Source organism: Bacillus sp. FSL R5-0560 (genome assembly GCF_037966305.1).
GTDB classification, from domain to species: Bacteria; Bacillota; Bacilli; order Bacillales; family Bacillaceae; genus Bacillus; species Bacillus mojavensis.
In genome coordinates this window covers 3,245,343-3,360,685 of the sequence record NZ_CP150195.1, presented here as the reverse complement: position 1 = coordinate 3,360,685, position 115,343 = coordinate 3,245,343, and the positions used below count along the sequence as shown (strand labels likewise).

Here is a 115,343-nt window from a genome sequence, read left to right as displayed (position 1 = left end):
CATTCAAAAAGCAAATGCTGTGCTGCAGTCGTCCGCCCAAATTGTCCGGCTTGGAGCTGTGACACTATGCGGCGCTCTCCTTACGTTTATCAGTCCTTCTTATACAATGCTTATGTCTCTCGTACTTTATCTTATTTCTGGTTTTCTTGTTCTCTTTATTAAATACACTGCTGTTGAAACAAAATCGGAATCAGCGGCCGTTGCACAGAGAGGTACATATTTTGGCAGACTGAAACGCGGTTTTGTCCTAGTCAGAAAACACCAAATCTTATATCCGCTCGCTATCTATTGTATCTTTATGAATTTCGCGGCAGCCCCTTGGGAAGCGCTCTCCGCTGTATATGTTGCGGAGGATTTAAACGGACAGCCGATTGTGTATTCGCTATTAAAAGCCACCACCGCAATAGGCGCGTTTTTATTGGGGTTTGTACTGACAAAAGTAAAAGTAAACAAGTACGGACTGCTTTTCGTAACCGCCGGCATCATTGAAGGATTCGCTTTCTTTATTACCGGAATGAATACCTTTTTGCCGCTCGTCTTTTTCGCCGCTTTTACATTTGGCGCTGCAGTCAGTGCAATCAATGTTCCCGAGTATACAATTATACAGACATCTGTCGATAGTGAGGACCAGCCGCAAGTTTATGCTGTCATACATATGATCTCAAATATTTCAATTCCGGCCGGCGCTGTCATTTGCGGATATGCCGCAACCGCTTTTGGTTCAGGAAATGTGATCGCTGCCGGGGGAGTTGTGGAAATTATCGCGGGGATCGGAATTCTTCTGTTTACAAAGCTGGCCAAAGCAGAACAATCCGATTTGGTAAAAGAAAGGGAAGCAAGTGTTCATATGTAAAGGTTTTTGAAGACGCCATGCCTCGTGCATGGCTTTTTTTATGCCGCTGGGTCCGGTGCTGTCTACGACTCTGGTCTTATCCAAAAATCAATCTCTGATTCGTTTTGCTCATCTTTTGTTTTGTATAAGATGAAGACAAGGAAAACGAAAGGAGGATCTGCATGAAGATCAACAAGAAAACGATAGGCGGATTCTTATTAATTGTATTTGGAATCTCCGTCTTTTTTGGGGGCGGCAGCTTCGGCTTTATCATTCCGCTTGCGATCGGAGGATTGCTGACATACGCGGGAATCAAAAGATTCGCAGCAGGCAAAACCATCACAGGTATCATCTTGGGCGGATTCGGGGCGATGATGCTCATTTGCTCACTTCCGTTTCTCGTCGGCATTGCACTCGCGGCTGCTATGGTGTATTACGGCTGGAAACTGATGAAAAACGGATCCGCGGAAAGCGATATGTCAAGCTTTGACCCTGAACCAGCTTCTGCCGGCTACCAGTCTCATTTTGATGACGAATGGGAAAATTTCTTAAAGAAAAAATAACACATGATATGAGGAGGAATAACGGTATGGTATTAAAAAGAATGAGAGATATGTTTGTTGCGTCAGTTCATGAAGGATTGGATAAACTGGAGAACCCTAAGGTGATGCTGAATCAGTACGTTCGTGATATGGAAAGCGATATTGCAAAAGCAAAACAAACGATCGTCAAACAGCATACGATCGCCTATCAATTTAAGAAAAAATATGAAGAAGCAAATGAAGTGGCTGGAAAGCGTAAGAATCAAGCTCAGCTCGCTTTTGATGCCGGTGAAGAAGAGCTTGCGAAAAAAGCGCTGACAGAAATGAAGTATTTAGAGGGAAAGGCAGCAGAGCACAAAGCTTCCTATGAACAGGCAAGCAGCCAGCTGGCTGAGCTGAAAGAACAGCTTGCCACACTTGAAACAAGGCTACAGGACGTAAAGGATAAAAAACAGGCGCTGATTGCCCGGGCAAACGCTGCAAAAGCAAAAGAGCATATGAACGCGACATTCGACAAAATTGACAGTGAAAGCGCGTATCGGGAATTTCTCCGGATAGAAAACCGAATTGAGGAATTGGAAATCCGTGCCGATTATTCGAAGTCAGCGGAAGCCGGTACAGAAACGAGCCAAAGTGAATTTGCAGACGAAGTAGAAGCTGAAATCGAAAAGATGCGGGAACTCTCTTTGAAAAAATCAGATCAAACCTCACATGCAGCAAATGAATAAACAGGACAGGGAAGGGTTTTCGTCAAGTCCTTCCCTTCCGCACGTATTCATTCACAGGCTTTTCCTTTATAATAGAATAAATGAGAAGGATGAAAACAAATGAAAAAAATGCTGGGCAAACTGCTGATCATTGCCGGTATTCTTATTTTTTCTGCGGTTGTTATCAAAGACGTGTTTGCTGAAGGTCTTTCATTCATAAACGGAACTGAAGCTGATTCAGCCAGTGCTTCACCGCATGAGATCGAAAGCGTAATCATTGAATCGGATAACAAGAATGTGAAGATCATAGCGGAAGAGCGTAATGACATATCAGCAACCATCTCAGGTGACTCGGGGAAATTGTTTGTGGCTGAAAAGAGAAGAAAGCTGGAGCTGACGGCAAAGGAAAAAGAATTTCAATTTTTGAATGGATTTCATCGATCTGCCCTTGTCGTCCGCATTCCATACACGTACAAAGGCGGTTTGGCTGTGAGAACCTCAAGCGGCGACGTGTCTGTAGACGGTAATAAACATCTCACGCTTTCTAAGCTGAACGCAGCATCTGCAAGCGGGAATATGACCTTAACGGGTATCCGCCTTCAGGAGCTGGAGGTGAAGGGCTCTTCCGGAGATGTGTCGATATCAAATACAGACGCTAAAACGGCCGGCATCCGCTTAACTTCAGGCGACGCAAATTTGGATGGTGTTTCAGGCTCACTTGATGTACGGATGACATCAGGAAACGTTGACGCGGATTTAAAAAAGGCAGCGGGCTCTTCAGCTGTCACATTGACGAGCGGTGATGTGAATCTGGAGCTTCCCGAAAACGGCAGTTTCAAAGTCAATGCTGCTTCAGAGAGCGGAAGCGTCAGTTCGGCGTACCCATTTGCTGATACAACACATAAAGATCATCATCAAATCACAGGCTTACAAGGAAGCGGACAGCATCTAGTCGATATTAAAACAGGCAGCGGGGATGTAGCGATACGGTAGCATCTGGCAGAAGAAAGGAGGCGGAACAACCAGAATGACAAAAAAACAGCTTCTTGGACTTATCATTGCTTTATTTGGCATCAGCATGTTTTTGCAAATTATCGGAGTAGGCGATCTGCTGTTTTGGCCGCTCTTTTTTCTGATTGCCGGTTATTTTTTGAAAAAATACTCTCGTGACTGGCTTGGGTCCGTCATGTACATCTTTGCCGCTTTCTTATTTTTGAAAAATCTGTTCAGCATCACCTTTAACTTATTTGGCTACGCTTTTGCCGCATTTTTAATTTACGCCGGCTACCGGCTTGTGAAAGGAAAGCCTATTTTTGAACCGAATGAGAAACCTACCGATTTAACGGAAAAAGAAAAACAGTCCGAGCCCCCAAAAGATGTGAAGCATCCTGACATGCGAAGCTTTTTTATCGGCGAACTTCTGATGATGAAGCAGCCGTTTGATCTGAATGATTTAACTGTATCGGGTTTTATCGGCGATGTGAAAATCGACTTGTCAAAAGCGATGATTCCGGAGGGAGAGAGCACGATTGTCATCAGCGGAGTGATCGGAAACGTTGATATTTATGTTCCATCAGATCTTGAAGTGGCTGTCAGCTCGTCCGTTTTTATCGGCGACATTAATCTGATCGGTTCGAAGAAAAGCGGATTAAGCACAAAGGTATACGCCGCGTCTTCTGATTTCAGCGAGTCCAAACGCCGGGTGAAAGTATCCGTCTCCCTATTTATCGGTGATGTGGATGTGAAATACGTATGAGAAAAAAACTGCTTGCCAGTCTCCAATGGCGTGCCATTCGCATGACAACGGGAATCAGTCTGCTTCTATTTGTCTGCTTGATTTCTTTTATGATGGTTTACTATCGGCTCGATCCATTTGTGTTGCTGTCGTCAAGCTGGTTCGGGATTCCGTTTATCCTGATTTTGGTGCTGATCAGCCTTACGATCGGTTTTGCGTCAGGGTACATGTACGGCAACCGGCTGAAAACAAGGGTCGATACATTAATTGAATCGATTTTAACATTTGAAAATGGCAACTTCGCTTATCGTATACCGCCGCTCGGTGACGATGAAATCGGGCTTGCAGCCGATCAGCTGAATGAAATGGCGAAGCGGGTTGAACTTCAAGTAGCTTCCCTGCAAAAGCTTTCAAATGAACGGGCTGAATGGCAGGTGCAAATGAAAAAATCAGTCATCACAGAAGAACGCCAGCGATTGGCCAGAGATCTGCACGATGCTGTCAGCCAGCAGCTCTTTGCGATATCGATGATGACCTCCGCTGTATTAGAACACGTAAAAGATACGGATGATAAAACGGTGAAACGGATCAAGATGGTAGAGCATATGGCGGGAGAAGCCCAAAATGAAATGAGGGCGCTGCTGCTCCATTTAAGACCTGTGACGCTCGAAGGGAAGGGGCTGAAGGAGGGGCTTACGGAGCTTTTGGACGAGTTTCGGAAAAAACAGCCGCTTGATATCGAATGGGACATACAGGATACGCCGATTTCTAAAGGCGTAGAGGATCATTTATTCAGGATCGTACAGGAGGCTCTCTCCAATGTATTCAGGCACTCAAAAGCCTCAAAAGTATCCGTGATTCTCGGCGCAAAAAACAATCAGCTGCGGCTGAAGGTCATTGATAACGGAAAAGGATTCAAGATGGAGCAGGTAAAAGCGTCATCCTACGGCTTGAATTCGATGAAAGAACGTGCAAGCGAAATCGGCGGAGTCGCCGAGGTGATTTCGGTTGAAGGAAAAGGCACACAAATTGAAGTAAAGGTCCCGATTTTCCCGGAAGAAAAAGGAGAGAACGAACGTGATTCGAGTATTGTTGATTGATGATCATGAAATGGTCAGAATGGGGCTCGCCGCTTTTTTGGAGGCGCAGCCCGATATAGATGTCATCGGCGAAGCGTCTGATGGCAGCGAGGGTGTACAGCTTGCTGTTGAATTACAGCCTGATGTGATCTTAATGGATCTTGTCATGGAAGGCATGGACGGCATTGAAGCGACAAAGCAAATTTGCCAGAAGCTTTCCGATCCGAAAATTATTGTGCTCACAAGCTTCATTGATGATGATAAAGTGTATCCGGTTATTGAAGCGGGAGCGCTCAGCTACTTACTAAAAACATCAAAAGCGGCCGAAATCGCTGATGCGATCCGTGCCGCAAGCAAGGGAGAGCCAAAGCTAGAATCAAAAGTGGCGGGGAAAGTATTATCCCGGCTGCGCCACTCAGGTGAAAACGCGCTCCCGCATGAATCCCTCACGAAACGGGAGCTTGAGATTCTCTGTCTGATTGCAGAAGGAAAAACAAATAAAGAGATAGGTGAGGAGCTGTTTATCACGATCAAAACAGTCAAAACCCACATCACCAATATTTTATCAAAGCTGGATGTCAGCGACCGGACGCAGGCAGCTGTGTACGCACACCGCAATCACCTCGTGAAATAGGCGTCGGTTATTTAGACGCGCCCTTCGTTCCGAAGTCTCTGACGACCACATTGACATGATATTTTATTTCCGCATTGCTGAAATGATCATCCCATTTTTTTGAAATCTTCTTCCATTTCTGAGGATAATGGATTCTGACTTCGTTACCCAGTCCGGTCACGTCTGTTTTGATCTCTTTCTGCAGCGTGCCCTTAATAAATGCTGTTACTGTTTCTTCTAATCGTTTTTCGACTGTTTTTTCAATATCTTTGATATATGAATCCTTAAACGAATCTTCATTAGGATTCCAATCCTCGGATAAACGCCCTTCAATATTACGTGTGACGGTGAATATAAACTTTCCGTCCTTGTAGGCTGTCTTGATCTTTCGATTGCTGGAATACACTTCATAAGAAAAAAGGTAGCCATTACGTTTCAAATCAATGACGCCGCCTTTGACCGCGCCGGTAAATAAGTTAATATTTTGGACTTCACCCGGTGTTAAATTTCTGCTCCATAACTTATCTTTTATGATAGCAGCTCCGTTGATTGCGAGTTTGCCGTTTTCCTCACCGACATGGGGAATGAGGAACGAATCGTCAGAGGTCAAGTGTTCTGAAATCTCCCCCAATGTAACAGGCTCCATCATTCTGATGGTTACCTTTCCATTCTCTGTCAGATTATAAATCACATTGGATGCGGGCTCGCCTTCATCATTCATCTTAAATATGTCCTTCGTGCGGCCGTCGGTGACAAACACATATGAACTCCGCCTTGTCCCGTTGTCTCTGACAAATTGATTAATGATCGAGTCCATTCGAAAATCTTCAAGCACGCCCTTGGAAAATAAAATGAGACGTAAATGCTGGGAAAACGTAGGATTGTGCTTTAATGCCGATGTTCTCATCATTTGATGGACTGTTTCACCCTTTGTGACAGCAATCTGTGTCGGATCAGATGAAGAGCCTTCCTTTGAACTGATTTTTTTCGGCACAAGAATTTGCTGTGTCAGTTGTAAATTATGATCATCCGGCTTGTCTAAGCCTACTCCGATCACCAGGCTTAATTCTTCGATATTCTTACTGTCCCAGCAGCCGGACAGTAAGAGGGCGCATATGAAAATACTTAAAATCCGGATTTTCATTTTGCTGTAATCCTCCTTTTGACAGCTACGATGAAAAAGAGAATGAAGGGAAGTAAAAACAGGCAGACGAAAATGTATCCGAGATAATCGCTATACATCATGACCTGATTAGAGTCATCCGGCCATAGAGAAAAGTAATAGACAGCCGCGCCAATGAGAACCATGCTTTTTTTAGTCGATAATCCAAACGTCTTCTTCAGCCCGTTAGCGGCAAAATACCCGTAAACGACAAACGTTGTGAAAAACTGAATAATCCAGACGACCAGTAAAAACGATTCAAACCGTTCAATGAATATGCCTTTAAGCTCAAAGGATTGAAAGAGAGAAATGGTCGGCCAGATCAGCGATTTCACCTCAGGAGCTGTCAAAGCTCCGACAACGATGATATACGTCAGGATATATAAACTAATCGGAATTATAAAGCCAATAGCCGCGTATCTGAATGTGTATTTCTTTTTCTTCATATGTTCAGGAAGAAACAGCATCACTTCCATTCCTAAAAAAGAGATGGAAACGACAGTTAGGGAGTTCGCAATGGGCCCCAAGCCCTCACCTAAAACAGGGCGCAAATTATTGATGTCAAAAATTTTAAAACTGATCCCAAACACGATCAGCAATATAATAATCGTAATCGTTAAATAAAAGGGAAACAGCCGCGAAACATCACTTAGCCCCCCAACAATTAAATAGATGCCGCAGCAGATAAACGTTAAAATAATGATTTGAATCGGCGTTTTTTCCAGAAGGAAAAACTTCACCATTTCAGCCATCGCCCTGGTTTCAAAACTGGCCACTCCGATAAAATAGCAGGAGATCAATAGCCCCATGATGCTGCCAATCCATTTCCCAAGGCCTTCCCGCAAATACTCAAACAGTGAGGGATATTGATGTTTTTTCTGAATGAGCGTGTTTAAATAAATGAAAAAAATGAAAATGACACCTTCTAATATCAACACGATCCAGCCGTCGGGAGTATTACCCTTAGTGGTCAGCGCTCGGGGCAATGTTAAAAGACCGGCACCGAGCATTGTATTTGCAACAACAGAAATACCTTGAAAGGTATTAAGTTTGAGTGGAGTCTGTTTTTGGCTCATTTGGATTATTCGCCTCTTTTGGTTTGTTTTTAATTGGGAGACGGATAATGGAATCCTCTGTATTTTTCAGGCTGAAAAATCCATTTGGCGAAAAATACGGAGACCCAAAGCTTGTTTGTCTCGTTAGGTGCGTATAAATGACCAGCATAAATAAAATAATCCCGTACAGCCCGAGTATTGCGGCGGAAAACATTGAAATAAAACGCAGCACCCGGAAAGACAGCCCCATTCCGTATTGGGGAACGGTAAAGGATGCAAGGGCAATGACACTGACGACAATGACCATAATCGAACTGACGAGATTCGCTTCTACCGCCGCTTGTCCGATGACTACGCCCCCAACGAGGCCGATCGTCTGGCCAAGCGGGTTGGGGAGACGCAGCCCGGCTTCTCTGAGCAGCTCGATCGTCACTTCCATCAGCAAGGCTTCAAATATCGGAGGAAACGGCACGTTTTCCCTGTTTGCCGAAATCGTGACGGCGAGCGCGGTCGGCAGCAGCCCTTGATGAAATGACACGAGCGCGATATAAATCGATGACAAAAACAAGGTGATGAATATAGAAGCAAAACGCAGCGACCGGATGAGGGATGCCGAGATCCAGCGTTCGTAGTAATCATCCGGAGATTGCATCAGTACACCGAGAGAAACCGGCACCAAAAGCACAAATGGGGAACTGTCCACCAAAATCGCAACCCGGCCGTTGAACAGGGCGGACGAAACTTTATCGGGCCTTTCCGTATTTTGAATTTGCGGAAATGGCGAGTATTTATTATCTTCAATAAGTTCTTCAAGCGTTCCGCTGTCCTGGATATCCTCCAGTTTGATATTGTTAAGCCGCGCTTTTACCTCTTTCACAACGGACTTTTTTGCTTTGCCTTCAATGTACATCATCGCCGCCGGCTTCAGCTTGTTTTCGCCGATCATGATTTTTTTGGTAATGAGTTTCGGATGAGAGGTTCTTTGTCTGATTAGCGCAAGATTTGTATCGATGTCCTCCACAAACGCAACCTTTGGTCCGCGAACCACTTTTTCAGTTGTCGGCTCTGTCAGGCTTCTTGTTTGTTTCTTTTCTGTGGACAGAATATAGGCTTTGTTGAGGCCATTAACAAACACCGCGCAATTGCCGCTGAGAATTTCCTTAACCGTTTTTTCGGCCGTTTCTACCGGCCTTGCGTCAATTTGGTCGAGACGATTTTTGACCTGGTCAAGCGTCAGCGTCTCCTCATCCTTCATTAAGGTTTTAATCGATTCTAAAACCTTCTGCTGGTCATTCAATTCACTAAAGTAGAGAAAGTAAAAAACAAGTCCGTTTGCCAGCATTTTTTTGTTTTTCACCAGATCATCGTTTTCTTTTAATTTTGGAAGCACCAATGCCAAATTATCGTGTATATATTCCTTAAACTCTGTTTGTTCCAACGAGGTCACCTCTTGTCCAAAACCTTAGTAGAGGTTATCTTTTCCTGTTAAAAAAATGATATACTGTGTTACAGTATTTTATGGCAGAAGTTTTTTTATGAAAGCGGAGGATATGAAGTGGCACAGGTAAGACTTGCAGGAAAACAAGAAGAAATAGAACAGCTCATTAAATCATTTGAAAAGCATTACGATGTCTCTTATACATCAAGGGAGTACGGACGAACGAATCCGAAGTACAAATATTCAAAGGATTCCCGCGTATATCTTGAATTAAAATTAAAATCTGCCAAGATCGAAAAATAAAAAGGATTTTTAATGTCACTGGCGAATTATGATCTATTGAAGCAACCGTTATGGAGGGATACATAAATGGAATACAGAATTGAACGAGACACCATGGGAGAAGTAAAAGTTCCTGCTGATAAATTTTGGGGCGCCCAAACACAGCGAAGCAAGGAGAACTTCAAGATTGGTTCTGAAAAAATGCCGATGCGTGTTGTGAAGGCGTTTGCAATATTGAAACGCAGCACGGCGATCGCTAATAAACGCTTAGGCAACCTAGATGCGGAAAAAGCGGAAGCCATTGCAGCAGTTTGTGATGATGTGCTCAAAGGCAAATATGATGATAACTTCCCGCTTGTTGTATGGCAGACCGGAAGCGGAACTCAAAGCAACATGAACATGAACGAAGTGGTGGCCAATCGCGCGACCGCGTTATTAAAAGAAAAGAACTCTGATCAAACAATTCATCCAAATGATGACGTTAACCGCAGCCAAAGCTCAAACGATACGTTTCCGACAGCGATGCACGTTGCTGCCGTTTTATCTGTCTATGAACAGCTTGTGCCTGCGCTTGATCAGCTTCGCAATACGTTAGACGAAAAAGCGAAAGCATACAATGATATTGTAAAAATCGGACGTACGCATCTTCAGGATGCCACACCTCTGACGCTTGGACAGGAAATCAGCGGATGGGTGCACATGCTCGATCGCTCGAAGGAAATGATTTTAGAAGCGACAGACAAAATGCGTGCGCTTGCAATCGGAGGTACAGCTGTCGGAACAGGAATCAATGCTCACCCGGAATTTGGAGAGCTTGTTTCAGAGGAGATCACGAAACTGACAGGTCAAACGTTTAACAGCTCGTCGAATAAATTCCACGCGCTGACAAGCCATGACGAAATCACATATGCACACGGCGCCTTAAAAGCTCTTGCCGCTGATTTAATGAAAATCGCAAATGATGTCAGATGGCTTGCGAGCGGACCTCGCTGCGGCATCGGGGAGATTGTCATTCCTGAAAATGAGCCTGGCAGCTCAATTATGCCTGGAAAAGTGAACCCGACACAAAGTGAAGCACTGACGATGATCGCAGCGCAAATTATGGGGAACGATGCGACAATCGGCTTTGCCGCAAGTCAGGGGAACTTTGAACTAAACGTATTTAAGCCTGTGATCATTTACAACTTCCTGCAATCCGTGCAGCTGCTGAGTGACGGAATGAACTCCTTCCATGATAAGTGTGCTGTCGGTATCGAGCCAAATAAAGAAACGATTCAGGAAAACTTGTCGAATTCCTTAATGCTGGTTACGGCGCTGAATCCGCATATCGGATATGAAAACGCCGCAAAAATTGCCAAGCTTGCCCATAAAGAGGGATTGACGCTGAAAGAAGCGGCTTTGAAGCTTGAATTGCTGACAGAAGAACAATTTAACGAAATGGTGAAACCGGAAGATATGGTAAAACCAAAGGCGTAATAGAGAAAAAACGGCTGCTTGTGAAGCAGCCGTTCTTCTAAATATATTGATGTTTCAAGAGAAATGTAAGCTGCTCGGCATCTTCTGCGAGAGCTTCCGACTCCATCAGGTTATGGATCATTCCTTTTATGATCACCAGCTTCGGTGTTTTTTTCTTCATTTCTGCTTCAAGTATGTCCAAGCTCTCCGATAATTCAAGGGAGGCGTTTGTGTTCAAGCTTTTTATTTTCTCACGAAGGCTTTTCACAATCGATTCAGTCAGCGGGTCAGGCCGTCCGTGAGACAGGGGCCCGAATAAAGAGCTTGCTTCTTCTAATGTGATGAAAGGCTCATCGTTTCGTTCCGACATGCCTTTAACCATATCATCAATGCGGTTAATAACGATATCTGCTAATTGATCCGGCTTCACAGTATACCCGAGCAAAATCATGCATTCCAGGTAAATCTGGCTGATTCCTTCTATTAGAAAACAAAGCTCCGCTGTATAAGGTTCAGCTTTTTCTCCGTATATGTTTAACAGACTGTCAATATGAAATTGAAGGGAAGTCTGGCGGATTTTTTTTGCGCATTGCTCTACTTCATCCGTGTAAGGCAGAGAACCTTCCTTCATTTGCATTGTAATAAAGTCTTTGTGTTCAAGGATGTTTTCATAGAACACGGTAAGCTGCTTGCGGTAAGCTGTTCTGGGGCTGTCGCCTTTCGTTTTAATATTTAAAATACGGGTAAATGTTTTATCATAATAGAAATTCAGCATAGATAAAAGCAGCGCTTCTTTAGAAGGAAAATAAATATAAAAAGCACCTTTTGAAATCTTGCATGCTTTGGCAATTTCTTGAACTGATGTTGCGTTATATCCTTTTTGGGCAAACAGTTTAATGGCTGTTTCAATAATCAGCTTCTCTTTTTCCTTCAAATGGTTCCACCCTTTCGGAGCTTGAGGCCTACATAGGATATGACCATATAGTCATACCGTACGTTTTAAATTTAACCTTATTGTAACTTGTTTTTTTATCATGTATTATTTATATTATAGATTGAGATGACCGAACGGTCAAAGCTCAAGCGAAAGGGTGAATCTGAAATGAGAGAATTGGACGAAATGATCAGCCGCTTGCGAAACAGAGGAATTAAAGTGGAGAAAGTCAAATATCCGAAGCAGACGTTGTCAGAGAAAAAATGGGTTCATCAATGCAAACAGCCGCTCAAAACAAATTACAGAGATTTTAACGGCTATTCTTTCACATAAAAAATAGACTGCAAAAATATCTACAGTCTATTTTGGCACTGCTATGCGGTATGTTACACCCGTTTTGTCATTTTCAATTGAGATAGACGCCTTATGAAGAGTTAAAATACGTTTTACGATGCTGAGACCAATGCCGAATTCGCCTTTCTTCCCTTTATTAAAAGGCTCATAGAGGCTGGAAAGCATCTCATCTTCAATATGCGGTCCGTCATTTTTAATGGTGATAAAGATATTCTGATCATCCTGTTTCATGATGATTTCAATCTTTGTTGCGGCGTAACGGATTTGATTTTCCAGTATGTTCTCCAGAAGCTTGTTCCATTGCTCGGGATCACCCGGCATAAGAATGTCTTCATCTATATCAATTCCCCAAGATAATTCTTTTCGCGCCCATTTCAGTCTTTCAATGACTTCTTCTGTCACTTCCATAATACTGAATGTTTCATGTTGTACTTTTTGCTTAGATAAATAATCGAGCTTTGTTAAATATAATAAATCTTTTATTTTTTTCTCCAGCTTAAGGGCTTCGCCTTCAATGACATCTACTGTATTTTCAAGATCTCCTTTAGGAAAAATCCCATCTTTAATGGACTGGGTGTATCCCCTGATCACCATAACCGGCGTTTTTAAATCGTGTGAAATATTTTGTAAAAGGGTTCTTTCTGTTTCATCCTTTTGCACAAGCTTTTGGCGCATCTCTTCGATGGTATGCCCCAATTTGCCGATTTCATCTTTCCGATCCACTATGACAGGATCATCCCAATCCTGTTCTGAAATCCGTTTGACGTGCTTTTCAAACGAAACGAGAGGCCTTGATAAATATTTTGCAAGCCAAATCGCCGGAATCCAGCTCAATAAAATGACAACCGCTATAATAAACAGCAGCTGTTTGAACAGAGTGAAGGCCAGATCGTCCCGATAAGAATCAAGTGCATAGGACAGCATCATGGCGGATTGCCCGTTTACGGAAAGTCCCTTCTTAATGACAAAAAACACTTTTTCGCCATTAATTTCAGCGCTGTATCGTTTCTTTTTGGCTTCCTGTTTATCAGCCAGCTGGTATACCTTATGGATAAAATCAGACGACAGGATTCGTAAATCCTTGTCAGAAGAAGCCGCTTCATTTTCGGGCAGAAGCACGTGCTGAACAGAGCGCACGGTCGTCGGCGCCGTGGCTTCCTCGCTGTAATAGCGCCTTTCGATTGAACCAGGCAGGCGGTACTCGGTCAGAACATGCTGTTCATTTTCAATGGTGGTGTACGTTTCATTGGTGAAAAAATCACGCAGCGTGTTTGAAAATAAAACAAGCAATAAAATCGATATGGCTAACAGGATGCCGGAGATGACAACCCATATTTGAAACGAGAGAGGCTTGTTTTTCATGATGTCATCATCCTGTAGCCAAACCCGTAAATGGTCTCCACTTTGAGTTCAGGCATCTTTTTACGCAGCCTCCGGACAAGATCGTCAACAACGCGGTCAGTTCCAAAGTAATCATGTCCCCATACCTTGACGAGAATATCCTCACGGGAATATGGATGTCCTTTATGATGGATAAATAAGAGGAGGAGATCAAATTCCTTCGACGTTAAATTAATCAAATTGCCGTTTTCATCATAAACCTCTCGGGCGTCTTCTGCGACCCGATAGGAGGAGACGACAGTTTCGTTCTTTTGTGCGGACGGCGCTTCCTTATAGACAAGCTGCAACAGCTTTTGCACACGTATAATCAGTTCCCGCGGGAGAAATGGTTTTGAAATATAGTCATTGCTTCCAAGCTCTAACCCAAGCACTCTGTCAATATCGGCGTCTCGTGCGGAAATAAAAATGACCGGCACGTCAGGGTCCTTCTCTTTAATTTCTTTTATTAATGTATAGCCGTCAGTATCCGGCAGCATGATATCGAGAATCCAGAGGTGGGGAGACGGCGTCATTTTTTTTCTGGCGTCTTCGCCTTTCGTAAAAGATGTAATGTTCCAGCCCTCATTCTCTAAATACTTCGTCAGCAATTCATTCAGATTATCCTCATCTTCAACTAGATAAATGGTATATGACAAGGCCCTTCACATCCTTTCAACGTCATTATAAACTAGTTTTAACATACGGCAGGCAATTTTCATAATTTCACATATTCTTTTCATTTTTATCCCACAATGTTTGTTTATGATGTGTATAAGGGAAGAAAGGAAAAAAAGAGCGGGGAAGATGCAGGATGATCAAACATATTTTATTTTGGTGCTTTGCTTTTCTCCTCATTATTGGGACAATTGAACTTGTACATGCGATGAATATGTAACGATAAACGAAAAACCGAATAAGGAGTGTATGCATATGGATTACCGACGTGATGACCAAAACGGGGAACAACAAACGGAACCTTCACATACAGAAAACATGAATACAGATAACCGGAAGCTGATTGAGCATCCTGAACAAAAATTGCTTGATCAGCCTCATTCTTATGAAGCGGGACGAAAAGAAACAGCTTCCGCTTTGGAAATGGAAAAGAAAGAAACAGCTGTAAAAAAAGAGAAGAAGCGGAGAGCGGCATGGCTGAGCCCGATTTTAGGCGGGATCATCGGCGGCGGACTGATGCTCGGCATCGCGCCTTATTTGCCGTCTGACCATAATCAGACGACCGAAACGGCTTCCGCAAATAAACAGGTGCAATCCGACAATTTTACAACGACACCTGTGACAAACGCGACCAACGTGGCTGATATGGTAGAGGACTTAGAGCCGACGATTGTCGGAATCTCAAATATCCAAACCTCTCATAATAACACATTCGGCACAGAAGGCAGCTCCGGTTCAGAAAGTGAAAGCGGAACAGGGTCAGGGGTTATTTTCAAAAAAGACAATAACAAAGCATATATCATTACAAACAACCACGTAGTGGAAGGAGCGAATAAGCTGACTGTTACCCTGTACAATGGTAAAACGGAGACAGCAAAGCTTGTGGGAAGCGATGCAATTACCGATTTGGCTGTTTTGGAAATCAACAGCAAGAACGTCAAAAAAGTGGCGAGCTTCGGTGATTCTTCGCAGCTGCGCACAGGTGAAAAAGTCATCGCCATCGGTAATCCGCTCGGCCAGCAGTTCTCTGGAACAGTGACACAAGGGATCATTAGCGGACTTAACCGGACGATTGATGTCGATACGACTCAAGGTACCGTTGAAATGAATGTGCTGCAAACAGACGCCGCAATCAATCCGGGAAACAGCGGCGGCCCGTTAATCAATTCAAACGGCCAAGTGATCGGTATCAACAGTCTGAAAGTGAGTGAAAGCGGGGTTGAGTCACTCGGTTTTGCGATTCCAAGCAACGATGTAGAGCCAATTGTTGACCAGCTTCTTGAAAACGGAAAAGTGGACCGTCCATTCTTAGGCGTGCAGATGATTGATATGTCACAAGTTCCTGAAACGTACCAGGAAAATACACTCGGCCTGTTTGGGGATCAATTGAGCAAAGGTGTCTACGTCAAAGAAGTTCAATCAAATTCACCGGCGGCTAAAGCAGGGATGAAACCTGAGGATGTGATTGTCAAATTAAACGGCAAAGATATCCAAAGCAGTGCGGATATCCGTCAAATTCTTTATAAAGATTTAAAAGTCGGAGATAAAACAACAATTCAAGTGATACGCAACGGAAAAACGAAAAACCTGAATGTGACATTGACCAAGAAGACAGAGAGCCTCAGCAGCTAACTGGCAAAAAAGCTGAACCCGAAGAGGGTTCAGCTTTTTTTTAGCCTAAATAAGAGGAAAGCATCCACACTTGTTTTTCGACTTCTTCTATAAGTCCGACAAACAAGTCTGCTGTCGCATTGTCTTGATTTTCTTCCGCAAGGCCGATGACGAATTTAGACTCGCTGCTGATTTGTTTATAGTCGTTCACCAAAGCTTGGACCATTTCTGAAGCTGACGTTTCGTTTCCGCCGTCTGTGATGGATGCTTGCTCAGTGTATTCTTTCAAAGTGGCAACAGGCTGTCCTCCGATAGCCAGCAGGCGCTCAGCAATCGTATCTACAGTTTCCGCCGCGTGGTCATACAGTTCTTCAAATTTTTCATGCAATGTAAAGAAGTGAGGCCCTTTTACATACCAATGAAAACGGTGCAGCTTGGAGTATAGAAGAAACCAGTTTGATAATTGGGTGTTCATTGAATTCTCAACTAATGTCAGGTTTGTTTTTGCGTTTTCGGTTTTCATAATATTACGTCCTCCTTGTGATCTGTTAATTTAATTATATCACATATTAATTAAAAATCAATACTAAATTATAATAATTATAATTTAGGTCGGGTGAATAGTTTTTTCTTCAAGATAGATTCCCAAGCGGACCAAGGAAAAAGTGCACGGAATAGCAGGGTGAGCTTGACGCCTTTTCCGATCGGATAACGCAATTTCTTTACGCGCTGTTTCATCGCTAATTGATAAATGAGGTCGGCAACCTCTTGGGGGTCTCCGCTTTCAGCGGCATTTTTTTCAACATAAGAAAGGATCTTTTTATAGTATTGATGATAGGCTGAATCGTCAGCCGGCACAGTCATGTGATTCGATAAAGATGTTGTCCAGATCGATGTCTTGTATGAGCCTGGCTCGATCAGAGCGGTTTCAATGCCGAAAGGAAGCAGCTCCAAGCGCAGACTTTCAGAAAATCCTTCTAATGCATACTTGGAAGCGGCGTAAGGCGACAGTGCCGGAAATCCGGTCAAACCGCTGATACTGCTTACGTTTATAATCTTTGCCCCGCTATGCTTTCTTATGTAAGGCAGGACAGTTTTTGTGACATTGATCAATCCGAAAACATTCGTTTCAAATTGTTTTCTGAAATGCTCCATCGGCACATCCTCGATAAATCCCCCGTAAGCTGTACCCGCGTTATTAACGAGTACATCAATTGGGGCATACGCACTTATGGTTTTTCCAAACGCTTCGATCGAGTGTTCATCAGTGACATCGAGAGCGGTGATGTGAATGGAGTCAGCTACATGATGTTTTGCTGCTAAACCGCGCAGCTGTTCCGCTTTCTCGGGCTGCCTTGCTGTGGCAATGACGAAAAATGACTGAGCCAGTTTGACTGCCGCCAACAGACCAAAACCGCTTGACGCTCCTGTTACGATAGCTATTTTTTTATTCATTTTCCATATCCTCCTGTTTGGCGCTACAGCTATTGTACAATGATGCACAGAGAATGACGCCTATAAAAGATTTTTTATACAATAATTCAGAATTGTTCTATAATAAAATCAAATGAGGAAAGGGGTTTTGAGTCATGGGATTGCAAGGGGTAGACAAAACATGGGATCTGGATTCGTTTTTTAAAGGCGGGAGCCAGTCCGAAGAATTCAAGGGTTATATTGAAAAGCTGTCACAAAGCCTGCGTGCATTTCAAGACATGACGGATGCATTTGAGGCGCCAGAAACGCCGGCTGATGCTGGAAGGCTGACCGCATTGCTCGATGCATTTGAACAAAATTCGGTCAAGCTGCAGCAGGCCGGTGCTTTTGTCTCGTGTCTTCAGGCACAGAACATTAGCGATCAGAAGGCGAATGAACATAAATCATTCATGCATCAGCTAGTCGCAGATTTTCAGTCCTCCCTTGTCACATTGGATCATAAACTTGTGGAGATTGATCAAGGCGTGTGGGAAGAATTGCTCAAAACACCCGGGCTGCGAGAGGTATCATACATATTAAATGAAAGAAGAGAACGGGTTGCCGAAAAGCTCAGCCCAGACAAAGAAAAACTGATTGGAAGCCTTGCGGTTGACGGCTATCATGCCTGGGATGATTTATATCATATCGTTGTCGGAAAAATGACCATTCCGTTTGAGGAAAAACAATTATCTGTCGGACAGGCGGAAAACATGATGTCTCATCAGGACCGTACTGTCAGGAAAACCGTTTTTGAACGCATCAATCATGCATGGGAGCGGGAACAGGATATTTTTAGCAGCACGCTGAATCATTTGGCTGGATTCCGGCTGGAAACCTACAAAGCGCGGGGATGGCAGGATGTTCTGAAGGAGCCGCTGCAAATCAACCGGATGAAAAAAGAAACGCTGGATACGATGTGGCAGGTCATTATTGAAAATAAGCAGCCGTTCGTTCAGTTTCTCAACCGGAAAGCATCCATGCTTGGTCTCGAAAAGCTCAATTGGTACGACGTTGAGGCACCGATTGGGTCTGCCGGTAAGGAATACTCATACGATGAAGCCGCAAACTTAATCATCAGCCAATTTTCCACGTTTGGACGAAAGTTGTCCGCCTTTACAGAAAAGGCGTTCCGTGACCGCTGGATTGAAGCCGAGGACAGAAGCGGGAAAAGAGTCGGCGGCTTTTGCACGAGCTTTCCTGACAGCGGGGAATCCCGTATCTTCATGACGTTTTCCGGCAGCGCCTCGAACGTCTCAACGCTTGCCCATGAACTCGGGCATGCCTTTCATCAGGAAGCGATGCTCAATGTAAGGCCGTTAAATCGATCCTATGCTATGAATGTAGCGGAAACTGCGTCAACTTTTGCGGAAATGATTGTGGCAGACGCGACTGTCAATCAGGCGGAAACAAAGGAAGAAAAGCTTGTGCTTTTGGAGGATAAAGTGCAAAGAAGCGTTGCTTTTTTTATGAATATCCACGCGAGATTTTTATTTGAAACGAGGTTTTACGAAGAACGAAAACGGGGAATTGTGCCGGCGGACCGTTTAAATGAGCTGATGGAAGAGGCGCAAAAAGAAGCGTTCTGCGGCGCTTTAGACGAGTATCATCCGCTATTCTGGGCGTCAAAGCTCCACTTTCATATTACGAGAGTGCCGTTTTACAATTACCCTTATACGTTCGGCTATCTGTTTTCTCTCGGCATTTACGCTCTGGCGCTTGAAGAAAAAAACACGTTTGAAGAGAAATATATAGCACTATTGCGTGATACGGCATCCATGACCGTAGAAGATTTAGCGATGAAGCATTTAGGCGCAGACATCACGAAGAGAGACTTTTGGGAAAATGCCATCAAGTTGGCCGTGCAGGACGCCGAAGCCTTTTTGCAAATGACTGAATCATAAAAGGAAAGCCGGGCGCTGAAGCCCGGCTTTTTCTGTTCTCTTCTCTGAATGAGGATTCCATTCCTTGGACATACCTAAAAGAAATGGAATTCTACAGGGGGGAAGCATTATGCATTTGATCAGAGCGGCCGGGGCCGTTTGTCTCGCAGTTGTTCTGATTGCGGGCTGCCGTCTCAATGAAGAACAGCAGCTAGCAGAAGGAGAAAATACGGCAGTTACTCATATGAAATCCGTTCCTTACAGCAATTTTTCGCTTCGCGTCAGCTACGGTGACGGTGAGCATAACCGCTATGAAGGGATATACGCAAAAAACGGAACTCATGAAACGGCAGAAATACAAGATAAGCTCTCTGGCATCAATCAAGAGGGAGAAGAAGCGCTGGATGAGATGAAAATGATTCTAAGCGAGCTGTCCGTGACAGATCAAATGGCTGAGAAAGAAGTGATTCACAGTGTGCTGGCGGCTTTTAACCTTGACAGCCACTATGATCATTTCGACTTAAAAGTGAAGCTTAAGAACGGCACTGTCAGAGAAATTAAAAAATAATATGTACTGAAAAACCCATAACCGCCATTTTTGACCAGAAAACTAATTGAAAATGATTTTCAAAGTCACTGTTTTCTGCTACAATGATGGATATATGACCATATCAGAGACTGAATATTGTATCACTTGCATTGATGACAATTTACTTACATGCATGTCTATATAAAACGTGCAATACATAGTGCTGCTAAAAAGCCAGCAAAAAGGAGCGGTTATGGGTATGAGTGCAATTTCTACAGAAACGCTGAGCTTAGGGTACGGGGATGCCGTTATTATTGATGAACTGAATTTAACGATTCCAAAAGGTGAAATTACCGTATTTATCGGCAGCAATGGCTGCGGAAAATCGACACTTTTACGTTCGTTGGCGCGGCTGATGAAGCCGAGAGGCGGTTCAGTGCTATTGGAAGGAAGAGTGATCGCCAAGCTTCCGACAAAGGAAGTCGCAAAGGAGCTTGCCATCCTGCCGCAGGGGCCTTCTGCTCCGGAGGGACTGACGGTGCATCAGCTTGTAAAGCAGGGAAGGTATCCTTATCAAAACTGGCTGAAACAGTGGTCAAAAGAGGATGAGGCAGCTGTAGAGAGAGCGCTAAAAGCCACAAAGCTGGAGGATATGGCTGACCGCGCCGTCGATTCCTTATCAGGCGGGCAGCGCCAGCGGGCTTGGATAGCGATGACGCTTGCCCAGGAAACGGATATTATCCTTCTGGATGAACCGACAACGTATTTGGATATGACGCATCAAATTGAAATTCTTGATTTGCTGTTTGAGCTGAATGAGAAGGAACAGCGGACGATCGTCATGGTGCTCCATGATCTGAATTTAGCGTGCCGCTACGCACATCACCTTGTGGCTATTAAAGATAAGCAGATTTACGCTGAAGGCCGTCCAGAAGAGGTCATTACTTGTGATCTTGTGCAAAATGTGTTTTCTATGAACTGTCAGGTCACACAGGACCCGCTGTTCGGAACGCCTCTTTGCATTCCTCATGGCCGGGGCAGATGCATTGTCCGGGAAGCGGCTTTCACATCACATGGATAAATAACACGTGTAAAGGAGCTTTCATCAATGAGAAAGCTCCTTGCTGTTTTCTCGAAAGGAAGATGTATGAATGGAACAAAAACTGCAAGAACAGCTGGATGGATTGCTTGAAAAATATACCGAGCTTCTCCTTGGGGAGTCAAATCGTGAATTAAAAGAAGAAGTGAAGCAGTGGATTGTGTACACGCATATCGCCAAAAGCATGCCTCCGCTCGCCAAGCATTGGAATACGACATATCCTGACGCAAAGCAGGGCATTAAAGACATCATACAGCATATCAAACAGTTAAATGAAGAGCACCGAAACAAAGAATAGGCTAAAAAAGCAGTCTGCCGCTCATAATCGGCAGACTGCTTTTTGTTATGTTGCGTTTTCATTTGGTGCGAAGGAAGCCATAAAGGTGCGCAGCGCGCTGCTGATAAACGAATCCTTACGGAGAATAAACTCCGTTTTCATCTGTCTGAGAGGTTCAGGGAGCGTGTACAATCGGATCGAACCTTCAGACTCGTGTTTTTGTACAACAGTCCGCGGGAGCAAGGAGATGCCAAGGCCCGCTGTCACCCCGCCTATAATCGCTTCAAGTGTGCCGAACTCCATAATAACCGGCTGTGTGACGCCGGCAGAGTGCAGCCATTTTTCAAGGGTATCTCGGTACGAACAGCCTGTGCTGTAAACGAGAATCGGCTTTGTGATCGCTTCTTCTGCACAGGACACAGATGCAGCGGACACGACTACGGGCTCCTCCTCAAATGCTGGAAAGGACTGGAGCTCAGGATGATTGCATTCACAGCCGATAAACGCGCCATCGAGTTCATACCGAAGAACTTTATCAATTAAAAATTGTGTATGCCCTGTTATTAAAGACAACTGTACGTTTGGATACTCTTCATAATACGAAGCAAGCAGTTTGGGAAGCCTGACGGCGGCGGCTGTCTGAGTGGAACCGATCATCAGCTGTCCGCTAGGCTCAGTTGAGGAAGAGAGCGCTTTGGACGCCTCATCCAGCAGCCCGATAATTTTATTCGTATAATCCAACAGAAGCTTTCCGCTGGAAGAGAGTGTCATGCCTCGATTATGGCGCAAAAAAAGGGTGGTGCCGAGCTCAGCTTCCAATTGCTGAATTCTGGCCGTCACATTTGATTGCACGTAGCCAAGCTGCAGTGCGGCTTTCGTAATTGAGCCTTCACGAGCTACCATTTGAAACACACGTAGATCTCCGCTTTCCATGTTGAATCCCCCGCTCTTTTGCTATCAACCTAAATGATAGCAAGTATCTTTAACAATCATTATACGGAACACCAAACCTGCATTACAATAGGATCAGCAGTTTAGATTTCAAAATATATACAAACAACAAGGAGTGGCGGCAATGGATCTTAAGAACAAAATAGCTCTCGTCACTGGGGGCGGCACGGGAATAGGAAGAGCAGCATGCATTGAATTAGCGAAACGGGGAGCGATTGTTGCGGTGAATTATTCACGCTCGCGTGCTGAGGCTGAGGAAACAGCAGACATCATCAAAAGAGAGGGCGGGCAGGCCGTTGCTATCCAAGCCGATGTGTCCAAAAACAGTGACGTGCAGGACATGGTTCAATCAATAGGAAAGCAATACGGCACGATTGACGTTTTAATCAACAATGCTAGCATTACACAGCATATTCCAATGGATGATCTTGATGCCGCGACAGAGGACGTATGGGACAAGTTATATGCGGTCAATGTCAAAGGAATGTTTTTTTGCGCGAGAGCAGCGGCTCCTTTCATGAAAAAAAGCAAGGCTGGGGCAATCGTTAATATTGGCAGTATCGCGGGGGCAACCGGGGCGGGCTCTTCTATGCCATACGCTGTGTCAAAAGCAGCGGTGCACGGCCTGACAAAATCATTGGCACACGCTTTGGCGCCAGAAATCAGAGTGTGCGGTGTCGCACCCGGAGCTGTCGCGACAAGATGGTGGGCAGGGCGTGAAGAAAAAATGAAAAACATGAGCGGCACTCTGCTGTTGCAGCGAATTGCTGAAGCGGGTGATGTGGCACAGCTGATTTGTTCCGTGCTTGAACAGGAATCCCTGACAGGACAAATCATCACGATTGACAGCGGCCAGACGATGTAAAGAAAGGAGCGGCTTGAGAGATGCCATTTGTACAGATTCATTTACGAGCGGGGAGAAGCAAAGAATGGCTTCAAACACTAAGCAGAGCCATTCACCAGTCTATGATCGAGGAAATCAATGTGCCGGCTGATGATTACTTTCAAGTGATCCGGCAATACCAAAAAAGCGAATTTTTTTATGATCCGTGTTATTTACAGGTAGAGCGCACAGATGAACTGATTTACATCCATTTTACATTGAAAGATTCAAGAACAACAGAGCAGAAGAAATCGTTTTACCATTCAGTGGCAAGCCGGATTCATTCGGAGCTCGGTGTAAGAAAAAAAGATGTGTTTATCATACTGGCTGGAAATCAGGATGAAGATTGGTCCTTTGGGGATGGAAGGGCTCAGATGATCGAATAAAAAAGCCCCGCGGTTATGTCCGCGGGTTGCTCTATTAATGAGAAGGGGATTCAACGGCTTGAGCCGCTTTTTCCTTTTGTTCATCCGTGTTCTTATTCGAAAGCTTAATAGGTCTTAAGAATAAGGTAAATACAGCTCCGACTGCGATAAAGATGAGGCCTGCATAAAAAACACTGTGGAGTGAATCCATTAATGATGTTTTTAAAATCGGCACGACATGGGATGAGAAAGCCGCAGGAATTTGTTTGATTGCGTCCGGGCTGAACAGTGATTGCAGCAGCCCTTGCGGATTTGTGTCAATCATGCCCTTTAATTGAGAAGCAAAGGCGTTTGCCTGTGCCGGAAGCGAGTCTAAATATGGAACCAGTTTATCAGTCAGCAAGCTTCCGGATCGGGCGTTCATTATAGCGCCCAGCATGGTAATACCGAATGTGCCCCCGATAGAACGGAAGAATTGGCTGGAAGAGGTGACGACCCCAAGCTCCTCTTTCGAAAAGCTTTCCTGTAAAGCCAGCGTCAGAATCGGCATAACAAGACCCATTCCAAGACCAATAATGGCCATATAGGATGTTGCGATAAGTTTGCTCGTATCTAGGTCCAAGGTGGTTAACAGAAGGAATCCGCCAGCCATAATCAGCATGCCTGTTATGATTTGCGGTTTAATTCCTATTTTGTAAACAAGCTGGCCGCCGATAATGCTTGTGATAATCATTGAGATCATCATTGGTGTCATAATCGTCCCTGATTCAGACGCGCTTACACCGACAATTCCCTGCATAAAGAAAGGAACAAACGTAATTGCGCCAAACATTCCGATACTCATAAAAAAGCCGATCAGGTTCAAAAACGTAAATGTTCTATTTTTAAATAGATACATAGGAAGGATCGGTTCTTTCGCTTTCGACTCAACAATAATAAAACTCACAATACCAATCAATGCGAGAGCGAACAAGCCGAGAATCTGCCATGAACCCCAAGCGTAATCTTTTCCGCCGAAGCTTAGGGCAAGAAGAAGGCTGACAACCCCGACAATCATTGTAAAAATACCGGCGATATCAAAGTTGATCGGACCAGTCTGCTTACGGCCCTGCAATCCTCTGGCGATAAAAATAACGGCAATAATTCCAACAGGAAGGTTAATATAGAAAACCCATTTCCAGTTTAATGAATCAACGATCCAGCCGCCGATTTGCGGACCGATAACAGAAGCAAGCCCGTAAATGGCACCAAAGACCCCTTGGAATTTGGCACGCTGTTTTCCTGTAAATAAGTCACCAATGACAATCATGGCCATTGGCATCATAATACCTCCGCCAATTCCCTGCAAACCGCGGAAAATAATTAATTCTGTCATATTGTTGGCCATTCCGCACAGAGCTGAAGCAGCCATAAAAATAAGCAAACCTGATACATAGACGATCCGGCGCCCCAATAAGTCGGCTAATTTACCGGCGATCGGCACGACCGTTGTTGATGTTAACAAATACGCTGTAGTCAGCCAGGTCATCATGCTTAGACCGCCAAGATCTCCGACGATTTTCGGCATGGCAGTTCCGACAATGGTGCCGTCAAGGGCTGAGAAAAACATGGCAATGATTAAGCCGGTTATTAATAAAGTCCGTTTTGATTGTTTTCCTTCATTACTCATTTCATCCATTTCCTCTTTTCCTAATTTACTTTTCATTGGTTTCGGCAGCAGCTTGTGCCAGCTTTTTCGTAATATGTGCTGCCTGCATCATTTCTTCATCTGTCAGGTAGGAAAGGTATCGTGCCATTATGGCTTTTCTGCCCGCCAAAACGTCCTCGAACTTTCTGTCTCCTTCATCGGTAAGGCTGATATTAATGACTCGCCTGTCTTGTGTATTGTGTTTTCTGACGATCAGATTTTTTTGTTCAAGGCGGTCTGCCATTAACGTAACCGCGCTAGGCTTGACCTCCATCCGTTCGGCAATTTCAGAAATTTTAAGGTTGCCATTCTTTTTTAAGCTCGCGAGCACAAACAGCTGCGCGGGGGTAACCCCTTGTTTCTCCATGCTATCCAGCATTTCAGGCTGTATCTTTTGAAAGAGCGTCTGAAGCGATAATTGAATATCAGACATTAACTGATCCGCACTCTTCATCTTCATTTCTCCTCTTTAATATAACTATTGTTTATATTTAATGCATTAAAATAGTTAATGCTTATTAAATATAAATAAGTGTTAATAAAAAGTCAACTGATTTTACACACAAAAAAAGGATAGATGCCAGTAAAGCACATCGTACCCTTTTGCTGATCTGATTGATAAACTTTATTGCTGATAAGGAGACTGCTGCTGAATGGTCTGCTGGAACTTTTGATAGGATTGCTGCAGCTTTTGGGCGTCCTCTGCTTCAACAGCATACCACCCATATTGGAACATGAGATCATACAGTTTTCTTTGCGCTTTTTGTGACTCATCAAAAATGGTTTGAATATCCTGATAGAGAGATTCATGGCTGAACTCGTGCAGAGCAGTGCAATACGCAGTGGTCATGTATTTTTCTGTTGTCAAAAGCTCATTGACGAAATCTCGGTCATTCATTTCTGATGTAGTCGGCACTGGTGTTTGCGGGTTGCTGATTTTCTGATTTTGCTGATTCATTTTGGCGCCTCCTTATTGGATGTAGCCGGACTGCTGCTGGCCTGGCTGCAGGTGCTTTAATATTCTTTGATAGTGATCGTGATGCATATGTCCGACGCGGTCTAGTTCTTGTTTTAATGTTTGATCCTGGCACTGCTGCGCCATAAAATGCGCTTTTTTCATCGCGAGCAGATTCCAGTTCAGCATGTCATTCAGATACAAATGATCCTTTGTTGAAATGACAGAGGGCGGCATTTGAGATTGCTGCTGATTGTTCATTGTAATCCTCCTTTGCGTTCTATTCGTTTTATGTTTCCTTCAGTATGGGAGTTATATACAGGTGTTTTGAAGAAGGCTGTATCGTCAGGAGGAATTGGATGTTGAGACATATGTTTTTATTCTTATCACAAAATAAAACGCTCACCAAACTTGCCAAAGCATACGGATCACGGCTGGGGGCGCGGAGATTTGTCGCGGGGGACACGATTGAATCGGCTGTTCGGACCATTAAAAAGCTGAATCAATCCGGTTTGTGCACAACCATTGATTATTTAGGCGAGTATGCGGCTACACATAAAGAAGCAAGTCGAGTCGCGGCAGAATGCAAGAAGGCCATTCAAGCGATTGCCGAACACCGGTTAGATTCCGAGCTTTCCCTTAAGCTGACGTCATTAGGGCTCGATATTTCAGAAGAGCTGGCGGTTTCACATTTGCGTGACATTTTATCTGCTGCGAAGGAAAATGGCGTGGCTGTGACGATCGATATGGAGGACTACTCACATTATGAACAGACACTTGCCATCTACAGGCAGTGCAAGCAGGAATTTGACATGCTGGGTACGGTGATACAGGCGTATCTTTACCGGGCGGCAGAAGATATCCGTAAGCTGCATGATCTGAAGCCGAATCTCAGACTCGTCAAAGGCGCTTACAAGGAATCTGTGGCTGTTGCGTTCCCTGATAAAAAAGGAACAGATCTTCACTTCCAGAGCTTGATTAAACTGCATCTGCTGAGCGGGAACTATACTGCCGTCGCTACACACGATGATGACATCATTGCGTTTACGAAGAAACTCGTTGCCGATCATGATATCCCGTTGTCCCAATTTGAGTTTCAAATGCTTTATGGCATCAGGCCGGAGCGGCAGAAGGAACTCGTGAAGGAAGGGTACAAGATGCGTGTGTATGTCCCGTATGGAACCGATTGGTTTAGTTACTTTATGAGAAGAATCGCCGAAAGACCCGCTAATGCGGCTTTTGTGTTAAAAGGGATTTTCAAAAAGTGAAAGCAGCCGCGGGACGCGGGCTGCATTGTTATTGTTCCATGTTATGTTTCTTATACTGCTGATTTTGGCTTGTTCGTTTTCCGCCGCCGTAATGCTGTGTCGGACCGGCATCTCCTTTTACGCTCGCCGCGCTTACTGCTGCTGAAGACGGGTTCTTTTTTTCTCTCACCATTCCCTTCACCTCCGGGTTTAAGTTTCCCGTCTTCTATCTGCTTCATACAAAAAAATAACAAATTAGCTATTGAAGTCGAAACAAAAATCTTTTATGATGAAAGAAGAAACGGGTTTCCATTTTTTTTGACCAAAAAATGAATGATTATTCATTCAACGCTCAAGGGGGATGTCTCATGCACAAACACATTCAAAAAGCAGCCGTTTTAGGATCGGGGGTTATGGGTTCCGGTATTGCTGCGCATTTGGCTAACATCGGAATTCCGGTCCTGCTGCTTGATATTGTGCCGAACGATTTAACGAAGGAAGAGGAGAAAAAGGGGCTGACCAAGGAAAGTCCGGAGGTGCGCAGCAGGCTGAGCAGATCTGCGGTGAAAAAGCTGCTGAAACAAAAACCCGCCCCTCTTACGTCAGCACAAAACACCGCTTATATTACTCCCGGCAATCTAGAAGATGATGTCGAGAAGCTGAAGGAAGCTGATTGGATTATTGAGGTCGTTGTCGAAAATCTTGAGGTCAAAAAGAAGATTTTCTCTCTCGTGGATGAGCATCGGAAACCGGGCAGCATCGTCTCGAGCAACACGTCCGGCATCTCAGTGCAGGCGATGGCTGAAGGCAGGTCTGAAGATTTTAAAGCTCATTTTCTCGGAACGCATTTTTTTAACCCGGCGCGATATTTAAAGCTGCTGGAGATCATTCCGATTAAGGAGACTGATCCTGACATCCTGGCGTTTATGACATCCTTCGGTGAAAATGTCCTCGGCAAAGGTGTGGTCACAGCTAAGGACACACCAAATTTTATCGCAAACCGAATCGGGACGTACGGACTTCTCATTACGGTTCAAGAAATGCTGAAAGGCGGCTATCAGGTCGGAGAAGTCGATTCCATCACAGGCCCGCTGATCGGAAGACCGAAAAGCGCAACCTTCAGAACGCTGGATGTTGTCGGCCTCGATACTTTTGCCCACGTCGCCCGAAACGTGTATGACAAAGCAGAGGGAGACGAAAAAGAAGTATTTCGCCTGCCTGACTTCATGAATGACATGCTGCAAAAAGGCTGGATCGGAAGCAAATCCGGTCAAGGCTTTTATAAAAAAGAAGGAAAAACGATTTATGAGCTTGACCCGATGACGCTTACTTACGGAGAACGGACAAAGATGAAAACGCCGGCTCTTGAAGCGGCAAAACAGGCTAGAGGGACAAAAGCCAAAATGAAAGCGCTTATTTATTCGGAAGACAGGGCTGGCCGGCTGCTGTGGAATATTACGTCGCAAACGCTGCTTTACTCAGCCCAGCTGCTCGGAGAAATCGCAGACGATATTCATGCAATTGACCAAGCTATGAAATGGGGATTCGGCTGGGAACTGGGACCATTCGAAATCTGGGACGCAATCGGTCTCAGACAGTCGGCGGAAAAGCTTGAACAGCTTGGAGCGGAGATTCCTGGCTGGATAAAAGATATGCTGGACAAAGGGAATGAAACCTTTTACATCAGAGAAAACGGAACAGTGCTTTATTACGAAAGCGGCGAATACAGAGCCGTAAAAGAAAACAAGAAACGCATCCATTTACAGTCAGTTAAAGAAACAAACGGCGTCATTGCGAAAAACAGCGGTGCGAGCTTGATCGATCTTGGTGACGATGTAGCGCTTCTGGAATTTCACTCGAAAAGCAATGCCATCGGGCTCGACATCATTCAAATGATCAACAAAGCATTGGAAGAAACAGAGCGGAATTACAAAGGGCTTGTCATCGGCAATCAAGGGAAAAATTTCTGCGTGGGCGCCAATCTTGCCATGATCTTAATGGAAGTGCAGGATGACAACTTTATGGAAGTTGATTTGGTGATACGGCGTTTTCAAGAGACAATGATGAACATCAAATACAGCACGAAACCTGTTGTTGCCGCTCCATTTGGCATGACGCTCGGCGGAGGGACGGAAGTGTGTCTCCCTGCTGCACGGATACAAGCGGCAAGCGAAGCCTATATGGGACTTGTGGAATCAGGAGTCGGCCTTATCCCTGGAGGAGGGGGCAATAAAGAACTGTACATCAATCAACTTCGCCGCGGTCTTGATCCGATGAATGCGGCCATAAAAACTTTTGAAACGATCGCAATGGCTAAGGTGTCAACTTCCGCCCAAGAGGCACGGGAACTGAATATTTTAAAAGAGGCTGACCGTATCAGCACTAACCAGGATCACCTCCTGTACGATGCAAAGCAGCTAGCCGCCTCTTTATACGATACCGGCTGGCGGCCGCCTGTAAAAGAAAAGGTCAAGGTGGCGGGGGAAACAGGCTATGCCGCGCTTCTGCTCGGTGCAGAGCAAATGAGGCTGTCCGGCTACCTATCTGAGCATGATATGAAAATTGCAAAAAAACTCGCTTTTGTGATTGCCGGCGGAAAAGTGCCGTTCGGTACAGAGGTGGATGAAGAGTATTTATTAGAAATTGAGAGAGAAGCGTTTTTAAGTCTGGCAGGCGAGGCGAAATCTCAGGCGAGAATGCAGCATATGCTGGTGAAAGGCAAACCTTTACGGAACTAGGAGGGAGTTTATGAAAGAGGCAGTCATTGTGGCAGGAGCAAGAACACCGGTTGGGAAAGCGAAAAAAGGATCATTGGCCACCGTTCGCCCGGATGATTTGGGAGCCATTTGCGTGAAAGAAACGCTGAAACGAGCAGGCGGTTACGAGGGCAATATTGACGATTTAATTATAGGCTGTGCGACACCTGAAGCGGAACAGGGGCTCAATATGGCGAGAAATATCGGCGCGCTTGCGGGTCTGCCATATACGGTGCCGGCGATTACAGTCAACCGCTACTGTTCCTCAGGTCTTCAGTCCATCGCATATGCGGCAGAAAAAATTATGCTTGGCGCTTATGATACAGCCATTGCAGGCGGAGCAGAATCCATGTCACAGGTTCCGATGATGGGGCATGTGACCCGTCCGAACCTCACATTGGCCGAAAAAGCGCCGGAGTATTACATGAGCATGGGACACACAGCAGAACAGGTTGCGAAAAAATACGGCGTTTCCCGTGAAGATCAGGATGCTTTTGCAGTGCGCAGTCACCAGAAAGCTGCCAAAGCTCTTGCAGAGGGAAAATTTAAAGATGAAATTGTCCCAGTCGAAGTCAGAGTGACAGAAATCGGCGAAAACCATAAGCCTCAGGAAAAACATACTGTTTTTTCTCAGGATGAAGGTGTACGTCCGCAAACGACCGCAGATATTTTAGCCACATTGCGCCCGGCCTTTTCCGTTGACGGAACAGTCACTGCCGGAAATTCCTCGCAAACTAGTGACGGGGCGGCGGCTGTCATGCTGATGGATCGCGAAAAAGCGGATGCGCTTGGTTTGGCGCCGCTTGTCAAATTCCGTTCCTTTGCCGTTGGCGGGGTGCCGCCGGAAGTCATGGGCATCGGACCCGTCGAAGCCATTCCGCGTGCACTGAAGCTTGCCGGGCTTCAACTGCAGGACATTGGGCTGTTTGAATTGAACGAAGCGTTTGCATCACAAGCCATCCAAGTCATCAGGGAGCTGGGGATTGATGAGGAGAAAGTGAATGTCAATGGAGGCGCTATCGCACTCGGGCACCCGCTTGGATGTACGGGCACAAAGCTTACACTCTCACTGATTCACGAAATGAAACGGAGAAACGAGCAATTTGGAGTCGTCACAATGTGTATCGGCGGCGGGATGGGAGCAGCCGGCGTATTTGAACTATGCTAAAGGGGGAAAAACAAATGACGAGAAAAACGGCTGAAGTACAAAAAGGCGGCGGCTTCTTAATAGAGGAAGTCACATATGATCAGATGTATACACCGGAGGATTTCACCGACGAGCATAAAATGATTGCGAAAACAACGGAGGATTACATTGAACAAGACGTTCTGCCGCATATAGATGAAATTGAGAACCATCAATTTGAACATTCCGTCCGGCTTTTGAAGAAAGCGGGAGAACTCGGCCTTCTCGGTGCCGATGTTCCCGAGGAATACGGCGGGCTGGGCCTTGATAAAATCAGCTCGGCGCTGATCACTGAAAAATTTTCGCGGGCGGGAAGCTTTTCACTTTCTTACGGTGCGCATGTCGGTATCGGTTCTTTGCCGATCGTCTTCTTTGGAACGGAAGAACAAAAGAAAAAATATCTCCCTGATTTGGCTTCAGGGGAAAAAATCGCTGCGTACGCACTGACTGAGCCAGGTTCCGGATCTGATGCGTTAGGCGCAAAAACGACCGCGGTGCTGAATGAAGCAGGAACACATTACGTATTAACCGGGGAAAAACAGTGGATTACCAACTCAGCCTTTGCCGATGTCTTTGTCGTTTACGCAAAAGTGGATGGCGAAAAGTTCTCTGCTTTTATTGTAGAAAAAGATTTTCCTGGCGTATCAACCGGACCTGAAGAAAAGAAAATGGGAATTAAAGGTTCATCGACGAGAACCCTCATTTTAGATCAGGCTGAGGTGCCGAAGGAAAACCTTCTTGGAGAAATCGGCAAAGGGCATGTTATCGCCTTTAATATTTTAAATATCGGCCGCTACAAGCTGGCAGTAGGAACGATCGGCGCGTCAAAACGGGTGATCGAGCTGTCCGCCGCTTACGCAAATCAGCGCCGCCAATTTAAAACGCCGATCGCAGGCTTTTCGCTGACACAGGAAAAAATCGCGACGATGGCCTCAAGGCTGTACGCAATGGAAAGCTCCGTGTACAGAACCGTCGGGCTGTTTGAAGACAATATGAGTCAGTTCACAGCTGAAGACCAAAAGGATGGAAGGCAAATAGCAAAGTCCATTGCCGAATACGCCATTGAATGCTCTCTCAACAAAGTGTTTGGCTCTGAAACGCTTGATTATATTGTTGATGAAGGTGTGCAAATTCACGGCGGCTACGGATTTATGCAGGAGTATGAAGTGGAAAGAGCCTATCGGGATTCCAGGATCAACCGGATTTTCGAAGGAACCAATGAAATTAACCGGTTAATCGTGCCAAGCACCTTCCTGAAGAAAGCAATGAAAGGCGAGCTGCCTCTTTTTGAAAAAGCACAGGCGCTTCAAGAAGAACTCATGATGCTCATGCCTGAGGAGCCCGGCACTGGCGTATTAGAGCAAGAGAAATATATCGTCAAGCAAGCCAAAAAAATCGCCCTGTTCGCCGCGGGTCTAGCTGCGCAAAAATACGGAAAAGCGATCGATCGGGAACAAGAAATCCTCGTAAACGTTGCTGATATTGTCAGTAATGTATATGCAATGGAATCAGCGGTGCTCAGAACGGAAAAGGCGATTGCCGCGCAAGGAAGCGATAAAGCAGCGCAAAAGCTGCTGTACACAGAAATTTTCGTTCAAGAAGCCTTCAATGAAATTGAAGCCCATGCGAGAGAATCTTTACTTGCAATGGAAGAAGGAGATTCTCTCCGTATGATGCTCTCGGCCCTCCGCAAGCTGACACGCGTGACGCCTAAAAATGTCATTCGGAAAAAACGTGAAGCGGCAGCGGGTGTGTTCGAGGCTGAAAAATATATTGTCTGAGTCCCAAGGAGCTCCGTACATCCGGAGCTCTTTTTTTATGAAGCACTGTTTTAGGTTTTTAAAACAAACTGTGTTAAAATAACCTCGATTATTTTATTGAGGGGGGAAGAAGATGTCGTTAACTTTTTACTGGTACCCTAAATGCGGAACGTGCCGCAAAGCGAAAAAATGGCTTGAAGAGCATGGAAAAGAAATCAACGAAATACATATTGCAGAGCAGCCTCCAAGCAAAGAGGAGCTAAAATCGCTTTATGAAAAAAGCGGGCTGGATGTAAAGAAATTTTTCAACACAAGCGGCATGAAATACCGTGAACTGAATCTGAAGGAAAAGCTGTATCACATGTCAGAGGACGAACAGCTTGAACTGCTGGCTTCAGACGGAATGCTGATTAAGCGTCCACTCACAACAGACGGCGAAAAAGTGACAGTCGGCTTTAAAGAAGATCAATTTGAAGAAAACTGGTCATAATGTAAATTTTTTTTGAAAAGTGTGGTATCTTCTTATTATAGTGCTGTAAAAAATGGAGGGATTCAATTGAGCATACCTAAAGATTTGCGTTACTCAGAAGAACACGAGTGGGTAAAAGTTGAAGGAGAAAAAGCCAAAATCGGCATTACCCATTTTGCCCAGTCCGAGCTCGGTGACATCGTGTTTGTTGAGCTTCCTGAAGTCGGCGCTGAAATCAAAGCGGACGAGCCTTTCGGAAGTGTTGAATCCGTAAAAACGGTATCTGAGCTTTACGCACCGATTAACGGAACTGTAGTGGAAGTAAACGAGGATCTTGATGACAGCCCGGAATTCGTCAACGAATCTCCGTATGAAAAAGCATGGATGATTGTCGTTGAACCGTCTGACGCGTCTGAAATTGAAAAACTAATGACAGCAGAGCAATACGAAGAGATGACACAACAAGACTAAAACTGGATAGCTGAGCAGGCAATTGGATACGCTAACGCTATGGGAGGTGTCCAATATGGCTTTCAGCAAACAAAAGCTCGATGTCACCAATGATGTGACAGGCCGCTTTCAAAATGGCCGGCTCTCGTTATATCATGAAGATGAGATGATCGGCCAAATGACAGGCATGAATGAATATGAGCTAAAGTCCGGCTTTACCTATGAAAATGAAAAATTTTATAAGACAGCCGACGTGGTTTCAGGAGACGATCAGAAATATGTTGATTGTGACTACGAAAGCGGCTGGTGTTGATGTTGGCGGTGAATTTCACTGCCTTCTTTTACAATCTGAACGTTTCAAATTCGACGCGGCAGGTGAAGCAGATGAACAAGGACGAACTGGAAAAAGTCATGATTGTTGAAGGGAAATCAGATAAAGAAAAGATCGAAAGCGTCCTGAATGAGCCAGTGCGCATTATCTGCACAAACGGAACAATCAGCCAGCTGAAGCTGGAGGAATTGGCAGACGAGCTTTACGAGAAGGACGTCTATATTTTGGTTGATGCCGATGAATCAGGCGAGAAATTGAGAAAACAGCTGAAAAGGGAATTTAATAAAGCCTACCATTTATATATCGACAGAGCCTATAAGGAAGTGGAGGCGGCGCCCAGACACCATATAGCATCTGTATTACTGAGCGCGAATCTGAATGTCCATACGAATTTTCTTGAAAGAAAGACCTGAGGTGTTATAGCGTGAAAGAACTCCAAGAACAAGAGCTTGAACACATTACTGATGATGTGTATCTCCTATATTTATATACTCCGTTTTGCGGTACCTGCCAGCTGGCAAGCAAAATGCTGACGGTCGTCGAAGACATGCTCCCGTCTGTCGCCTTCTATAAAAATAATCTCAACTATTCTCCGGTGTTTGCTAAAGCATATCAAATTGAAAGCGTCCCTTGTTTTCTGCTGTTTAAGGACGGAAAAGTAATTGAAAGAGGGTATGCGTTTCATTCCGTTTCTTATTTATATGAGCTGATCAAACAAAAATCATCTTCTGCATCTCATTTATGACATTTTTCTCGGCGCATTCCAATGAATTTGTCGTTCGTTTTATAAAGGGGTTCTTGCGCTGAAGAGAGAAATGTGTATGTATGACCAACAAACTAGGAGGTTGTACAAATGGAGAAAGCGGAAGTTTTAGAAGATGATTTACAGCATCTGTTTTTAAAACCCCTTTTGAACGCTTCGACATTGCTCATTACCTTCCAAGGAGAAACAGAAGCCTTAACCGTCTCAATAAACGAACAGGGAGAAATGACAAAAATTTCTCCGCCCCAAACGTCCAACCTGACCTTTTATGGAAACCAAACAGAAATCATTCATCTTTTGCATGGAGACATTTCCCTTCAGCACCTGATCCAGAGCGGAAGCCTAAAGGTAAAGGGTTCATTCAGAGCGCTGTTAAAGCTGGAAGCCATTCTTTGGCTGACAAACGGTTTTTTTCAGAGGATTTTAAAGAATTAAAAAATAGCAAATTATTATAATAGTAAAAGTTTACATCATTTATTTTATTGACATTTTATGATTCGCCATGCTATTCTACATTAAGAATTTCCGGACGAAAAAGACTATATATTTCTCTTATCAAGAGAGGTGGAGGGAAGTGCCCTATGAAGCCCGGCAACCATCAACATTGTTGAAATGGTGCCAATTCACACGAAGCGTTAAGCTTTGAAAGATGAGAGAAAGGCGTTTTATATAAGCCTTTCTGCTCAAGTGTGCAGAAAGGCTTTTCTTTTGCAGAAAAAACCGGAAGATTTCTTAGAATAGTGTTAAGGCAGGTGATCGCTTTGATCAATCTTCAGGATGTTTCAAAAGTGTATAAGTCGAAACATGGAGATGTCAATGCTGTCCAAAATGTCTCGCTTTCCATTAAAAAAGGTGAGATTTTTGGAATTATAGGATATAGCGGAGCTGGTAAAAGTTCCTTAATCCGTCTGCTGAACGGACTTGAGAAACCAAGCTCAGGAATCGTGGAAGTGGCGGGAACGAAGATTAATGAAGTAAACGGACGCAATTTAAGAAAAGCGCGCCATGACATCAGTATGATTTTCCAGCACTTCAATTTGCTCTGGTCGCGAACTGTCAGAGATAACATCATGTTTCCTTTAGAAATTGCCGGGGTGAAAAAAAGCGAGCGGATTAAGCGTGCCAATGAACTGATTAAACTGGTAGGTTTAGAAGGAAAAGAGAAATCTTACCCGTCTCAGCTGAGCGGCGGACAAAAGCAGAGGGTCGGAATCGCCAGAGCGCTCGCAAACAATCCGAAGGTTCTCCTTTGTGATGAAGCGACATCAGCTTTAGATCCGCAAACAACCGATTCAATCTTGGATCTTTTGTCCGATATTAATGAAAGACTCGGTTTGACGATTGTGCTGATCACACACGAAATGCACGTCATCCGCAAAATCTGCAACAGAGTCGCTGTTATGGAAAACGGAAAGGTTGTTGAAGAAGGAGAAGTTCTCGATGTCTTCAAGAATCCAAAGGAAGACATGACAAAACGGTTTGTTCAGCAGGTGACTGAGCCTGAAGAAACAAAAGAAACGCTTCAGCATCTTCTTGACGAAAAAGCGTCAGGAACAACGGTTCAGCTCACATTTGTCGGTGATTCAGCTGAACAGCCTCTGATTACAGAGATGATCAGAAACTTCAATGTCAGCGTCAATATTCTGCAGGGGAAAATCTCGCAGACGAAGGACGGGGCATACGGTTCATTGTTTATCCATATTGACGGTGACGAGGAAGAAGTGCAAAACGTGATCCGGTTTATTAATGACAAACAGGTGAAAGCAGAGGTGATCACGAATGTTTGAAAAATACTTCCCGAACGTTGATGTAACTGAATTATGGAACGCGACATACGAAACGCTTTATATGACGCTGATCTCCTTGGTTTTTGCCTTTGTCATCGGGGTGATCCTCGGCCTGCTGCTCTTTCTTACAAGCAAAGGGAGCCTCTGGCAGAACAAAGCAGTCAACACTGTAATTGCGGCTATTGTCAATGTATTCAGGTCTATTCCGTTCCTCATTTTAATTATTTTATTACTAGGTTTTACGAAGTTTTTAGTCGGCACCATCTTAGGGCCGAACGCGGCACTGCCGGCGTTAGTCATCGGCTCAGCCCCGTTTTACGCGCGGCTCGCTGAAATTGCGCTGCGTGAGGTAGATAAGGGTGTCATCGAAGCTGCGAAATCAATGGGAGCCAAAACATCAACCATTATTTTCAAAGTGCTGCTCCCGGAATCCATGCCGGCCCTTATTTCTGGGATCACGGTTACGGCCATTGCTTTGATCGGCTCAACAGCCATTGCGGGCGCCATCGGTTCAGGAGGACTTGGAAACCTTGCATATGTAGAAGGATATCAGTCTAATAATACTGATGTTACCTTCGTTGCTACTGTATTTATTTTAATCATCGTTTTCATTATTCAAATGATCGGTGATGTCATAACAAATATAATAGACAAACGATAAGGGAGGATTTACATTGAAAAAGCTATTTTTGGGTGCATTACTACTTGTATTTGCAGGAGTTATGGCTGCCTGCGGTTCTAATAACGCTGAATCCGGCAAGAAAGAAATTGTTGTTGCAGCTACAAAAACACCGCATGCAGAAATTTTAAAAGAAGCTGAACCATTGTTAAAAGAAAAAGGCTACACACTGAAAGTGAAAGTGCTTAGTGATTACAAAATGTACAACAAAGCCTTAGCTGATAAAGAAGTGGATGCAAACTTCTTCCAGCACATTCCTTACCTTGAGCAAGAAATGAAAGAAAACAAAGATTATAAACTTGTGAATGCCGGTGCGATTCACTTAGAGCCATTCGGTATTTATTCTAAAAAATATAAATCATTAAAAGAGCTTCCCGACGGTGCGACAATTATCCTGACAAATAACGTTGCTGAACAAGGCCGTATGCTTGCAATGCTTGAGAATGCAGGATTAATTACACTTGACTCCAAAGTGGAGACAGTCGATGCAACACTGAAAGACATTAAGAAAAACCCGAAACACCTTCAGTTCAAAAAAGTAGCGCCTGAATTAACGGCAAAAGCATATGAAAACAAAGAAGGAGACGCGGCCTTCATCAATGTGAACTACGCGATCCAAAATAAATTAAATCCTAAAAAAGACGCGATTGAAGTGGAATCAACAAAAGATAACCCTTACGCCAATATCATTGCAGTGAGAGATGGCGAAGAGGATTCTGCAAAAATCAAAGCGCTGATGGAAGTTCTTCACTCTAAAAAGATTAAAGACTTCATCGAGAAGAAATATGACGGAGCTGTTCTCCCAGTCTCTGAATAAGAATGAAACCCCGGATGAGAAATCCGGGGTTTTTTTCGGGTATTTTCCTAAAAGCTGTTCATAATAAAAAGGAATGTTAAACAGATGGAGGGATTTTCTTTGAATCAAGACAGAGGAAGCATGCAGGACGCGCTAAAACAGTATAAATTAGGTTTAGGCACATTTGAACAAAAGATGCCGCTAATGGGAAGAAAGTTTAACGAGTTTACTGAACAATGCTTTGCCGGCAATTCTCTGACTGAAAGAGAAAAACAGCTGATCGCCCTCGGAATCGCCATCAATGCTCAGGATGAATATTGCATGATCTATCACACAAAAGGCTGTCTTGATGAGGGAGCGACAGAAGAAAACATTCTCGAAGCAGTCAGTGTGGCAGCGGCGTTCGGAGGCGGAGCTGCTCTAAGCCAAGGTGTGACAGTTGTCCAGCAGTGCATAGAGGAATTTGGAAACACTACGCATTAGAAGAAGGAATATTCCGAAAAACGATTCTCATTTTAACTCAAAGGGTCCTTTCGTCTCATCCGATGTTATATCAAGCCATATCCATTTTGCAGCATCGGTCTTGGAGCTGATACAATAGCAGTAAATAAATGAAGGGATTGATTCATTATTTGCAGCAGCCAGGACAGACTGGACCTCGATTATACGTCAGAAATGGAAAAAGCGATGCAGCTGTCTCATGGAATCGGATACGAGGAATACGGACGCCGGCTGGATACAAGAATGGAAGTTGAGCGGCAGAGAGAGCTTGAATATAAAAAATGCAAGCGGTATTCTGCAGAGCTTAATGAGAAAATCGGTCTTTAAAAAAAGGGTGGGAATCCACTCTTTTTCTTTTTCAATTGCTTTAATAAAGTGCTGAACTTTGTTAAACTTGAGAAATGTGCAAGGCACGATAAAAAGTTGTATTTACTTTTCATTTGTTATAAAATTAGAATGAGAATAAAATGAGAATAATGATTATATATTTTTGGAGGTATAGATATGGCTGCTTCAACATTAACGATCAAAGATCTTCACGTTGAAATCGAAGGGAAAGAGATCTTAAAAGGTGTAAACCTTGAAATAAAAGGCGGAGAGTTCCACGCGGTAATGGGACCGAACGGTACTGGTAAATCAACTCTGTCAGCTGCCATTATGGGGCATCCTAAATATGAAGTAACAAAAGGCAGCATCACGCTTGACGGCAAAGATGTACTGGAGATGGAAGTGGACGAGCGTGCGCAGGCAGGTTTGTTCCTTGCAATGCAGTACCCAAGTGAAATCAGCGGTGTGACAAATGCCGACTTCCTTCGTTCTGCGATCAACGCGCGCAGAGAAGAAGGCGATGAAATTTCTCTTATGAAATTCATCCGCAAAATGGACGAAAACATGGAATTCTTAGAAATGGACCCTGAAATGGCTCAGCGCTACCTCAACGAAGGCTTCTCAGGCGGGGAGAAAAAACGCAACGAAATTCTTCAATTAATGATGATTGAACCGAAAATCGCCATCCTTGATGAAATCGACTCAGGTCTTGATATTGACGCTCTGAAAGTTGTATCAAAAGGAATCAACAAAATGCGAAGCGAAAGCTTCGGCTGCCTGATGATCACTCACTATCAGCGCCTGTTAAACTACATCACTCCTGATGTTGTTCACGTTATGATGCAAGGCCGCGTTGTAAAATCCGGCGGTGCAGAGCTTGCACAGCGTCTTGAAGCAGAAGGTTATGACTGGATCAAAAAAGAACTTGGCATTGAAGACGAAACTGTAGGCCAAGAAGCGTAAGCGTTAGGGGGATTAATATGACACTAGATACAAAACTATCCGTAGATCAGGAGTATCTCAAAAGCTTTTCCGAAAAGCATCAAGAACCTGCCTGGCTGAAAAACCTGCGCTTACAGGCTCTTGAACAAGCTGAGGATCTGCCGATGCCGAAGCCTGACAAAACAAAAATTACAAACTGGAACTTCACGAACTTCGCGAAGCATACAGTTGATAATGAGCCGCTTTCTTCATTAGAGGATTTGACTGATGAAGCAAAAGCGCTGATCGATGTTGAAAACGAAGATAAAACGTTATATGTTCAGCGTGATCAGACGCCTGCATTCATTTCTCTTTCTCAGGAATTGAAAGACAAAGGCGTCATCTTTACTGATATTTTGACTGCTGCACGCGAGCACAGCGACTTAGTGGAGAAATACTTTATGAAAGACGGCGTGAAGGTTGATGAGCATAAATTAACCGCACTTCACGCAGCTCTTGTGAACGGAGGGGCATTCCTATATGTTCCGAAAAATGTTCAGGTGGAGACGCCGGTTCAGGCTGTTTATGTCCACGAGAGCAACGATACAGCTCTATTCAACCACGTATTGATTGTGGCGGAAGACCATAGCTCAGTAACGTATGTAGAAAACTACATCAGCACGGTTAACCCGAAAGATGCTGTATTCAATATTATCAGTGAGGTTATCACAGGTGATAATGCCAGTGTGACATACGGTGCGGTGGATACTCTGTCTTCTGGCGTGACAACTTATGTCAACCGCCGCGGTGCTGCGCGCGGACGCGACAGCAAAATCGAGTGGGCACTCGGCCTCATGAACGATGGCGACACCATTTCCGAAAACACAACAAACCTTTACGGTGACGGCACTTACGGCGACACGAAAACGGTTGTTGTCGGAAGAGGAGAGCAAACAGAAAACTTTACGACACAAATCATCCATTTCGGTAAAGCTTCTGAAGGATATATCTTGAAGCACGGTGTGATGAAGGATTCCGCTTCTTCTATCTTTAACGGAATCGGCAAAATCGAACATGGCGCTTCTAAAGCGAATGCGGAACAGGAATCCCGTGTGCTGATGCTCAGCGAAAAAGCGCGCGGAGACGCAAACCCTATTCTTTTAATTGACGAAGACGATGTAACGGCAGGACATGCGGCATCTGTCGGCCGTGTGGACCCTATTCAGCTTTACTACCTGATGAGCCGCGGTATTTCGAAAGAAGAAGCAGAACGCTTAGTCATCTACGGATTCCTTGCGCCGGTAGTTAACGAACTTCCGATTGAAGGCGTTAAGAAACAATTGGTTTCTGTTATCGAAAGGAAAGTGAAGTAATGAATATCACAGATATTCGTGAACAGTTCCCGATCCTTCATCAGCAAGTGAACGGACATGATCTCGTTTATCTCGACAGCGCGGCGACTTCCCAGAAGCCGCGTGCTGTCATTGAAACACTGGATAAGTATTATAACCAATACAATTCCAATGTTCACCGGGGCGTCCATACGCTTGGAACCAGAGCGACAGACGGTTATGAAGGAGCGCGTGAAAAAGTCCGCAAGTTTATTAACGCGAAGTCAATGGCTGAGATTATTTTCACAAAAGGCACGACCACATCACTGAACATGGTGGCGATAAGCTATGCACGCGCCAACCTCAAACCGGGTGATGAAGTGGTCATCACCTATATGGAGCATCATGCGAATATCATTCCGTGGCAGCAGGCTGTCAAAGCGACTGGCGCTACATTAAAATATATTCCGCTGCAGGAAGACGGCACGATTTCATTAGATGATGTCAGAGCAACGGTCACAAGCAATACAAAGATTGTTGCGGTATCTCATGTGTCTAACGTTCTCGGCACGGTCAACCCGATAAAAGAAATGGCGAAAATCGCTCATGACAATGGGGCAGTCATTGTGGTGGACGGTGCACAAAGTGCGCCTCACATGAAAATTGACGTGCAGGATCTCGATTGCGACTTCTTTGCACTTTCTTCCCACAAAATGTGCGGCCCTACCGGAGTAGGTGTGCTGTACGGAAAGAGAGCCCTGCTGGAAAACATGGAGCCTGCCGAATTCGGCGGTGAAATGATCGACTTTGTCGGGCTTTATGAATCAACTTGGAAAGAGCTTCCGTGGAAATTCGAAGCGGGTACTCCGATTATTGCTGGAGCAATCGGTCTTGGTGCCGCCATTGATTTTCTTGAAGAAATCGGCCTTGATGAGATTTCCCGCCACGAGCACAAGCTTGCAGCTTATGCGCTTGAACGCTTCCGTCAGCTTGACGGCGTGACGGTTTACGGACCGGAAGAGCGTGCCGGGCTGATCACATTTAATCTTGATGACGTTCATCCGCACGATGTGGCAACCGTACTTGATGCGGAAGGGATCGCTGTCAGAGCCGGTCACCATTGCGCCCAGCCGCTGATGAAATGGCTGGATGTAACTGCTACTGCGAGAGCAAGCTTTTATCTGTATAATACAGAGGAAGAGATTGATAAGCTTGTGGAAGCTCTTCAAAAGACAAAGGAGTATTTTACAAATGTCTTTTAATGCAAACTTAGATACATTGTACAGACAAGTGATTATGGATCATTACAAAAACCCGCGCAACAAAGGGGTTTTGAATGACAGCATCGTCGTGGATATGAACAATCCGACATGCGGCGACCGTATCAGACTGACAATGAAGCTTGACGGAGACATCGTGGAAGATGCGAAATTTGAAGGGGAAGGCTGTTCCATTTCAATGGCATCCGCTTCGATGATGACTCAGGCGATTAAAGGGAAAGATATTGAAACAGCCCTTTCCATGTCTAAGATTTTCTCAGATATGATGCAAGGGAAAGAATACGATGATTCTATAGATTTGGGTGATATTGAAGCCCTTCAAGGCGTTTCAAAATTCCCGGCCCGTATTAAATGTGCAACCCTGTCATGGAAGGCACTTGAAAAAGGAGTCGCTAAAGAAGAGGGCGGCAATTAAAAGGATTGGAGTGAAAATGGATGGCTAAAAAAATGCCTGATATTGGTGAATACAAATATGGTTTTCACGACAAGGACGTTTCCATTTTCCGTTCAGAGCGCGGATTGACAAAAGAAATCGTAGAAGAAATTTCTCGCATGAAAGAAGAGCCTCAATGGATGCTTGATTTCCGCTTGAAATCACTTGAACATTTCTACAACATGCCAATGCCACAATGGGGCGGAGATCTAAACTCACTGAACTTTGACGAAATTACGTACTACGTAAAACCGTCTGAGCGTTCAGAGCGTTCTTGGGATGAAGTTCCTGAAGAAATTAAGCAAACATTCGACAAGCTCGGGATTCCTGAAGCTGAACAAAAATACCTTGCGGGTGTTTCTGCTCAGTACGAATCTGAGGTTGTATACCACAACATGAAGGAAGATCTTGAAGCGCAAGGCATCGTCTTTAAAGACACAGACAGCGCGCTGAAAGAAAATGAAGACATTTTCCGAGAGCACTGGGCAAAAGTGATTCCGCCGACTGATAACAAGTTTGCGGCGCTGAACTCAGCTGTTTGGTCCGGCGGATCTTTCATCTACGTGCCAAAAGGCGTAAAGGTTGAAACACCGCTTCAAGCTTACTTCCGTATCAACTCTGAAAACATGGGTCAGTTCGAACGTACGCTGATCATCGTTGACGAAGAAGCAAGCGTGCATTACGTTGAGGGATGTACTGCGCCTGTTTACACAACAAACTCACTTCACAGTGCGGTTGTTGAGATTATCGTGAAAAAAGGCGGCTACTGCCGTTATACAACGATCCAAAACTGGGCGAACAACGTTTACAACCTAGTAACGAAGCGTACAGTATGTGAAGAAAACGCCACGATGGAATGGATCGACGGCAACATCGGTTCTAAACTGACAATGAAATATCCTGCTTGTATCCTAAAAGGCGAAGGCGCGCGCGGTATGACGCTTTCTATCGCTCTTGCAGGTAAAGGCCAGCATCAGGATGCGGGTGCGAAAATGATTCACCTTGCACCAAACACATCATCCACAATCGTATCAAAATCGATTTCAAAACAAGGCGGAAAAGTAACGTACCGCGGAATCGTCCACTTCGGACGCAAAGCGGAAGGCGCCCGTTCCAACATCGAGTGCGATACGCTCATTATGGATAACAAATCTACTTCAGACACAATTCCTTACAATGAAATCTTAAATGATAACATTTCATTAGAGCACGAAGCGAAAGTGTCTAAAGTATCTGAAGAGCAGCTCTTCTACTTGATGAGCCGCGGTATTTCCGAAGAAGAAGCGACTGAAATGATCGTAATGGGCTTCATTGAGCCATTCACAAAAGAGCTTCCAATGGAATACGCAGTTGAAATGAACCGTTTGATTAAGTTCGAAATGGAAGGTTCAATCGGTTAATATCGAGAAAACCTTTATATATTGCGGGTTTGAGGGATTTTATATCGTGCCAACTTGGTGGCGTGCCAAATTCGTGCCAAGTTGACCTTATCTTTTAGTGTAGGAGGCGAACTTTTGAAGTTCGTCTTCTTCTATTTTTTCTGTGATATCTAGATAAGTGTCCGCTGTTGTTTTGATGGTTTTATGCTCTAAGCGATGTGATTTTTAAAATTGCTTCAAGCTGAACAAAGTTTCATTCCTTTACATTTGCTTTTTTATCCTCAAGCCGATCTTTCACAACTTCATCAAAAAGCATATTGCGATCATTTATTGTTTGTCCATAATATTTTCTTTCTTCAACTTTTGCTGCTTCTATTGCTGCTTCCTTTTTTGTAAGGCTTACTAATTTTCCATCCTTGTGTATCCCTGCCTGCCATTTTCCACTGGCTAACTTTCTGGAGTTTGCCATGACGCCTTTTCCCCTTTCAATCCTTTAAAGCAATTTCGATAAGGCCCCTAATTTTGATTTTTCTTCTGTTGTCAGAAGCCTGTCCTTAAAAAATAGTGAATTATTAGAATCTAATAAATGATCAAGTTTCAATCGTTCGTCTCTAACTCGTAGCATAACCGTTGTTCAAACTTTTCAGGAAATTTCTGTATATGCTCAATAATATCTTCTGTTTTTTCACCGTTATATTTAAATTCATATATCCTGCTGCTTTCATCAAACCCTCTTATGGAACTTCTAAGCTTTTTTAATACTTCAATTGATGGTTAATCACGTTTTCCACCTTTTTATTAACACAAAACAGTCTAGGATATGATGTTAAACGACCTTATTATTCATTTTTATCCATATAATGGTGAAATCCAAAAAATACGGCTTGTTTTAGGTGAACAAAGCTACATCAATCATCAATAATTCAGTTTTAACAATCAGCACACCTGTCATGAGGAGACAGTCGTACTGCTGACGAAAATATGATAGTTGAACCCTTGGAATCGCTTATGGTGTGATTTCAAGGGTTTTGTTTGTTTTGTGGGATTTGAGATTAATCATGAGTAATTTGGTTTTAGCGGTTTGATGTCGTTTGTGGAAACAAAAATAACGTTGAATAGGGGATACATTTTTGCAATGATGGTTTAACAAGTTGGTGCGGAAGAGTGAAGAAACAAGGATTTAAAATAGTTTCAGCAGGCATTTCTGAAAGCGACAATGAAATATATAAATATTTCATATTATCGTTGACTAAGCAAACTCGATATGTTTTAATATGTAATATATAAATATTTCAAAAAATAATTTCTGTAATTAGGGGCGATTTATTTGGAGAAAAGAAAATTAAATGAATTCGTAACATTCGTTCCTGGTATTAATCCAACAAGAGCACAAAAGCAGTTTGAAACTCGAAAAATAAATTATTATGACCAAGCGTCTTTTGAAGCGGATTATAATCGTGAGGACGTAGCTGTTGAAGAAAAGGCAAAACCTTTATTTCAAAGTAACCTATCGTTAAATGAAGGTGATGTTGTTATCAGTAACTCATTGCAGCTAGCAACAATTGTCGGTGAAAATAATGTTAGTAAAGTGTTGTCCCTCAACTTTACAAAAATAGAGTTTAATAGCGAACAACTTGATAAGAGATATTTTCTTTACTTGTTTAATGCTCACAAAGATGTGAAGCGACAAAAAGAAAGGGAGTTACAGGGGAGTGGTCCTGTTCTAAGAATTCCGCTCCGTGCTCTTGGGGAAATTATCGTTCCAGTTGTTCCGATCGAGGAACAGAAGAAAATAGGCACTATATACGTAGAAACAATAAAGCTACAAAATAAGTTAAGCCAATATGCAGACTTGATTGGGCAGTTTACGAGCTCGGTAATAGAAGAAACATTAAAGGGGGAATCATAAAATGAAAAGTCAATCGGAATTAGCATTTGAAAATGAAGTCATCGATTATTTGACCAAAATCGGTGGAGTAAAACAATGGGAATACAAAAAAGACATCAAAACAACCGAACAGCTTTGGGATAACTTTAAAATGATCCTAGAACAAAACAATAGTGCTCGATTAGATGAACCTTTGTCTGTCACTGAATTTAATCAAGTGAAGAAAATCATCACGAGTATTGAATCACCTTATCAGGCTGGGCAATTTTTGTATGGTGTGAACGGTGTTTCTGAAATTGAAGTTGACCTTGACAATGGTAAGCATGTATTTTTGACCGTATTCGATCAAGCTCAAGTGGGTGGGGGGAATACTGTTTATCAAGTGGTGAATCAAATCAGACGGCCAAAAGTAGTTGACGGTAAGCCGAATCGCAGGTTTGATGTGACGTTGCTTATTAATGGTTTGCCGATTATTCAAATCGAATTAAAGAAAGCACTTCATAGCGCTACAGAATCTTTAAATCAGATGGAACAGTATATTGCTGAAAAACAATTAAGCGGTATCTTTTCTACTTTGCAGATTTTAATCGCGATGACACCCTTTGATATTCGTTATATGGCAAATACCCCACTCGAAAACTTTAACCGAGCTTTTGCTTTCAACTGGCAAAACGAAGATGATGCTCGCCCTATTCGATCATGGAAGGCGTTTGCGGATAAAGTGTTGTCCATTCCAATGGCTCATGATTTGGCAACACGCTACATGGTACTAGATGGTACAAAAAACAAAGAAAGTATCAAAGTCATGCGTCCTTATCAAGTCTATGCCACAAAGCGTGTACTTGATAAAGTTAGAAAGTTTGACTTTAGATATGATGATGGTAAATTAGGATATATTTGGCATACGACGGGCTCAGGTAAAACAATCACAAGTTTTAAGACAGCGTGGCTTGCAAGCCGTTTATCTAATGTAGATAAAGTGATCTTCTTGGTTGACCGGATCGCGCTTACCAACCAAACAGCTGATGCTTATAAAGCTTATGATCCTGTTGCTGGTTTTGAAGGAAAAACTGGTGTGGTGGGTGACACAGCCAATATCTCAGACCTTCATCGCAAACTAACGAAGAAAAGCGATAAGAACATCATTGTGACAAGTATCCAAAAAATGTCGCGTTATGTAGCGCGGGACAGCTTCAAGCCACTGAATGAAAATATTCTTTTTATCGTGGATGAAGCCCACCGATCAACTGGTAATGGTACCGAAAATGAAGGGATGCTTGAAACGATTCGAAAAGCAATTCCTAATTCTGCTTGGATTGGTTATACTGGTACACCAAAATTCCCCGAAACACGAGAAATCTTTGGTGAACTATTACATGCATATACCATTAAAGAAGCTATTGCGGATAAAAATGTATTAGGGTTTAACGTTGAATTTAAGGAAACGATCGAGGCTCCCGAAGATCCTACCGAAGAGGATATTGATGATAATATTCGTGGTAGTGTTTACGACTATAGTCCAGAACATGTGAAGTTAGTAGTGAAAGACATCTTTGATAATTGGAAGAAACGTTCAAATGATCGTAAGTATAATGCCTTGTTTACAGTCCACGTTGGTGGTAATAAAGCAAGTACACCAAGAGCGATGGAATATTTTGATAAGTTTGCTGAAGAAAATGCGAATCGTCCAGCAGATCAACGGTTAAAAATTGCAGTAAGTTTCTCAGCAGACACATCCAATAGTATTCATCAGCTGAAAACGAACGAAAACTTGCACAGAGCCATCAAAACCTATAACGCAATGTTTGGCACAGCTTTTGATATGACTACAGTTAAAGCCTACACAGAAGACTTAGCACGACGTTTGAACAAGACAGCTGATGATGGCAACTATTTAGATTTGGTCATTGTTGTGGATCAACTTTTGACTGGTTTTGATGCGCCTGAGATGAATACGCTCTATATTGATCGAACACTTAAAGGTGGGAACTTGATTCAGGCATACTCACGTACAAATCGAATACATAACGTTGTCGATAAACCTTGGGGAAATGTAGTGAACTATCGTTGGCCGGAGCAAAACGAGTATGAAATGAATAAGGCTTTTGCTATCTATTCAAATCGTGCATCTGCCGACGAACAGCTTTCACTTGAAGAATTGAAGAAAGGAAACGAAGAGTCTGGTATCACTTCTAAACCATTTAGTAAGGTCCAAGCTGAGATGCAAGAAGTCATCAAGAAGCTTTCCACGCTCACAGACGATTTTGTACAATTACCACCAAGTGAAAAAGCACAGGATGAAGTTTTTGAGAATCTGAAAGAGTATAATCGCTTATTGAGTCAGTTGAAACAATATACTGAAGACGATGATAAAAATCCTATTTCTGCCTATGATAATCCTGAAGAGTTCTATAAACGTCTAGGTATTACTGAAGAGCAGGAAGTTATTTTAACAACTGTAATCGCAGGTGAGTTGAAAGAACGACGTGCAAAGCGAGAAGACATTGATATTTCTCAAGTCAATCTTTCGATGGTTCATATTCACGATGTGACCATCAACTATGATTATTTGATTGATTTGATCGCCCGGATGGCTGACGAAATTCACGCAAACGAAATGTCGAAAGCGGAAAGTACACGTGATGAAATCCAAGTTGAAATCGCCAAGTCTGACAATGAAAAAGAAAAAACTAAGATGAGTAATTTTGTATCTAAGATTTTCTCGAAAGAGTTTGAATTTGATCATTATCCAGCACCTCGAAGTGTTGAAAAAATGAACCAAGCTATGGATAAAGCACAAAAGGATACGAATATCCAACTTGTAACGAACTTCATCCGTACTTGGGGACTTGATAACAGTACAAAACCTAAGGAACTTGAAAACTTGATTAAGAAACATCGATTAGGTCAAGAGGATATGGATAAACAAGGGGAGTTAACCGCGATAATAAATGATGCAAGAGCTGATTATAAAGAAATTGCAACTGAAAAGATTGCAGAATTAACTTGGGTACGATATCGCATTGAATTCCGTAAAGCATTTTACGAAATGGCCGACGAAATTAAGAAGGGTGAATAACCACTATATAAAATTATACAAACTAAAGAAGGAGAACAGAAATGAATTTATACACAGAACGTCATGGTTTAAGAAGACCCATTGCACGCACGAGTAAAATTTCAAAAGAAGTTTATACTTTGCTATTAAGTATATGTCAAAAATATTATAAGAATCTAACACATATTTACCAAATTCAAAAGCACTGTTCTATTGTGGATCAGTACTATATTGAATTTGACAGTAGTCAATTTGAAAATAGAATGGCAATAAAAATTCCTAATATTCTTAGAGATTATTATGGTCATATAGCGGCTCCACAACATAATGACGATTATGACCAATATTCATTAATCGACCTTATAGAATATGTTGCTAAAAATATAAAGGATATTTCAGAAGGATGGAATAATGATCATTACAAAAATTATTGGTATATTCGTTGTTTAGATACAACAAAAGTATTTGCTGATTATCGAAATGAAATAAACGAAATATTTCAAGAGTCTGGATTGTTGTTTACATTAACCAGCGGAAAACTTATTGAGCGTATAGTAGAAAACACCCCGCTTTCACCTGAAATTGAGTCACAGGTACAGCAAATTGCTGAATATGGGACAAGAGAATTGATGAAAGATGCAATTGCATTATACAAAACACCAAATCCAGAGGCTCGCCAAGATTCGGTGGAGAAAATATGGGATGCCTTTGAACGTCTGAAAACATATAATACCAATCTTGACAAGCGCAGCTCTGCAAACAAAGTGGTAAATGATATGAGCAATGGGCAGTCAGAATTTAGTGCTATTTTTGATGCTGAATTTAGGGCACTAACAGACATTGGTAATAGTTTTAGAATCCGTCATCATGAGACAAATAAAATTGATATTATAGATAATCGTCACTATGATTACTTCTTTAACCGTTGCTTGTCGTTAATTGCTTTAGCGATTCAGTATTTAAAATAAAAGGAGATTAGAAATGAGTGATAAAATAACAAATTCACCCCAAATCAGATTTGCAGGATTTACGGATGCTTGGGAACAATGTAAGTTAGGGGATTATATTATCCCTTATAATAAGGTAACGACTCAGAATAATCAGTATCCGGTTTTTACTTCTTCAAGAAAGGGGCTATTTTTCCAAAAGGACTACTACGATAATAATCAAATTGCCTCAGAGGATAATACTGGATATAACATTGTTCCTAGGGGTTATTTCACTTATCGCCATATGTCTGACGATTTAGTGTTTAAATTCAATATTAATCATTTGGCAGAAAACGGGATTGTTAGTACCCTTTATCCCGTTTTCACTACTACGGAAAGTCTAGATTCAAGATATCTTCAATATCAGTTAAACGAGGGTGAAGAATTTAAACGTTTTGCGATTCTTCAGAAACAAGGTGGATCACGAACGTATATGTATCTAAGTAAGTTGGAAAATATGACGTTAACTATGCCAAAACTTGATGAACAAATCAAAATCGGTAACTTTTTCAAACAACTAGATGACACTATCACCCTTCATCAGCGTACGTTGGAACTGCTGAAGGATACGAAAAAGAGTCTACTTCAAAAAATGTTTCCGAAAGATGGAGCCAATGTTCCTGAAATTCGCTTTGCAGGATTTACTGATCCTTGGGAACGGTGTGAGTTGGGGGAGATAACCTTAAAAATTGGAAGTGGAAAAACCCCAAAAGGTGGAAAATCTTCATACGTATTAGAAGGTATTCCGCTACTTAGATCCCAAAATGTCTACGATGATTTAATTGACTTAAATGATGTGGCATATATTACTCCTCAGACCGACGAAGAAATGAAAAATAGTCGAGTGGTTAAGAATGATGTACTGCTTAATATTACAGGCGCTTCGATTGGTAGAAGTGCAGTCTACCGCGATTCTAGCCCTGCAAATGTTAATCAGCACGTTTGTATCATTAGACCTGTAGAAGGTTATAGTTCAGATTTTATTCAATTAAATTTGACATCTCCTAATGGCCAACAACAGATTGATAATAATCAAGCAGGTAGTGGCCGTGAAGGATTAAACTTCCAACAAATTAGGAAGATGAGCTTTACATTTCCATCTATTGAAGAACAAGACCAAATCAGTGCAGTGTTCAAAAAACTCGATTACCTTATCACCCTTCATCAGCGTGAGTTAAATTCGCTTAAAAATTTGAAGAAATCACTACTTCAACAAATGTTTATATAAGAAAAGGAGATTACACAAATGAGTAATGCAGCAGATATTACATCAAAGCTATGGGGAATGGCTAACAAACTGCGTGGGACAATGGATGCAAGTGAGTACAAGAATTATATTTTGCCATTTATGTTCTATCGCTACTTATCAGAAAATCAAGATGAATACTTGAAAGTTAATGATTTGGAAGAGTTCTACGAAGTGACTGATGATACTGAAAAAGAAGATTATCTTGAGGAAATTAGTAAAGGCATCGGATATGCTATTGACCCAGCCTACACTTGGGACAAAATCGTATCAAAAATCGAAAATCACAAAATCAAAGCTAGTGACTTCCAAGATATGTTTGACTCATTCAATACAAATGCCAAACGTAATGCTGTCGCAGAAGCGGACTTTGCTAACGTATTTTCAGATGTTAACCTTGGGGACACACGTCTTGGTTCAAGTACAAACGAACGTGCAAAGGCTTTGAATGATATTGTGTTGATGATTAACGAGTTCACTTTCAAAGACGATTCAGGGCACGACATTTTAGGTGACGTTTATGAATATTTGATTGGGCAATTTGCTGCCAATGCTGGTAAAAAAGGCGGGGAATTTTATACACCTCATGAAGTTAGTCAAATCCTAGCAAAGATTGTGACGAATGATGCAGATGGATCTGACGGTCAATTCCGTGTTTATGACCCTACAATGGGATCAGGTTCACTTCTTCTAACAGTCCAAAAAGAATTGCCAAATGGTGATGAAGAAGGAAGCGTTGAGTTTTACGGCCAAGAGTTAAATATGACGACTTATAATTTAGCTCGCATGAACTTGATGATGCATGGGGTTAACTATCGCAATATGGAGTTGAAACGAGCAGACACACTTGATGCTGACTGGCCATTTGCTGAAAAAGATGGCACACAAATTCCTTTGAAGTTCGACGCCGTCGTATCAAATCCCCCATACTCTCATAAATGGGATACAAAAGATGTTGATCGAGAAAAAGATACACGTTTCAAGGGTTATGGTGTAGCACCTGCATCTAAGGCAGATTATGCTTTTGTACTGCATGGACTTTATCATTTAGATAAAACTGGAACAATGGCTATCGTATTGCCGCATGGGGTACTCTTCCGAGGTGCTTCTGAAGGTAAAATCCGCAAAAATATCATAGATAATAATCTATTAGATACTGTTATTGGATTGCCAGCTAACTTGTTTTATGGCACAAGCATCCCAACCTGTGTCTTGGTATTCAAAGGTCGTGAAGCTCGAAAGAGTAAAGATATTTTGTTTATCGATGCTTCAAATGAGTTTGTAAAAGGAAAGAACCAAAACAAACTCTCTCCTGAAAACATCGACAAAATTATTGAAACATACAGTAACCGAAAAGACGTTGAAAAATATGCTCATGTGGCATCTTTGAATGAAATCAAAGAAAATGATTACAATTTAAACATTCCACGTTATGTCGACACGTTTGAAGAAGAAGAAGTAATTCCACTTTCACAAGTGGCTCAAGAGTTGGCAGAAGTTAAAGCGGAAATTGCGAGTTCATATGATAATTTGTTTGGGCTATTGAATGAGCTGGAAGGGACAACAGATGAAGCCAAAGAAGAACTGAGTAAATTTATCAGTCTCTTAGGTAAATAATATTGTTAGAAAAGAGCTAAGGAGGATTTAAACCTTGACTCTTTTCACAAACACTTGGGAACAGCGTAAGTTGGGGGACTTAGCTGATATTGTATGCGGCTTCACACATGCCAAATTCGTGCCAATTTGATATTATAATCCATTTTAAACCATTTGGAAGAAATAGCTATATATCAAAGGTTTAAGCGGTTTTGGTGTAAATCAGTCCTTCCCATTTCGAGCAAATTTATATTAAGTTCGAAATGGAAGGTTCAATCGGTTAATTTTTATGCAAAAGGACGTGACTGCTTTTCAGTCGCGTCCTTTTTGTATGCAGAAGAAAACCCGCAGGTTGAAGGACCCGCGGTTTCTACTCTTCATGCTGCTGATTGATGACTTGCTTTACAGATGCGCCGTTGTGATATCCATTGTTCATCTCTCGTAATTGATTATAAGCCGTGTCAAATTCCTCTTTTGACATCTGCTTAGCGGCTAATGCAGAGCACAAAATGGCAAAGGCGATCGGCATTGTATCAATGTGAATGTCGATATGGACCTCTGAGTTGCCGCTGTTTTTGATCACGGATTCAGTAGCAGGCATCTCTTGAGTATGTCTGTTGATAGGAATAATATTGTCGTTCATTACTCTTCCCCGTCTTGTGACTGCGCCTGTGCCTGGTCCTGATCAGTATTCACGTTGACCACAACATTTGAATTGCCGCTGTTTTGGACTTTTGCAACTGCTGTATTGCGGTCTGTGTTTTCTTCATTTTCATGACGATTTTCGCTCATGGTATCATCCTTTCTCTATTGATAGTGATAGGATATTCGATAGGAGAGTGAAGAGATTGGACGAACTTCGCGGTTTTTCCACATTGGGGCTAAAGGTCGAAGGAAAGCACTCTATTTGGTAAAATGAATAGATATTATAAAAGAAAAGGTGTTTGCATATGAAGTCTTACATCATCGTCGGCGCAGGCATACTAGGTGCATCGACGGCTTATCATCTCGCAAAAGCAGGAGCCCGGGTTACGGTGATTGACCGGAATGAGCCGGGACAAGCGACGGACGCGGCGGCAGGGATCGTCTGCCCTTGGCTTTCGCAGCGCCGCAATCAGGATTGGTATCAGCTCGCTAAGGGCGGAGCGCGATACTATAATGATTTAATCAATCAACTGGAAGAGGACGGTGAAACAGACACCGGATACAAGCGTGTCGGCGCGATCAGCATACACACTGATGCGGAGAAACTCGATAAGATGGAGGAGCGGGCGTATAAGAGGCGCGAGCATGCGCCGGAGATCGGTGACATCACCCGTTTGTCCGCGAGTGAAACGAAAAAGCTGTTTCCCATTTTAGCTGATGGCTATGAATCGGTTCATATCAGCGGTGCCGCCCGTGTGAACGGGAGGGCGCTTTGCCAGTCGCTTTTGAATGCTGCAGAGAAACATGGTGCGGTCATTGAAAAAGGAAATGCGTCCTTGTGTTTTGAAAGCGGAAGAGTCACCGGTGTCCAAACAGACAAACAGCAGTTTGAGGCTGATAGTGTGATCGTGACTGGAGGGGCATGGGCCAATGAGTTGATGAAGCCTCTGGGCATTCATTTTCAAGTATCCTTTCAGAAGGCGCAAATTATGCATTTTGAAATTCCTGGTGCAGATACTGGATCATGGCCGGTGGTGATGCCGCCGAATGACCAGTATATTTTGTCCTTTGATGACGGCAGAATTGTAGCAGGCGCCACCCATGAAAATGAGGCCGATCTTAAAGACCTGCGTGTGACAGCAGGGGGACAGCATGAAGTCTTGAGCAAAGCACTTGCCGCAGCCCCTGGGCTTGCTGACAGCACAGTCATTGAAACAAGAGTGGGATTCAGACCGTTTACACCGGGGTTTCTGCCAGTGGTGGGTGCCGTGCCGAATGTTCAAGGACTTTACGCCGCTAACGGTTTAGGCGCATCTGGGTTAACGATGGGACCGTTTCTCGGTTCAGAGCTCGCAAAGCTCGTTCTCGGAAAGCAGACAGAAATAGACCTTAGCCCTTATGATCTTGCCTGTGCGCTTGCATAATAATGAAAGGCATGACAAACAAATATAGTAAAGCTGTTCTAGCTTTTCTTTCCTGTCTGTGTTAGCATTTATCTTTAATGAAAAAGAGGACGTGAACTGATTTTGATAAAAATTGATATACCCGCACCGAATGTCACCATCACTGAACGACAGCAGTCAGCTAATGATAACGAGCCGAAAATAAAGGCGATTTACGGATTCATCGACTTTCACCAGATACCAAGGGATAAAGGCGGCATCTTCATGTTTTATAACATTCATGACGAACTGCTATTTGTCGGTAAAGCCAGAAAGTTAAGACAGAGAATTAAGAAACATTTTGAAGACACTGTCTCACCGATTAAAAATCACAGGGACGAAGTTTATAAAATTGAAGTATGTGTAGTTGAAGATCCAATGGAAAGAGAAATTTACGAAACCTATATCATCAATACACAGCACTCGAAGTATAATATAGACAAGGTATTTTTTAAATAAGAAGTCAGTCTGCGGATTGAACAGCGAGGCCAGAGCTTATATTAAGTTCTGGCTTTTCATTTGGGCATTTTTCCGCGGATAGATATTTGTCTATTATTCGAGTAAATTAATGAGAAATTTCAGAAAATAATATTGACATTCCTATCTCTGGACTTTAATATAACAATATATAATGTTATATAACGTTATATAATAAAAACGAGGAGTGAAGGATTTGAGTCAGGTCACAGCAAAAGTTAATCGTGAGGTTCTAGCTTTCTTGCAGGATTTGAAAGGAAAAACCATCGACCATGTATTCTTTGTCGCATGCGGAGGGTCTTCGGCCATTATGTATCCGAGTAAATATGTGTTTGACAGGGAGTCAAAATCAATCAGCTCTGACCTTTACAGCTCTAATGAATTTATTCAGCGAAACCCTGTGCAGCTTGGTGAAAAGTCTCTTGTCATTTTGTGCTCGCACTCGGGAAATACCCCGGAAACGGTAAAAGCCGCTGCATTTGCGAGAAGCAAAGGCGCGCTAACGATTGCAATGACGTATAAGCCGGAGTCTCCTTTAGCACAGGAAGCGCAATATGTCGCCCAGTATGACTGGGGTGATGAGGCGCAGGCGATCAATACGAACTATGGTGTTCTATATCAAATCGTTTTCGGCGCTTTGCAGGTATTAGAAAACAATACGACATTTGAACAAGCAATTGAAGGTTTAGATCAATTGCAGGCTGTGTATGATGAAGCCCTTAAGCAGGAAGCTGACAACGCACAGCAATTTGCAAAAATACATGAAAAAGAAAGCATCATTTATACAATGGCAAGCGGTGCAAACTACGGTGTCGCTTACTCCTACAGCATCTGCATTCTCATGGAAATGCAATGGATTCATTCCCACGCCATTCATGCCGGAGAATATTTTCACGGACCGTTTGAAATTATTGATGAATCCGTGCCGTTTATCATCCTGCTCGGTTTAGATGAAACAAGGCCTCTTGAAGAGCGGGCGCTTACCTTCTCGAAAAAATATGGCAAAAAGCTGACTGTGCTCGATGCCGCATCTTACGACTTCACTGCAATTGACGATTCAGTAAAAGGCTATCTTGCTCCGCTCGTTCTTAACCGTGTGCTGAGAAGCTATGCGGATGCTTTGGCAGAAGCGAGAAATCATCCTTTATCTCATAGAAGATACATGTGGAAAGTTGAGTATTGATCTGAAAAAGAGGAACCATTATGCATTAGACTATAATGTTATATAACATTATAGTCTAATGTCCAGAGGAGGCCAACCCTTTGAAGAAAATGTTTTTATTTTTGATCATTGCAGCTGTCAGTATGCTCACCATTGCGGGCTGTTCGAGCCAGGGCAGTTCAGCCGATGGAAAGGTGACATTGAAATTTTTCCACAGATGGCCGAAGGAGCCGGAAAAAAGGTATTTTGAAGAGGTTGTAAAGGAATTTGAAAAAGAGCATCCGGATATCGACATTCAAACTGAAGCGGTTTTGAATGACTCCTATAAAGATAAAATTAAAGTTATGCTGGGAACCAGCAGCCCTCCTGATATTTACTTCTCATGGAGTGACGAGTTTGCTTTTAAATTTATCAGAGGAAAGAAAGCACTTGATCTCTCGTCCTACTACAAAGATGATACAGATTGGTCATCACAGCTCGTTCAATCGCAAGTTACACCATTTACGTATGAAAACAAACAATATGGCGTGCCGTGGCAAATGGACGCTAAATCATTTTTCTATAATAAAGACATATTTAAAAAGCTCAATCTAGAGCCCCCGGCGACTTGGGATGAACTCATCGATGTCTCGAAGAAGCTGAAAGAAAATGGCTATACACCGATCAGTTTCGGAACAAAAGCGACTTGGACAATCTCACATTATATCGGAACGCTGAATCAGCGGATGGTCGATGAAAAAACAAGAGAAAAGGACTATAACGCCAAAATGGGTGAATTTACCGATGAAGGCTATGTGAAAGCACTTGAAAAGCTGCAGGAACTGATGCCTTACTTCAATAAACATGTAAACTCCGTCGACCATGAATATGTGAGACAGCAATTTAAGAGCGGAAAGTCGGCGATGATATATGCGGAAACTGCTGAAATCAAACTGGTTGAGCCAGTGAATCTAGGGATGTTCTCATTCCCTGAAATCAGCGGGCAAAAAGGATCTTCAGAAGCGTTAACGGGGGCGCCTGAAGGATTTATGATTTCCTCGAAAACAAAACATCCAAAGGAAGCAGTGGAATTTTTGCAATTTCTGACGTCGAAAAAAATGGGTGAAAAGCTCGTCAAAGACGTCGGCAAATACAGTGCGGTGCAAGGGACGGCAACCGAAGAAAATTCTACAGCCATACAGCGTGAAGCCGTTCAGCATATCGTAGATGCCAAATCAATGGTTCCGTGGTTCGACATGGATGTTGATGTTGAAATCGCAGATGTGTACTTAACAAGCGTCCAGCAAATGCTTGGGGGCGACATGACGCCGAAGCAGGTCATGAAAGCCGTCCAAAAAGCAGCCAAGCAAGTGCGGGCATCAGCTGAATAAATCAAAGAAAAGGTGAAGCGACGCACCTTTTCTTTTTATAAAGGAGATGAGTTATCCTTGGTCAATCAAAATAGAATAATCCCCTATTTGTTTTTGCTGCCGGCTCTTGTTTTTTTACTTTTCGTTTATATCCCGATTTTTGAGAATGTCTTTCTCAGTCTGTTTCAATGGAGCTCTTTTTCTCCGGAAAAAACGTTTATCGGATTGAAGAACTATGTTGAATTATTTCGTGATCCTGTCTTTTATCAAGCCCTCACGAATAACGTGCTCTACGCAGTGATCTCAATTGTATGCCAGGTGTTTGGCGGTTTAATTTTGGCGGCGGTGCTTGAGGATAAGCTGGTCAGAAAATGGTCGCCTTTTTTTCGTACCGTTTTCTTTTTGCCGGTTGTCATCTCGATGACGGTTATCGCGCTTTTGTTTGATTTTATTTACAACCCTGAGACGGGGCTTTTGAATCAGCTGCTTCAGGCGGTTGGTCTTGATCAGCTGACGAGGGCATGGCTCGGGGATGACAGCACGGCTATGCTTTCTGTCATTTTTGTATCTCAGTGGCAGTCTGTGGGTTATATCGCAATGCTGTACATTGTGTCGATTCAAAAAATACCGGATGAACTGTATGAAGCGGCGCGTCTTGACGGCGCGGGAAAAATTCAGCAGTTTTTTCACATTACCATTCCCCAGACGAAAGAGATGTCTTTTGTTGCGGTGGTCATGACGCTGACCGGCGCCTTTACGGTATTTAATGAACCGTACATTTTGACAGGCGGCGGACCGGGAAACGCTTCTGAGGTATTAAGCACGTTCTTATATAAAAGCGCCTTTACAAAGGATATGATGGGCTATGCTTCAGCGATTGCCACTGTTGTGTTAATCATTACGCTTGCTTTGTCGCTCATGCAAATGAAGTTCTTTAAAACCGGAAAGGAGGACTAACAGATGCTGCCTCAAAAGAAGACAGATTCATTCAGATTAGAGCCTGTGCCTGACCGGCACATCAAGGTGAAGAGAAAGCCGAGGCGAAAATGGTATATCGGAGAAACGTCTGTGTGGGTTTTTCTGTTTCTCTATCTTATCGCGATTGCTTATCCACTTTTATGGATGGTCATGAGCGCCTTTAAAAGCTCGGATGATATTTTTGAGAACAGCTGGTCGCTGCCGTCTTCGTGGCATCCGGAGAATTTTGTGTCCGCCTGGAATCAGGGAATTTCTTCTTATTTTATGAACAGTGTGATCGTGACGGCGCTGACATGTGTAATCACTGTCTTTATCAGCGCATGGGGAGCGTACGGGCTTTCGAGGTTCGAGTTTAAAGGAAAAGGGTTCTTTTTGGTGCTTTGTCTTGGCGGTTTGATGCTGACACCTCAGGTCAGTCTTGTGCCGCTTTATTCCATTATTCAGTCGCTGGGGCTTTACAATACGTATTGGGCTTTGATATTGCCTTATGCGGCTTATCGGATTCCGTTTACCATCATTTTGATCCGCTCTTATTTTCTTTCTATTTCTAAAGAATTGGAAGAGGCGGCTTATTTAGATGGGTGTACGAGTTTTGGGGTATTTTTCAGAATTTTCTTACCAATGAGTGTGCCTATTTTAGTGACGTCGGGCATTTTGACGGCTTACCATACGTGGAATGAGTTTATGTTTGCGATTATTTTCATAGATGACGAGAATTTGCGGACCATTCCGGCGGGGCTGATGCAGTTCCGAGATGCACTGCAGACGGATTGGGGCGTCTTGCTGGCGGGATTAACGATTTCTGCTGCGCCGATTATTATTCTATTTTTATTTATGCAGAAATATTTTGTCCGCGGGATTGCAAGCGGAAGCGTAAAAGGATAAAGGAGGAAGCACAATGAAATTAATTGCTGTTGGAGACAATGTTGTAGACTACTATCAGGATCAAGAAACATTCTACCCGGGAGGTAACGCTTTAAATGTCGCAGTGCTTGCAAAACGGCTTGGACATGAGGCTTCTTATATCGGAATCGTCGGCAATGACGAAGCCGCGGCTCATCTGCTGAATGTGCTGAAATTGGAGAAGGTTAACGCGGATTTTATTCGCCAGGCGCATGGGGAAAACGGAATGGCAATCGTTACCCTTGATGAACAGGGGGACCGGATCTTTGTCCGATCGAATAAGGGGGGTATCCAGTCGCGTCTCCGTCTTGTGTTTCAGGAAAAGGACTTATCTTTTATCAGCGGGCATGATCTGCTGCATACCAGTGTGTACAGCAGGCTTGAGAACGATTTGCCGCAGCTGTGCGGTCTGATTCCGGTCTCTTTTGATTTTTCCACAAATCGAGAGGATGAGTATTTGAAAAAGGTCTGTCCTTATGTGACGTACGCGTTCTTTTCAGGAAGCGATCTGAGTGAGACGGAGTGCGGCCAGCTTGCCGAAAAGGCACATGAGTACGGAGCAAAAATCGTATGTATGACCCGCGGCGGGCAAGGGGCGATCCTGTCTGCGGGAGACCGAATCTATCATCAGCCGATTGTGGAAGCTGATATAATTGATACACTCGGAGCGGGAGATTCATTTATCGCGGGATTTTTGACTGCCTTCTGTGAGAAGCAGGATATGGCGGACGCTTTGCGCCAAGGAGCAGAAACAGCTGCGAAAACATGCGGAGTGTACGGGGCATTCGGCTACGGCTATCCCTACCGCCTGGAGGAAGGGGGAAGCAGTGAAAAAACGAGAATACTATAAGCAGTGTCTCGTTTTTTATGCCTGTTACGTGTAGGGGCTGTTGATTGTAAATGTGACACGGTTTGTGTGCATTAAAAACAGTGAGCAGTAGATCGGCTGATCGTTTGAGGTAAATGCGGTTTTATCGATTTCAAACAGTGCATCTCCAATATCGCAATCCAAGTATTTGCTTTCCTCCTGCTGGGCATATACAACGTTTAATAGTTTCGTATTGTGAGTGGGAACGACTTGGTATTGCTGCTTCAAAATATCATGCATAGATACACCGTCCGCAATAAACGTATTGATGGCAGGAAACAGCTCCAGCGGATAATGCGTGATTTCAAAGGTGAGCGGCTGATCATCATTATATAAAATCCGTTTTAATTCAACGACAGGGCTCTCGGTTTTAATTTGAAGCTTTTCGGCAATCGGTTTCGATGCTGGAATGATTTCATGGGACAGAACCTGGTGCTTCGGCTTTTTTCCGGTTGATTCCATAAATTCCGAGTAGCCGTTTACTGCAATCAGCTCTCTCTTCAATTTAGGGCTTTTAACGAACGTTCCTTTTCCCTGCTGCCTGATCAGATAGCCTTCTTCGACCAGATCGAGAATGGCTTTTCTGACGGTAATGCGGCTGACATTATACTTGCTGCAAAGCTCGTTTTCTGTGGGCAGCTTGGCAGCCGGGGAATACAAGCCCTTTTTAATGTCATCTGTTATGATTTGTTTTAGCTGAATGTATAAAGGTGTTGAACTTCCGTTGTTTAACAAGGGGTAGCCTCCTTTTAAGCTATTATTTATATTATAATGTATTATGACGTTATAATACAAATTTGCGTTTTTTATTTTAGAAATATAGCAAATATGGGAATTGATTACTCTAAAAATAACAGAAAGACCGAGTTGTTTCCAGTGACGAAATAACGGAGAAAAAAGACAGGGGGGTTTTCTGATGGCTTCATTAACATTTGAACATGTCAAAAAATCATATCATTCACAATTAACGGTGAAGGACTTTGATTTAGATGTAAAAGATAAAGAGCTTTTGGTGCTGGTGGGGCCGTCAGGCTGCGGCAAATCGACAACCCTGCGGATGGTGGCTGGGCTGGAAAGCATTTCTGAAGGAAGCCTCTTTATCGATGGGGAACGGGTCAATGACCTTCCGCCGAAGGAGCGTGATATCGCGATGGTGTTCCAAAACTACGCGCTGTATCCGCATATGACAGTTTTCGATAACATGGCGTTTGGATTAAAGCTCAGAAGAATGCCAAAACAAGAAATTGCCGAGCGGGTGCATGCAGCTGCAAACATTTTGGCGATTGAGCATTTGCTGAAGAGAAAACCGAAGGCACTTTCCGGCGGCCAGCGGCAAAGGGTGGCTCTCGGCAGGTCTATCGTGCGGGAACCGAAAGTCTTTTTAATGGACGAGCCGCTTTCTAATCTGGATGCGAAGCTGAGAGTGACGATGCGGACAGAAATCAGCAAGCTTCACCAGCGGCTAGAAGCAACCATTATCTATGTCACCCATGATCAGACTGAAGCGATGACGATGGGTGATCGGATTGTCGTCATGAATGAAGGTGAAATTCAGCAAGTGGCCAAGCCTCATGATATCTATCATTATCCGGCAAACCTGTTTGTGGCCGGGTTTATTGGCTCTCCCGGAATGAACTTTTTCAAAGGCATGATTGAAGAGCAGCATGGCGAGCTGTTTTTCACAAACTCTTCGATCCGGCTTCATATACCTGAAGAAAAGGCAAAACGGCTGAAGGAAAAAGGCTATGCCGGACAACCGATGACACTCGGTGTACGGCCGGAGCACATCGCACAAATGACTGGATATGATCAGCTGTTTGATTCCGTGTTGAAAGCGACAGTGGAAGTGAATGAAAATTTGGGATCTGAGCTGATTGTGCATGTCAGCGCTGGGAACGAGCGGCTTACGGTAAGGCTGGACGGCAGCAATCGAATCGCCGCGGGCGATTCGATTCAGCTGGCGGTGAAAATGGATCACGCCGTCTTTTTCGATGCTGAAACGGAACAGGCTGTGTATTAGAAAAGGTGCTCCCTTCGGGGAGCACCTTTTTCTTACGGCCAAATGTCGTCTGCCCATTCAGGGTGATCGATAAATGGATTTCGGTTGTGCTGATATTTTTCATAAATGATTTCATTTCTTTTTCTTTCGCGGGCATCAACAGGGTCCTGCCTATTCCATTCAAGCAAGGCGGATTGTTTTCCGTGATAAGGAGCAGAGCCGTTTCCTGTTTTATCATTGAGCTCAAGGTCAGGGTAGCCGTCATCTCCTTCATAACGGACAGCCATGTAAAACAGCATGCGGGCGACATCGCCTTTCACATCATCGCGGGGCTCCCATGAATCTCCATCATAATAATTTCCGGGTGCTTTCGCATATTCAGTGCCGCCGTTGTCAAAATCCATATTTCCTCTGGCGCTGTTGACTTGAACATCAGCCGGGCGCAAATGGTGAATGTCGGTGCCAGGCCCCATGCTTGTACCAAAATCGCCATGGGATTTCGCCCAGACATGCTCCCGGTTCCAGTCCCCGACATTGCCGCCGTTTAGGTTTTTCGAACGCGATTCATTCGTATAGAGCAGGATGACGTTATTCGGATTTGCCGGATCTGCATCCGTTTCTTTCAGCGCGTTCCATACCTCGCTGTAAGACAGCATCGTATGTCCGCTGATGATGCGGTGCAGCGCGCTTTTTAACGCCTCTCCGCTTTTTCCTTCAGCACCTTCATAATAGGTGTCTGTGTCGGTGTATGGTGCAACGGGAGAGACCAATGAGAGAATGCCTCCGGAGGCTGCGGGAGAAATAGCTGCACGGTCATTCAGGTTCAATCCGGTTTGCGCGCTTGCTGAAGCAGAGGGCGCAAACCATCCGGAAATCAGTAATACACAGACGAGCGGCAGAAACCTTGCTTTTGTTGTCATCACTTGCCCTCCTTTAGATCAGATCATGTCTATTATCTAAAATTGAATGAAAGGTTAGAAGTGTCATTTTGTATATTTTTCATTAAAATTGTAAATTAGTACCTTTGGAGGAGGCGGAACTCTATTGTTTCAGGATCTTTAGTCTGCGTTTTTCCTTGATTGAGTGCTGCTTCATTCGCTTGTAAAAACGCTGAGGTCTGCACATTGCTTGCTTCACTGAAATATTTTCTTCCCGTGAATCTCGCTAGTTCATCCCCTTTTTTTCCTCTTGCTGTTTTTTTAATTCATTGCTGCTTATTGACTCTCTTCCTTACTGGCTGCTTTTTCTAAAATGGAATGGCAGACTGGTTATTATGACTAAAAAACAAACATTTTTTTGGTTTATGTGCTGATGAACTAATGTCTTCCTCCCTCTATAATGAAGTCACCATAACGGCCAGAGGAGGAAGCACATGGAAAAGCAGAGGCTTTCAGTAAAAAGCGGCATTGCTGATTACATTGATTGGCTTGCCCAATTCGGCGTGTCTGCTGATGGCGGGGTAACGAGACTTTTGTACACCAAAGAGTGGATGGACGCGCAGCTCGCCGTGAAAGCGGAGATGTCGGCATTTGGGCTTGACGCCAGGTTTGACGATGTCGGCAATGTCTTTGGAAGGCTTCAGGGCACCCAGTCTCCGGATGATGTGATTTTAGCCGGCTCACATATCGATACTGTGATCAATGGGGGAAAGTATGACGGCTCATATGGCGTGCTTGCGGCAATGCTTGCTTTAAAGCAGCTCAAAGAAACATACGGAGCGCCGAAAAAAACGCTTGAGGCTGTGTCTTTATGTGAGGAAGAGGGCAGCCGTTTTCCGATGACATACTGGGGATCAGGGAATATGATGGGTGCTTTGTCATTGAAGCATGCGGAAGTACCGAGGGACGGATCAGGTGTTTCATTACAAGAGGCGATGCATAACAACGGTTTTGGCAGAGGCGTGTATCCGTCAGCGCACAGGACAGATATCAACGCTTTTATAGAAATTCACATTGAACAAGGACAGACGCTTGAAATGTCAGGACGAGATCTCGGTGTGGTGACAAGTATAGTCGGGCAGAGAAGATATTTGATTACGCTTGAGGGAGAATGCAACCACGCAGGGACCACCTCCATGAAATGGCGCAAGGACCCGCTCGCAGCCAGCACCCGAATGATTCATGAACTGCTGCTTCGTGCTGAAGAACAGCCGGATGAGCTTCGCCTGACATGCGGAAAAATGACGGTGGAGCCTAATATGGCTAATGTCATACCTGGACGGGTGCAGTTTTCAATCGATATTCGACATCAGCATCAGCGTGTGCTGGAGCATTTTCATGAAGAAATGACAGCTGTTATCAACGGTATTTGTGACGAAAAAGGGATTCACGCCATGATTGATGAATATATGCGAATAGAGCCTGTGCCGATGGACGAAACGCTTTCTGCCAAGGCTCTTGAGACAGCGGCAGAAAACGGTATCAGCTGTGAAGAAATGGTGAGCGGGGCAGGGCATGATGCGCAAATGATCGGAAGGAGCTGTCCTGCTTGTATGCTGTTTGTGCCGAGCAGAGGCGGCATCAGCCATTCCCCGGAGGAATTTACTTCTGCACGTCAGCTTGAGATCGGCGTCCGCACATTGACTCATTTATTATATAAACTGGCTTACTGATGAAGGAGGAATGGCTGTGTCAGGCAGAAAAGAATTATGTACACCGTTAAGAACGATTATGACACCGGGGCCTGTAGAGGTCGATCCGCGTGTATTAAGAGTGATGAGCACGCCGGTTGTCGGCCAATTTGACCCGGCGTTTACCGATATCATGAATGAAACGATGGAAATGCTCCGAGAATTGTTTCAAACGAAAAACCGCTGGGCGTATCCGATTGATGGCACATCACGGGCGGGAATCGAAGCGGTGTTAGCGAGTGTCATTGAACCGGGAGATGACGTGCTAATTCCGATATACGGCCGCTTCGGCTTTTTGCTGACTGAAATCGCTGAGCGGTACGGGGCGAATGTACATACGATTGAGTGTGAGTGGGGAACGGTTTTTGACCCTGACGAAATTATACGGGAAATGAAAAAGGTGAAGCCGAAAATTGTGGCGATGGTGCACGGGGAAACATCAACTGGCCGAATCCATCCGCTGAAAGCGATTGGAGAAGCGTGCCGTGCTCGGGATGTACTGTTTATTGTCGATGCGGTAGCGACAATTGGGGGCTGCGAGGTGAAAGTGGATGAATGGAACATTGACGCAGCTATCGGCGGTACGCAAAAGTGTTTGTCTGTTCCGTCTGGCATGGCACCGATTACATATAATGAACGTGTGGCAGATATCATTGCGGCGCGCAAAAAGGTGGAACGCGGAATTGCGACCCAGGCAGACAAGGCGAAGCTTTCCGGAAATCGCCCGATCACAAGCAATTATTTTGATTTGAGCCAGCTCGAGGATTATTGGAGCGAACGGCGGCTCAATCATCATACAGAAGCGACAACGATGCTTTATGCCTTGCGTGAGGGCGTAAGACTGGTGCTTGATGAAGGCCTTAAAGCACGTTTCGAGCGGCATCAGCACCATGAGGCCGCGTTAATAGCCGGGATTAAGGCGATGGGGCTGAAGCTGTTTGGGGATGAGAGCTGCAAAATGCCTGTTGTCACCTGTGTGCAAATCCCGGACGGCGTAGATGGAGAGTCAGTCCGCCATATGCTTTTGGCACAGTTCGGAATCGAAATCGCCAGCTCATTCGGCCCTTTAGCCGGGAAGATTTGGAGAATTGGTACGATGGGCTACAGCTGCAGACGGGAAAACGTACTGTTTGTGCTTGCCGGATTAGAAGCTGTGCTTCTCAGACACGGCGCTGTGATTGAAGCGGGAAAAGCACTTCAGGCCGCGCTTGATGTATATGAAGATGCTAAAAGCCAGACGGCGATTTAAAGAAAAAGCGTGCGGAATTCCGCACGCTTTTTTTTCGCTCTTTCTCCAATCTGATTTTCTCTGTTTGACTCTTTTTACAAATCCGTTTTCTCTGTGTTGCATTTTCTTACGGGGCATGAGTCATTTTATCTTTTTTCATCTATTCTTTATACACGGCCCTATTAAATGACGTTTTATTTCTTACGGCATTTTTTGAGAGGAGGATGCGGCATTGGAGTATTTTCACATGATTTTAGATGCGCTTCTGGAAGATCAGGATGAGGCTGTGCTGGCGACCATTGTTCAAGTTGAAGGCTCCGCATATCGAAAAGCGGGCGCCACCATGCTCTTTAAGAAAAATGGAGAAAGAATTGGCTTGCTCAGCGGCGGGTGTCTGGAAGAGGATTTATCCCAAAGAATCGGTGAGCTCGGCGATCAGCTGCCTACAGCGCTTATATCCTATGACATGCGGGCTGAAGACGATCTTTCATGGGGCATGGGAGTCGGCTGCAATGGCGTTATTCATATCTATGCGGAACGAATCTCTCAGGAAAAAAAGCGGCACTATGAAAGAGTAAGAGACTGCCTTTATGCAGGAAAAGCCGTAACAGCTGTTACACAGATTGAATCCTCACAGTCAGGGCGTTATCTGTTTTTGTCAGAGACCGGGCATTTTGGGCACTGGCCGGATGCGCCGCTTCAAGACATTCAACGCACTGCTTCAACGTTTCATTTGCCGCATTTTGATCGATCATCAAACATTTTTATTCAGCGTATTGAGCCGAAGCTGCGTCTCATTCTGTTTGGGGCGGGCCCAGATATGATACCGCTCGCCAATTTGGCGGCTGAGACCGGATTTTCTGTCATTGTGACAGATTGGCGGCCTGCGTATTGCACAGCCTCTCATTTTCCAAAAGCAGATCAGCTGATTACTGAATTTCCGGAGCAGATGCTGAGTGAATTTGAATTTTCGCCTCAGGATTTCGCTGTTGTGGCGACTCACCATTTTCAGCACGATCAAGTCATCGTTGAATCCTTATTATCTCGAGACCTTCATTATATCGGGCTTCTAGGCTCTGAAAACCGCACGAAACGGCTGCTGAATGGAAAACAGCCACCCGCTCATTTTTACAGCCCGGTCGGGTTGAAAATCAGCGCGGAAGGCCCAGAGGAAATTGCCGTCAGCATCATTGCGGAAATCCTTCAAACACGAAAACGGCAGGCGGTTATATGAGCATTATCGGTGTATTTTTGGCGGCCGGAAAAAGCGAGAGAATGGGCACAAACAAGCTGGCATTGCCGCTAAAAGGAGAAACGATCGGATCGGCTTCATTAAAAGCAGCTCTATTATCCCGTCTTGACCATGTGCTGATTGTCGAGAGAACAGAACATGCTTCTTCACTTGAGTGGATCGGGGAGCAATATTATTCACCGCCTTTTCTGGATCGCTGGAGCCTGCATGTCTGTAAAGAAGCGGAAAAGGGCCAAGGGCATTCTGTCAGCAGCGGGGTGAGAAAAGCGGAAAGCATGGGGGCAGACGGAGTCGTCATTTTGTTGGGTGACCAGCCGCAGCTTTCCGTCGACCATGTAAATGCGCTGATATCAAGGGCTCACGAATTGTTTGCCGTGTCAGCGTCTTTGCGTACGCTCAGTCCACCTATTTATTTCTCATCCGCCTGTTTTCCATATGTAAAGGAGTTAAAGGGAGATGAGGGTGCCCGCAGGCTGCTCAAAAACGGACAGCTTGGCATTGGAACGGTAGTGGTAGTGAAAGATTGCGAGGAACTGGAAGATATTGATACACCGGAGGAATATGACACTGTTAGGAGGCGAATTCATGAACGGACAAGTGACACAAGCGCGGATGAACATTCAATTATGGAGGCCGGCAGCGCTTGATGAGGCATTTTCTCTATTGGAGCAGTTTGCGCCAAATGTGTGTGCAGCATCGGGCAGCACGCTGCTCCAGCTCCAATGGGACAAAGGAATTCTTCCAAAAACGCATCTCATCAGTCTTGAAGCCATCGAAGAAATGAAAGGCATTACCGCTGATGACACCCACGTGTCGATCGGGGCGCTCACCACGCTGAATGAATGCAGAAAAAACAGCCTCATCAAGCAGGAGCTGGCTTGCTTATGTGAAGCAGTTTCTGCTGTTGCAGCGCCGGGGATCCGAAGCCGGGCCACAATTGGCGGTAACATAGCGAGTAAAATAGGGGATTTGATTCCGCTCCTGCTTGTGCTTGATGCGGAGCTCATCGTTTATCAGAAGGAGCTTGTCAGGCTGCCGCTTGCTGAATGGATCTCCAGTGAAGCGTATCCACATGGAATCGTGACCCGTGTGATCATCCCGCGTCCAGAGGGAGATCGTGTGTTTTTCCGCAAGCTGGGAAGGAGGCAGGCATTTACCGGAGCGGTTGCTGTGACGGCAGGACGTTTACTGAAAGACGGTGACATTCGCCTCGCAGCGGGCCATGCCGATATCAGGCCGAAAAGATTAATAGAGAGCGAAGGGAAATGGATGGAGCCTGAATGGGAGGCACACGAACTGTACGAAACACTTATCAAGGAGCTGCCGTTTTCAGCCGATGCTTTCGTGTCAGCGGCATACAGAAAAAAGGCGGCTGCCAACGTCATCATGTCCGAGCTTTTGATTGAGGGAGGGGGATAAATGGGCATAGGCAAACCGTCAAGAATAAGGCCGGATGGAAGGGGAAAGGTCACGGGTGAATTGAAGTATATGACTGATCTCACCTTTCCGGGGATGCTGTATGGCAAAATCCTGAGAAGCGCTTATCCTCATGCGGAAATCGTGTCGATTTGCACAAAAAAGGCTGAAGAAATGGAAGGTGTGCGAGCGGTCGTCACCCATAAGGACGTTCCAGGTTTAAACCGTTTTGGGATCGTCATTCCTGACCAGCCGGTTCTATGCGAGGATAGAGTACGTTATGTCGGAGATGCAGTGGCGGCCGTCGCAGCAAAAACGGAAGACATTGCTGAAGCCGCGCTGGAGCTGATTCACGTGGTGTACAGGAAGCTGATGGTCATTGATTCTCCGGAAAAAGCGCTCGAACCAGATGCGCATATGCTGCACCCGGACGGGAACATCCTTCATCGCGCGTTTTTCTCGCACGGCGATGTGGAAGCGGGGTTCCAATCGTGTCACACGATTCTTGAAGAAACCTACGAACTGCCGCGGCAGATGCATACGTATATGGAAACGGAGGGGGGCGTAGCTGTTCCGGAACGTGACGGGGGTTTTACAATGTACGCTGGCACTCAGCACGGCTACAAGGACCGTTTTCAGCTTGCCCGCATTTTTGGTATTCCTGAAGAGAAGATTCGGGTTGTGTCGAGTCCGATGGGCGGCTCATTTGGCGGAAAGGATGAGCTGAATATTCAGCCGTATGCCGCGCTTTTGGCCCGTAAAAGCGGATACCCGGTCAAAATTCATCAGACGAGGCAGGAATCTGTACGCTCAGGAATCAAACGCCACCCGATGAAAATCACGATCAAAACAGGGGCTGATCAAACAGGAAAGCTTCTGGCTCATGATGTGAAAATCATTGCCGATACAGGCGCTTACGCCACGCTGGGACCGGCAGTCCTGGACTTTTCTGCTGAGCATGCCGCGGGTCCGTACCGCATCCCTAATATCCGCACTGAAGGGATCTCTGTGTTTACGAACAATGGGGTGGCGGGAGAATTCCGAGGCTTTGGCGGCAATCAAATCACATTTGCGCTTGAAACCCATCTTGATCGCCTCAGCAGCATGCTTGGCATCGACCCGCTGGAGCTGCGAAGAAAAAATATCAGAAAACCGCATGACCCGGGGCCGCTTGAGCATCGGATTGCGCCCACTGATGGAGCGGCGCAGGTATTGAACGTCATTTCTGCATCTCCTATTCTCAAAAGAAAACATCAGACGTCTCGTTATAAACGAAGGGGTGTTGGAGCTGCGATCACCATGCATGGCGGCGGGCTTGGCTATGGCCGGATGGATGCCGCAGGAGGGCGTCTTTCCCTTTCAAGTGGCGGCAAAATCACGGCTTCATTTGGATTTGAAGAGTGCGGCCAGGGCATACTCGCCGCGATTGAACATTTTGTCACCGAAGAGCTGGGCTGCGCGGCTGAGGATATTTCCATTATCATCGGAGATACCGCAAAAGTGCCAAAGTCAGGCTCCTCCACAGCATCACGCGGCACGAGCATGGTGTGGCACGCGATCCAGCGTTTGAAGAAACCGTTTCTAGCTCAGCTGAAAAAACGGGCCGCAGAATGGAGCGGTTGTTCAGCGGAAAACCTTACGCTCGGCTCCGCGGGCTTACGTGATCTATACACAAAGGAACTTGTGGTGACGTATAGAGAGCTGGCTGAAAAAGGCCCTTTGATGGAGGAAACAGCATTCGATTTTCCGACAACGCCTGATCCTGTGGTCGGCGGCCATTTTCTCTACTCATTTGGAGCGGCTGCTGTGGAGGTGGAGGTTGATCTATTAACAGGCGATGTCAGAGTGATAGATTGTGAGCACGCCATTGCGGCAGGTCCGGTTGTCAGTCCGCAGGGTTATTTGGGACAAATCGAAGGCGGCGCTGCTATGGCGCTCGGCTATACGCTGATGGAGGAAGCAAAAATGACGGACGGCCGTTACGTAGCGGAGAATTTGGATCAGTATGTCATTCCGGGAATCAAAGATGTTCCGGCAATGAAACTGACCGCGATAGAAGAGCTGATGGATGGTGACCCATATGGCCCGCGCGGTGTCGGAGAAATAGGGACGATCGCCATCACCCCGGCGATTGTAAAGGCCGTACATGATGCAGTCGGGTGCTGGGTGAACAAGCTGCCGATTTCGCGTGAAGAGCTGCTTGATGCGATAGACAGAAAGGGGATAAAACAATGGACGTAAAAGAAGCAGGATCTTTCTCTGAAAGAAGGCAGCGGTTCCGAATGACTGTGAATGAATAGCCCAAGAGGTTGATGCGGTTCCTACAGCTCGCTTGAGTGACCTTCTGCGGACGGAATTCAATCTGACCGGAACAAAGATTTCCTGCGGAATCGGCCGTTGCGGAGCATGTTCTGTCCTGCTAGACGGCACGCTCGCCAATGCGTGTATGACCATGGCCTATCAAGCGGCCAGCCATTCGATCACAACCATTGAGGGACTTCAAAAAGAAGAACTGGATATCTGCCAAACCGCTTTCCTGGAGGAAGGAGGCTTCCAATGCGGATATTGCACACCCGGGATGACCATTGCACTTAAAGCTCTGTTTCAGGAAACCCCGCAACCTACTGACGAAGATATCGAAGAAGGGCTGGCGGGCAATTTGTGCCGGTGTACCGGTTATGGAGGGATTATGCGGTCGGCTTGCAGGATTAGAAAAGAGTTGAGCTGCGGGAAAAGGGAGTCATTGGACTTTTCCCGCAGCTACAGCAAAGCACCGGATATAATGAGCTGAAAGCTAAGCATAGAACGAATACTGCTATCTATATGGAGCTTGGCATAATATCGGATCAATTTTATATGTTAAAGAAGCATGCTATCAATGCCATTGCAACAGTCCTTGGAATAATCTAAGGGCTGTTTTTTCCTGAGACGTCAAAGATCTACAAAGTGAGTGAGCCTTAGCTCGGATAATAGCCAAGGTTTTTTACACTGTTGTACTTAATTGTTGCGCGTTAAAATTGCAATGAATTAAAAGGGGGATGGAATAATGAATCTAATTAAAAATGGATTCAGAGGGGTTTAATCATGAATACGAATGATAAGAAGAAAGAAGTTCAACAAAAGTATAGATGAAGAAATTAAAAAGAAGACAAAAATGATTTTAAAGAAGCAGTTGTTGTCGTAACAATAATTGTAGTGTTTATCTTTTTGACCTATACGCTTCAAGGATTTTAACAAAATGTTCCCTTTTCCCCTTGTCTTTTACCTAGTTGTGTTTAAAACTACAAATAGATAATATTACCAATTAAGGAAAGAGGGAGAGATGATGAATAACTTCAATTGGTGGAAAATACTTTTACTAGCCTTTCTTTGTTCCTTGATTTTTTCTGTCGTCTTTGTCACTGTTCAACGGATTGACTTAATACTCAATCCACCGGAAGTACCTGTTAAATCGATTGAAAAAATCAAATGATTCTTTTTGGGGAACAGCCGCGTTGTGGGAAAACATCACGCTCTCATCTCATATTGTAATGGAGGACAGAGAGTATGGTAATAGAAAATAGAGACATAAGTTCCCTTTCTATGATGAAAAAGAAAATCTCCTTCTCCTGCATAGTGCCGAGTTGTCAGAGAACATCAGTCAATCAAAAGAGAAATACAGGAAGATCATTCAATCAGGTATCGCCCAGTGAGGCAAGGATTTTCAAAGTGGCCATATTTAGGTGAATACTGTATAAGATTTAAAAAAGCTCATAGAGCTTCAGAAAGATGAGGATTTGTAGCAAGTATTATATTTCCCTGCTCAAAACCTTGTCGCTATAGCAAAACAAACGCCATAAAGGTTTCTTATGGCGTCTGACGGATATGGGGTAAGGTGAGTTCTTAATAGCCACCGAAGAAAGAAGTACCAACGATGATTAATAGGATGAATAGCACCACGATCAAAGGGAATGACCTCATAACTTCACCTCCCTTAAAAGAGGATAGTACATGATATGCTGATGGAGATAACTTGATAGTGACGCTAGTTTAGTAAATTTTAAATGATTTTTTAGTCTAAGTAGAAATAGAGAACGAAAAATTAATAACAAACTGAGGTCCGGGGCGGCTGAGATGTAATGCCAAGACCACGGGATCCACGCAGAGACGAAGCTTTTCGTTTGTGGGAAGAGAGCGGCGGAAGCAAGAAGTTAAAGACAATAGAGAAGGTCTTTTATTTATGCAGTGATCCAGTAAGCCCCTAAACATATGCGGAGCCCGCCTCACCAGCGGGCTTCCTCCTTCTTAACTCCCTCTATACACCTGATAACCAAACGGCGACAGCAAAAGGGGGATATGATAATCAGCTTCCGGATCAGAAAGATGGAAACGAACTGTTACAATCGTTAGAAACGGCTCAGCCGTGTTTGCTTTCTTTTCCGCAAAGTATTCCCCTGCATGGAACTCCATTACATACTCCCCCGACTTCAGCTCTTCTCCCGAAAGGAGCGGAGCATCGACTCGGCCGTCTTTATTCGTAAAAGCCCCTTTGATAAGAATAAGACTTTTGTCTTCGTACAGCCGCTTCAATTCGATTTTTACGTTTGCCGCGGGTTTGCCGCAGGTTAAATCCAAGATATGTGTTGTCAGCCTCCCCATCAGGCATTCAGGCTCCCTAATGCTTCCTCAGCATTCCGTTTTACTTTCTCGGCGTCTTCTCTCGTCACGGTGAAACGCTGGAAACCGAATGGCGGGCGCGGTTCTGTGTAGACTTTTCCTTTTGTGCCCGGAATCTCTTCGACGACTGTATCCCATGTGTGATTTTGAGATTGGAAGCTGACATTCGTGAGCTGAGGGAACCTCATTAATATTCGGCATCCGATATGATAGATTAAGTTTTGAATGGAAGGAGTTTCGAGTTCGTGAAATACAGTGCTCGCTAAGTCACGGATTTGTTCAGCCGCCACGTAACGGGCGGGATCGGCGGCGTATGCATCTTCCGCATGTTCATAACGCCAGCTGATGTTTAAATAGACAAAGAGCGGACGATTGCCATCTTCAGGAAGAGTCGTATATTCGTCTCTGATAAAGCCGACGAAGGAGTTTCCGCTCACTTTGACAAGCTGGAGATCCGTGATTTCGCTGTATTGCTCCTTCATCGTTATCGTATCCCCAGTTCGTTCTGCTTTGAGCACCGACCGGGCGCGTTCATTGCGCGATCTTCTGAAGACAAGCTGGCTTATACCGAGCTCTTCATCCTCGTATGCAGGCATCGCTTCAAACGGAATGTCTTCACCTGTCAGAGTGATCGTATCCATATGAGAATAGGTGTCTAAAAATCTGTGAGCCACATAATGCAAGAAGCCCTCGGTGGTTGTTCCCTCATAGGAAGCGAGGTGGCGCTGAATAAAGTTTTTCATCGAATCCGTAGCCACGATAAGCGTATTATCTCCGTCTGTAAATGACGGCAAAAAGGCATCTCCGCCAATTTCGCATGTCACATCAATGCCAACAACTGTATTGGTTCTCCCTGTAAAAGAAGACTCAGGGATTTTCTTTATGCCTGTGAGCGGTTTTAAAAACGTTCGGTATGCAAACACATTTCCTTTGCCGTAAGACATGGTTCTTTTCATTTGAATCTCTCCTTTTTCTGTTATGATGTCCTCTAAACGAAAGCGGGCGATGCGGTATATTTCCTCAAGAGCCTGCTGAAATTCTGTTTCCGGTTTGTTCTTCAGCCTTGTCAGCAGAGCTTCGCGGATCTCCTGTTTTGTTTTTTCCTTTACCGCTAAAATAAAAGGAAAACCGAAGTTTTGAGAGTAGTCTTCATTTCGTTTGAGAAACTCCTCGTATTCCTGCTGTTCAAGCTTACTGAGCCCTGCGTTTTGCTGCTCTTTTACTGAGGAAGCGCTCATTGTTTTCTTGGTGCCGAGACGAGGGTGTTTGCAGATGAGCTCTAGCTGTGTCTTGCGGTCGGCAGCTTTTACAAAGCGGGACATTTTTTGATGCAAATCAGAAAGAGAGGAGAAGGGGCGCAGTGCCGCGGCTTCCTCCGCAATCCAAGCAGAGTGCTCAAAAATAGATCCGAGTGTGTCAGTCAGTGTTTGTCTATCCATTTGATTCAGGTCGTCAATTGTGAACATGAGCCATCTCCCCTTTACGTATTGATTTCCGCGCCATGGGGCTGTTTGCATTGAAAAAAAGTGTTCAATGCAATCGCGGTTAAGCTGCCAATGACAATGCCGCTTCCGGTCAACACGGAAGCTGCTCCCGGGAGAGAGGAAAACAAGGCGGGCACCGTCGTGGCGCCAAGCCCTAAGCTGACAGAAGAAGCAATGATCAGCAGATTGCCCTGTGATTCAAAATCGACGCCAGAAAGCATTTTAATACCGTAAGAAATGACCATGCCAAACATAACGATCATCGCGCCGCCGAGAACTGCATTCGGGATCACGGTCGTCAATGCCGCGGCTTTTGGCATCAGCCCGATTGCCATCAGCATAAATCCAGTGATGGCAATGACATGGATGCTTTTGATTTTTGAAAGCTGAACGATGCCGACGTTTTGCGAGAAAGCCGTATACGGAAACGCGTTAAACAAGCCGCCCAGCACAATTGCAAGCCCTTCCGCACGGTAGCCTTTCTCAAGATCTTTCTCTGTTAGTTTCCGGTTTGTCATATCGGAAAGAGCAAAGTAAACACCCGTTGATTCAACAAGGCTGACAATAGCAACCAATAGCATGGTGAGAATGGCAGGCAGCTCAAAGGTTGGCGTGCCGAAATAAAATATAGAAGGAACATGAACCCAGGACGCCTCCGCGACCTCAGAAAAATCGACTCTTCCCATAAGGAAAGCGGCTGCCGTTCCAGCTGCGAGGCCGAGTAAAATTGCAATGGAGCGGATGAACCCTTTAAAGAAATAAAACAGCACTAAAATAAAGGCTGTAACGGCAAAGCCAAGCAGCACGTTGCCTAGTGAGCCGAAGTCTTTGCTGCCTTCACCGCCGGCCAGGTTATTCATCGCCGTCGGAATCAGGCTGATGCCGATAATCATAACGACTGAGCCGGTTACGACCGGCGGGAAAAAACGGACAAGCTTTCCAAAGAAGCCCGCGGCTAAAACGACAATCAGCCCGGCTGCGATAATCGCACCGTAAATCGCTGAAACACCGTATATGCTGCCAATGGAAATCATCGGGCCGACTGCAGTAAACGTACAGCCGAGGACAACGGGAAGGCCGATGCCGAAATAGCGGTTTCTCCAGAGCTGTAAAAGAGTGGCCGCCCCGCACATAAACAAATCAATGGCAATTAAATATGTCAGCTGGCCCGCATTCAGCCCGATCGCAGCTCCGACGATCAGAGGGACGAGAATGGCTCCCGCATACATCGCCAGCATATGCTGAAGCCCAAGCATCAAAAGCTGAAAGGAATTTTGCTGTTCCTTCATCTCTATTTACACCTCTTTTTCTAAAACAAGTTTGTTTTCTAATACGGGCAGTTCTTCCTTCTGAACGATTTTTTCCTGTTTGGCGCGCAAACTGAAGAATAGGTTTAAAAAGATTGCAGTCAGGCTTCCTGTGATCATGCCGTCACTGACCAGAATGCGGATCGGAGCGGGAAACTCTGTGAAAATCACCGGTACTGTGCTGGCGCCGATACCGAGTGCGATTGAGCAGGCGATGGTCAGCAGATGATATTGGTTTTTCAGATCCACTGTACTGAGCATTTTTACTCCGGAGGCGATAACCATGCCGAACATGACAACAGTCGCGCCGCCGAGTACAGCCGCGGGAACGGAGGAAGCAAGAGCGGCAAACTTAGGAATCAGACCAAGGAATAGAAGGATACAGCCCGCGGTGACGACGACATTTCTCGTTTTCACCTTTGTCAGCTGCAATAATCCGGCGTTTTGTGCAAATGTATTATAGGGAAAGGCGTTGAACAGCCCGCCTATCATAATGGCGATTCCCTCTGCCCGGTAGCCTTTGACCAGGTCTTTTTCAGTTAGAGGCCGGCCGCATATCTTTCCGATGGCGTAAAAAACGCCGGTTGATTCAACAATAATGACAATTCCGACGATCAGCATCGTGATGATTGGACCGATTTCAAAAGATGGAGCGCCGAAGTAAAACGGCTTCGGGATTTGGAAGAATGGGGCTTCAGATACAGATGAAAAGCTGACCTTGCCCATGACGGCAGCCGCCGCAGTGCCCGCAGCAATCCCGATCAGAACGGAAAGCGTTCGGGCAAACCCTTTGAGAAAGCGGTTGAGGACTAAGATCAGGATAAGGACGCCGACAGAAAGAAGAAGGTTTTCGAGCGAACCGTATTCGGGATTGGCGCTGCCGTTTACTTTTTCTCCACCAGCCATATTTTTCACACCTGTCGGAACAAGAGAAAGACCAATCAAGGTCACAACAGTTCCTGTTACGACAGGAGGGAATAACACGGTCAGCTTGCCGAAGAAACGGGCACACAAGAAGATCAAGACACCGGTTGCAATGATTGAACCGTAAATCGCTGAAATGCCGTAATTTGCACCAATTGCAATCATCGGGGTGACGGCCACAAACGAGCTGCCGAGCATGACGGGAAGGCCGATGCCGATGTAAGCTCCTCGCCAGGTCTGCAAAAGCGTTGCGGCTCCGCATGTTAACAGGTCAATCGCCAATAGGTAGGACAGCTGTTCCGACGTTACATTCAGCGCTCTGCCGACAAGCAGAGGCACCAAAATTGCACCTGCGTACATGGCCAGCACATGCTGCAGGCCAAGAGTGAACACCGCAAACGGTTTTTGTTTCACTATAGCTCCTCCTTTTACATGTGAACTTTAGTAACATGATAGCGTGCCGTTTGCCAGATGTCATTGGGTACAGTAGCTGAAAAATAGGAGCGTTATTGCTGAAAGTAACGAAAAGCCATTTCTTTTGTAAGATAATGTGACAAATGCTAGCTGATCAGCCGCTGCATCCGCAAGGCAAGCCGCAACCGCATGGTCGTTTCGGGATCTTTTAAGCTTTTGCCCAGTAATTCTTCACATTTTTCGAGGCGGTAGATGACCGTATTGCGATGCACGTACAAGCGTTTTGCCGTCTCGGAAATCTGGCAGTGTGTCTCTAGATAGACAGACAGTGTGTGAAGCAGGCTTTGATCCTCCTGCTGCTTTTCAGCCAGGCTTTGAAGAGTGGAATTGTAAAATTTCTTCAAATCCTCAACCGGGAGCAGGCGGAGAAGCTCAGGTACATCTTTCGCGTGGTACACTTGGATAAACTCCGTGCTTCTTGATAAATGTCCTGATTGGAGAGCGTCAGACGCTTCTGTGAAAGCGTCCGGAACATCGATCAGCTTTTGGCAAATGTTGCTGATGCCAAAGGACAATGTCCGTTTAAATTGGTTTTTAACCTGTGCCTGAAACTGTTCTAAAAAGCTGATCACCGAAGCGTGCATTTCACTCCAGCTGTCTGTCGCCTCGATCAGCAGAATGCCGACATTTCCTTTAATAAAGAGGTGAGGCGGGAATGGGAAGGCAGACAATTCGCCTTCGAGAAATTCAAAGACACTGTCAGAGGCCAGCTGATTTTCAGTAAAGCTGATCGATCTGTCATTCCGGTCGAGCTTTCCGGCGATGCACATATATTTTTGATCCCAGCTGAGCTTAAATTCTTTTGCCCGGTTTTTGATTTCGTCGTCCGAAGAGAACGACCGCTCGATAAAATTACTGAAAAATTCATTCCGCGCCCGCCGGCTGTATTGCTTCAGCGCGTTTTCCTTCAGCAGCTCAAAGGAAATCACGTTCGCAGCCTGTTCAATGGTGAGAATCAATCCTTTATCAGCGGCTTGGATCATTTCCGGTATCAGCAGGTAGCCGCAGCTTTTTTCGTGATTATAGATAGGAAGGACAGAATATGTTTTCTGATTCGAGATCGAAGAGAAACAAGTGAAAAACGGTCCGGACACGGTGTGCAGCGTGCTTTTGAGCTTTTCGGTTTCAACTGAAATCTGATGAGAGGCAGAAAGCATTTTGGCATGCTGGTCAAGGAGCAGCACGGGAAGATGAAGGAGGTCTGATACCTTTTTGAGCAGAGATTGCAGCCCCTTGCCGCTCATAATGTGGTTTGTGAACTTTTTATGTGCGTAAATGGCTTGCTGAAGCTCGTTTGAACGCATGTCAAGAATATGGCTCAGCGTGGCATTGACAATGTCTCCGAGGCGTATATGCTCAGGGAGCTCGATAATCGGAAATGCGTGTGAATCGGCCAGGTCGATGATCTCTTTCGGGATATCCTCCAGGTAGCGTTTTGTTTTAATGCCGAGACCGGCACAGCCGCGTTTTGCCATTTGCCGAATCAGCTCTGATAACTGGTGAGGATTGTCCTTCAGGTGATATGCGGTGGTGACGAGCAGCTCGTCTTTATGCAAAAAATCCGCGATATCAGGAGCATCCATCATGTTGACATGCTGAACCTCTCTTTCTCCCCCCGCTTTTCCCGCAATTAAAACTGCATTTTCGTAAGCCGGTATTTTCATCACATCAAAAATATTCATAGCTCATTCTCCTTTTCTTGCAAAAAATAATCATTGGTTAAGATGAATAAATTTCATTATTAATTCTAGCTGTTTTGCTGATGTAATACGATCATAGTAACAGTAAAATGTTGAAAATAGACTGAATGTGTTACATAAACTGACATAAAAATTCATCATCATACAGGGGAGGGATCAGTATGGCTTACGATTTGGTGATAAAAGGAGCGAAGGCAGTCACGCCGGACGGTGTTAAAGAAGCTGATATTGCAATGAAAAACGGGATCATTGCCAAGATCGGTTCTGCAATTGAAGCAGAGGGAGCACCGGTTGTGGAGGCTGGCGGTCAATATGTTTTTCCGGGTGCGGTCGATTGTCATGTTCATTTCAACGAACCCGGCAGAGAGGATTGGGAAGGGTTTGAAACGGGCTCACGGATGATGGCTGCAGGCGGCTGCACCACTTATTTTGATATGCCGCTGAACTGCATTCCATCCACGGTGACGGCTGAAAACCTTCTCGCAAAAGCTGAAATCGGCAGGCGAAAATCGGCGGTGGATTTTGCGTTATGGGGCGGCCTTGTGCCGGGTCATATTGATGACATACATCCGATGGCTGAAGCGGGTGCGATAGGATTTAAAGCATTTTTATCAAAATCAGGCACAGAGGAGTTTCGCTCTGTTGATGAACGCACCTTGCTCAAAGGCATGAAAGAAATTGCGGCCGCCGGAAAAATCCTTGCTCTTCACGCAGAAAGTGATGCGGTCACAAGCTTTTTGCAGATGGAATGGGCGAATAAAGGGAAAGTGAATGCAGATGCATACGCGGCCTCCCGCCCGGAGGAAGCTGAAGCTGAAGCGGTGTATCGCACGATCCAGTACGCGAAAGTAACGGGCTGTCCGGTTCATTTTGTCCACATCAGTACGGCAAAAGCGGTCCGCTTGATACGGGAGGCGAAGCAGGAGGGATTAGATGTTACGGTGGAAACATGTCCTCACTATGTCTTGTTCAGCCATGACGACTTACGCAAAAGGGGCTCTGTCGCAAAATGCGCCCCTCCGCTCAGGTCGCAGCCATCAAAAGAGGCGTTAATTGATACGCTGATCGCGGGGAATATTGACATGGTGTCCTCGGACCACTCCCCCTGCCGTCCTTCTCTGAAGCGGGAGGATAATATGTTTTTGTCATGGGGCGGAATCAGCGGCGGGCAGTTTACTTTATTGGCCATGCTTGAATTGGCCCTTGAGCGGGACATTCCATTTGAAACCATTGCTGAATGGACAGCGGGGGCACCCGCGAAGCGATTCGGCCTTCAGCAAAAAGGGAGGCTTGAAGAGGGACGGGACGCGGATGTCGTTCTCGTTAGCATGGAGCCGTACCCAGTCACAACAGAGACGATGTTTGCAAAGCATAAGCAGAGCATTTATGAAGGACATACCTTCCCCTGCCGCATCTCATCCACCTACAGCAGAGGACGGTGCGTGTACAGTGATGGGGAGAAAGCAGACAGCGGAATTGAGGGAGCGCTGGTCGTTCCTTCGTAAACCCGGCAGATTGAAATCTGCGGGGTTTTTTTATGTCAGTGACTTTGGTTTTTAAAAATCAAGCATCGTGGTATCTTTTTAAAAAGGGGGCTGCGATGATGGAACACGTCAAACACATACTAAACCAATCATGGTCGCTGCATACGAGTTCCAAATGGACGAAAGAATGCCCGGCATGCGGCCAATGCGGCGTGACGGCATTGGTGGTACAGGAGCAATTCGGGGGCGATATTTTCAAAACAAAGGTCGGTGAGAGCTGGCACTTTTATAACAGCATAAATGGGGCTGTGTATGACTTTACGAGTGAACAGTTTCAGGAGCCTATTGTGTACCAAAATATCCCTTCCTCAAGAGAGGAGGCGTTTTTGGATACCAATGAGGAACAATATCAGCATCTGCGCTCAGCGTTTTTCCGCAATATGAACAGCATTTCCGAGGAAACCTGAAAACGCGTGTGATAAACTGGAAGAGAGGTGAATGATTGTGATTTATATCGGACTGACGGGATGGGGGGATCATGACAGCATTTATCCGCCGAAAACGCCCAGCCAGAAAAAATTGCAGGCCTATTCCTCCCATTTTCCGATCGTGGAAGTAGACGCGAGCTTTTACGCGATTCAGCCGGCGCGCAACACTGAAAAGTGGGTGAAGGAAACACCGGAAACCTTCCAATTTATCATTAAAGCGTACCAAGGCATGACGGGGCATCAGCGCGGCGACATTCCGTTTGACTCGAAAGAGGAGATGTTTGATGCTTTTAAGCTGTCCTTAACGCCATATTTACATAGCAATAAGCTCGCCATGGTGCTGTTTCAATTTCCGCCGTGGTTTGACTGCAAGAAAGAAAATGTCGCTTATTTAAGATGGTGCAAAAATCAAATGGGTGATATTCCTTGCGCGCTTGAGTTCAGAAACCGCTCCTGGTTTTCACCGCCATTTTATGAGCAGACGCTTTCCTTTATGAAAGCGGAAGGCTGGATTCACAGTGTCTGTGACGAACCGCAAATCGGCGAGGGAAGCGTTCCGACTGTTTTGCGGGCGACCGATGAAAACAAAACGCTCGTCAGGTTTCACGGACGCAATAAGCAGGGCTGGATGAAGCCCGATGGCGGGAAGAACTGGCGTGAGGTCAGATATTTATACCGCTATAACAAACAGGAGCTGGAAGACTGGAAAAAGCATCTGAACGCATTGCAGCAGCAATGTAAAGATGTATTTGTCCTCTTCAACAACAATTCCGGCGGAGACGCCGCGGATAACGGCAAGCAAATGCTTGAACTGCTTGATATCGAGTACTCCGGACTTTCTCCGAGACAGCTCGGTTTATTTTAGAAAAGAGGTTTTGATTGATGTCGTTTGTGATTTTGGCTGTACTGGGATTTATTGCGGGTACGGTAGGAAGTTTGATTGGACTCGGCGGCGGGATTGTCATCGTTCCGGCCATGATGTTTTTAAGCGCGGTGACGCCGTATTTTCAGGATGTGACGCCGCAGGTCGCCATCGGTACTTCGCTTCTGGTCATTATTTTTACGGGTCTTTCCTCAACTTTGGCTTATATTAAATATAAAACGGTTGATTATAAAAGCGGGCTCATTTTCTTTATCGGTTCAGGTCCCGGCAGCATAATCGGGGCCTATGTATCAAAGCTTTTTAATTCCAGCTCGTTTTCCATTTGGTTTGGCATATTTATGATTCTTATTTCATTATCCTTAATGCTGAAAGCGAAGGCGCGGCCGGTAAACAAAGAGCACAGAGGAATAATACGGACTTTTCAGGATGATGCCGGAGAGCCCTATACTTACTCGTATCAGGCGTCTGTCGGGATTGCCATCGCCTTTGTTGTCGGCTTTTTAGGCGGGCTCTTTGGAATAGGCGGCGGCTCGCTGATGGTTCCGGCCATGATGCTGTTATTCCTGTTCCCGCCAAAGGTTGCGGTGGCAACGTCCATGTTCATTATTTTCCTGTCTTCTATGACAGGATCTGTATCACATATTATGTCCGGGCATGTGAATTGGCTGTACGCCCTCGCGCTTGTGCCCGGCGCTTGGTTCGGCGGAAAGCTTGGAGCCGCCATCAACCGAAAAATGCAGACGAAAACGATCGTCATGATCATGCGGATCGTATTAATTTTGATCGGCTGCCAGCTCATTTATGAAGGCATTTTCAGCTGAACGATTAGGAGAGAATGGTATGAAAGAGAAGCTCCGCTTATATCACACAAATGATTTGCACAGCCATTTTGAAAATTGGCCAAAAATAACAGATTATATTGAGCATAAAAGAAAAGAACATCAGCTGCACAGCGAAGAGACGCTCGTTTTTGATATTGGTGATCATATTGATCGTTTTCATTTTGTGACTGAGGCAACATTCGGAAAAGCGAATGTAGACCTCTTAAACCGTCTTCAAATTGATGGAGCGGCTATCGGCAATAACGAGGGAATTACGCTTCCTCATGAAGAGCTTGCTTCTTTATATGATCATGCTGAGTTTCCCGTTATCGTCTCTAATCTGTATGACAAAAACGGAAACCGCCCGTCCTGGGCGGTTCCTTACCATATCAAAACATTGAGAAACGGCATGACCATCGCTTTGTTAGGCGTAACGGTGCCTTATTATCCCGTCTATGACAAGCTGGAATGGACTGTTACTGATGCGCTCGAAAGTATAAAAGAAACCATACAGGAAGTGAAAGGGCAGGCTGATATCATCGTTCTCCTGTCGCATTTGGGAATTCTTGACGATCAAGCGGTTGCTGAAGCAGTTCCGGAGATTGACGTAATCCTCGAGTCTCATACTCACCACCTGCTTGAAAATGGACAGATGGTCAACGGTGTATTGCTTGCCAGCGCTGAGAAATACGGAAACTATGTCGGCTGTGTAGACATCACGTTTGACAGCGAAAAGCGAAAAATCATCAGCAAAACAGCGTCTGTTCAAAATGTGGCGGAATGGACAGGGGAATCGGCGGAAACCAAAGCATTTCTTGAGGAAAAAGAACGTGAAGCCGAGGAAAAGCTGTCCGTTGCCGTTGCGGAGCTTGCGCAAGATGCTGAAGTCAAGTGGTTTGAAGAATCCGAGCTGCCTTTACTTTTGGCATATGCGTTAAAGGAATGGTGCGGAGCCGACATCAGCATGGTGAATTCAGGCGTCATCCTCGGACCGCTTACAGCCGGCCCGGTGACGAAGCTTGACCTGCACCGCATCTGTCCTCACCCCATCAACCCGGTTACTGTCCGCCTGACGGGAGAGGAACTGAAAGAAACGATTCTCCATGCTGCTTCAGAACAGGTGGAGCAGCTTCGAATTAAAGGATTGGGCTTCCGGGGAGAAGTGATGGGGAAAATGGTGTACGCGGGTGTCGATGTCGAAACGAAACGCTTGGATGACGGAATCACGCATGTCACACGGATCACGCTGAACGGGGAAGAGATTGAAAAACATAAACAATACTCCGTTGCGGTTCTCGACATGTTTACGCTCGGCAGGATGTTTCCGATCATCCGCGACGCCGCAGAAAAAGAATATTTTATGCCGGAATTTTTGCGGGATCTGCTTGCCTGGAAGCTTGCACAATAAGGAAGTCAGCCCACAACAAGCCGTGCCCTTCATCATAAAGTGATAAATGAAGGGAGTTGGTTGACGTGGTAAATCTGACACCGATTATGATAGAAGGACAGCCTTTTACAGCTGTGACAGTAAAACTTCCAAAAACAAATTTCATGGCAGTCTCCAATGATCACGGATATATTATGTGCGGCGCGCTTGATGTGGCGCTGCTGAATGAAAAATTAAAGGAGCGTGGAATTGTGGCGGGACGGGCGGTTGGTGTACGAACAATTGACCAGCTGTTAGACGCCCCTTTAGAATCCGTCACCTATGCCGCAGAGGATCTTGGCATTCATGCCGGCATGAGCGGCAGAGAAGCGCTTTTAAAAATGGTGAAATAAAATAAATTGGCCCGGCTATTACTATGTCCCCCCTTACAAGCATACATTGTGATATGTAAGGGGGGATTTTCTTGCCAAGATATCGCGGCCCTCTTCGCAAGAGAGGACCTTTGCCTTTCCGGTACGTGCTGTTGCTGTCACTCGTATTTTTTATCATATCGACAACAGTCAGCCTTTGGATGATCAACGGCTCTATTAAACCGGTATTAATGAGCATCGGTGAAATGGAAACGAAGCGTGTGGCAACTGAGGTGATTCAGGATTCCATTGAGGATTATATGTCTGACAGCGAAAATATGAAAGATATGTTTCAAATGAATTCTGATGAAAACGGAAATTTAACGACAATCGATTTTAATACACAGGTTATAAACAGTGTGAAAACAAAGGTGACAAAGCAGCTTCAGTCTCATCTGAAAGAGATGGAAACCCACACGGGACACAGCGGTGCAAGTGAAAATATTATGATCAACATCCCATTGGGACAGGTGACAGGAAACAGCCTTCTTGGAAACCTAGGCCCGAAAATTCCGGTCCGGTTCAATTTGATCGGTGACGCCTTTACGGACGTCAAAACAAAAATAAAGCCATACGGCATTAATAACGCACTGATTGATATCAGCATCTTTGTAGAAATTAAAGTGAAGGTCATCATCCCGTTCGCAAGCAAAACGGCCGTGGTCACCAATAATGTTCCTGTATCAATTAAAGCAGTGCAGGGCGAAGTCCCGCAATTTTATAACGGAAGCGGCGGTTCAGGTGTTACGCCTTCTGTCCAGCTTCCAAGCAGCAAAGAAGAAGAAAGCCATGATTCAAAAAATGAAAAAAACAAAAAATAAAGCCGCCTTTTCATGAGGCGGCTTTCGTCATTTCTTTTTCTTGTACTCATAGCGCTCCCACGCTCTCAAATGAGGATAAGGATCAAACGACCATTCCGTTTTTCCATTATCCTTATACATGCCATAGTGCAGGTGCGGCGGAAATTTTCCGGCTGTGCCGGGCGGGCCGTATCCTGAGCTGCCGACTGACCCGATCACTTGGCCGGGCTCAACGATCTGCCCTGGTTTAATGCCTTTCGCAAACCCATTGAGGTGGGCGAAATAATGATACGTATTGTTAATATCTCTGATGCCGATTCTCCATCCTCCAAAGCGGTTCCAGCCTTTCATTTCAATGACGCCGTAACAGGTGGATTTCACAGAAAGGCCATAATGGGCAAAGATATCCGTTCCTTCATGAATCCGCCTTCCTCCAAAGCCGCGGGCGTCCCCCCACGTGCTGCGATAGCTGTAATCCGTTCTGATTGGAAGCGGAAACGCATGCTCGCCCAAATCAATATGACCGTATGCCTTAAACAGCTTCATGAACTCGGATATGATTCCCACTGTTTGATCACGGCGGTAGTAATTCCAGAGCCCGATGCGGATATTTTCCTCATCTGTGCCGTGCGACAGCAGATATTGTGCGAATGTATACAAAATGTCTTCGTCATTGCTGACTTCGGCTTTCCCATCGCCGTCACCGTCCATTCCGATTCCGTCAAACACTTTTATGCTTAACGGTGCATCGTCTTTCGGATTCGGGTTTTCTGGTCCGCTCCAGATTTCATCCGGTACATAGATGCTGATGATTCCCGTTTTGTCAGGCAGATCCTTTCTGTTGCTCCGCACATTCTCCTCGTATTGATCAACAGCGGCTAGCGCATACCAAGGAATCTGCGTCACAGCTTCGACTTTATGATATAATTCCATCCGTTTAGAAAGCACCGGATCTGAAAGCTCTTTTCCAGACGCAAAAGGTTCAAATGCAAACAAAAGGAGAAGAAGGACAGATAACACAACTTTCACAAAATAATCTCCTTTCAATATTGAATACACATAGTTTGCGGCAACCCGGCGAGAAAATGTCAGTAATCATCTTCCCTTGTCGAGAAATTTTTCCTATGTTAAAGTGTCTAAAGAAAAGACTTTCTTTAGTTAGAAAAACATTATTTTTGTTGCAGAAATGAAAGAACTGCACCTATCTCGTTTTCAGAATGTTTCGTGTCAGAAATTGAGTATATTGGATATTGGAGATGATGGGAATTGGCAAAGAAAGACGAACACCTCAGAAAGCCCGAATGGCTCAAAATCAAATTAAATACAAATGAAAATTATACAGGGCTCAAAAAACTCATGCGGGAAAACAATCTGCACACCGTATGTGAAGAAGCAAAATGTCCGAATATTCATGAATGCTGGGCAGTGAGACGTACAGCGACATTTATGATTTTAGGATCTGTTTGTACGAGAGCGTGCCGTTTCTGCGCTGTCAAAACGGGCCTTCCGACTGAGCTTGACCTGCAAGAGCCGGAACGCGTAGCAGATTCCGTCGCTCTGATGAATCTGAAACACGCGGTTATCACAGCTGTTGCGCGTGATGACCAAAAAGACGGCGGTGCGGGTATCTTCGCGGAAACTGTCCGTGCAATCCGCAGAAAAAGCCCATTTACGACTATTGAGGTGCTTCCGTCAGATATGGGCGGAAACTATGATAACTTAAAAACGTTAATGGATACGCGCCCTGACATCCTGAATCACAATATCGAAACGGTTCGCCGCCTGACGCCAAGAGTCCGCGCGCGTGCGACATACGACCGTTCATTGGAATTTTTGCGCCGCGCGAAAGAAATGCAGCCAGACATTCCCACAAAATCAAGCATCATGATCGGACTCGGTGAAACGAAAGAAGAAATTATCGAAGTGATGGACGACCTCTTGGCAAACAATGTTGATATTATGGCAATCGGCCAATACCTGCAGCCGTCGAAGAAGCACTTAAAAGTCCAAAAATATTATCATCCTGATGAATTTGCAGAATTGAAGGAAATCGCGATGCAAAAAGGCTTCAGTCACTGTGAAGCCGGTCCGCTTGTCCGTTCCTCCTACCATGCGGATGAACAGGTTAACGAAGCATCAAAAAAACGCCAAGCGCAAGCATAATGCCAAAACGCCAGATCATCTGGCGTTTTTGTCATTCCTATTCGTTTCCTTGTCCTGGCGTGTTTCTCCATTGGCATTTTCGTTTTCTGAGACAGGGCTTCCTTGCGGGGCGTTTTTCATTTCTTGTATCGTCTCTGACATGATGTCTCTGACATCTCTTGAACCGGAGTTCAGATTGCTGTAATTTTTGATGTCCTGCATGTGATTCGGATTGTCGGAAATGTACACATGATAGTAACGCGGAATCACCGAAACCGCCGTTTTTTTCACTTGATCAGCTGTCAGTTCACGGTTTCTTGAATCGGTTTTGTACACGACAAGCGCTTCTTGGTCAGTTACGAGCACTGCGGCATCTTGAATATGAGGGAGCTGAACCGTTAAGCTTGATATGATGTGAGCGGTTTCTTCACGGTCTGGCGCCGGTGTCTCCTGCTGTTCGCCGTCAATTTGTTCTTTTTGATAACGAACATAACCAAATTGTTCATTCTTATCATGCCTATTAAAAGCCTCATCGCGGTCAGATACATGAATGGGCTTGGTTTCATTTTGATGCTGGACATTCTGCTCAGCGTTATTGAATCCTGCGCCTCCGCATCCGGATAAAAGCCCGGTCATCAGGCAGAGGCTGACAGCAGTTCGTTTCATTTGTAATCCCTCCTTATGTGTAGGGTAGCCAAATCACACGAATTATTCTTTAGCAATTGATGGGGAAGGGGCAATGAATTATGATAGGAATGAGTGAAAAAGAGGTGAGATCATGATTCTTATTCAAAATGCCGAATTTGAGTTGGTGCACAATTTCAAAGACGGCTTCAACGAAGAGGCTTTTAAAGCTCGTTATTCCGATATTTTAAATAAATACGATTACATTGTGGGAGACTGGGGATACGGCCAGCTCAGGCTCAAGGGCTTCTTTGATGACCAGAATCAAAAGGCGACCTTTGAAACGAAAATCAGCACATTGGACGAATACATTTACGAATACTGTAATTTCGGCTGTGCGTATTTTGTCTTAAAACGGATCAGAAAATAACTATTTCACAAAGGGGATGCTGTCATGTATTTTGTTGACAGAAACAAGATAGAGCATACACTCGGATTCTTTGAGCGTCAGCTGGCGCTGTTTCATTCGCAAACAGACTGGAAATCCGAGATCGAGGGGCTCGCGCTTGAACGCATCGGCCACCTGTTAATCGAATGCATTCTAGATACAGGAAATGACATGATCGACGGTTTTATAATGCGGGACCCGGGCAGCTATGATGATATCATGGACATACTGGTTGATGAAAAAGTCGTAACGGAAGAAGAGGGAGCACAGCTGAAGCAATTGATTGCGTACCGAAAAACATTGGTTCAGCAATACCAGCTCGCTGACAGCGCAGAGCTTTACAAGCTGATCACCGCGCATCTAGCGGTCCTTCAAGCCTTTCCGAAACGAATCAGAATCTACTTGGAAACAGAGCTGGGCCCTGTTTCCGCGTTTAAATAACGACAGGAAAGCCACAGGAGTGTTAAAGATGAAAACATATAAAGGGTATTTAATTGATTTAGACGGAACGATGTACAACGGCACAGAAAAAATTGAGGAAGCGTGTGAATTTGTCAGAACGCTGAAAGACCGCGGCATTCCTTATCTTTTTGTGACAAACAACTCTTCCCGTACACCGAAGCAGGTGGCGGACAAGCTAGTCTCTTTTGATATTCCGGCAACAGAGGAGCAGGTCTTTACGACAAGCATGGCGACTGCCCAGCATATCGCCCAGCAGAAAAAAGACGCGTCTGTGTATGTGATCGGGGAAGAAGGAATTCGCCAGGCGATTGAAGAGAACGGCCTGACCTTTGCAGAGGAAGACGCGGACTTTGTTGTTGTCGGAATTGACCGTGGGATTACATATGAAAAACTTGCCATTGGCTGCCTCGCAATCAGAAATGGTGCCCGCTTTATTTCCACAAACGGTGACATTGCCATACCGACTGAAAGGGGTCTCCTGCCGGGCAATGGTTCACTGACCTCTGTGTTAACCGTATCCACAGGCGTGCAGCCGGTATTTATCGGCAAGCCGGAATCCATCATCATGGAGCAGGCGATGCGTGTTCTCGGCACTGACGTATCCGAAACACTTATGGTCGGCGACAACTACGCGACTGACATTATGGCAGGCATGAATGCAGGGATGGATACACTGCTTGTCCACACAGGTGTAACGAAAAGAGAGCATATGACAAACGATATGGAAAAACCGACTCACGCTATTGATTCTCTGACTGAGTGGATTCAACATATATAAAAAAAGGGCGCCCCAAAAGGGTGCCCTTTATTCTGTATGCCGTGCGCGGTGTGCGAGCCTGCTGGAGGCAGCAGCGGAAATGGCGCCGACAATGTCATCAAGAAATGTATGGCATTCGCCGGTTGATTTATCATTCAAACGGCCGAGGATACCGGGTTTTTCTTTGTCGATGTAGCCATAGTTTGTAAACCCGATGGACCCGTAAATATTCACGATGGAAAATGCCAGAACTTCATCTACTCCATATAGGCTTTCATCTATCTCCAGCATCGTTTGCAGCGGTTCAGACAGTTTTTTCTGCTCAGCAAGAACGTCCAATTCAATGCCCGTTAAAATCGCGTTTTGCACCTCGCGTTTTGCGAGGACCCGATTCACATTCAACGTGCATTCATCCATGGTTAAATCCGGATGATATTTTTTCTGCAGAAAAAAGACAAGCTCGGCAATATCGGATACCTCAACGCCGCGCTCCTTCATCCGTTCTCTTGCTTTAGCTTCCATCTGACTGATTTGTTCTTTATCTGACATCAACTTCACCCAATCTTTTTTTACTAGTTTATACAAAACGTATGAGATGTTTACGACTTTTTCTTGCTCCTTCGTCGGATTAAAATATGTATTCATAATTCCGGCTGTGTATGACTACGATGTGATGAGCCCTAATTCAACAGGCAGGTGATCATTGTGAAAGGCACAATAAAAGAAAAATACGGCATTCATATCAGGCAGCTTTCCATGTATCAGCATACGTATCAATGCTTTCAAACACCGAATTCCTTCTTTTTGATTGTTCCCGTTTCCCATTTTTCAGATGCGGAGCTGGCGGAGCTTTATTACATGAGTCAGTATTTACAAGAACAAAGTGACCCATACGTTTCCGTTTTTATCTTTACAAAAGAAGGTGAACTGACCTTTGAACATGAGGGAAAAACGTACGCCCTGCTGAAGGCGGCTCCTCCTTTTTCAAATCGTGCATTTTCCATAGGGACAGAACTGGCGGAGTTTCATCGAAAGGGCAGAGGATACCCGTACGAAGTGAAGGAGGCAGGGAGAATCGGGCAGTGGAAAGACCTGTGGGGGAAACGCATTGATCAGCTTGAAGCGTTTTGGCAGCGAAAGGTTCATACCCCTCCGCACGAGCCTTTTGATAAAAAAATGATTGAATCGTTTCCATACTATTTAGGGCTGTCAGAAAACGCGATTCAATATTTAGTCGATACTGAGCTCGATGACAAACCGCAAGCAACTGATTCAGGAACGATATGCCATCAGCGGATGGAAAGAAATACGTGGTCTCCTGAATCCCTTATCAGGATTCCGGCTGACTGGGTATTTGACCACGCTGCACGCGATTTAGCCGAATATATGAGACACTCATTTTTGCATCACCGTGATGATTTTAACCGGCAGGGCTTTCGCTTTTTGCAGGAATACGAGCAAATCACACCGCTGTCTTCATTTTCGAAGCGTCTTTTGTACAGCCGTCTCCTTTTTCCGCTTCATTACTATGAAATCGTGGAAGGCTACTATATTTCTTCAGAGTCGGAAAAGCACTATTATGAAGAGCAGCTCGACTACATTCTCAGTGATTCGGGCTATGAACAATTTCTGAATGCCGCCCAGGAGTTTATGAACATGAGAGCGCAGAATATGTTTGTTCCCCCTGTCAGCTGGCTCGGAAAGGGAGGCTTGTAAGGAAGGAGAAAATCTGACAAAAATAATTAGAAAATAAAGAATCTTGTCATATCAATTGATTAAGCGTTTACATTCACAAAATTCAGCAGATTGTTGTCTTGTCAAAACAGGAGTGGGCTTATATAATATTTGTAACTTAAATGTCTGTGTTGAGTTAACAATTGTCTCTCTTGAGAGGACAATCTGAAGAAGGGTGGAGTTTTTTTGAAAGCAATTCGTGTAGGGCTTTTAGGCTTAGGTACCGTCGGAAGCGGTGTCGTTAAAATTATTCAAGACCATCAGGATAAGCTGATGCATCAGGTTGGCTGTCCCATTACGATAAAAAAAGTGCTTGTAAAAGATTTAGAGAAAAAAAGAGAAGTAGATTTGCCGAAGGAAGCGCTCACGACAGAAGTATATGATGTGATCGACGACCCTGATGTTGATGTCATCATCGAGGTGATCGGCGGTGTTGAGCAGACAAAACAATATTTGCTCGACACTTTGAGATCGAAAAAACACGTTGTCACGGCGAACAAAGATTTAATGGCCGTGTACGGTTCTGAACTGCTCGCAGAAGCAAAGGAAAATGGCTGTGACATTTACTTCGAAGCCAGCGTTGCCGGCGGAATTCCAATTCTTCGCACATTAGAGGAAGGTCTCTCATCAGACAGGATTACTAAAATGATGGGAATTGTAAACGGAACAACGAACTTTATCTTAACAAAAATGATTAAGGAGAAAAGCCCTTACGAGGATGTGCTTAAGGAAGCGCAGGATCTGGGGTTTGCCGAAGCTGACCCGACTTCAGATGTTGAAGGGCTTGACGCCGCGCGGAAAATGGCAATATTGGCGCGTCTCGGCTTCTCAATGAACGTCGATCTGGAAGATGTCAAAGTGAAGGGCATCTCCCAGATTACAGACGAGGATATCAGCTTCAGCAAACGTCTCGGCTACACAATGAAGCTGATCGGGATTGCCCAGCGTGACGGCAGCAAAATTGAAGTCAGCGTTCAGCCGACGCTGCTTCCAGACCATCATCCGCTTTCTGCCGTGCATAATGAATTTAACGCCGTCTACGTATATGGCGAAGCTGTCGGAGAGACGATGTTCTATGGCCCGGGAGCGGGAAGCATGCCGACAGCCACATCAGTTGTGTCTGACCTGGTCGCTGTCATGAAAAACATGCGTCTCGGCGTAACCGGCAACAGCTTTGTTGCGCCGCAATACGAGAAAAACATGAAGTCGCCGTCCGACATTTACGCACAGCAATTTTTGAGAATTCACGTGAAGGATGAGGTAGGCTCATTCTCGAAAATCACGTCTGTGTTCTCAGAACGGGGCGTCAGTTTTGAAAAAATCCTTCAGCTGCCGATTAAGGGGCATGATGAGCTAGCAGAAATCGTCATCGTCACACATCATACATCAGAAGCTGATTTCAGTGATATCCTGCAAAACTTAAATGATTTAGAAGTCGTTCAAGAAGTAAAAAGCACATATCGTGTAGAAGGGAACGGTTGAAGCTAATGTGGAAAGGACTTATCCATCAATATAAAGAGTTTTTACCTGTAACGGATCAAACACCGGCGCTTACGTTACATGAAGGCAATACGCCGCTCATTCATTTGCCGAAGCTTTCTGAACAGCTCGGGATTGAGCTTCATGTCAAAACAGAAGGTGTAAACCCTACTGGATCTTTTAAAGACCGCGGGATGGTTATGGCGGTGGCAAAGGCGAAAGAAGAAGGCAACGACACGATTATGTGTGCGTCAACCGGAAATACATCAGCGGCTGCGGCTGCTTATGCAGCCCGCGCCAATATGAAATGTATTGTCATCATCCCGAACGGAAAAATCGCGTTTGGCAAGCTTGCTCAGGCAGTCATGTACGGAGCTGAAATCATTGCAATCGATGGCAACTTTGACGATGCGCTTAAAATTGTCCGCTCAATTTGCGAAAAATCACCGATCGCGCTTGTCAACTCGGTCAACCCTTACCGTATTGAAGGCCAAAAAACAGCTGCCTTCGAAGTGTGCGAACAGCTGGGCGAAGCCCCGGACGTTTTGGCGATTCCGGTCGGAAACGCGGGAAACATCACAGCGTACTGGAAGGGCTTCAAAGAATATCATGAGAAAAACGGCACTTGCCTTCCGAAAATGCGCGGTTTTGAAGCGGAAGGGGCAGCTGCGATCGTCCGCAACGAAGTCATTGAAAATCCGGAAACCGTGGCAACAGCGATTCGTATCGGAAACCCAGCAAGCTGGGATAAAGCTGTAAAAGCGGCTGAGGAGTCCAATGGAAAAATTGACGAAGTCACTGACGATGAAATTCTTCATGCGTATCAGCTGATTGCCCGTGAAGAAGGCGTGTTTGCAGAACCGGGCTCCTGCGCATCTATTGCAGGTGTGCTGAAACAAGTAAAATCCGGAGAAATTCCGAAAGGCAGCAAGGTTGTGGCTGTGTTAACAGGAAACGGGCTGAAAGACCCGAACACAGCGGTCGACATTTCTGAAATGAAGCCGGTCACCCTGCCGACTGATGAAGACAGCATCCTCGAATACTTAAAAGGAGCGGCTCGTGTATGAATGATGCCGACATGCTGTTCTCTGTCACTGTTCCCGGAAGCACAGCTAACCTAGGCCCCGGCTTTGATTCAGTCGGAATGGCGCTCAGCAGATATTTAAAGCTGACCGTCTTTGAAAGCGATCAATGGTCTTTTGAAGCTGAAACAGAAACAGTCGCCGGAATTCCGGCGGGTACAGATAATATGATCTATCAAGTGGCTAAACGGACGGCAGATATGTACGGAAAAGAAATGCCTCCTGTACATGTGAAAGTGTGGAGCGACATCCCGCTTGCACGCGGTCTTGGCAGCAGCGCTGCGGCCATAGTGGCGGCTATAGAACTGGCTGACGAATTATGCGGATTAAAGCTCTCCGAAGCGGACAAGCTGCATTTAGCCAGCCTTGAAGAAGGACATCCGGACAATGCAGGCGCTTCTCTCGTCGGCGGGCTTGTGATCGGGCTGCATGAAGACGACGAGACACAAATGATCCGCGTGCCGGATGCCGACATTGATGTTGTGGTTGTCATTCCTTTTTACGAGGTGCTGACAAGAGACGCGCGAGACGTGCTTCCGACAGAGTTTCTCTACGCGGACGCTGTAAAAGCCAGTGCTGTCAGCAACATTCTCATCGCGGCGATCATGTCAAAGGATTGGCCGCTCGTCGGAAAAATCATGAGAAAAGATATGTTCCATCAGCCGTATCGGGCGATGCTAGTCCCAGAGTTGTCTAAAGTGGAGCATGTTGCCGAGATGAAAGGCGCTTATGGAACTGCTCTCAGCGGAGCGGGCCCGACGATTCTCGTCATGACCGAAAAAGGAAAAGGGGACGCGCTGAAAGAGCAGCTCGCACTTCACTTCCCGCATTGTGAAGTCGACGCTTTGACCGTTCCGAAAGAGGGAAGTATAATAGAGCGAAATCCTTTCTATCAAATGAAAAGTGTATAGAGCATTCTAAGCGTTCCTCAGCGTCAGCAGAGGAACGCTTTTTTTCTTCATGATATAAAGGGATTTTTATTTAGAAAAACGAAATACATGTAAAAAGGAGGAGATTGATATGAAAAAGCTGATGACCGCCGAAGATATGACAGCCATTGTCTCGGTGACGGACCCTCAATATGCCCCGGACGGCAAGCGTGCGGCTTATGTCAAGTCACAAGCAAACAAAGAGAAAGATTCATATACATCAAATATATGGGTATATGATGCGGATAGCGGGACGTCCGCTTCTTGGACATACGGAGAAAAGCGAAGCACTGATCCTAGATGGTCTCCAGACGGACGCCAGATTGCATTTGTTTCTGACCGTGATGGCGATGTGTCTCAGCTTTATATGATGAGTGCTGAAGGCGGTGAGGCAAAAAAACTGACTGATATTCCGTATGGCGTCTCTCAGCCGGTATGGTCTCCGGATGGCGAGTCAGTGCTTGTCACGGTCAGTCTTGGAGATGGTGAAAGTGTTTATGATCAAGAGAAAACGGAACCCGACAGCTTTGAACCGGTTGAAGTGCATGGTTTAGCCTATAAACGGGACGGAAAAGGGCTGACGAGAGGCGCGTATGCACAGCTTGTGCTTGTCAGCGTGAAGTCTGGAGAGGTCAAACAGCTGACTAACGAAAAAGCTGACCACTTCGACCCGGCTTTTTCTCCTGACGGCAAATCTCTCGTTTTTTCGGCTAATATGACTGAAACGGATGATGCCAGAAAACCTCATGATGTTTGCATGTTGTCGCTGGAGACTGAAGATCTCAAGCTGATTACCTCTCATCGCGGCTCATTCGGACCAAGCTCATTTTCACCGGACGGAAGGTATCTTGCTTTGCTTGGACATGAACAGGAATATCAGAATGCTACGCTAGAAAAAGCGTGGCTTTATGATCTAGAACAAGACCGCCTGTCGTGTCTCACTGATATGCTGGACGTTCACTTAGCCGATGCGCTGATTGGGGATTCATTGATCGGAGGTGCTGAACAGCGTCCGGTTTGGACGAAAGACAGTCAAGGGTTTTATGTCATCGGTACAGAACAAGGCAGCACGGGAATCTATTATGTTTCTATAGAAGGACTCGTATACCCGATTCGGTTAGAAAAAGAATATATCAACAGCTTTTCCATGCATCCTAACGAACAAAGCTTTATTGCCAGTGTGACAAAGCCCGACAGACCTAGTGAGCTATACAGCATTCCTCTTGGACAGGAAGAAAAACGGCTGACTGATGCGAATGACAAGTTTGTTGACGAGCACCTCATTTCGTTACCTGAAGACATTCAATATGTGACAGAAGACGGGATGACGGTGAACGGCTGGCTGATGAAACCTGCTCAGGCTGCAGAGGGCAAACAATATCCGCTTATTCTCAATATACACGGCGGTCCGCATATGATGTACGGGCATACATATTTTCACGAATTACAGGTGCTGGCGGCGAAAGGAAATGCAGTGGTTTATGTAAATCCAAGAGGAAGTCATGGCTACGGACAGGAATTTGCGAATGCAGTCAGAGGGGATTATGGCGGAAAAGACTATCTGGATGTGATGCAGGCAGTAGATGAGGCGATTAAAAGAGACCCGCAGATTGATGCCGAGCGGATAGGCGTCACAGGCGGAAGCTACGGAGGCTTTATGACCAACTGGATCGTGGGGCAGACAAATCGTTTTAAAGCAGCTGTCACCCAGCGTTCGATTTCAAACTGGCTCAGCTTTCATGGCGTTAGTGATATCGGCTATTTTTTCACGGACTGGCAGCTTGAGCATGACATGTTTACCGATACAGAAAAGCTGTGGGACCGTTCCCCTTTAAAATATGCGGCAAACGTGGAGACGCCTCTTTTAATTCTCCATGGCGAACGTGATGACCGGTGTCCGATTGAACAGGCTGAACAGCTTTTTATTGCCTTGAAAAAAATGGACAAGGAAACTGTGCTGGTTCGTTTTCCGAAAGCGACGCATAATCTGTCACGCAGCGGACACCCGGGACAGCGGATCAAGCGCCTGACCTATATAAGCTCATGGTTTGACCAATATCTCTCATAAAAAAAGCCAGGCTGATCAAATATCAGCCTGGCTGCTTTATTAAAAGACTTGTTCTACTTCAATTACACCCGGCACTTCTTCAAGAAGAGCGCGTTCAATTCCGGCTTTTAGCGTAATTGTTGAACTTGGGCAGCTGCCGCACGCGCCTAGAAGACGAAGCTTAACAATACCTTCATCAACGTCTACAAGCTCACAGTCACCGCCGTCACGAAGTAAAAACGGACGAAGTTTGTCCAGTACTTCCTGCACCTGTTCTTTCATTTCAACTTCAGTCATGACATTCGCTCCTTTCATCGTCATAAAACCATTATATTCAGTGTAACAATAAAAATCTATTGTTTGGTTTGCAGAATTGCTCCCATTATTATAGCACATTCAGACTTGAACACAAAAACGGTTTTTTTCTATAAAAACGTCTTTTGTCTCTGTATACTTAATAGAAAGAATGTAACACAGAGAAATGGGGGCACTTATCAATGACAAAAACAGTCATGCTCAGCGTATACGGGGCAGAAACCGTTTGTGCAAGCTGTGTCAATATGCCGACAGCTAAAGATACATATGAATGGCTTGAGGCTGCGCTGAAAAGAAAATATCCGAATCAGCCTTTTGAAATGCAATACATCGACATTTACGAGCCGCCAGATGTCGAAAACGTAAAACAGCTTGCGGAAAAAATCAGAAATGACGAATATTTTTATCCGCTCGTCCTCGTAGAGAATAAAATTGTCGGAGAAGGCAATCCAAAGTTGAAGGATGTATATGAGGAAATGGAGAGATACGGTTACACAGAAAACCGCTGACTTCATCAGCGGTTCTGCTATTATCCGTTATGGTGTTTGTACATCCACAGCAAGCCGGATTTCAGCAAACGCGGAACACGGCCGATCAGCGGCCGGTCAGCAACAAGTCCGAAGCCGGCTTTTTTCCCGAGTGAACCTAAAACGCCTTTCAGCTTAAATTGAGGCATTGATTCAGGAAGGGCTTCACCATTCCAGCGTTTTTGCAATATTTGGACAATCTGTTCTGCTTGAGCTTCTGCCAGCTGGGCACTCGGTGCGTGAGGAAGGCTGGCACAATCTCCGACAACGTACAGATGTTCATCACCCGGGACATTGTGATGAGGCGTTAACACGACACGGCCTTGTGCGTCCTTTTCCACATCCAAGTCTCTGACGACTTTATTCGGCTGTATGCCGGCTGTCCATACGATGGCGTCTGCGGAAATTGCGTCATCGTGGTTATATACAACGCCTTCTTCTACTCTTGTGATATTTGCCCTGTTAATAATGCGGACACCGTGCTCTTCGAACCATTTTTGCACATATTTGCTCAAACGTTCGGGAAAGCTTGATAAAATGAGATCTCCGCGGTCAAACAAAATAATGTTCAGATCGTCACGGCTTTCTCTTAACTCACTTGCAAGTTCAACGCCGCTTAGGCCTGCTCCAACAATGGCAACAGTCGCTTCGGCGCTTAAGTTGTTCAGCTTTTGATAGGTTTCGCGGGACTGATCGATGGTTTGAATGCTGTAGGTGAATTCAGGCGCTCCCGGCACGTTATGATATTTATCCTCGCAGCCGAGCCCGATCACTGCGTCATCGTAAGAAATCGGTTCGCGGTCATGGAACAGCACTTGTTTTTGTGCAATATCAATTGATGAAATATCGCCGTACTCGACATCCAGGCGAGGGTGCTCTGGGAACGTCACTCTGATATGGTGGTCAGAAATTGTGCCTGCGGCAAGGGCATAATATTCTGTTTTTAAGCAGTGATAAGGATTTCTGTCAATTAACGTGATTGAAACATCATGAGGCAGCTGGTTGGGCAATAAGCGATGAAGAACACGCATGTTTCCGTAACCTCCGCCGATCAAGACCAATTTTTTCATTTGAATTCCCCTTTAACCCGAAGAGTATGATAGATACATTGATGGAAAATACGAACTTTGTAAAATAACATCTAGAATTATATCGAATTTGATCTAAAATCACAATATTAGTTTCAAAATAACCTACAAATTAGCCTTAAAACGCAAATTAGTAAAACGTTATTGAAGGAATGATATGTTACGATAATAAATTTTGAAGTGTTCGTTGTCTTTGACGAATAGTGAAAAATTCGCGATAATGTTCATATGTGAGGTGAAATCGCATGAATCCAATGATTGAATTTTGTGTCAGCAATCTGGCTCACGGCTCTCAGGAAGCCCGAGCGATTTTAGAGAAAGATCCGAATCTGGATGTTCTTGAATACGGCTGTTTAAGCTATTGCGGGAAATGTATGGAATCACTATTCGCTTTAGTAAACGGAGAAGTCGTTACGGGTGAAACACCTGCTGAGCTTGTTGAGAATATATATACATTTATTGAAGAAAACCCAATGTTTTGAAGAAAAGGGCCTGTGACAGGCCCTTTTTTATTTTGCTGTACAAAAGGACTGAAAAAATGTGTAGACATCAAAAAATATTATTGTTATCGTATAAAAGATTTGTTTTAAATAAATTTTAAGAGGTGTAGGTGTATTCATGAATGTTCTGTGGGGACTGCTTGGCGCAGTTGGAATAATCGCCATCGCGTTTTTATTTTCAGAAAAGAAAAGCAATATTAGAATAAGAACCGTCATCGTTGGTTTATGTATACAGGTGGCGTTTGGATACATCGTGTTGAAATGGGAAGCGGGACGCGCTGTTTTTTTATGGTTTTCAAGCCGTGTACAGCTTTTGATTGATTATGCGAATGAAGGCATCAGTTTCATATTTGGGCCGCTTTTAAAAGTCGGCGACAGCCCGGCGTTTGCTTTAAGTGTACTGCCTGTCATCATCTTTTTCTCAGCACTGATCGCAGTTTTATATCATTTAAAAATCATGCAGCTCATTTTCCGTGTGATTGGCGGCGGGTTGTCGAAGCTTCTTGGGACAAGCAAGACGGAATCTCTTGCGGCTGCTGCTAATATTTTTGTAGGGCAATCGGAATCTCCTTTGGTGATCAGGCCCCTCATTGCAGGACTGACGCGCTCTGAACTGTTTACAATTATGACGAGCGGTCTATCGGCTGTTGCGGGTTCGACTTTGTTTGGTTATGCCCTTCTCGGTATTCCGATTGAATACTTGCTTGCGGCGAGCTTCATGGCTGCTCCCGCGGGTCTGGTTTTCGGGAAATTAATCATTCCTGAAACGGAAACGCCGCAAACAGTAAAAGGCGATTTCAAAATGGATGAAGGCGAAGGAGCGGCCAATGTAATTGACGCGGCTGCAAAGGGTGCGTCAACAGGTCTGCAAATTGCGCTGAACGTTGGTGCGATGTTGCTTGCATTTGTCGCATTAATCGCCGTGGTCAACGGTATTCTCGGCGGTGTTTTCGGCTTGTTCGGTTTAAAAGATGTCACATTAGAATCTCTTCTCGGCTATGTGTTTTCTCCAATCGCCTTTTTGATTGGTGTGCCATGGCATGAAGCGTTGCATGCTGGAAGCTTTATCGGCCAGAAACTAGTGCTGAATGAGTTTGTCGCTTATTCTAACTTCGGTCCGCACATCGGCGAGTTTTCTAAAAAAACCGCTACGATTATCAGCTTTGCGTTATGCGGATTCGCAAATTTCTCCTCGATTGCGATTATGCTCGGTACGCTTGGCGGTTTAGCGCCAAGCCGCCGCTCAGATATCGCACGCCTTGGGTTGAAGGCGGTTCTAGCGGGAACATTAGCCAATCTGCTGAGCGCGGCTATTGCCGGCATGTTCATATAAAAGATAAAAGCTCCTTGCGTCAATTGCAAGGAGCTTTTATGTATGAAAAACGGGGGATAATTGTATTGTGTCCGTTTATAATAGCTTTTATACTAAGAAAAAGAGAAAAAGTTGGAGGCATCTATGAACTCATTTCGATTTACCAAAATGCACGGCCTTGGAAACAGCTATATATACGTGAATCAATTTGAAGAACAACTGCCGGAAGAACAACTGTCTAAAATAGCGATTCAGGTGTCTTCCGTTTATACAGGGATCGGCTCCGACGGAATGATCCTCATATGCCCTTCAGATCAAGCGCCTGTCAAAATGCGGATTTTTAATAATGACGGATCTGAAGGGAAAAACTGCGGCAACGGCCTGCGCTGCGTTGCAAAATACGCGTATGAGCATAAGCTGGTTGAGGAAACATCATTTCTGATTGAAACCCTCTCCGGACTTGTGAATGCGGAGGTTCAAGTTGAAAACGGAAAGGTGAATGTTGTCACTGTCGATATGGGTGAACCTCGTCTGACAAAAGCCGATCTTCCGATGCTTGGCGGCGGTGAGGAGCAAACCATTAATGAAGCAATGACATTTGGCGAAGCTGAACTAAAAGGCACCGCGGTTTCAATGGGCAATCCGCATATCGTTTTTCCGATTGCCGATATTGAACAGGCACCGCTGACGACACTGGGGCCGGTGATTGAGAAAGATCCTAGATTTCCGGAAGGTGTGAATGTCGAGTTTGTGGAAACCGTGAATGAACATGAACTGCACTTCCGCGTGTGGGAACGGGGATCAGGCATCACACAGGCATGCGGTACAGGCGCATGTGCAGCAGCTGTCGCATCTGTTTTAAACGGTGTATCAAAACAAAATGAAGACATTACGGTTCATTTGGCGGGCGGAGATCTGGTCATTAACTGGAAAGAGAATGGCCATGTGATGATGACAGGTCCGGCGGAGACTGTTTGTGAGGGCGTCTATTTTTTATAAAACAGCTAGTTTGAGAAATGAGCCCATCAAGTTTATAATATAAGACAACATCCGGTTTTTAAAAGGAGGTTCACCATAATGAGCAACCCTGTAACAATTACAGAAGCAGCAGCTTTGCATATAAAAGATATGATGAAAGAGCATGAAGAAGAAAACGCTTTTCTGCGCGTCGGCGTTAAAGGCGGCGGCTGCAGCGGCCTTTCATACGGAATGGGCTTTGAGTATGAAAAAAGCGAAGCAGACAGTATGTTTGAGGAGCACGGCATTACTGTTCTCGTTGACAAAGAAAGCCTTGATATCATGAACGGCACTATTATAGACTTTAAGCAATCCATGCTTGGCGGCGGCTTTACCATCGATAATCCAAACGCCATCGCCTCATGCGGCTGCGGTTCTTCTTTCAGAACAGCGACGAATGCAGGTAAACCAGAAGAGTGCTAATGATAGAAAAAAGCCAAGTCAAGCGGCGAACCGCTGACTTGGCTTTTTTTAATACTTATCTCCATTAAAAATCGAATTCTTCACAATGACATAATCCACATTGCGGATAGCCTCCAGCTTAGTTCCGCCAGCATAAGAAATAGAAGATTGAAGATCCTGTTCCATTTCAGTCAGCGTATCCATGATTGCGCCTTTATGCTCCACGTGCATTTTTTTGCCTTCGACATTTTTCTTTTCGCCTTTTTGATATTCAGAGGCTGAGCCAAAGTATTCTTTGTAGAGCTTTCCGTCTTTTTCAATGGTTTGTCCCGGTGATTCCTCGTGTCCGGCAAATAGTGAGCCGATCATGACCATGGTGGCGCCGAATCGGATTGATTTTGCGATGTCGCCATGGGTGCGGATTCCGCCATCAGCAATAATCGGTTTGCTGGCGGCTTTTGCGCACCAGCGCAGCGCGGCTAATTGCCATCCGCCTGTGCCGAAGCCGGTTTTAATTTTCGTTATACATACTTTTCCCGGTCCAATACCGACTTTTGTGGCATCCGCTCCGGCATTTTCGAGCTCTCTAACCGCTTCCGGTGTTCCGACATTACCCGCGATGACAAAGCTGTCCGGAAGATGCTTTTTGAGGTGCTGAATCATCTCAATGACGGCATTGGAATGTCCGTGAGCGATGTCGATGGTCACGTAGTCAGGTGCCAGATTTTGTTCTGCCAGGTGACGGACAAATTCATATTCCTCATCTTTGACCCCGACGCTGATAGAAGAGAATAGTCCGCGTGCGCTCATGTCCTTTATAAAGTCAATCCGTTTCTCTGGTTCAAAGCGGTGCATCACATAAAAGTAGCCGTTTTCGGCTAATGAAACCGCAAGTTTCCCATCTATGATCGTCTGCATATTGGCAGGAACGACGGGCAATTTAAATGTACGTCCGCCTAACCGTACGGATGTGTCACACTCAGAACGGCTGTTCACAATGCATTTTGCAGGAATTAGCTGAATATCTTCGTAATCAAACACGTTTTCCATAGAATCCACTCCTAAATACGAATATTTATTATAAAAATATATCAAATGTTCGCCTTGTATAATGTACTCTGTTTTATTTAGGATGTCAAACGTTTTATTCGCTTACAGGTGAGTGCAAGTGCCGAAGCTTGTCATGCACTGTGAGTTTGGGTATGATAGTTTTAATTGAATGGACTTAGAATGCGGATAAAAACGAAATTATATACGTTCAGCAAAGCTTGGTCCTTCAGCACCAGGCTTTCTTTATGACATGGGCATGTGAAAGGAGCGAATGGAGATGACTCAAAGCGAAGAAAAACCACCGAAGTCCCAAAAGATCCAAGACCGCATTATCATGACTACGATCTGGATTGTAGCAGCTCTTGTGATTGCGCTGGTTATTGGAACTGCGATGAATTATATCAATATCTTCAAATAAAAAAGGAGCTGTGTCACCTTGACACAAACTCCTTTTTTTATTACTTATTTTCAAAAAGACTTGTAGAGTGCAGCGGCTGTACGCGAGCTTTCGGATCCATATAAGCTTTCGCGTTGTTAACAGCTGTCGGTGCTTCGCCGAAGCCGCTTGCGATCAGATTGACTTTTCCTTCGTATGTGCAAATGTCACCTGCGGCGAAGAAGCCTTCGATGTTTGTTTCCATTGTAGATTTGACAACAATGGAGTTTTTCTCAATTTCAAGTCCCCAGTTTTTGATCGGTCCAAGAGATGAGACGAAGCCGTAGTTGACGATTAAGTCGTCGATTTCTAAAATCTCTTTGCGCTCGCCTTTCACTTCTTCAAGCACAAGCTGCTCGATTTTATCTTCTCCAATGAGCTCCGCCGGAACAAATGGTGTCAGGACATTCACCTTAGATGCGTGAAGGTTTTCCACACTGTGCTCATGCGCGCGGAATTTATCGCGGCGGTGAACGATGGAAACTTCTTTTGCAATTGGCTCAAGCATAAGTGCCCAGTCAACCGCTGAATCTCCTCCGCCCAGAATCACAACGCGTCGGCCGGCGAATTTTTGTAAATCATCAACGAAGTAGTGAAGGTTTTTGCCTTCGTATTGTTCAGCTGTTTCAAGCTCGAGCTTTCTTGGTTTGAATGCGCCATTTCCTGCAGTGATGATGACCGTTTTAGAGTAATGGGTTTCTTCGTTTGTCACAAGCTTAAACACGCCGTCTGCTTGTTTTTCAACAGATTCAACCGCCTGCTCTAAACAAATGGTTTGGTCGAATTTCGCCATTTGCTCTTTTAAGTTGTTCACTAGCTCTTGGGCGCGGATTTTCGGGAATCCTGCTACGTCATATATATATTTCTCAGGGTACAGGGCGCTAAGCTGTCCGCCAAGCTGAGGCAGGCTTTCGATAATTTTGACGCTTGCCTGTCTCATGCCTCCGTAAAAAGCGGTGAATAAGCCGACCGGTCCCCCGCCTATAATGGTAATATCATAAACCTTTGTATCCTCTCGCATACGAAAATTGCCTCCTAAATGAAAATTGTTATTAATTATACCATATTGCTCTTAAAATTGACGAGTCAGCAGAAAAATTCGCGGTACATTGTATGCGCATTCATTCTTGATCATATGCCCGCAGGCCGATACGATAAGAAAAAAATGAATTCATCTTTTTTCTGAATGTTTCATGAACCAGCCGGATAAACATGATAGTAGTGCTATGGGTGTGGACTTCACAAAAAAACTTTTCAATATATTTCATAAAATCCTGCCAATAAGCTGAAGATAACACAAATGATGATTTTTATATGCGTCTAACAGCAAAAAAAAGAGAAGGTGGATGTGATGGCATTGAATAAGCCCAAAATCGTGATTTTAGGTGCAGGTTATGGCGGATTGATGACAGTGACAAGGCTGACGAAGCATGTCGGTCCGAATGATGCTGATATTACGCTTGTGAATAAACACAATTATCATTATGAAACAACATGGATGCACGAAGCGAGCGCCGGCACGCTCCATCATGACCGCTGCCGTTATCAGATAAAAGATGTAATTAACCAGTCACGTGTCAATTTTGTACAGGATACCGTGAAGGCAATCAAAATAGACGAGAAGAAAGTGGTGCTTGCCAATGGGGAGCTGCAGTACGATTATTTAGTTATCGGCCTCGGAGCGGTACCTGAAACGTTCGGCATTAAAGGCTTAAAAGAATTTGCGTTTCCGATCGCCAATATCAATACATCTCGTGTGCTACGGGAACATATTGAGCTGCAATTTGCGACTTACAACATTGAAGCTGAAAAACGGCCGGACAGGTTAACAATCGTTGTCGGAGGAGCCGGATTTACGGGTATTGAATTCCTTGGCGAACTGGCTGCCCGTGTGCCGGAGCTCTGCAAGGAGTATGACGTTGACAGAAGTCTTGTACGCATTATCTGTGTAGAAGCAGCGCCGACCGTATTGCCGGGCTTTGATCCCGAGCTTGTCGATTATGCTGTTCACTATCTTGAGGAGAATGGCGTTGAGTTTAAAATCGGCACGGCGGTTCAAGAGTGTACTGCAGAAGGAGTCACAGTCGGCAAAAAAGATGAGGAACCAGAGCAAATCAAATCGCAAACAGTGGTGTGGGCAGCGGGTGTCCGCGGACATCCGATTGTTGAAGAAGCCGGCTTTGAAAATATGCGCGGCCGGGTGAAAGTCAATCCTGATCTTCGCGCGCCCGGACATGACAACGTGTTTATTCTCGGCGACAGCTCGCTGTTTATCAATGAAGACACTGACCGTCCTTATCCGCCGACCGCCCAAATCGCGATGCAGCAGGGAACTACGGTCGCTAAAAACATTGCAAAACTCATTAAGGGCGGCGAGCTTGAAGAATTCAAACCTGACATAAAAGGAACGGTGGCTTCTCTCGGCGAGCATAATGCGGTCGGAGTCGTGTACGGAAGAAAACTGAAAGGCACGCCGGCTTCTTTTATGAAAAAAGTCATCGATAACCGTTCGCTGTTTTTAATCGGCGGACTCGGACTCACACTGAAAAAAGGCAAATTTAAGTTTTTCTAAAAACCCGCGCTCTGCGGGTTTTGTTTTATTAAAAAACGCCAAAATAAAAAGAGAACAAGAGCAAAATAAAAATGTTTCCGCTTACATCAAATGATTTGTCACATGATCTGACTTTATCATTGACAGCTTGATATGGTATTATTATCTGAAAATTAAGAAAAAGGTGATGCTAAGATGAAAACCGCAACGACAACTGCTTCACAGGCATGCCCGTTTTGCTCAGGGAAAGGGTATTTTCAATTAATCCTCGGCGGTTCAGAAACTTGTCCGTCATGTCAGGGGACAGGTAAAGACAGTCATTCATTTTCCAGCCGTTGACTTTTTAAAAGCCCCCGCGGTACACTAAAAGTAACGCAGGGGGTGGGGTTTTGATTAGTCTGCCAGTCGTTATCATCTCAATTGTTTTATTTTTTGTTTTGTTTTTTGGAATCGGTTTCTTATTAAACATGCTGCTGAGAATGTCCTGGATTATGGCTGTGATTTATCCGATTGTATGCCTTTTCATTATCAGTAAGGAAAAGCTGATCAGCTATATTCAATCACCAGGCGAATCTTTTGCCGGCCTGTTTCAGAGAGTCGTATCGTTAGCTGCTGCAGATGTATTGATTTTAGCCAGCGGTCTGGCCGGCGCCATTGTATCAGGCATAGCGATCAACATGCTCAGAAAAAGAGGATATCAGATGTTTTAATGCCGCTTTCTTTCTAAAGAAAGCTTTTTTTGTGCCTTCAGCACATTCACCATTTTGAATATTGTTCCCGCTATGTGGGAACAATGATTCGGAGGAGAGGTGAATAATGTTGAAAATGATCAGACGTTTGCTGATGACCTGTTTATTTCTGCTCGCGTTTGCCACGACATATTTAGCCGTATCAGGAGTAGAGGCGAAGGACTTATCAAAATGGGTGCAAGAAAATAATGAGAAGCACTCGAAGAATACTGGACTGACATTAAAAGCATTGCAGCAGAAACACGAAAAAACGATGTCCGCTGCAGACAAAGCAAAAGACAAACCATTGGAAGAAGCCTTTGACTGGGACGAGTATCCGGCACGGAAAGTAACGGCTACAGGCTACACAGCGGGAGTCGAATCGACGGGTAAAAAGCCTGGAGATCCATTATACGGGCTTACATATTCAGGTGTTAAAGTGAAAAGAGATTTATACTCTACGGTTGCCGCCGATCCATCCGTTTTTCCGATCGGCACCATTTTATTCATCCCGAACTACGGTTTGGGCGTCGTTGCGGACACAGGATCGGCCATCAAGGGAAACCGCATTGATTTGTACTTTGAAACCGTTCATGATGTCTACAATGAATGGGGCAAAAAAACCCTAGATGTGTATGTAATTAAGAAGGGCACCGGAAAAGTCACTGAGGATGAACTGGTAAAGCTTAATGAAACAAAATCATTGCAGGTGTTCAGAAATCAATACAAAACCGTGAAAGAATAAAACGCTCCAGCTGCGGCTGAAGCGTTGTTTTTTTACAGAAAAAAGTATGCCAGTGCCAGTGTTAATAAAATTCCTGTCAATCCGCCAAAAAAGACCTCGATTGGCTGATGGCCGAGAAGCTCTTTCAGCTTTTTTTGTTTTTCTTTCTCTTCAGCTTTCGGGAAATCTTTTGCTTCATTCACAAAACGGTTAAAATCAATCACAAGCTTATTAATGACTGTTGCCTGCTCGCCGGCATGACGTCTGACGCCGGTTGCGTCAAACATGGTAATGACGGCAAAAATGGCTGAAACCGCAAAGAGAGAGGAACCTAATCCATGCTCTAAGGCTACGCCTGTAGAAAGCGCCGTCACAGCCGCGGAATGGGAACTCGGCATGCCGCCTGTACTTGTCACCAGCGACCAGTCCAGTTTTCTGGATACGATAAATTGTATCGGCACTTTAATGACTTGTGCAAAGATGATGGCAGCAAGGCTTGATAATAAAGGAAAATTCATAAAAAGTTCCATAGGCGACATCCTTTCTATATGAAAATCTTTCGTGTTACAAAAGAAAAAAGCAGGTCTTCGTCTGTTGTTTGATAAAATAAATGTAAGGAAAGAATGTATTTCCTATTATACCATTGTTCATTACAAATACCCATTACGTTAGGAGTGTAAGCCTTATGTTTTATGCGGTTCAACAATTAGAGCATACTGAAACCCTAGTGGTCGGACTTTTTCAAAAAAGTCAGCTGACAGGCAAAGCAAAGGAAATTGATGAAAAACTGGAAGGCCATCTGACTCAGCTTCTGAAAGACGGTGATGTCTCTGCCAAACGGAATCAAGTATCAAAAGTATTCCCTCCGTCCTCCGCTGGTATGAAACGTATTTATTTTGTTGGTTTGGGAAGGGAGGCGAATTATTCATTTGAAGAGGCGAAGGAAAGCTTTGCCCATGTTTTTCAAGCCATTCATAAAGACAGGAAACAAGAGGCTGCCGTACTGCTTGACACATTTATTTGTGAAGAAGTGCCCGCAGCGGATGCCGCTCACGCATTAGCTGAGAGCTGCCTGCTTGCTTCTTATGAGGTGCAGGATTATAAGCACAAATCAAATGAGCCGGATAAACAGCTTGAATCCATCTATGTCGTCACAGATGAAGATACACAAGAAGTGCAGGCCGGGCTTCTTGTCGGCCAGGCATACGGGCAGGGCACAAATTCGGCAAGAACGCTTGTGAATATGCCGGGAAATATGCTGACAGCAACTGACCTGGCTTCATATGCGTCCGAGCTTGCGGCGAAATATGATTTTGAGTGTGAAATATTGGAGAAATCGGATATGGAAGAGCTCGGTATGGGCGGAATCCTTGCGGTAAACCAAGGCTCTGCCGAACCGCCCAAAATGATTGTCTTGAAGTATCAGGGCAAAAAGGAATGGGAAAATGTTATCGGACTTGTCGGAAAAGGAATTACCTTTGACACAGGCGGTTACTCTATTAAAACCAAAACAGGAATTGTCGGCATGAAATCCGATATGGGAGGAGCGGCAGCGGTCCTTGGTGCTATGGAAACGATCGGCGAACTTCGTCCAGAGCAAAATGTGCTGGCTGTCATTCCGTCAACCGACAACATGATTTCAGGCGGGGCGATGAAGCCTGACGATGTCATCGTGTCATTAAGCGGAAAAACGATTGAAATCCTTAATACGGATGCAGAAGGAAGGCTTGTGCTTGCAGACGGCCTTACATATGCGAAACAGCATGGCGCGTCTGTTCTTGTTGATGTGGCAACACTCACTGGCGGCGTTGTTGTGGCATTGGGCACAGAAACAACCGGCGCCATGACAAATAACGAGAGCTTTTATCAGCAGGTGGCTGAAGCTGCGGAAGAGTGTGGTGAGGCCATCTGGCAGCTGCCGATTACAGAAAAGGATAAAAAACGTGTGAAAAACAGCCAAATGGCGGATTTAAACAATTCACCGGGACGAGAAGGCCATGCGATTATGGCAGGAACGTTTCTTGGTGAGTTTGCTGAAACGACACCTTGGGTCCATCTTGATATTGCAGGCACAGCAACTTCAAGTAAAACAAGCTGCTTCGGTCCGTCCGGTGCAACCGGCGTCATGGCAAGGACACTGGCTACGCTGGCAGAAAGATTTACAGCGGAAGAACACACAAAAGCATAACAAATACAGCCCTGCTGCGATTTCGCGGCAGGGTTTTTCTCCTCCAAAATCTTTAGTTGACTAAAGTGTTATGATATGATACGATACGTTCGTACTTTATTTATCTACTACATTAGCAAACTAAAGGATTTTTGGAGGGGTATCATGAATGCAGTCGTCATCGCAGTACTGCTTATGCTTGTCTTAAGCCTTCTGCGTGTCAATATAGTTATTGCTTTAATCATAGGTGCCTTGGCCGGCGGCTTAACAGGAGGACTCGGCCTTGGTGAAACGGTTAAAGCCTTTACAGAGGGGCTCGGCGGAAATGCCACCGTTGCAGTCAGCTACGCTATGCTAGGTGCGTTTGCTGCGGCTTTAACGAAAACAGGTCTTCCGGATGCTATGGTGGAAGCTTCTGTGAAATTAATTGGAAATAAAGAAGATACACGAAAAAAGGCACTGTCTAAAGTGCTCATTGTACTGATTATTTTAATCGTAGCTTGTTTTTCGCAAAACGTGGTACCGGTTCACATCGCATTTATTCCTGTGCTGATACCGCCGCTTTTGAAAATCTTTAATGAGCTTGAAATGGACCGCAGGCTGATTGCATGTGTGATTACGTTCGGCTTAACGGCTCCTTATATTTTGCTGCCTGTCGGCTTCGGCCAGATTTTCCAAGGCATGCTGAAGGACAACATGGCTGATGCGGGTTTAAACGTTCCGCTTGGCGATATTCCGTACGCGCTGATCATACCGGTTGCAGGCATGGTTGTCGGTTTGATTTTATCAGTAATCGTTTATCGCAAACCAAAAGTGTATGAAACAAAAGAAATCTCAGGTGTGAAACCATCTCCATATACGAAAAAAAGTCTGGGAATCGCGGTTCTCGCCATTGTAGTGTCACTCGGCGTCCAGCTTTATTTATCGCAGACCTTGGGAGTAGAAGGGATGATTATGGGGGCGCTGGCCGGCCTGATTATCCTGTTTGTCAGCGGTGTAATGAAACGTGACGAGGCGGATTCATTGATTACTGACGGTATGGTATTAATGGCCTTTATCGGATTTGTTATGCTTGTTGCAGCCGGATTCTCAAATGTCTTGACAAAAACTGGAGATGTCGAGTCATTGGTCAAAACATCAGCTGGTATTATTGGGCACAGCCAGTCAATGGGCGCATTGCTGATGCTGATTGTCGGATTGCTGATTACTATGGGAATCGGCTCATCTTTTGCAACGATTCCGGTGATCACAACGATCTTTGTGCCTCTATGTATGCAGCTCGGATTCAGCCCGATGGCAACGATTGCGATTATCGGAGCGGCTGCCGCGCTTGGTGATGCCGGTTCACCTGCCAGCGACAGTACACTTGGGCCGACTTCAGGTCTGAGTGCGGACGGACAGCATCACCACATTTGGGACACTTGTGTGCCGACATTTATCTTTTATAACATTCCGCTTGTTATTTTTGGCTGGATTGCGGCGCTTGTCTTATAGAAAAAAGGCTCTCCTTAACGGGAGAGCCTTTTTCGTTTATCATTTTAAAAAACCGCTCATTGGAACGGTTTTTAAGTGGACGATATTTGATGTCTGTTAAAGCCGGTTGCTTTATGTATAGAGCGGTAGATCGTAGGTGCGATAAACGTCAGCAGCACAGCCAGTACCGTGTCTTTTACCATAAACCAAGTCATAAAGCCCCAAACCGTGCTGTAGCTCACCGGTGTATGAATCCACAGCTTCAGCGCAAGATACATATAGGTGGTGCCGATGATATACATAATGGCCGTTCCGGTAAGAGAAGCAATCAGAAAACGGATCTTACTTGGCTGGATTTTGCGTTCTACTAACCATCCAGCTGCAAATGCTGCCGGAATGTATGAGATAATGAAGCCGCCGCTTTTACCTGCAAATGGTGCGAAGCCCGCGGAAAACTGAGCGAACACTGGTGCCCCGGCCAATCCGATAAGCGCATATACAAGCATTGCGATAGCAGCGCGTTTGCTGCCGAGAAGCAGAGCCGCCAAGAGGCAGAAAAACGGCTGCATCGACAGCGGAATGCCGGCAACTTGCAAAAAGGGCGCGACTGATGTAATGTTGGCGCCGACAGCCATAAGTGCGGCGAACATGCCGATCAGCGCCATATCACCCGCACGAAGTTTATGTTGTTTCATCGTTGTTCCCCCTTAGGTTTACATACACAATCATAGAGTAATAAAGATTCGAATGATTGTCAACATGAATATCATTTAGGTTAACAAAAGGAGGGTTTACGTGTATTTCGGAAGAATAAAACAGGCCGATCAGTCAGGAAGAGTGCCGCCCAATCAAAATGTGACGACTTCGTTTCCTGTGCTTCATACGGGAAACGTTCCGTATTATGAGGATATGACGAAGTGGAATCTGCAAGTATACGGATTGGTTGATCACCCGATGCTTTTAAGCTTTGAAGATATAAAAGCCTTTCCTCAGTGCGAATCGGAAAATGACATCCATTGCGTAACCGGCTGGTCGCGGCTTGATAACGTTTGGCAGGGGGTAAGTACACGGGATATTGCGGAGAAAGCCGGTGTAAAAGAAGAGGCGGGCTATGTCATTTTACACGCGGAAGAGGGCTGGACGACAAATCTGCCGCTCGATGACTTTTTGGCTGAAACATCACTGCTCGCTTATGCGCATAACGGCGAACCTTTAACGCCTGAACACGGCTTCCCGCTGCGGGGAGTGTTTCCTCATTTGTATTTTTGGAAAAGCGCTAAGTGGCTGCGCGGCATCCAATTTACGAAAGAAAATCATCCCGGTTTTTGGGAGCAGAACGGCTATCATATGAGAGGCGACCCTTGGCAGAATCAGAGATTTACATGGGATTAAAGTTCTAGTGAATGTGGTATAATCAGCACCTTTTTCAGGTTTTTATTTCCATATTGCTAGTCATCAGGTACCTTATTTAGAGAAGGTGCCTTTTTTATTAAGGAAAAAGTTGACTTTGTTTGCCAGAAAACCTATTATTTGAGTTGTCTAGTTGATAGTGAAAATCATTATCATAAATGCAGCCAGTTTTAAAGAGAGGAATGTCGTACTGCATGATTGAGAAAAAAACAGATGGGGCTAAAGGCGGGACCTACAACGCATTTACCATTCCGGGAACGGAAGTGCGTAAAATGTCTTCACGCAATGGCAGCCGCGGCTATCAAATCTTTATCTCAAAGCCGAGCACGGAGCCGCCGCCTTCTGGTTATCCGGTTATTTATCTGCTCGACGCCAATTCTATCTTCGGTACAATGTCGGAAGCTGTTCGGGTACAGGGGCGCCGTCCTGAGAAAACAGGGGTAATTCCCGCTGTGATTGTCGGTATTGGCTATGACACAATAGAACCGTTTTCTTCTGCGCGCCACCGGGATTTTACAATGCCTACGTCTTCCTCGGAGCTGCCGGTAAGGCCTGACGGCAAAGAATGGCCGGAGCATGGAGGAGCGGGGGACTTTTTAAGATTTATTGAAGAGGACCTCAAACCAGAGATTGAACAAGATTATGAGATTGACAGAAACAGACAAACAATCTTTGGCCACTCTCTTGGCGGGCTCTTCGTTTTGCAGGTGCTCTTAACGAAACCGGATGCATTCCAAACGTATATCGCAGGCAGTCCGTCCATTCATTGGAACAAACCATTTATTGAAAAGGAAGCTGAGCGTTTCGCTTCCTGTTTAAAGAAAAACGAGCAGCCTGTCAATATTCTGCTAGCGGCAGGAGAATTGGAAAAGCATCATAAATGCCGAATGAACGATAACGCGAAGGAGCTTTACGAGCGGCTGTCCGCTTTGGCTGAAAAAGGCGTACGGACAGAATTTTGCGAGTTTTCAGGAGAAGGACATATTTCGGTTCTTCCTGTTTTGGTCAGCAGGGCTTTGCGTTTCGCGCTTCACCCTGACGGCCCGCACATTTCAATGAGCTGAGAATTGCCTCAGCTCCCATATTTGTCACAAAAATTATATTTGACTGTCGGATGACATTTGGATATGATTATTTTTATAATTGATAATGATAATCATTATCAATATATTGCGTTTAATAGTAAGGTGAAGCAGTCTTTTTCGCAACATGCCCTTTTTGGCGTTAAAAGCGAAGAAAGGAAATGATGAAATGAAGGTAAGAGGTATAGAAGGCAAGATCGCATTGATTACAGGGGCCGCCCAAGGAATAGGTGAAGCTGTTGCGCGGGGGCTTGCCGGTCAAGGGGCACACATTGCTGCGGTTGATTACAATCCAGAAAAGCTTGAAAAAGTCGTGAACAGCCTTAAAGCGGAGGGATGCCGTGCCGAAGCCTTTCCTGCGGATGTGAGAGACAGTGCGGCAATTGACGGCGTCACGGCTCGAATCGAACGTGACATGGGCCCGATTGACATATTAGTGAACGTAGCGGGCGTGCTTCGGCCCGGGCTGATTCATTCTCTCAGTGATGAGGAATGGGAGGCCACTTTCTCAGTGAATTCGACTGGTGTTTTTAACGCGTCGCGCTCAGTCAGCAAATATATGATG

The 115,343-nt window shown here is 44.9% G+C and carries 121 protein-coding genes, 3 pseudogenes and 1 riboswitch (2 of these 125 cut by a window edge); of the genes and pseudogenes, 90 read left to right on the top strand and 34 right to left on the bottom strand.

The features are described 5' to 3' along the window. The 7 genes from NST56_RS17715 to liaR form a co-directional block, all read left to right on the top strand. Positions 1-853 carry the 3' portion of an MFS transporter gene (locus NST56_RS17715; protein ID WP_339178137.1) on the top strand. It extends 416 nt beyond the left edge of the window, so the window shows 853 of its 1,269 coding nt (coding positions 417-1,269); its start codon lies off the left edge, out of view; its stop codon occupies positions 851-853. 161 nt (positions 854-1,014) lie between these two features. Beyond that, positions 1,015-1,395: a cell envelope stress-induced membrane anchor protein LiaI gene (liaI, locus tag NST56_RS17710; RefSeq protein WP_326226719.1), complete on the top strand. Its 381-nt coding sequence runs from the start codon at positions 1,015-1,017 to the stop codon at positions 1,393-1,395. A 26-nt stretch (positions 1,396-1,421) separates the two neighbouring features. Further along, positions 1,422-2,102 (top strand): PspA/IM30 family protein, encoded by a 681-nt coding sequence (locus NST56_RS17705; RefSeq protein WP_010331838.1) that lies wholly within the window; start codon positions 1,422-1,424, stop codon positions 2,100-2,102. A 99-nt stretch (positions 2,103-2,201) separates the two neighbouring features. After that, complete coding sequence (locus tag NST56_RS17700) at positions 2,202-3,074, top strand: DUF4097 domain-containing protein (protein WP_339178134.1); 873 nt, start codon at positions 2,202-2,204, stop codon at positions 3,072-3,074. 34 nt (positions 3,075-3,108) lie between these two features. After that, positions 3,109-3,837, top strand: a complete 729-nt coding sequence (gene liaF / locus NST56_RS17695; protein ID WP_268504666.1) for a cell wall-active antibiotics response protein LiaF — start codon at positions 3,109-3,111, stop codon at positions 3,835-3,837. Beyond that, positions 3,834-4,916, top strand: a complete 1,083-nt coding sequence (gene liaS, locus NST56_RS17690; RefSeq protein ID WP_168748716.1) for a two-component system sensor histidine kinase LiaS — start codon at positions 3,834-3,836, stop codon at positions 4,914-4,916. The genes liaF and liaS overlap by 4 nt, the downstream gene beginning before the upstream one ends. Next, the gene (liaR, locus tag NST56_RS17685) at positions 4,894-5,529 is read left to right on the top strand and encodes a two-component system response regulator LiaR (RefSeq protein ID WP_168748715.1); all 636 of its coding nucleotides are present in this window, start codon (positions 4,894-4,896) and stop codon (positions 5,527-5,529) included. Before liaS ends, liaR begins: the two co-directional genes overlap by 23 nt. A 7-nt stretch (positions 5,530-5,536) precedes the next feature. Here the strand turns inward: liaR and NST56_RS17680 are convergent, their stop codons facing one another. From NST56_RS17680 to NST56_RS17670, 3 genes are read right to left on the bottom strand one after another with little or no spacing between them, the layout of a single operon-like run. Beyond that, positions 5,537-6,652 (bottom strand): Ger(x)C family spore germination protein, encoded by a 1,116-nt coding sequence (locus tag NST56_RS17680; RefSeq protein ID WP_286057992.1) that lies wholly within the window; start codon positions 6,650-6,652, stop codon positions 5,537-5,539. Next, positions 6,649-7,746 (bottom strand): spore germination protein, encoded by a 1,098-nt coding sequence (locus NST56_RS17675; RefSeq protein WP_286057993.1) that lies wholly within the window; start codon positions 7,744-7,746, stop codon positions 6,649-6,651. Before NST56_RS17675 ends, NST56_RS17680 begins: the two co-directional genes overlap by 4 nt. Then, positions 7,715-9,163: a spore germination protein gene (locus tag NST56_RS17670; protein WP_286057994.1), complete on the bottom strand. Its 1,449-nt coding sequence runs from the start codon at positions 9,161-9,163 to the stop codon at positions 7,715-7,717. The genes NST56_RS17675 and NST56_RS17670 overlap by 32 nt, the downstream gene beginning before the upstream one ends. A 117-nt stretch (positions 9,164-9,280) precedes the next feature. Between NST56_RS17670 and NST56_RS17665 the strand changes: the two genes are divergently transcribed. Both NST56_RS17665 and fumC read left to right on the top strand, forming a co-directional pair. Continuing rightward, a complete protein-coding gene (locus NST56_RS17665; RefSeq protein WP_010331829.1) occupies positions 9,281-9,466 on the top strand; it encodes a YvzF family protein in 186 nt (61 codons plus the stop codon). Positions 9,467-9,532: 66 nt separating this feature from the next. Next, complete coding sequence (gene fumC, locus NST56_RS17660; protein WP_326196754.1) at positions 9,533-10,921, top strand: class II fumarate hydratase; 1,389 nt, start codon at positions 9,533-9,535, stop codon at positions 10,919-10,921. Positions 10,922-10,958: 37 nt separating this feature from the next. Here the strand turns inward: fumC and NST56_RS17655 are convergent, their stop codons facing one another. After that, entirely contained in the window at positions 10,959-11,834 is an 876-nt protein-coding gene (locus tag NST56_RS17655; protein ID WP_339178121.1) for a TetR/AcrR family transcriptional regulator, read from the bottom strand. A 168-nt stretch (positions 11,835-12,002) separates the two neighbouring features. Here NST56_RS17655 and spxO point away from each other — a divergent pair, with 168 nt between their 5' ends. Beyond that, positions 12,003-12,167 (top strand): anti-adapter protein SpxO, encoded by a 165-nt coding sequence (gene spxO, locus NST56_RS17650; protein ID WP_003221681.1) that lies wholly within the window; start codon positions 12,003-12,005, stop codon positions 12,165-12,167. A 27-nt stretch (positions 12,168-12,194) separates the two neighbouring features. On the opposite strand, the gene cssS is transcribed toward spxO, so the two are convergent. Together cssS and cssR are read right to left on the bottom strand one after the other, a co-directional pair. Beyond that, positions 12,195-13,550: a secretion stress-responsive two-component system sensor histidine kinase CssS gene (gene cssS / locus NST56_RS17645; protein ID WP_339178119.1), complete on the bottom strand. Its 1,356-nt coding sequence runs from the start codon at positions 13,548-13,550 to the stop codon at positions 12,195-12,197. Continuing rightward, entirely contained in the window at positions 13,547-14,224 is a 678-nt protein-coding gene (cssR, locus tag NST56_RS17640; protein ID WP_168748709.1) for a secretion stress-responsive two-component system response regulator CssR, read from the bottom strand. The genes cssS and cssR overlap by 4 nt, the downstream gene beginning before the upstream one ends. Before the next feature lie 274 nt (positions 14,225-14,498). On the opposite strand from cssR, the gene NST56_RS17635 reads away from it, so the two are divergent. After that, positions 14,499-15,875, top strand: coding sequence for a trypsin-like peptidase domain-containing protein (locus NST56_RS17635; RefSeq protein WP_339178116.1), 1,377 nt, complete (start codon positions 14,499-14,501; stop codon positions 15,873-15,875). Between the two features lie 40 nt (positions 15,876-15,915). Here NST56_RS17635 and mrgA read toward each other — a convergent pair whose 3' ends face one another. Beyond that, entirely contained in the window at positions 15,916-16,377 is a 462-nt protein-coding gene (gene mrgA, locus NST56_RS17630; protein WP_268447220.1) for a metalloregulation DNA-binding stress protein MgrA, read from the bottom strand. 77 nt (positions 16,378-16,454) lie between these two features. Then, complete coding sequence (locus NST56_RS17625) at positions 16,455-17,309, bottom strand: oxidoreductase (RefSeq protein WP_326196757.1); 855 nt, start codon at positions 17,307-17,309, stop codon at positions 16,455-16,457. 134 nt (positions 17,310-17,443) lie between these two features. Between NST56_RS17625 and NST56_RS17620 the strand changes: the two genes are divergently transcribed. From NST56_RS17620 to NST56_RS17605, 4 genes and pseudogenes are all read left to right on the top strand, one after another. Then, positions 17,444-19,228, top strand: a complete 1,785-nt coding sequence (locus NST56_RS17620) for a M3 family oligoendopeptidase (RefSeq protein ID WP_339178112.1) — start codon at positions 17,444-17,446, stop codon at positions 19,226-19,228. Between the two features lie 109 nt (positions 19,229-19,337). Continuing rightward, positions 19,338-19,775, top strand: coding sequence for a YusW family protein (locus NST56_RS17615; protein WP_339178109.1), 438 nt, complete (start codon positions 19,338-19,340; stop codon positions 19,773-19,775). A gap of 214 nt (positions 19,776-19,989) precedes the next feature. Beyond that, entirely contained in the window at positions 19,990-20,817 is an 828-nt protein-coding gene (locus tag NST56_RS17610; protein ID WP_339178107.1) for an ABC transporter ATP-binding protein, read from the top strand. Positions 20,818-20,844: 27 nt separating this feature from the next. Then, positions 20,845-21,133 (top strand): annotated as a pseudogene (locus NST56_RS17605) (YusU family protein). A 45-nt stretch (positions 21,134-21,178) separates the two neighbouring features. On the opposite strand, the gene NST56_RS17600 reads toward NST56_RS17605, so the two are convergent. Continuing rightward, the gene (locus NST56_RS17600) at positions 21,179-22,045 is read right to left on the bottom strand and encodes a LysR family transcriptional regulator (protein WP_339178105.1); all 867 of its coding nucleotides are present in this window, start codon (positions 22,043-22,045) and stop codon (positions 21,179-21,181) included. 142 nt (positions 22,046-22,187) lie between these two features. Here NST56_RS17600 and NST56_RS17595 point away from each other — a divergent pair, with 142 nt between their 5' ends. Both NST56_RS17595 and NST56_RS17590 read left to right on the top strand, forming a co-directional pair. Next, entirely contained in the window at positions 22,188-22,928 is a 741-nt protein-coding gene (locus NST56_RS17595; protein WP_168748702.1) for an SDR family NAD(P)-dependent oxidoreductase, read from the top strand. Positions 22,929-22,948: 20 nt separating this feature from the next. Beyond that, entirely contained in the window at positions 22,949-23,332 is a 384-nt protein-coding gene (locus tag NST56_RS17590) for a tautomerase family protein (protein ID WP_339178102.1), read from the top strand. A 34-nt stretch (positions 23,333-23,366) separates the two neighbouring features. Here the strand turns inward: NST56_RS17590 and mdtP are convergent, their stop codons facing one another. The 4 genes from mdtP to NST56_RS17570 form a co-directional block, all read right to left on the bottom strand. Then, the gene (mdtP, locus tag NST56_RS17585) at positions 23,367-24,989 is read right to left on the bottom strand and encodes a multidrug efflux MFS transporter MdtP (protein WP_173400509.1); all 1,623 of its coding nucleotides are present in this window, start codon (positions 24,987-24,989) and stop codon (positions 23,367-23,369) included. A 16-nt stretch (positions 24,990-25,005) separates the two neighbouring features. Next, positions 25,006-25,452 (bottom strand): MarR family transcriptional regulator, encoded by a 447-nt coding sequence (locus tag NST56_RS17580; RefSeq protein ID WP_339178098.1) that lies wholly within the window; start codon positions 25,450-25,452, stop codon positions 25,006-25,008. A gap of 171 nt (positions 25,453-25,623) precedes the next feature. Beyond that, entirely contained in the window at positions 25,624-25,956 is a 333-nt protein-coding gene (locus NST56_RS17575) for a spore coat protein (protein ID WP_010331809.1), read from the bottom strand. A gap of 12 nt (positions 25,957-25,968) precedes the next feature. Continuing rightward, positions 25,969-26,214, bottom strand: coding sequence for a hypothetical protein (locus NST56_RS17570; protein WP_010331808.1), 246 nt, complete (start codon positions 26,212-26,214; stop codon positions 25,969-25,971). Between the two features lie 98 nt (positions 26,215-26,312). On the opposite strand from NST56_RS17570, the gene NST56_RS17565 reads away from it, so the two are divergent. Then, positions 26,313-27,221 (top strand): proline dehydrogenase, encoded by a 909-nt coding sequence (locus NST56_RS17565; protein WP_339178094.1) that lies wholly within the window; start codon positions 26,313-26,315, stop codon positions 27,219-27,221. Between the two features lie 28 nt (positions 27,222-27,249). Here NST56_RS17565 and NST56_RS17560 read toward each other — a convergent pair whose 3' ends face one another. Continuing rightward, positions 27,250-27,393 (bottom strand): YuzL family protein, encoded by a 144-nt coding sequence (locus NST56_RS17560; RefSeq protein WP_010331806.1) that lies wholly within the window; start codon positions 27,391-27,393, stop codon positions 27,250-27,252. Between the two features lie 175 nt (positions 27,394-27,568). On the opposite strand from NST56_RS17560, the gene NST56_RS17555 reads away from it, so the two are divergent. The 19 genes from NST56_RS17555 to sufB all read left to right on the top strand — a co-directional run bounded on the left by NST56_RS17555 (position 27,569) and on the right by sufB (position 44,370). Next, positions 27,569-29,938: a 3-hydroxyacyl-CoA dehydrogenase NAD-binding domain-containing protein gene (locus NST56_RS17555; protein ID WP_339178091.1), complete on the top strand. Its 2,370-nt coding sequence runs from the start codon at positions 27,569-27,571 to the stop codon at positions 29,936-29,938. Positions 29,939-29,948: 10 nt separating this feature from the next. Beyond that, positions 29,949-31,124, top strand: coding sequence for an acetyl-CoA C-acetyltransferase (locus tag NST56_RS17550; protein WP_010331803.1), 1,176 nt, complete (start codon positions 29,949-29,951; stop codon positions 31,122-31,124). Between the two features lie 14 nt (positions 31,125-31,138). After that, positions 31,139-32,923: an acyl-CoA dehydrogenase FadE gene (fadE, locus tag NST56_RS17545; RefSeq protein ID WP_268471549.1), complete on the top strand. Its 1,785-nt coding sequence runs from the start codon at positions 31,139-31,141 to the stop codon at positions 32,921-32,923. Positions 32,924-33,035: 112 nt separating this feature from the next. Beyond that, positions 33,036-33,392 carry an arsenate reductase family protein gene (locus NST56_RS17540; RefSeq protein ID WP_101864083.1) on the top strand — a complete coding sequence of 119 codons (357 nt, stop codon included), beginning with the start codon at positions 33,036-33,038 and terminating at the stop codon, positions 33,390-33,392. Between the two features lie 66 nt (positions 33,393-33,458). Further along, positions 33,459-33,842 (top strand): glycine cleavage system protein GcvH, encoded by a 384-nt coding sequence (gene gcvH, locus NST56_RS17535; RefSeq protein ID WP_010331800.1) that lies wholly within the window; start codon positions 33,459-33,461, stop codon positions 33,840-33,842. Between the two features lie 55 nt (positions 33,843-33,897). Beyond that, positions 33,898-34,134 carry a YusG family protein gene (locus NST56_RS17530; RefSeq protein ID WP_010331799.1) on the top strand — a complete coding sequence of 79 codons (237 nt, stop codon included), beginning with the start codon at positions 33,898-33,900 and terminating at the stop codon, positions 34,132-34,134. A gap of 71 nt (positions 34,135-34,205) precedes the next feature. Further along, the gene (locus NST56_RS17525; protein WP_339178084.1) at positions 34,206-34,565 is read left to right on the top strand and encodes a toprim domain-containing protein; all 360 of its coding nucleotides are present in this window, start codon (positions 34,206-34,208) and stop codon (positions 34,563-34,565) included. A gap of 11 nt (positions 34,566-34,576) precedes the next feature. Next, on the top strand, positions 34,577-34,897 hold the full coding sequence (locus tag NST56_RS17520; protein WP_326332072.1) for a thioredoxin family protein: 321 nt from the start codon (positions 34,577-34,579) through the stop codon (positions 34,895-34,897). A gap of 108 nt (positions 34,898-35,005) precedes the next feature. Continuing rightward, positions 35,006-35,350, top strand: a complete 345-nt coding sequence (locus NST56_RS17515; protein ID WP_010331795.1) for an SCP2 sterol-binding domain-containing protein — start codon at positions 35,006-35,008, stop codon at positions 35,348-35,350. A 114-nt stretch (positions 35,351-35,464) separates the two neighbouring features. Continuing rightward, positions 35,465-35,571: riboswitch (SAM riboswitch) on the top strand. A 105-nt stretch (positions 35,572-35,676) separates the two neighbouring features. Next, on the top strand, positions 35,677-36,702 hold the full coding sequence (gene metN, locus NST56_RS17510; protein WP_168748695.1) for a methionine ABC transporter ATP-binding protein MetN: 1,026 nt from the start codon (positions 35,677-35,679) through the stop codon (positions 36,700-36,702). Next, positions 36,695-37,363, top strand: a complete 669-nt coding sequence (gene metP / locus NST56_RS17505) for a methionine ABC transporter permease MetP (protein WP_010331792.1) — start codon at positions 36,695-36,697, stop codon at positions 37,361-37,363. The genes metN and metP overlap by 8 nt, the downstream gene beginning before the upstream one ends. Positions 37,364-37,376: 13 nt before the next feature. After that, complete coding sequence (metQ, locus tag NST56_RS17500) at positions 37,377-38,198, top strand: methionine ABC transporter substrate-binding lipoprotein MetQ (RefSeq protein WP_010331791.1); 822 nt, start codon at positions 37,377-37,379, stop codon at positions 38,196-38,198. Positions 38,199-38,282: 84 nt separating this feature from the next. Next, on the top strand, positions 38,283-38,660 hold the full coding sequence (locus NST56_RS17495; RefSeq protein WP_003222796.1) for a carboxymuconolactone decarboxylase family protein: 378 nt from the start codon (positions 38,283-38,285) through the stop codon (positions 38,658-38,660). Between the two features lie 192 nt (positions 38,661-38,852). Next, positions 38,853-39,005 (top strand): hypothetical protein, encoded by a 153-nt coding sequence (locus tag NST56_RS17490; protein WP_010331789.1) that lies wholly within the window; start codon positions 38,853-38,855, stop codon positions 39,003-39,005. A gap of 177 nt (positions 39,006-39,182) precedes the next feature. After that, positions 39,183-39,968 carry a Fe-S cluster assembly ATPase SufC gene (gene sufC, locus NST56_RS17485; protein ID WP_010331788.1) on the top strand — a complete coding sequence of 262 codons (786 nt, stop codon included), beginning with the start codon at positions 39,183-39,185 and terminating at the stop codon, positions 39,966-39,968. Positions 39,969-39,985: 17 nt separating this feature from the next. Continuing rightward, the gene (sufD, locus tag NST56_RS17480; RefSeq protein WP_326130183.1) at positions 39,986-41,299 is read left to right on the top strand and encodes a Fe-S cluster assembly protein SufD; all 1,314 of its coding nucleotides are present in this window, start codon (positions 39,986-39,988) and stop codon (positions 41,297-41,299) included. Then, positions 41,299-42,519 carry a cysteine desulfurase SufS gene (sufS, locus tag NST56_RS17475; RefSeq protein ID WP_168748693.1) on the top strand — a complete coding sequence of 407 codons (1,221 nt, stop codon included), beginning with the start codon at positions 41,299-41,301 and terminating at the stop codon, positions 42,517-42,519. The genes sufD and sufS overlap by 1 nt, the downstream gene beginning before the upstream one ends. Continuing rightward, on the top strand, positions 42,509-42,952 hold the full coding sequence (gene sufU / locus NST56_RS17470) for a Fe-S cluster assembly sulfur transfer protein SufU (protein WP_003222809.1): 444 nt from the start codon (positions 42,509-42,511) through the stop codon (positions 42,950-42,952). Before sufS ends, sufU begins: the two co-directional genes overlap by 11 nt. Before the next feature lie 20 nt (positions 42,953-42,972). Continuing rightward, complete coding sequence (gene sufB, locus NST56_RS17465) at positions 42,973-44,370, top strand: Fe-S cluster assembly protein SufB (protein ID WP_003228608.1); 1,398 nt, start codon at positions 42,973-42,975, stop codon at positions 44,368-44,370. Positions 44,371-44,602: 232 nt separating this feature from the next. Here sufB and NST56_RS17460 read toward each other — a convergent pair whose 3' ends face one another. Then, a complete protein-coding gene (locus NST56_RS17460) occupies positions 44,603-44,818 on the bottom strand; it encodes a hypothetical protein (protein WP_268273437.1) in 216 nt (71 codons plus the stop codon). An 858-nt stretch (positions 44,819-45,676) separates the two neighbouring features. Between NST56_RS17460 and NST56_RS17455 the strand changes: the two genes are divergently transcribed. Genes NST56_RS17455 through NST56_RS17435 form a run of 5 tightly spaced genes read left to right on the top strand, consistent with a single transcriptional unit; the run spans position 45,677 to position 53,147 of the window. Further along, positions 45,677-46,258 (top strand): restriction endonuclease subunit S, encoded by a 582-nt coding sequence (locus tag NST56_RS17455; RefSeq protein ID WP_339178071.1) that lies wholly within the window; start codon positions 45,677-45,679, stop codon positions 46,256-46,258. 1 nt (position 46,259) lies between these two features. Continuing rightward, entirely contained in the window at positions 46,260-49,316 is a 3,057-nt protein-coding gene (locus NST56_RS17450) for an HsdR family type I site-specific deoxyribonuclease (RefSeq protein ID WP_339178068.1), read from the top strand. 41 nt (positions 49,317-49,357) lie between these two features. Next, a complete protein-coding gene (locus NST56_RS17445; protein WP_339178065.1) occupies positions 49,358-50,263 on the top strand; it encodes a hypothetical protein in 906 nt (301 codons plus the stop codon). A 13-nt stretch (positions 50,264-50,276) separates the two neighbouring features. Beyond that, on the top strand, positions 50,277-51,512 hold the full coding sequence (locus tag NST56_RS17440; protein ID WP_339178062.1) for a restriction endonuclease subunit S: 1,236 nt from the start codon (positions 50,277-50,279) through the stop codon (positions 51,510-51,512). 18 nt (positions 51,513-51,530) lie between these two features. Beyond that, complete coding sequence (locus tag NST56_RS17435; RefSeq protein WP_339178059.1) at positions 51,531-53,147, top strand: type I restriction-modification system subunit M; 1,617 nt, start codon at positions 51,531-51,533, stop codon at positions 53,145-53,147. Positions 53,148-53,496: 349 nt separating this feature from the next. Here NST56_RS17435 and NST56_RS17430 read toward each other — a convergent pair whose 3' ends face one another. Both NST56_RS17430 and NST56_RS17425 read right to left on the bottom strand, forming a co-directional pair. Further along, positions 53,497-53,769: a hypothetical protein gene (locus tag NST56_RS17430; protein WP_339178056.1), complete on the bottom strand. Its 273-nt coding sequence runs from the start codon at positions 53,767-53,769 to the stop codon at positions 53,497-53,499. Further along, positions 53,769-53,918 (bottom strand): spore protein, encoded by a 150-nt coding sequence (locus tag NST56_RS17425; protein ID WP_168748691.1) that lies wholly within the window; start codon positions 53,916-53,918, stop codon positions 53,769-53,771. The genes NST56_RS17430 and NST56_RS17425 overlap by 1 nt, the downstream gene beginning before the upstream one ends. Positions 53,919-54,076: 158 nt before the next feature. Between NST56_RS17425 and NST56_RS17420 the strand changes: the two genes are divergently transcribed. The 7 genes from NST56_RS17420 to NST56_RS17390 all read left to right on the top strand — a co-directional run bounded on the left by NST56_RS17420 (position 54,077) and on the right by NST56_RS17390 (position 60,932). Then, entirely contained in the window at positions 54,077-55,195 is a 1,119-nt protein-coding gene (locus NST56_RS17420; protein ID WP_326331516.1) for an FAD-binding oxidoreductase, read from the top strand. A gap of 102 nt (positions 55,196-55,297) precedes the next feature. After that, positions 55,298-55,672 (top strand): nucleotide excision repair endonuclease, encoded by a 375-nt coding sequence (locus NST56_RS17415; RefSeq protein ID WP_010331777.1) that lies wholly within the window; start codon positions 55,298-55,300, stop codon positions 55,670-55,672. A 214-nt stretch (positions 55,673-55,886) separates the two neighbouring features. Then, positions 55,887-56,873, top strand: coding sequence for a fructosamine deglycase FrlB (frlB, locus tag NST56_RS17410; protein WP_339178051.1), 987 nt, complete (start codon positions 55,887-55,889; stop codon positions 56,871-56,873). Between the two features lie 80 nt (positions 56,874-56,953). Further along, a complete protein-coding gene (locus NST56_RS17405) occupies positions 56,954-58,222 on the top strand; it encodes an ABC transporter substrate-binding protein (protein ID WP_339178048.1) in 1,269 nt (422 codons plus the stop codon). Positions 58,223-58,279: 57 nt separating this feature from the next. Beyond that, the gene (locus NST56_RS17400) at positions 58,280-59,158 is read left to right on the top strand and encodes a sugar ABC transporter permease (RefSeq protein WP_168748687.1); all 879 of its coding nucleotides are present in this window, start codon (positions 58,280-58,282) and stop codon (positions 59,156-59,158) included. Between the two features lie 3 nt (positions 59,159-59,161). Further along, on the top strand, positions 59,162-60,064 hold the full coding sequence (locus NST56_RS17395; protein ID WP_339178045.1) for a carbohydrate ABC transporter permease: 903 nt from the start codon (positions 59,162-59,164) through the stop codon (positions 60,062-60,064). A gap of 13 nt (positions 60,065-60,077) precedes the next feature. Next, positions 60,078-60,932, top strand: a complete 855-nt coding sequence (locus NST56_RS17390; RefSeq protein WP_010331772.1) for a fructoselysine 6-kinase — start codon at positions 60,078-60,080, stop codon at positions 60,930-60,932. A gap of 24 nt (positions 60,933-60,956) precedes the next feature. Here NST56_RS17390 and frlR read toward each other — a convergent pair whose 3' ends face one another. Continuing rightward, a complete protein-coding gene (gene frlR / locus NST56_RS17385) occupies positions 60,957-61,685 on the bottom strand; it encodes a transcriptional regulator FrlR (protein WP_010331771.1) in 729 nt (242 codons plus the stop codon). Between the two features lie 181 nt (positions 61,686-61,866). Between frlR and ugpC the strand changes: the two genes are divergently transcribed. Continuing rightward, entirely contained in the window at positions 61,867-62,970 is a 1,104-nt protein-coding gene (gene ugpC, locus NST56_RS17380; protein WP_339178041.1) for a sn-glycerol-3-phosphate ABC transporter ATP-binding protein UgpC, read from the top strand. Positions 62,971-63,002: 32 nt separating this feature from the next. On the opposite strand, the gene NST56_RS17375 is transcribed toward ugpC, so the two are convergent. Next, on the bottom strand, positions 63,003-63,869 hold the full coding sequence (locus tag NST56_RS17375; protein WP_339178038.1) for an endonuclease: 867 nt from the start codon (positions 63,867-63,869) through the stop codon (positions 63,003-63,005). Between the two features lie 452 nt (positions 63,870-64,321). Here NST56_RS17375 and allC point away from each other — a divergent pair, with 452 nt between their 5' ends. The 8 genes and pseudogenes from allC to NST56_RS17335 all read left to right on the top strand — a co-directional run bounded on the left by allC (position 64,322) and on the right by NST56_RS17335 (position 72,708). Beyond that, positions 64,322-65,560: an allantoate deiminase gene (allC, locus tag NST56_RS17370; protein WP_339178035.1), complete on the top strand. Its 1,239-nt coding sequence runs from the start codon at positions 64,322-64,324 to the stop codon at positions 65,558-65,560. A gap of 16 nt (positions 65,561-65,576) precedes the next feature. Then, positions 65,577-66,827: an alanine--glyoxylate aminotransferase family protein gene (locus NST56_RS17365; protein WP_339178033.1), complete on the top strand. Its 1,251-nt coding sequence runs from the start codon at positions 65,577-65,579 to the stop codon at positions 66,825-66,827. A gap of 211 nt (positions 66,828-67,038) precedes the next feature. Further along, on the top strand, positions 67,039-68,040 hold the full coding sequence (locus NST56_RS17360; protein ID WP_339178030.1) for an XdhC family protein: 1,002 nt from the start codon (positions 67,039-67,041) through the stop codon (positions 68,038-68,040). Further along, a complete protein-coding gene (gene pucB, locus NST56_RS17355) occupies positions 68,037-68,705 on the top strand; it encodes a xanthine dehydrogenase accessory protein PucB (protein WP_339178027.1) in 669 nt (222 codons plus the stop codon). Before NST56_RS17360 ends, pucB begins: the two co-directional genes overlap by 4 nt. Next, on the top strand, positions 68,644-69,477 hold the full coding sequence (pucC, locus tag NST56_RS17350) for a xanthine dehydrogenase subunit C (RefSeq protein ID WP_339178025.1): 834 nt from the start codon (positions 68,644-68,646) through the stop codon (positions 69,475-69,477). Before pucB ends, pucC begins: the two co-directional genes overlap by 62 nt. Beyond that, positions 69,478-71,715 (top strand): xanthine dehydrogenase subunit D, encoded by a 2,238-nt coding sequence (pucD, locus tag NST56_RS17345; protein ID WP_339178023.1) that lies wholly within the window; start codon positions 69,478-69,480, stop codon positions 71,713-71,715. Beyond that, positions 71,706-72,265, top strand: a pseudogene (pucE, locus tag NST56_RS17340) (xanthine dehydrogenase subunit E). The gene pucD and the pseudogene pucE overlap by 10 nt, the downstream one beginning before the upstream one ends. Before the next feature lie 293 nt (positions 72,266-72,558). Next, positions 72,559-72,708 (top strand): annotated as a pseudogene (locus NST56_RS17335) (hypothetical protein). Between the two features lie 648 nt (positions 72,709-73,356). Here NST56_RS17335 and NST56_RS17330 read toward each other — a convergent pair. Further along, a complete protein-coding gene (locus NST56_RS17330; RefSeq protein WP_072175780.1) occupies positions 73,357-73,434 on the bottom strand; it encodes a YjcZ family sporulation protein in 78 nt (25 codons plus the stop codon). Positions 73,435-73,592: 158 nt separating this feature from the next. Between NST56_RS17330 and NST56_RS17325 the strand changes: the two genes are divergently transcribed. Continuing rightward, positions 73,593-73,718, top strand: coding sequence for a phage terminase small subunit-related protein (locus tag NST56_RS17325; RefSeq protein ID WP_339178020.1), 126 nt, complete (start codon positions 73,593-73,595; stop codon positions 73,716-73,718). A 40-nt stretch (positions 73,719-73,758) separates the two neighbouring features. Here NST56_RS17325 and uraH read toward each other — a convergent pair whose 3' ends face one another. The 5 genes from uraH to pucR form a co-directional block, all read right to left on the bottom strand. Next, on the bottom strand, positions 73,759-74,112 hold the full coding sequence (uraH, locus tag NST56_RS17320) for a hydroxyisourate hydrolase (RefSeq protein WP_339178017.1): 354 nt from the start codon (positions 74,110-74,112) through the stop codon (positions 73,759-73,761). Continuing rightward, entirely contained in the window at positions 74,112-75,596 is a 1,485-nt protein-coding gene (gene pucL, locus NST56_RS17315) for a factor-independent urate hydroxylase (protein ID WP_339178014.1), read from the bottom strand. The genes uraH and pucL overlap by 1 nt, the downstream gene beginning before the upstream one ends. 14 nt (positions 75,597-75,610) lie before the next feature. Then, on the bottom strand, positions 75,611-76,903 hold the full coding sequence (locus tag NST56_RS17310; RefSeq protein WP_339178012.1) for a nucleobase:cation symporter-2 family protein: 1,293 nt from the start codon (positions 76,901-76,903) through the stop codon (positions 75,611-75,613). Positions 76,904-76,909: 6 nt separating this feature from the next. Further along, positions 76,910-78,259: a nucleobase:cation symporter-2 family protein gene (locus tag NST56_RS17305; protein ID WP_339178011.1), complete on the bottom strand. Its 1,350-nt coding sequence runs from the start codon at positions 78,257-78,259 to the stop codon at positions 76,910-76,912. Positions 78,260-78,405: 146 nt separating this feature from the next. Then, positions 78,406-80,001: a purine catabolism transcriptional regulator PucR gene (gene pucR / locus NST56_RS17300; protein WP_168748670.1), complete on the bottom strand. Its 1,596-nt coding sequence runs from the start codon at positions 79,999-80,001 to the stop codon at positions 78,406-78,408. A 179-nt stretch (positions 80,002-80,180) separates the two neighbouring features. Between pucR and NST56_RS17295 the strand changes: the two genes are divergently transcribed. From NST56_RS17295 to yunB, 7 genes are all read left to right on the top strand, one after another. After that, positions 80,181-81,524, top strand: coding sequence for an allantoinase (locus NST56_RS17295; protein WP_339178008.1), 1,344 nt, complete (start codon positions 80,181-80,183; stop codon positions 81,522-81,524). Positions 81,525-81,622: 98 nt separating this feature from the next. Next, positions 81,623-81,970 carry a hypothetical protein gene (locus tag NST56_RS17290; protein WP_010331754.1) on the top strand — a complete coding sequence of 116 codons (348 nt, stop codon included), beginning with the start codon at positions 81,623-81,625 and terminating at the stop codon, positions 81,968-81,970. Between the two features lie 37 nt (positions 81,971-82,007). Further along, on the top strand, positions 82,008-82,856 hold the full coding sequence (locus NST56_RS17285; RefSeq protein ID WP_339182271.1) for a DUF72 domain-containing protein: 849 nt from the start codon (positions 82,008-82,010) through the stop codon (positions 82,854-82,856). 17 nt (positions 82,857-82,873) lie between these two features. Continuing rightward, entirely contained in the window at positions 82,874-83,695 is an 822-nt protein-coding gene (locus tag NST56_RS17280) for a sulfite exporter TauE/SafE family protein (RefSeq protein WP_229149128.1), read from the top strand. Positions 83,696-83,714: 19 nt separating this feature from the next. Beyond that, entirely contained in the window at positions 83,715-85,103 is a 1,389-nt protein-coding gene (locus NST56_RS17275) for a bifunctional UDP-sugar hydrolase/5'-nucleotidase (protein ID WP_339178004.1), read from the top strand. Positions 85,104-85,168: 65 nt separating this feature from the next. Next, positions 85,169-85,474: a YunC family protein gene (locus tag NST56_RS17270; protein WP_010331750.1), complete on the top strand. Its 306-nt coding sequence runs from the start codon at positions 85,169-85,171 to the stop codon at positions 85,472-85,474. A gap of 71 nt (positions 85,475-85,545) precedes the next feature. Then, the gene (gene yunB, locus NST56_RS17265) at positions 85,546-86,313 is read left to right on the top strand and encodes a sporulation protein YunB (RefSeq protein ID WP_010331749.1); all 768 of its coding nucleotides are present in this window, start codon (positions 85,546-85,548) and stop codon (positions 86,311-86,313) included. A gap of 27 nt (positions 86,314-86,340) precedes the next feature. On the opposite strand, the gene lytH is transcribed toward yunB, so the two are convergent. Then, positions 86,341-87,321: an L-Ala--D-Glu endopeptidase gene (gene lytH, locus NST56_RS17260; RefSeq protein ID WP_339178001.1), complete on the bottom strand. Its 981-nt coding sequence runs from the start codon at positions 87,319-87,321 to the stop codon at positions 86,341-86,343. Positions 87,322-87,558: 237 nt separating this feature from the next. Between lytH and lipA the strand changes: the two genes are divergently transcribed. Beyond that, the gene (lipA, locus tag NST56_RS17255; RefSeq protein WP_010331747.1) at positions 87,559-88,455 is read left to right on the top strand and encodes a lipoyl synthase; all 897 of its coding nucleotides are present in this window, start codon (positions 87,559-87,561) and stop codon (positions 88,453-88,455) included. A gap of 15 nt (positions 88,456-88,470) precedes the next feature. Here the strand turns inward: lipA and NST56_RS17250 are convergent, their stop codons facing one another. Then, positions 88,471-89,100: a YhcN/YlaJ family sporulation lipoprotein gene (locus NST56_RS17250; RefSeq protein WP_339177998.1), complete on the bottom strand. Its 630-nt coding sequence runs from the start codon at positions 89,098-89,100 to the stop codon at positions 88,471-88,473. 112 nt (positions 89,101-89,212) lie between these two features. Between NST56_RS17250 and NST56_RS17245 the strand changes: the two genes are divergently transcribed. The 3 genes from NST56_RS17245 to nucF are packed head-to-tail and all read left to right on the top strand — an operon-like array spanning position 89,213 to position 90,746. Then, on the top strand, positions 89,213-89,488 hold the full coding sequence (locus NST56_RS17245; RefSeq protein ID WP_003228682.1) for a YutD family protein: 276 nt from the start codon (positions 89,213-89,215) through the stop codon (positions 89,486-89,488). Positions 89,489-89,512: 24 nt separating this feature from the next. After that, the gene (locus NST56_RS17240; RefSeq protein ID WP_010331745.1) at positions 89,513-89,947 is read left to right on the top strand and encodes a DUF86 domain-containing protein; all 435 of its coding nucleotides are present in this window, start codon (positions 89,513-89,515) and stop codon (positions 89,945-89,947) included. 28 nt (positions 89,948-89,975) lie between these two features. Continuing rightward, positions 89,976-90,746, top strand: a complete 771-nt coding sequence (gene nucF / locus NST56_RS17235; RefSeq protein WP_326332087.1) for a 5' nucleotidase NucF — start codon at positions 89,976-89,978, stop codon at positions 90,744-90,746. A gap of 27 nt (positions 90,747-90,773) precedes the next feature. On the opposite strand, the gene NST56_RS17230 is transcribed toward nucF, so the two are convergent. Then, the gene (locus NST56_RS17230; protein ID WP_024122730.1) at positions 90,774-91,274 is read right to left on the bottom strand and encodes a phosphatidylglycerophosphatase A; all 501 of its coding nucleotides are present in this window, start codon (positions 91,272-91,274) and stop codon (positions 90,774-90,776) included. Between the two features lie 153 nt (positions 91,275-91,427). On the opposite strand from NST56_RS17230, the gene yutH reads away from it, so the two are divergent. The 5 genes from yutH to NST56_RS17205 all read left to right on the top strand — a co-directional run bounded on the left by yutH (position 91,428) and on the right by NST56_RS17205 (position 98,017). Beyond that, on the top strand, positions 91,428-92,441 hold the full coding sequence (gene yutH / locus NST56_RS17225) for a spore coat putative kinase YutH (protein WP_029441126.1): 1,014 nt from the start codon (positions 91,428-91,430) through the stop codon (positions 92,439-92,441). A 204-nt stretch (positions 92,442-92,645) separates the two neighbouring features. Further along, positions 92,646-93,941 (top strand): homoserine dehydrogenase, encoded by a 1,296-nt coding sequence (locus NST56_RS17220; protein ID WP_326226753.1) that lies wholly within the window; start codon positions 92,646-92,648, stop codon positions 93,939-93,941. Between the two features lie 5 nt (positions 93,942-93,946). Then, on the top strand, positions 93,947-95,005 hold the full coding sequence (gene thrC, locus NST56_RS17215; RefSeq protein ID WP_339182268.1) for a threonine synthase: 1,059 nt from the start codon (positions 93,947-93,949) through the stop codon (positions 95,003-95,005). Then, complete coding sequence (gene thrB / locus NST56_RS17210; RefSeq protein ID WP_229149122.1) at positions 95,002-95,931, top strand: homoserine kinase; 930 nt, start codon at positions 95,002-95,004, stop codon at positions 95,929-95,931. Before thrC ends, thrB begins: the two co-directional genes overlap by 4 nt. Before the next feature lie 109 nt (positions 95,932-96,040). Then, complete coding sequence (locus NST56_RS17205) at positions 96,041-98,017, top strand: S9 family peptidase (RefSeq protein WP_339177989.1); 1,977 nt, start codon at positions 96,041-96,043, stop codon at positions 98,015-98,017. A gap of 39 nt (positions 98,018-98,056) precedes the next feature. On the opposite strand, the gene NST56_RS17200 is transcribed toward NST56_RS17205, so the two are convergent. Beyond that, positions 98,057-98,392 (bottom strand): NifU family protein, encoded by a 336-nt coding sequence (locus NST56_RS17200; RefSeq protein ID WP_173400510.1) that lies wholly within the window; start codon positions 98,390-98,392, stop codon positions 98,057-98,059. A 101-nt stretch (positions 98,393-98,493) separates the two neighbouring features. Between NST56_RS17200 and NST56_RS17195 the strand changes: the two genes are divergently transcribed. Next, complete coding sequence (locus NST56_RS17195; protein ID WP_010331738.1) at positions 98,494-98,820, top strand: YuzD family protein; 327 nt, start codon at positions 98,494-98,496, stop codon at positions 98,818-98,820. A 20-nt stretch (positions 98,821-98,840) separates the two neighbouring features. Here the strand turns inward: NST56_RS17195 and NST56_RS17190 are convergent, their stop codons facing one another. Then, entirely contained in the window at positions 98,841-99,908 is a 1,068-nt protein-coding gene (locus NST56_RS17190; RefSeq protein WP_010331737.1) for an NAD(P)/FAD-dependent oxidoreductase, read from the bottom strand. 263 nt (positions 99,909-100,171) lie between these two features. On the opposite strand from NST56_RS17190, the gene NST56_RS17185 reads away from it, so the two are divergent. The 4 genes from NST56_RS17185 (at position 100,172) to NST56_RS17170 (ending at position 103,178) form a co-directional block, all read left to right on the top strand. Then, the gene (locus NST56_RS17185) at positions 100,172-100,408 is read left to right on the top strand and encodes a YuzB family protein (RefSeq protein WP_010331736.1); all 237 of its coding nucleotides are present in this window, start codon (positions 100,172-100,174) and stop codon (positions 100,406-100,408) included. 136 nt (positions 100,409-100,544) lie between these two features. Further along, entirely contained in the window at positions 100,545-101,759 is a 1,215-nt protein-coding gene (locus tag NST56_RS17180; RefSeq protein WP_010331735.1) for a NupC/NupG family nucleoside CNT transporter, read from the top strand. 123 nt (positions 101,760-101,882) lie between these two features. After that, positions 101,883-102,737 (top strand): diaminopimelate epimerase, encoded by an 855-nt coding sequence (gene dapF, locus NST56_RS17175; RefSeq protein WP_339177982.1) that lies wholly within the window; start codon positions 101,883-101,885, stop codon positions 102,735-102,737. A gap of 78 nt (positions 102,738-102,815) precedes the next feature. Further along, a complete protein-coding gene (locus NST56_RS17170) occupies positions 102,816-103,178 on the top strand; it encodes an iron-sulfur cluster assembly accessory protein (RefSeq protein WP_339177979.1) in 363 nt (120 codons plus the stop codon). 48 nt (positions 103,179-103,226) lie between these two features. On the opposite strand, the gene guaC is transcribed toward NST56_RS17170, so the two are convergent. Further along, positions 103,227-104,207 (bottom strand): GMP reductase, encoded by a 981-nt coding sequence (guaC, locus tag NST56_RS17165; protein ID WP_339177977.1) that lies wholly within the window; start codon positions 104,205-104,207, stop codon positions 103,227-103,229. Between the two features lie 277 nt (positions 104,208-104,484). Here guaC and NST56_RS17160 point away from each other — a divergent pair, with 277 nt between their 5' ends. After that, positions 104,485-104,625 (top strand): hypothetical protein, encoded by a 141-nt coding sequence (locus NST56_RS17160; RefSeq protein WP_010331731.1) that lies wholly within the window; start codon positions 104,485-104,487, stop codon positions 104,623-104,625. 40 nt (positions 104,626-104,665) lie between these two features. Here the strand turns inward: NST56_RS17160 and yumC are convergent, their stop codons facing one another. Further along, positions 104,666-105,664 (bottom strand): ferredoxin--NADP reductase 2, encoded by a 999-nt coding sequence (gene yumC, locus NST56_RS17155; RefSeq protein ID WP_339177974.1) that lies wholly within the window; start codon positions 105,662-105,664, stop codon positions 104,666-104,668. Between the two features lie 330 nt (positions 105,665-105,994). On the opposite strand from yumC, the gene NST56_RS17150 reads away from it, so the two are divergent. The 4 genes from NST56_RS17150 (at position 105,995) to NST56_RS17135 (ending at position 108,667) form a co-directional block, all read left to right on the top strand. Then, complete coding sequence (locus tag NST56_RS17150) at positions 105,995-107,215, top strand: NAD(P)/FAD-dependent oxidoreductase (protein ID WP_029441137.1); 1,221 nt, start codon at positions 105,995-105,997, stop codon at positions 107,213-107,215. Between the two features lie 174 nt (positions 107,216-107,389). Further along, positions 107,390-107,533: a YuiA family protein gene (locus NST56_RS17145; RefSeq protein ID WP_024122716.1), complete on the top strand. Its 144-nt coding sequence runs from the start codon at positions 107,390-107,392 to the stop codon at positions 107,531-107,533. A gap of 50 nt (positions 107,534-107,583) precedes the next feature. Beyond that, positions 107,584-107,904 carry a YuiB family protein gene (locus NST56_RS17140; protein ID WP_010331727.1) on the top strand — a complete coding sequence of 107 codons (321 nt, stop codon included), beginning with the start codon at positions 107,584-107,586 and terminating at the stop codon, positions 107,902-107,904. A gap of 103 nt (positions 107,905-108,007) precedes the next feature. Beyond that, positions 108,008-108,667 carry a 3D domain-containing protein gene (locus tag NST56_RS17135; protein WP_081720740.1) on the top strand — a complete coding sequence of 220 codons (660 nt, stop codon included), beginning with the start codon at positions 108,008-108,010 and terminating at the stop codon, positions 108,665-108,667. Positions 108,668-108,699: 32 nt separating this feature from the next. Here the strand turns inward: NST56_RS17135 and NST56_RS17130 are convergent, their stop codons facing one another. Beyond that, positions 108,700-109,176, bottom strand: a complete 477-nt coding sequence (locus NST56_RS17130; protein ID WP_044158979.1) for a divergent PAP2 family protein — start codon at positions 109,174-109,176, stop codon at positions 108,700-108,702. 155 nt (positions 109,177-109,331) lie between these two features. Here NST56_RS17130 and NST56_RS17125 point away from each other — a divergent pair, with 155 nt between their 5' ends. Next, positions 109,332-110,834 carry a leucyl aminopeptidase gene (locus NST56_RS17125; RefSeq protein ID WP_229149115.1) on the top strand — a complete coding sequence of 501 codons (1,503 nt, stop codon included), beginning with the start codon at positions 109,332-109,334 and terminating at the stop codon, positions 110,832-110,834. Between the two features lie 144 nt (positions 110,835-110,978). Continuing rightward, positions 110,979-112,307: a Na+/H+ antiporter family protein gene (locus NST56_RS17120; protein WP_010331723.1), complete on the top strand. Its 1,329-nt coding sequence runs from the start codon at positions 110,979-110,981 to the stop codon at positions 112,305-112,307. A 71-nt stretch (positions 112,308-112,378) separates the two neighbouring features. On the opposite strand, the gene NST56_RS17115 is transcribed toward NST56_RS17120, so the two are convergent. Continuing rightward, positions 112,379-112,981, bottom strand: coding sequence for a biotin transporter BioY (locus tag NST56_RS17115; RefSeq protein ID WP_339177969.1), 603 nt, complete (start codon positions 112,979-112,981; stop codon positions 112,379-112,381). 100 nt (positions 112,982-113,081) lie between these two features. Here NST56_RS17115 and NST56_RS17110 point away from each other — a divergent pair, with 100 nt between their 5' ends. From NST56_RS17110 to NST56_RS17100, 3 genes are all read left to right on the top strand, one after another. Further along, the gene (locus tag NST56_RS17110; protein WP_326331670.1) at positions 113,082-113,678 is read left to right on the top strand and encodes a sulfite oxidase-like oxidoreductase; all 597 of its coding nucleotides are present in this window, start codon (positions 113,082-113,084) and stop codon (positions 113,676-113,678) included. A gap of 212 nt (positions 113,679-113,890) precedes the next feature. After that, positions 113,891-114,760 (top strand): ferri-bacillibactin esterase BesA, encoded by an 870-nt coding sequence (gene besA / locus NST56_RS17105; protein ID WP_339177968.1) that lies wholly within the window; start codon positions 113,891-113,893, stop codon positions 114,758-114,760. A 187-nt stretch (positions 114,761-114,947) separates the two neighbouring features. Further along, positions 114,948-115,343 carry the 5' portion of a 2,3-dihydro-2,3-dihydroxybenzoate dehydrogenase gene (locus NST56_RS17100; protein WP_339177965.1) on the top strand. Its footprint extends 390 nt past the window's final position, so 396 of the gene's 786 nt are visible here — the first part of the coding sequence; the start codon lies at positions 114,948-114,950; its stop codon lies beyond the right edge, outside the window.

Coding starts and splice junctions, on each gene's coding strand:
- NST56_RS17580 (WP_339178098.1), bottom strand. CDS start 25,452: ATGAAGAGTGCGGATCAGTTAATGTCTGATATTCAATTATCGCTTCAG.
- NST56_RS17420 (WP_326331516.1), top strand. CDS start 54,077: ATGAAGTCTTACATCATCGTCGGCGCAGGCATACTAGGTGCATCGACG.
- sufB (WP_003228608.1), top strand. CDS start 42,973: ATGGCTAAAAAAATGCCTGATATTGGTGAATACAAATATGGTTTTCAC.
- NST56_RS17515 (WP_010331795.1), top strand. CDS start 35,006: ATGGAGAAAGCGGAAGTTTTAGAAGATGATTTACAGCATCTGTTTTTA.
- metP (WP_010331792.1), top strand. CDS start 36,695: ATGTTTGAAAAATACTTCCCGAACGTTGATGTAACTGAATTATGGAAC.
- NST56_RS17310 (WP_339178012.1), bottom strand. CDS start 76,903: ATGAAGGAACAGCAAAATTCCTTTCAGCTTTTGATGCTTGGGCTTCAG.
- NST56_RS17555 (WP_339178091.1), top strand. CDS start 27,569: ATGCACAAACACATTCAAAAAGCAGCCGTTTTAGGATCGGGGGTTATG.
- NST56_RS17705 (WP_010331838.1), top strand. CDS start 1,422: ATGGTATTAAAAAGAATGAGAGATATGTTTGTTGCGTCAGTTCATGAA.
- NST56_RS17560 (WP_010331806.1), bottom strand. CDS start 27,393: ATGGTGAGAGAAAAAAAGAACCCGTCTTCAGCAGCAGTAAGCGCGGCG.
- fumC (WP_326196754.1), top strand. CDS start 9,533: ATGGAATACAGAATTGAACGAGACACCATGGGAGAAGTAAAAGTTCCT.
- NST56_RS17610 (WP_339178107.1), top strand. CDS start 19,990: ATGGGTATGAGTGCAATTTCTACAGAAACGCTGAGCTTAGGGTACGGG.
- cssS (WP_339178119.1), bottom strand. CDS start 13,550: ATGAAAAACAAGCCTCTCTCGTTTCAAATATGGGTTGTCATCTCCGGC.
- besA (WP_339177968.1), top strand. CDS start 113,891: ATGATTGAGAAAAAAACAGATGGGGCTAAAGGCGGGACCTACAACGCA.
- yumC (WP_339177974.1), bottom strand. CDS start 105,664: ATGCGAGAGGATACAAAGGTTTATGATATTACCATTATAGGCGGGGGA.
- NST56_RS17495 (WP_003222796.1), top strand. CDS start 38,283: ATGGAGGGATTTTCTTTGAATCAAGACAGAGGAAGCATGCAGGACGCG.
- NST56_RS17205 (WP_339177989.1), top strand. CDS start 96,041: ATGAAAAAGCTGATGACCGCCGAAGATATGACAGCCATTGTCTCGGTG.
- NST56_RS17550 (WP_010331803.1), top strand. CDS start 29,949: ATGAAAGAGGCAGTCATTGTGGCAGGAGCAAGAACACCGGTTGGGAAA.
- NST56_RS17120 (WP_010331723.1), top strand. CDS start 110,979: ATGAATGCAGTCGTCATCGCAGTACTGCTTATGCTTGTCTTAAGCCTT.
- NST56_RS17425 (WP_168748691.1), bottom strand. CDS start 53,918: ATGAGCGAAAATCGTCATGAAAATGAAGAAAACACAGACCGCAATACA.
- pucR (WP_168748670.1), bottom strand. CDS start 80,001: ATGAATATTTTTGATGTGATGAAAATACCGGCTTACGAAAATGCAGTT.
- NST56_RS17295 (WP_339178008.1), top strand. CDS start 80,181: ATGGCTTACGATTTGGTGATAAAAGGAGCGAAGGCAGTCACGCCGGAC.
- NST56_RS17440 (WP_339178062.1), top strand. CDS start 50,277: ATGAGTGATAAAATAACAAATTCACCCCAAATCAGATTTGCAGGATTT.
- NST56_RS17150 (WP_029441137.1), top strand. CDS start 105,995: ATGGCATTGAATAAGCCCAAAATCGTGATTTTAGGTGCAGGTTATGGC.
- NST56_RS17160 (WP_010331731.1), top strand. CDS start 104,485: ATGACTCAAAGCGAAGAAAAACCACCGAAGTCCCAAAAGATCCAAGAC.
- NST56_RS17395 (WP_339178045.1), top strand. CDS start 59,162: ATGCTGCCTCAAAAGAAGACAGATTCATTCAGATTAGAGCCTGTGCCT.
- NST56_RS17675 (WP_286057993.1), bottom strand. CDS start 7,746: ATGAGCCAAAAACAGACTCCACTCAAACTTAATACCTTTCAAGGTATT.
- NST56_RS17590 (WP_339178102.1), top strand. CDS start 22,949: ATGCCATTTGTACAGATTCATTTACGAGCGGGGAGAAGCAAAGAATGG.
- NST56_RS17250 (WP_339177998.1), bottom strand. CDS start 89,100: ATGAAACGAACTGCTGTCAGCCTCTGCCTGATGACCGGGCTTTTATCC.
- NST56_RS17490 (WP_010331789.1), top strand. CDS start 38,853: ATGGAAAAAGCGATGCAGCTGTCTCATGGAATCGGATACGAGGAATAC.
- NST56_RS17275 (WP_339178004.1), top strand. CDS start 83,715: ATGAAAGAGAAGCTCCGCTTATATCACACAAATGATTTGCACAGCCAT.
- NST56_RS17600 (WP_339178105.1), bottom strand. CDS start 22,045: ATGGAAAGCGGAGATCTACGTGTGTTTCAAATGGTAGCTCGTGAAGGC.
- NST56_RS17180 (WP_010331735.1), top strand. CDS start 100,545: ATGAATGTTCTGTGGGGACTGCTTGGCGCAGTTGGAATAATCGCCATC.
- NST56_RS17540 (WP_101864083.1), top strand. CDS start 33,036: ATGTCGTTAACTTTTTACTGGTACCCTAAATGCGGAACGTGCCGCAAA.
- dapF (WP_339177982.1), top strand. CDS start 101,883: ATGAACTCATTTCGATTTACCAAAATGCACGGCCTTGGAAACAGCTAT.
- NST56_RS17280 (WP_229149128.1), top strand. CDS start 82,874: ATGTCGTTTGTGATTTTGGCTGTACTGGGATTTATTGCGGGTACGGTA.
- mdtP (WP_173400509.1), bottom strand. CDS start 24,989: ATGGATGAAATGAGTAATGAAGGAAAACAATCAAAACGGACTTTATTA.
- NST56_RS17595 (WP_168748702.1), top strand. CDS start 22,188: ATGGATCTTAAGAACAAAATAGCTCTCGTCACTGGGGGCGGCACGGGA.
- NST56_RS17565 (WP_339178094.1), top strand. CDS start 26,313: ATGTTGAGACATATGTTTTTATTCTTATCACAAAATAAAACGCTCACC.
- NST56_RS17390 (WP_010331772.1), top strand. CDS start 60,078: ATGAAATTAATTGCTGTTGGAGACAATGTTGTAGACTACTATCAGGAT.
- NST56_RS17700 (WP_339178134.1), top strand. CDS start 2,202: ATGAAAAAAATGCTGGGCAAACTGCTGATCATTGCCGGTATTCTTATT.
- NST56_RS17530 (WP_010331799.1), top strand. CDS start 33,898: ATGGCTTTCAGCAAACAAAAGCTCGATGTCACCAATGATGTGACAGGC.
- NST56_RS17430 (WP_339178056.1), bottom strand. CDS start 53,769: ATGAACGACAATATTATTCCTATCAACAGACATACTCAAGAGATGCCT.
- sufC (WP_010331788.1), top strand. CDS start 39,183: ATGGCTGCTTCAACATTAACGATCAAAGATCTTCACGTTGAAATCGAA.
- NST56_RS17130 (WP_044158979.1), bottom strand. CDS start 109,176: ATGGAACTTTTTATGAATTTTCCTTTATTATCAAGCCTTGCTGCCATC.
- NST56_RS17525 (WP_339178084.1), top strand. CDS start 34,206: ATGAACAAGGACGAACTGGAAAAAGTCATGATTGTTGAAGGGAAATCA.
- NST56_RS17680 (WP_286057992.1), bottom strand. CDS start 6,652: ATGAAAATCCGGATTTTAAGTATTTTCATATGCGCCCTCTTACTGTCC.
- NST56_RS17575 (WP_010331809.1), bottom strand. CDS start 25,956: ATGAATCAGCAAAATCAGAAAATCAGCAACCCGCAAACACCAGTGCCG.
- NST56_RS17435 (WP_339178059.1), top strand. CDS start 51,531: ATGAGTAATGCAGCAGATATTACATCAAAGCTATGGGGAATGGCTAAC.
- thrB (WP_229149122.1), top strand. CDS start 95,002: ATGAATGATGCCGACATGCTGTTCTCTGTCACTGTTCCCGGAAGCACA.
- NST56_RS17620 (WP_339178112.1), top strand. CDS start 17,444: ATGGGATTGCAAGGGGTAGACAAAACATGGGATCTGGATTCGTTTTTT.
- allC (WP_339178035.1), top strand. CDS start 64,322: ATGGAAAAGCAGAGGCTTTCAGTAAAAAGCGGCATTGCTGATTACATT.
- NST56_RS17460 (WP_268273437.1), bottom strand. CDS start 44,818: ATGGCAAACTCCAGAAAGTTAGCCAGTGGAAAATGGCAGGCAGGGATA.
- NST56_RS17145 (WP_024122716.1), top strand. CDS start 107,390: ATGAAAACCGCAACGACAACTGCTTCACAGGCATGCCCGTTTTGCTCA.
- liaS (WP_168748716.1), top strand. CDS start 3,834: ATGAGAAAAAAACTGCTTGCCAGTCTCCAATGGCGTGCCATTCGCATG.
- NST56_RS17185 (WP_010331736.1), top strand. CDS start 100,172: ATGAATCCAATGATTGAATTTTGTGTCAGCAATCTGGCTCACGGCTCT.
- NST56_RS17240 (WP_010331745.1), top strand. CDS start 89,513: ATGTATTTTGTTGACAGAAACAAGATAGAGCATACACTCGGATTCTTT.
- NST56_RS17325 (WP_339178020.1), top strand. CDS start 73,593: ATGCCAAGACCACGGGATCCACGCAGAGACGAAGCTTTTCGTTTGTGG.
- NST56_RS17195 (WP_010331738.1), top strand. CDS start 98,494: ATGACAAAAACAGTCATGCTCAGCGTATACGGGGCAGAAACCGTTTGT.
- pucD (WP_339178023.1), top strand. CDS start 69,478: ATGGGCATAGGCAAACCGTCAAGAATAAGGCCGGATGGAAGGGGAAAG.
- mrgA (WP_268447220.1), bottom strand. CDS start 16,377: ATGAAAACCGAAAACGCAAAAACAAACCTGACATTAGTTGAGAATTCA.
- nucF (WP_326332087.1), top strand. CDS start 89,976: ATGAAAACATATAAAGGGTATTTAATTGATTTAGACGGAACGATGTAC.
- NST56_RS17115 (WP_339177969.1), bottom strand. CDS start 112,981: ATGAAACAACATAAACTTCGTGCGGGTGATATGGCGCTGATCGGCATG.
- NST56_RS17330 (WP_072175780.1), bottom strand. CDS start 73,434: ATGAGGTCATTCCCTTTGATCGTGGTGCTATTCATCCTATTAATCATC.
- NST56_RS17190 (WP_010331737.1), bottom strand. CDS start 99,908: ATGAAAAAATTGGTCTTGATCGGCGGAGGTTACGGAAACATGCGTGTT.
- spxO (WP_003221681.1), top strand. CDS start 12,003: ATGAGAGAATTGGACGAAATGATCAGCCGCTTGCGAAACAGAGGAATT.
- sufD (WP_326130183.1), top strand. CDS start 39,986: ATGACACTAGATACAAAACTATCCGTAGATCAGGAGTATCTCAAAAGC.
- NST56_RS17125 (WP_229149115.1), top strand. CDS start 109,332: ATGTTTTATGCGGTTCAACAATTAGAGCATACTGAAACCCTAGTGGTC.
- liaF (WP_268504666.1), top strand. CDS start 3,109: ATGACAAAAAAACAGCTTCTTGGACTTATCATTGCTTTATTTGGCATC.
- sufS (WP_168748693.1), top strand. CDS start 41,299: ATGAATATCACAGATATTCGTGAACAGTTCCCGATCCTTCATCAGCAA.
- NST56_RS17445 (WP_339178065.1), top strand. CDS start 49,358: ATGAATTTATACACAGAACGTCATGGTTTAAGAAGACCCATTGCACGC.
- NST56_RS17290 (WP_010331754.1), top strand. CDS start 81,623: ATGGAACACGTCAAACACATACTAAACCAATCATGGTCGCTGCATACG.
- NST56_RS17635 (WP_339178116.1), top strand. CDS start 14,499: ATGGATTACCGACGTGATGACCAAAACGGGGAACAACAAACGGAACCT.
- NST56_RS17450 (WP_339178068.1), top strand. CDS start 46,260: ATGAAAAGTCAATCGGAATTAGCATTTGAAAATGAAGTCATCGATTAT.
- pucC (WP_339178025.1), top strand. CDS start 68,644: ATGAACGGACAAGTGACACAAGCGCGGATGAACATTCAATTATGGAGG.
- NST56_RS17245 (WP_003228682.1), top strand. CDS start 89,213: ATGATTCTTATTCAAAATGCCGAATTTGAGTTGGTGCACAATTTCAAA.
- NST56_RS17375 (WP_339178038.1), bottom strand. CDS start 63,869: ATGACAACAAAAGCAAGGTTTCTGCCGCTCGTCTGTGTATTACTGATT.
- NST56_RS17200 (WP_173400510.1), bottom strand. CDS start 98,392: ATGTGCTATAATAATGGGAGCAATTCTGCAAACCAAACAATAGATTTT.
- liaI (WP_326226719.1), top strand. CDS start 1,015: ATGAAGATCAACAAGAAAACGATAGGCGGATTCTTATTAATTGTATTT.
- uraH (WP_339178017.1), bottom strand. CDS start 74,112: ATGGGGAGGCTGACAACACATATCTTGGATTTAACCTGCGGCAAACCC.
- pucB (WP_339178027.1), top strand. CDS start 68,037: ATGAGCATTATCGGTGTATTTTTGGCGGCCGGAAAAAGCGAGAGAATG.
- sufU (WP_003222809.1), top strand. CDS start 42,509: ATGTCTTTTAATGCAAACTTAGATACATTGTACAGACAAGTGATTATG.
- NST56_RS17615 (WP_339178109.1), top strand. CDS start 19,338: ATGCATTTGATCAGAGCGGCCGGGGCCGTTTGTCTCGCAGTTGTTCTG.
- thrC (WP_339182268.1), top strand. CDS start 93,947: ATGTGGAAAGGACTTATCCATCAATATAAAGAGTTTTTACCTGTAACG.
- ugpC (WP_339178041.1), top strand. CDS start 61,867: ATGGCTTCATTAACATTTGAACATGTCAAAAAATCATATCATTCACAA.
- NST56_RS17570 (WP_010331808.1), bottom strand. CDS start 26,214: ATGAACAATCAGCAGCAATCTCAAATGCCGCCCTCTGTCATTTCAACA.
- NST56_RS17230 (WP_024122730.1), bottom strand. CDS start 91,274: ATGTCAGATAAAGAACAAATCAGTCAGATGGAAGCTAAAGCAAGAGAA.
- NST56_RS17170 (WP_339177979.1), top strand. CDS start 102,816: ATGAGCAACCCTGTAACAATTACAGAAGCAGCAGCTTTGCATATAAAA.
- NST56_RS17625 (WP_326196757.1), bottom strand. CDS start 17,309: ATGAATAAAAAAATAGCTATCGTAACAGGAGCGTCAAGCGGTTTTGGT.
- pucL (WP_339178014.1), bottom strand. CDS start 75,596: ATGTTCACAATTGACGACCTGAATCAAATGGATAGACAAACACTGACT.
- guaC (WP_339177977.1), bottom strand. CDS start 104,207: ATGGAAAACGTGTTTGATTACGAAGATATTCAGCTAATTCCTGCAAAA.
- fadE (WP_268471549.1), top strand. CDS start 31,139: ATGACGAGAAAAACGGCTGAAGTACAAAAAGGCGGCGGCTTCTTAATA.